This is a genomic window from Halalkalibaculum sp. DA384, from assembly GCF_043951955.1.
Classification (GTDB): Bacteria; Bacteroidota; Rhodothermia; order Balneolales; family Balneolaceae; genus JAMQKA01.
This window is the reverse complement of sequence record NZ_JBINJE010000004.1, coordinates 1-115,343: the sequence shown is the minus strand read 5'-3', so window position 1 is coordinate 115,343 and position 115,343 is coordinate 1. Positions and strand designations below refer to the sequence as shown.

89 protein-coding genes and 1 tRNA gene (1 of these 90 running past the window's edge) are annotated in these 115,343 nt (G+C 51.5%); 62 read left to right on the top strand and 28 right to left on the bottom strand.

The window, feature by feature from the left end; all coding sequences use genetic code 11:
- The 7 genes from ACG2E4_RS03990 to ACG2E4_RS03960 form a co-directional block, all read left to right on the top strand.
- Positions 1 to 589: the 3' portion of a helix-turn-helix domain-containing protein gene (locus ACG2E4_RS03990; protein WP_395260834.1), read on the top strand. Its footprint begins 512 nt before the window's first position; 589 of the gene's 1,101 nt are visible here — the last part of the coding sequence; its start codon lies off the left edge, out of view; it ends in the stop codon at positions 587 to 589.
- Positions 590 to 604: 15 nt separating this feature from the next.
- A complete protein-coding gene (gene ligA / locus ACG2E4_RS03985; protein WP_395260836.1) occupies positions 605 to 2,602 on the top strand; it encodes an NAD-dependent DNA ligase LigA in 1,998 nt (665 codons plus the stop codon).
- A 117-nt stretch (positions 2,603 to 2,719) separates the two neighbouring features.
- On the top strand, positions 2,720 to 5,164 hold the full coding sequence (locus tag ACG2E4_RS03980; RefSeq protein ID WP_395260838.1) for an HD family phosphohydrolase: 2,445 nt from the start codon (positions 2,720 to 2,722) through the stop codon (positions 5,162 to 5,164).
- A gap of 101 nt (positions 5,165 to 5,265) precedes the next feature.
- Complete coding sequence (gene xerD / locus ACG2E4_RS03975; protein WP_395275764.1) at positions 5,266 to 6,174, top strand: site-specific tyrosine recombinase XerD; 909 nt, start codon at positions 5,266 to 5,268, stop codon at positions 6,172 to 6,174.
- A 182-nt stretch (positions 6,175 to 6,356) separates the two neighbouring features.
- A complete protein-coding gene (ggt, locus tag ACG2E4_RS03970) occupies positions 6,357 to 8,054 on the top strand; it encodes a gamma-glutamyltransferase (protein ID WP_395275763.1) in 1,698 nt (565 codons plus the stop codon).
- Between the two features lie 334 nt (positions 8,055 to 8,388).
- Positions 8,389 to 9,447, top strand: a complete 1,059-nt coding sequence (gene mtnA, locus ACG2E4_RS03965; protein WP_395260844.1) for an S-methyl-5-thioribose-1-phosphate isomerase — start codon at positions 8,389 to 8,391, stop codon at positions 9,445 to 9,447.
- Between the two features lie 54 nt (positions 9,448 to 9,501).
- Entirely contained in the window at positions 9,502 to 11,979 is a 2,478-nt protein-coding gene (locus ACG2E4_RS03960) for a protein kinase (RefSeq protein ID WP_395275762.1), read from the top strand.
- 88 nt (positions 11,980 to 12,067) lie between these two features.
- Here ACG2E4_RS03960 and ACG2E4_RS03955 read toward each other — a convergent pair whose 3' ends face one another.
- A complete protein-coding gene (locus ACG2E4_RS03955) occupies positions 12,068 to 13,144 on the bottom strand; it encodes a 6-phosphofructokinase (protein ID WP_395260846.1) in 1,077 nt (358 codons plus the stop codon).
- A complete protein-coding gene (locus ACG2E4_RS03950; RefSeq protein WP_395260848.1) occupies positions 13,141 to 13,818 on the bottom strand; it encodes an L-threonylcarbamoyladenylate synthase in 678 nt (225 codons plus the stop codon). The genes ACG2E4_RS03955 and ACG2E4_RS03950 overlap by 4 nt, the downstream gene beginning before the upstream one ends.
- Before the next feature lie 243 nt (positions 13,819 to 14,061).
- Here ACG2E4_RS03950 and ACG2E4_RS03945 point away from each other — a divergent pair, with 243 nt between their 5' ends.
- Both ACG2E4_RS03945 and ppk1 read left to right on the top strand, forming a co-directional pair.
- Positions 14,062 to 14,763: a metal-dependent hydrolase gene (locus ACG2E4_RS03945; RefSeq protein ID WP_395275761.1), complete on the top strand. Its 702-nt coding sequence runs from the start codon at positions 14,062 to 14,064 to the stop codon at positions 14,761 to 14,763.
- Between the two features lie 358 nt (positions 14,764 to 15,121).
- Positions 15,122 to 17,527 carry a polyphosphate kinase 1 gene (gene ppk1 / locus ACG2E4_RS03940; protein WP_395275760.1) on the top strand — a complete coding sequence of 802 codons (2,406 nt, stop codon included), beginning with the start codon at positions 15,122 to 15,124 and terminating at the stop codon, positions 17,525 to 17,527.
- Positions 17,528 to 17,585: 58 nt separating this feature from the next.
- Here the strand turns inward: ppk1 and ACG2E4_RS03935 are convergent, their stop codons facing one another.
- Positions 17,586 to 18,155: a DUF420 domain-containing protein gene (locus ACG2E4_RS03935; RefSeq protein WP_395275759.1), complete on the bottom strand. Its 570-nt coding sequence runs from the start codon at positions 18,153 to 18,155 to the stop codon at positions 17,586 to 17,588.
- A 340-nt stretch (positions 18,156 to 18,495) separates the two neighbouring features.
- On the opposite strand from ACG2E4_RS03935, the gene ACG2E4_RS03930 reads away from it, so the two are divergent.
- From ACG2E4_RS03930 to ACG2E4_RS03875, 12 genes are all read left to right on the top strand, one after another.
- On the top strand, positions 18,496 to 19,143 hold the full coding sequence (locus ACG2E4_RS03930) for a cytochrome c3 family protein (RefSeq protein ID WP_395261136.1): 648 nt from the start codon (positions 18,496 to 18,498) through the stop codon (positions 19,141 to 19,143).
- Between the two features lie 52 nt (positions 19,144 to 19,195).
- Complete coding sequence (locus ACG2E4_RS03925) at positions 19,196 to 22,261, top strand: TAT-variant-translocated molybdopterin oxidoreductase (protein ID WP_395275758.1); 3,066 nt, start codon at positions 19,196 to 19,198, stop codon at positions 22,259 to 22,261.
- A gap of 22 nt (positions 22,262 to 22,283) precedes the next feature.
- Positions 22,284 to 23,717 carry an NrfD/PsrC family molybdoenzyme membrane anchor subunit gene (gene nrfD, locus ACG2E4_RS03920; RefSeq protein ID WP_395261139.1) on the top strand — a complete coding sequence of 478 codons (1,434 nt, stop codon included), beginning with the start codon at positions 22,284 to 22,286 and terminating at the stop codon, positions 23,715 to 23,717.
- A gap of 12 nt (positions 23,718 to 23,729) precedes the next feature.
- Positions 23,730 to 24,275, top strand: a complete 546-nt coding sequence (locus ACG2E4_RS03915) for a DUF3341 domain-containing protein (RefSeq protein ID WP_395261140.1) — start codon at positions 23,730 to 23,732, stop codon at positions 24,273 to 24,275.
- Positions 24,276 to 24,325: 50 nt separating this feature from the next.
- Positions 24,326 to 25,387, top strand: a complete 1,062-nt coding sequence (locus ACG2E4_RS03910) for a c-type cytochrome (protein WP_395275757.1) — start codon at positions 24,326 to 24,328, stop codon at positions 25,385 to 25,387.
- 17 nt (positions 25,388 to 25,404) lie between these two features.
- On the top strand, positions 25,405 to 26,589 hold the full coding sequence (locus ACG2E4_RS03905; protein WP_395261144.1) for a hypothetical protein: 1,185 nt from the start codon (positions 25,405 to 25,407) through the stop codon (positions 26,587 to 26,589).
- A gap of 40 nt (positions 26,590 to 26,629) precedes the next feature.
- Complete coding sequence (locus ACG2E4_RS03900) at positions 26,630 to 27,184, top strand: transposase (RefSeq protein WP_395261146.1); 555 nt, start codon at positions 26,630 to 26,632, stop codon at positions 27,182 to 27,184.
- Positions 27,185 to 27,296: 112 nt separating this feature from the next.
- The gene (locus ACG2E4_RS03895) at positions 27,297 to 28,031 is read left to right on the top strand and encodes an SCO family protein (RefSeq protein WP_395275756.1); all 735 of its coding nucleotides are present in this window, start codon (positions 27,297 to 27,299) and stop codon (positions 28,029 to 28,031) included.
- 1 nt (position 28,032) lies between these two features.
- Positions 28,033 to 28,980: a cytochrome c oxidase subunit II gene (gene coxB, locus ACG2E4_RS03890; protein WP_395261149.1), complete on the top strand. Its 948-nt coding sequence runs from the start codon at positions 28,033 to 28,035 to the stop codon at positions 28,978 to 28,980.
- 4 nt (positions 28,981 to 28,984) lie between these two features.
- Complete coding sequence (locus tag ACG2E4_RS03885; RefSeq protein ID WP_395261151.1) at positions 28,985 to 30,751, top strand: cbb3-type cytochrome c oxidase subunit I; 1,767 nt, start codon at positions 28,985 to 28,987, stop codon at positions 30,749 to 30,751.
- Between the two features lie 64 nt (positions 30,752 to 30,815).
- A complete protein-coding gene (locus tag ACG2E4_RS03880; RefSeq protein WP_395261152.1) occupies positions 30,816 to 31,460 on the top strand; it encodes a cytochrome c oxidase subunit 3 family protein in 645 nt (214 codons plus the stop codon).
- A 30-nt stretch (positions 31,461 to 31,490) separates the two neighbouring features.
- On the top strand, positions 31,491 to 31,793 hold the full coding sequence (locus ACG2E4_RS03875) for a cytochrome C oxidase subunit IV family protein (protein ID WP_395275755.1): 303 nt from the start codon (positions 31,491 to 31,493) through the stop codon (positions 31,791 to 31,793).
- A gap of 218 nt (positions 31,794 to 32,011) precedes the next feature.
- On the opposite strand, the gene ACG2E4_RS03870 is transcribed toward ACG2E4_RS03875, so the two are convergent.
- Positions 32,012 to 32,941 carry a heme A synthase gene (locus ACG2E4_RS03870; RefSeq protein ID WP_395275754.1) on the bottom strand — a complete coding sequence of 310 codons (930 nt, stop codon included), beginning with the start codon at positions 32,939 to 32,941 and terminating at the stop codon, positions 32,012 to 32,014.
- A 222-nt stretch (positions 32,942 to 33,163) separates the two neighbouring features.
- Here ACG2E4_RS03870 and cyoE point away from each other — a divergent pair, with 222 nt between their 5' ends.
- A complete protein-coding gene (cyoE, locus tag ACG2E4_RS03865) occupies positions 33,164 to 34,069 on the top strand; it encodes a heme o synthase (protein ID WP_395275753.1) in 906 nt (301 codons plus the stop codon).
- 447 nt (positions 34,070 to 34,516) lie between these two features.
- Here the strand turns inward: cyoE and ACG2E4_RS03860 are convergent, their stop codons facing one another.
- The 6 genes from ACG2E4_RS03860 to ACG2E4_RS03835 all read right to left on the bottom strand — a co-directional run bounded on the left by ACG2E4_RS03860 (position 34,517) and on the right by ACG2E4_RS03835 (position 43,524).
- Positions 34,517 to 36,994, bottom strand: coding sequence for a thiamine pyrophosphate-dependent enzyme (locus tag ACG2E4_RS03860; RefSeq protein ID WP_395275752.1), 2,478 nt, complete (start codon positions 36,992 to 36,994; stop codon positions 34,517 to 34,519).
- Positions 36,995 to 37,183: 189 nt separating this feature from the next.
- Positions 37,184 to 38,569 carry a class II fumarate hydratase gene (locus ACG2E4_RS03855; protein WP_395275751.1) on the bottom strand — a complete coding sequence of 462 codons (1,386 nt, stop codon included), beginning with the start codon at positions 38,567 to 38,569 and terminating at the stop codon, positions 37,184 to 37,186.
- A 154-nt stretch (positions 38,570 to 38,723) separates the two neighbouring features.
- The gene (locus tag ACG2E4_RS03850; RefSeq protein WP_395261164.1) at positions 38,724 to 39,890 is read right to left on the bottom strand and encodes a GNAT family N-acetyltransferase; all 1,167 of its coding nucleotides are present in this window, start codon (positions 39,888 to 39,890) and stop codon (positions 38,724 to 38,726) included.
- The gene (locus ACG2E4_RS03845) at positions 39,880 to 41,124 is read right to left on the bottom strand and encodes an aminotransferase class I/II-fold pyridoxal phosphate-dependent enzyme (protein ID WP_395261166.1); all 1,245 of its coding nucleotides are present in this window, start codon (positions 41,122 to 41,124) and stop codon (positions 39,880 to 39,882) included. Before ACG2E4_RS03845 ends, ACG2E4_RS03850 begins: the two co-directional genes overlap by 11 nt.
- Positions 41,125 to 41,212: 88 nt before the next feature.
- Positions 41,213 to 42,355, bottom strand: coding sequence for a glycosyltransferase family 4 protein (locus ACG2E4_RS03840; protein WP_395261168.1), 1,143 nt, complete (start codon positions 42,353 to 42,355; stop codon positions 41,213 to 41,215).
- A 14-nt stretch (positions 42,356 to 42,369) separates the two neighbouring features.
- A complete protein-coding gene (locus tag ACG2E4_RS03835; RefSeq protein WP_395261169.1) occupies positions 42,370 to 43,524 on the bottom strand; it encodes a glycosyltransferase family 4 protein in 1,155 nt (384 codons plus the stop codon).
- Positions 43,525 to 43,608: 84 nt separating this feature from the next.
- Here ACG2E4_RS03835 and ACG2E4_RS03830 point away from each other — a divergent pair, with 84 nt between their 5' ends.
- On the top strand, positions 43,609 to 44,589 hold the full coding sequence (locus ACG2E4_RS03830) for an NAD-dependent epimerase/dehydratase family protein (RefSeq protein WP_395261170.1): 981 nt from the start codon (positions 43,609 to 43,611) through the stop codon (positions 44,587 to 44,589).
- Positions 44,590 to 44,602: 13 nt separating this feature from the next.
- Positions 44,603 to 46,156: an Ig-like domain-containing protein gene (locus tag ACG2E4_RS03825; RefSeq protein WP_395275750.1), complete on the top strand. Its 1,554-nt coding sequence runs from the start codon at positions 44,603 to 44,605 to the stop codon at positions 46,154 to 46,156.
- A gap of 31 nt (positions 46,157 to 46,187) precedes the next feature.
- On the opposite strand, the gene ACG2E4_RS03820 is transcribed toward ACG2E4_RS03825, so the two are convergent.
- Positions 46,188 to 47,483, bottom strand: a complete 1,296-nt coding sequence (locus ACG2E4_RS03820; RefSeq protein ID WP_395261174.1) for a peptidoglycan DD-metalloendopeptidase family protein — start codon at positions 47,481 to 47,483, stop codon at positions 46,188 to 46,190.
- A gap of 125 nt (positions 47,484 to 47,608) precedes the next feature.
- On the opposite strand from ACG2E4_RS03820, the gene ACG2E4_RS03815 reads away from it, so the two are divergent.
- Positions 47,609 to 47,764, top strand: coding sequence for a hypothetical protein (locus ACG2E4_RS03815; RefSeq protein ID WP_395275749.1), 156 nt, complete (start codon positions 47,609 to 47,611; stop codon positions 47,762 to 47,764).
- 13 nt (positions 47,765 to 47,777) lie between these two features.
- The gene (mutY, locus tag ACG2E4_RS03810) at positions 47,778 to 48,872 is read left to right on the top strand and encodes an A/G-specific adenine glycosylase (protein ID WP_395261176.1); all 1,095 of its coding nucleotides are present in this window, start codon (positions 47,778 to 47,780) and stop codon (positions 48,870 to 48,872) included.
- A 579-nt stretch (positions 48,873 to 49,451) separates the two neighbouring features.
- Here the strand turns inward: mutY and ACG2E4_RS03805 are convergent.
- The 10 genes from ACG2E4_RS03805 to ACG2E4_RS03760 all read right to left on the bottom strand — a co-directional run bounded on the left by ACG2E4_RS03805 (position 49,452) and on the right by ACG2E4_RS03760 (position 61,367).
- Positions 49,452 to 49,523, bottom strand: a tRNA-Gly gene (locus ACG2E4_RS03805).
- 112 nt (positions 49,524 to 49,635) lie between these two features.
- Positions 49,636 to 50,103, bottom strand: a complete 468-nt coding sequence (locus ACG2E4_RS03800) for a cupin domain-containing protein (RefSeq protein ID WP_395275748.1) — start codon at positions 50,101 to 50,103, stop codon at positions 49,636 to 49,638.
- Positions 50,090 to 51,217, bottom strand: a complete 1,128-nt coding sequence (locus tag ACG2E4_RS03795) for a RuBisCO large subunit C-terminal-like domain-containing protein (RefSeq protein ID WP_395261180.1) — start codon at positions 51,215 to 51,217, stop codon at positions 50,090 to 50,092. Before ACG2E4_RS03795 ends, ACG2E4_RS03800 begins: the two co-directional genes overlap by 14 nt.
- A 303-nt stretch (positions 51,218 to 51,520) precedes the next feature.
- Positions 51,521 to 52,798, bottom strand: a complete 1,278-nt coding sequence (locus tag ACG2E4_RS03790; RefSeq protein WP_395261182.1) for an adenylosuccinate synthase — start codon at positions 52,796 to 52,798, stop codon at positions 51,521 to 51,523.
- Positions 52,799 to 52,865: 67 nt separating this feature from the next.
- Positions 52,866 to 53,225, bottom strand: coding sequence for an STAS domain-containing protein (locus ACG2E4_RS03785; RefSeq protein WP_395261184.1), 360 nt, complete (start codon positions 53,223 to 53,225; stop codon positions 52,866 to 52,868).
- Between the two features lie 42 nt (positions 53,226 to 53,267).
- Positions 53,268 to 54,179 (bottom strand): protein translocase subunit SecF, encoded by a 912-nt coding sequence (gene secF / locus ACG2E4_RS03780; protein WP_395261185.1) that lies wholly within the window; start codon positions 54,177 to 54,179, stop codon positions 53,268 to 53,270.
- 51 nt (positions 54,180 to 54,230) lie between these two features.
- Complete coding sequence (secD, locus tag ACG2E4_RS03775; RefSeq protein WP_395261187.1) at positions 54,231 to 56,063, bottom strand: protein translocase subunit SecD; 1,833 nt, start codon at positions 56,061 to 56,063, stop codon at positions 54,231 to 54,233.
- Positions 56,064 to 56,143: 80 nt separating this feature from the next.
- Positions 56,144 to 56,698: a hypothetical protein gene (locus ACG2E4_RS03770; RefSeq protein ID WP_395275747.1), complete on the bottom strand. Its 555-nt coding sequence runs from the start codon at positions 56,696 to 56,698 to the stop codon at positions 56,144 to 56,146.
- 185 nt (positions 56,699 to 56,883) lie between these two features.
- Positions 56,884 to 59,730, bottom strand: a complete 2,847-nt coding sequence (uvrA, locus tag ACG2E4_RS03765) for an excinuclease ABC subunit UvrA (protein WP_395261190.1) — start codon at positions 59,728 to 59,730, stop codon at positions 56,884 to 56,886.
- 359 nt (positions 59,731 to 60,089) lie between these two features.
- Complete coding sequence (locus tag ACG2E4_RS03760) at positions 60,090 to 61,367, bottom strand: adenylate/guanylate cyclase domain-containing protein (RefSeq protein ID WP_395261192.1); 1,278 nt, start codon at positions 61,365 to 61,367, stop codon at positions 60,090 to 60,092.
- 398 nt (positions 61,368 to 61,765) lie between these two features.
- On the opposite strand from ACG2E4_RS03760, the gene ACG2E4_RS03755 reads away from it, so the two are divergent.
- The 5 genes from ACG2E4_RS03755 to ACG2E4_RS03735 all read left to right on the top strand — a co-directional run bounded on the left by ACG2E4_RS03755 (position 61,766) and on the right by ACG2E4_RS03735 (position 68,340).
- The gene (locus ACG2E4_RS03755) at positions 61,766 to 62,875 is read left to right on the top strand and encodes a WG repeat-containing protein (RefSeq protein WP_395275746.1); all 1,110 of its coding nucleotides are present in this window, start codon (positions 61,766 to 61,768) and stop codon (positions 62,873 to 62,875) included.
- 130 nt (positions 62,876 to 63,005) lie between these two features.
- Positions 63,006 to 64,394: a class II 3-deoxy-7-phosphoheptulonate synthase gene (locus tag ACG2E4_RS03750; protein ID WP_395261260.1), complete on the top strand. Its 1,389-nt coding sequence runs from the start codon at positions 63,006 to 63,008 to the stop codon at positions 64,392 to 64,394.
- A gap of 608 nt (positions 64,395 to 65,002) precedes the next feature.
- On the top strand, positions 65,003 to 65,431 hold the full coding sequence (locus ACG2E4_RS03745) for an Hsp20/alpha crystallin family protein (protein WP_395261196.1): 429 nt from the start codon (positions 65,003 to 65,005) through the stop codon (positions 65,429 to 65,431).
- Positions 65,432 to 65,627: 196 nt separating this feature from the next.
- Positions 65,628 to 67,124 (top strand): Do family serine endopeptidase, encoded by a 1,497-nt coding sequence (locus ACG2E4_RS03740; protein WP_395261198.1) that lies wholly within the window; start codon positions 65,628 to 65,630, stop codon positions 67,122 to 67,124.
- A gap of 181 nt (positions 67,125 to 67,305) precedes the next feature.
- Positions 67,306 to 68,340 carry a DnaJ C-terminal domain-containing protein gene (locus tag ACG2E4_RS03735; protein ID WP_395261199.1) on the top strand — a complete coding sequence of 345 codons (1,035 nt, stop codon included), beginning with the start codon at positions 67,306 to 67,308 and terminating at the stop codon, positions 68,338 to 68,340.
- 60 nt (positions 68,341 to 68,400) lie between these two features.
- On the opposite strand, the gene ACG2E4_RS03730 is transcribed toward ACG2E4_RS03735, so the two are convergent.
- Positions 68,401 to 68,775, bottom strand: a complete 375-nt coding sequence (locus ACG2E4_RS03730; RefSeq protein ID WP_395261201.1) for a DUF2784 domain-containing protein — start codon at positions 68,773 to 68,775, stop codon at positions 68,401 to 68,403.
- A 112-nt stretch (positions 68,776 to 68,887) separates the two neighbouring features.
- Here ACG2E4_RS03730 and ACG2E4_RS03725 point away from each other — a divergent pair, with 112 nt between their 5' ends.
- Positions 68,888 to 69,694, top strand: coding sequence for a S1/P1 nuclease (locus ACG2E4_RS03725; RefSeq protein ID WP_395261203.1), 807 nt, complete (start codon positions 68,888 to 68,890; stop codon positions 69,692 to 69,694).
- A 39-nt stretch (positions 69,695 to 69,733) separates the two neighbouring features.
- Here ACG2E4_RS03725 and ACG2E4_RS03720 read toward each other — a convergent pair whose 3' ends face one another.
- Positions 69,734 to 70,276 (bottom strand): macro domain-containing protein, encoded by a 543-nt coding sequence (locus ACG2E4_RS03720; RefSeq protein ID WP_395261205.1) that lies wholly within the window; start codon positions 70,274 to 70,276, stop codon positions 69,734 to 69,736.
- Positions 70,277 to 70,390: 114 nt separating this feature from the next.
- Between ACG2E4_RS03720 and ACG2E4_RS03715 the strand changes: the two genes are divergently transcribed.
- From ACG2E4_RS03715 to clpB, 3 genes are all read left to right on the top strand, one after another.
- Positions 70,391 to 70,588 carry an AbrB/MazE/SpoVT family DNA-binding domain-containing protein gene (locus ACG2E4_RS03715; protein ID WP_395261207.1) on the top strand — a complete coding sequence of 66 codons (198 nt, stop codon included), beginning with the start codon at positions 70,391 to 70,393 and terminating at the stop codon, positions 70,586 to 70,588.
- 49 nt (positions 70,589 to 70,637) lie between these two features.
- Positions 70,638 to 71,036, top strand: a complete 399-nt coding sequence (locus tag ACG2E4_RS03710) for a PIN domain-containing protein (protein WP_395261208.1) — start codon at positions 70,638 to 70,640, stop codon at positions 71,034 to 71,036.
- 170 nt (positions 71,037 to 71,206) lie between these two features.
- The gene (clpB, locus tag ACG2E4_RS03705) at positions 71,207 to 73,840 is read left to right on the top strand and encodes an ATP-dependent chaperone ClpB (protein WP_395275745.1); all 2,634 of its coding nucleotides are present in this window, start codon (positions 71,207 to 71,209) and stop codon (positions 73,838 to 73,840) included.
- Between the two features lie 106 nt (positions 73,841 to 73,946).
- Here the strand turns inward: clpB and ACG2E4_RS03700 are convergent, their stop codons facing one another.
- From ACG2E4_RS03700 to ACG2E4_RS03685, 4 genes are all read right to left on the bottom strand, one after another.
- Positions 73,947 to 74,351, bottom strand: a complete 405-nt coding sequence (locus ACG2E4_RS03700) for a DUF1761 domain-containing protein (RefSeq protein WP_395261212.1) — start codon at positions 74,349 to 74,351, stop codon at positions 73,947 to 73,949.
- A gap of 218 nt (positions 74,352 to 74,569) precedes the next feature.
- Entirely contained in the window at positions 74,570 to 75,670 is a 1,101-nt protein-coding gene (locus tag ACG2E4_RS03695; RefSeq protein WP_395275744.1) for an aminopeptidase, read from the bottom strand.
- A 226-nt stretch (positions 75,671 to 75,896) separates the two neighbouring features.
- A complete protein-coding gene (locus tag ACG2E4_RS03690) occupies positions 75,897 to 80,375 on the bottom strand; it encodes a translocation/assembly module TamB domain-containing protein (protein ID WP_395275743.1) in 4,479 nt (1,492 codons plus the stop codon).
- Positions 80,375 to 82,270: an outer membrane protein assembly factor gene (locus ACG2E4_RS03685; protein ID WP_395261218.1), complete on the bottom strand. Its 1,896-nt coding sequence runs from the start codon at positions 82,268 to 82,270 to the stop codon at positions 80,375 to 80,377. The genes ACG2E4_RS03690 and ACG2E4_RS03685 overlap by 1 nt, the downstream gene beginning before the upstream one ends.
- Before the next feature lie 228 nt (positions 82,271 to 82,498).
- On the opposite strand from ACG2E4_RS03685, the gene ACG2E4_RS03680 reads away from it, so the two are divergent.
- The 19 genes from ACG2E4_RS03680 to ACG2E4_RS03590 all read left to right on the top strand — a co-directional run bounded on the left by ACG2E4_RS03680 (position 82,499) and on the right by ACG2E4_RS03590 (position 102,493).
- Positions 82,499 to 83,758, top strand: a complete 1,260-nt coding sequence (locus ACG2E4_RS03680; RefSeq protein ID WP_395261220.1) for a M14 family metallopeptidase — start codon at positions 82,499 to 82,501, stop codon at positions 83,756 to 83,758.
- An 80-nt stretch (positions 83,759 to 83,838) separates the two neighbouring features.
- The gene (locus ACG2E4_RS03675; RefSeq protein ID WP_395261222.1) at positions 83,839 to 84,309 is read left to right on the top strand and encodes a hypothetical protein; all 471 of its coding nucleotides are present in this window, start codon (positions 83,839 to 83,841) and stop codon (positions 84,307 to 84,309) included.
- 182 nt (positions 84,310 to 84,491) lie between these two features.
- Entirely contained in the window at positions 84,492 to 84,647 is a 156-nt protein-coding gene (locus ACG2E4_RS03670) for a hypothetical protein (RefSeq protein ID WP_395275742.1), read from the top strand.
- Positions 84,648 to 84,749: 102 nt separating this feature from the next.
- Positions 84,750 to 85,670, top strand: coding sequence for a cation diffusion facilitator family transporter (locus tag ACG2E4_RS03665; RefSeq protein ID WP_395261224.1), 921 nt, complete (start codon positions 84,750 to 84,752; stop codon positions 85,668 to 85,670).
- A gap of 58 nt (positions 85,671 to 85,728) precedes the next feature.
- On the top strand, positions 85,729 to 86,295 hold the full coding sequence (locus tag ACG2E4_RS03660) for an SCO family protein (protein ID WP_395275741.1): 567 nt from the start codon (positions 85,729 to 85,731) through the stop codon (positions 86,293 to 86,295).
- 159 nt (positions 86,296 to 86,454) lie between these two features.
- Positions 86,455 to 86,724 carry a hypothetical protein gene (locus ACG2E4_RS03655; RefSeq protein ID WP_395275740.1) on the top strand — a complete coding sequence of 90 codons (270 nt, stop codon included), beginning with the start codon at positions 86,455 to 86,457 and terminating at the stop codon, positions 86,722 to 86,724.
- A 98-nt stretch (positions 86,725 to 86,822) separates the two neighbouring features.
- Positions 86,823 to 89,162 carry a TonB-dependent receptor domain-containing protein gene (locus ACG2E4_RS03650; RefSeq protein ID WP_395275739.1) on the top strand — a complete coding sequence of 780 codons (2,340 nt, stop codon included), beginning with the start codon at positions 86,823 to 86,825 and terminating at the stop codon, positions 89,160 to 89,162.
- Positions 89,163 to 89,178: 16 nt separating this feature from the next.
- The gene (locus ACG2E4_RS03645) at positions 89,179 to 89,649 is read left to right on the top strand and encodes a copper chaperone PCu(A)C (RefSeq protein WP_395261232.1); all 471 of its coding nucleotides are present in this window, start codon (positions 89,179 to 89,181) and stop codon (positions 89,647 to 89,649) included.
- A 177-nt stretch (positions 89,650 to 89,826) separates the two neighbouring features.
- Complete coding sequence (locus ACG2E4_RS03640) at positions 89,827 to 90,426, top strand: DJ-1/PfpI family protein (RefSeq protein WP_395261234.1); 600 nt, start codon at positions 89,827 to 89,829, stop codon at positions 90,424 to 90,426.
- 217 nt (positions 90,427 to 90,643) lie between these two features.
- Entirely contained in the window at positions 90,644 to 91,228 is a 585-nt protein-coding gene (locus ACG2E4_RS03635; RefSeq protein WP_395261236.1) for a DUF3124 domain-containing protein, read from the top strand.
- A 58-nt stretch (positions 91,229 to 91,286) separates the two neighbouring features.
- Entirely contained in the window at positions 91,287 to 91,913 is a 627-nt protein-coding gene (locus ACG2E4_RS03630) for an ATP-binding cassette domain-containing protein (protein WP_395261238.1), read from the top strand.
- Between the two features lie 143 nt (positions 91,914 to 92,056).
- Complete coding sequence (locus tag ACG2E4_RS03625) at positions 92,057 to 92,848, top strand: ABC transporter permease (RefSeq protein ID WP_395261239.1); 792 nt, start codon at positions 92,057 to 92,059, stop codon at positions 92,846 to 92,848.
- 308 nt (positions 92,849 to 93,156) lie between these two features.
- Positions 93,157 to 94,143 carry a lyase gene (locus tag ACG2E4_RS03620; RefSeq protein ID WP_395261240.1) on the top strand — a complete coding sequence of 329 codons (987 nt, stop codon included), beginning with the start codon at positions 93,157 to 93,159 and terminating at the stop codon, positions 94,141 to 94,143.
- Between the two features lie 101 nt (positions 94,144 to 94,244).
- Entirely contained in the window at positions 94,245 to 94,838 is a 594-nt protein-coding gene (locus tag ACG2E4_RS03615) for a choice-of-anchor V domain-containing protein (protein WP_395261241.1), read from the top strand.
- Positions 94,839 to 95,298: 460 nt separating this feature from the next.
- Positions 95,299 to 95,739 (top strand): MerR family transcriptional regulator, encoded by a 441-nt coding sequence (locus tag ACG2E4_RS03610; protein ID WP_395261242.1) that lies wholly within the window; start codon positions 95,299 to 95,301, stop codon positions 95,737 to 95,739.
- Positions 95,736 to 95,951 (top strand): GDCCVxC domain-containing (seleno)protein, encoded by a 216-nt coding sequence (locus ACG2E4_RS03605; RefSeq protein ID WP_395275738.1) that lies wholly within the window; start codon positions 95,736 to 95,738, stop codon positions 95,949 to 95,951. The genes ACG2E4_RS03610 and ACG2E4_RS03605 overlap by 4 nt, the downstream gene beginning before the upstream one ends.
- Before the next feature lie 40 nt (positions 95,952 to 95,991).
- Complete coding sequence (locus ACG2E4_RS03600; RefSeq protein WP_395275737.1) at positions 95,992 to 98,073, top strand: heavy metal translocating P-type ATPase; 2,082 nt, start codon at positions 95,992 to 95,994, stop codon at positions 98,071 to 98,073.
- Between the two features lie 413 nt (positions 98,074 to 98,486).
- On the top strand, positions 98,487 to 101,471 hold the full coding sequence (locus ACG2E4_RS03595; RefSeq protein ID WP_395275736.1) for a hypothetical protein: 2,985 nt from the start codon (positions 98,487 to 98,489) through the stop codon (positions 101,469 to 101,471).
- A gap of 26 nt (positions 101,472 to 101,497) precedes the next feature.
- Positions 101,498 to 102,493, top strand: coding sequence for a mechanosensitive ion channel family protein (locus ACG2E4_RS03590; protein WP_395275735.1), 996 nt, complete (start codon positions 101,498 to 101,500; stop codon positions 102,491 to 102,493).
- Positions 102,494 to 102,548: 55 nt separating this feature from the next.
- Here the strand turns inward: ACG2E4_RS03590 and ACG2E4_RS03585 are convergent, their stop codons facing one another.
- Entirely contained in the window at positions 102,549 to 102,935 is a 387-nt protein-coding gene (locus ACG2E4_RS03585) for a DUF302 domain-containing protein (RefSeq protein ID WP_395261247.1), read from the bottom strand.
- A 258-nt stretch (positions 102,936 to 103,193) separates the two neighbouring features.
- Between ACG2E4_RS03585 and ACG2E4_RS03580 the strand changes: the two genes are divergently transcribed.
- The 8 genes from ACG2E4_RS03580 (at position 103,194) to ACG2E4_RS03545 (ending at position 115,245) form a co-directional block, all read left to right on the top strand.
- A complete protein-coding gene (locus ACG2E4_RS03580; RefSeq protein ID WP_395275734.1) occupies positions 103,194 to 103,628 on the top strand; it encodes a hypothetical protein in 435 nt (144 codons plus the stop codon).
- Positions 103,629 to 103,774: 146 nt separating this feature from the next.
- On the top strand, positions 103,775 to 107,548 hold the full coding sequence (locus tag ACG2E4_RS03575; protein WP_395275733.1) for an efflux RND transporter permease subunit: 3,774 nt from the start codon (positions 103,775 to 103,777) through the stop codon (positions 107,546 to 107,548).
- 204 nt (positions 107,549 to 107,752) lie between these two features.
- Positions 107,753 to 109,201, top strand: coding sequence for a TolC family protein (locus ACG2E4_RS03570; protein ID WP_395275732.1), 1,449 nt, complete (start codon positions 107,753 to 107,755; stop codon positions 109,199 to 109,201).
- Positions 109,202 to 109,262: 61 nt separating this feature from the next.
- Positions 109,263 to 111,110 carry an efflux RND transporter periplasmic adaptor subunit gene (locus ACG2E4_RS03565; protein WP_395275731.1) on the top strand — a complete coding sequence of 616 codons (1,848 nt, stop codon included), beginning with the start codon at positions 109,263 to 109,265 and terminating at the stop codon, positions 111,108 to 111,110.
- 120 nt (positions 111,111 to 111,230) lie between these two features.
- Positions 111,231 to 111,707, top strand: a complete 477-nt coding sequence (locus ACG2E4_RS03560; protein WP_395275730.1) for a DUF411 domain-containing protein — start codon at positions 111,231 to 111,233, stop codon at positions 111,705 to 111,707.
- 27 nt (positions 111,708 to 111,734) lie between these two features.
- On the top strand, positions 111,735 to 112,016 hold the full coding sequence (locus ACG2E4_RS03555) for a hypothetical protein (RefSeq protein WP_395261258.1): 282 nt from the start codon (positions 111,735 to 111,737) through the stop codon (positions 112,014 to 112,016).
- A 1-nt stretch (position 112,017) separates the two neighbouring features.
- Positions 112,018 to 112,677 (top strand): TlpA disulfide reductase family protein, encoded by a 660-nt coding sequence (locus tag ACG2E4_RS03550; RefSeq protein WP_395275729.1) that lies wholly within the window; start codon positions 112,018 to 112,020, stop codon positions 112,675 to 112,677.
- Between the two features lie 1,062 nt (positions 112,678 to 113,739).
- A complete protein-coding gene (locus ACG2E4_RS03545) occupies positions 113,740 to 115,245 on the top strand; it encodes a hypothetical protein (RefSeq protein ID WP_395258181.1) in 1,506 nt (501 codons plus the stop codon).
- Positions 115,246 to 115,343: the final 98 nt, after the last annotated feature.

The following is a 115,343-nucleotide window of genomic DNA, read 5'->3' as shown; positions in this document are numbered from 1 at the left end:
TGCCGTGGTTTTGCTTGTAATATCGGGAGTTATCGGATACTGGTTTTACCAGAACAGCAGTTTGGAAGGGCTGGAAAACAGCGATCAAAATACGCCGCAAAACGTCTCGCAACCGGCTATCGTGCCTGATTCCCTGCAACTGAATCTTTCCGATTCCGGCGATACGACTGCCGTTGAGATGCAACAAACCCAGCCAGAAACCACCCAGGCCCTGTCCGACACGCTAACCCTGCTGGTGTACGCGGCCTACGACCGGCTGGACCCTGTCCGGGTATACACGGATGTTATGGCCGAATTTAATCCCTACTGGATTGAAGAAGGCCAGGCGTTCCGATTTGAATTTACTGATGTTGTTCGGATACGCGGACCCTACAGCCGCATGGAGCTGCTGATGAACGGTCATCCGATCGAAAATTTCACAGAGCGGTTTTTAACGACTGTCAGCCCCGATTCGCAATATGTCGAGCTCTCCCGCTCTCTGTTTGAAGGCGATACCATGTGGCTTCAGCCCGCGCCCGATTCCACGGAACTAAACTTTCCTCCCCCCTCCACTGTTTTAGACCGACCAAGCTTTCCAACTGATAACTGACCCTACTGCAATACCATGAACCGAGAGCAAGCGGAACAACGGGTTCAGGAGTTGCGCGACCTTCTGGACCGCGCCAATAAGGCCTATTACCAGGAGGCACAGCCGTTTATTTCTGATCGCCAATTTGATGATTACCTGAAAGAACTGGAACAGCTGGAACAGCAGTTTGACCTACAGGCTCCCGATTCTCCAACCATGCGTGTCGGCGGCGAACCCTCCAGTGACTTTCCCACTGTAGAGCATCCGGTTCCCCTGCTAAGCCTGGACAACACCTACAATGAAGCTGAGCTCAACGACTTTGACCGGCGGGTGCGGGAAATCCTCGGACATTCCGATTTTACCTATATGGTGGAGCTAAAGTTTGACGGGGCGGCGATCCGACTGCGGTACGAAAATGGGACTCTTGTATTGGGAGCAACCCGGGGCGACGGGGAACGGGGTGATGATATCACCCGGAATATCAAAACCATTCGCGACCTGCCGCTGACATTGAGCAACGATTACCCGGAAGTGGTGGAAGTGCGGGGAGAAGCCTACATGGAACGAGAGGCGTTTATCCGGCTGAATGAACACCGCGACGAGCAGGGACTCAATGAGTTTGCCAATCCCCGCAACTCCACGGCGGGCTCCCTGAAAATGCAGGATCCGCGTGAGGTATCCCGGCGGCCCATCCGGCTCTTCTGCTTCGATCTGCTGCTCGACGGAGAGGATGAAACGATTACCCAGTTTCACAAAATGGAGCTCCTCAAAAAGTATGGACTTCGCGTCTGCGAGCACTACACCGTCTGCCAGGGTATTGAGGAGGTCCACCGCCAGATTGAGGAGTGGAAAGAGCTGCGCCACGAACTTCCGTTTGAAACTGACGGCGTGGTCATCAAGGTCAATGAGGCGCGATTCCGCGATCAGCTCGGCACCACCTCCAAGGCGCCCCGCTGGGCCATCGCCTACAAGTTCGAAGCAAAGCAGGCGACCACCACTATCCAGGGCATCACCCTGCAGGTGGGACGGTTGGGCAAAATCACGCCTGTTGCAGAATTGAAACCGGTACAGCTGGCAGGAACCACGGTTAAACGGGCCTCCCTGCACAACGAGGACGAGATCCACCGAAAGGATATCCGGGTGGGTGACCAGGTGGTGGTGGAAAAAGCCGGTGAGATCATTCCCCAGGTGGTAAGTGTAGTAAACCCCGGTCGCGACAATCGCGGCGCAAAATTCAGGATGCCGGATAACTGTCCCGCCTGCGGAGAAGAACTCGTGAAATTTGGGGATGAAGTAGCCTGGCGCTGTATCAATCCGCAATGTCCCCCGCAGGTGCGCAGCCGGATTGAACACTTTGCCTCCCGCGATGCCATGGACATTGAAGGCCTGGGAGAAGCGGTCGTGGATCAGCTGGTGAGCAACAACCTTATCCGGACGTACGCCGACCTGTATGACCTTACTGCAGATCAGCTGCTTCCGCTGGAACGGATGGCCGAAAAGAGTGCGCAAAACCTCCTGGGTGCGATCGAGCAGAGCAAGCAGCAACCGCTCGACCGGGTCATCTACGCCCTTGGCATTCGGTTCGTCGGGGCTACCGTCGCCCGGGACCTGGCCCGGGGCCTGCGCTCCATGGATGCATTGATGAATGCCCGTCAGGAAGACATGACGGCCATTGATGCCATCGGGCCGAAAATAGCGGCCTCTGTTTCCGCTTTCTTCCGTAACGAAAAAAACCGGGAAACCGTGGAAAAACTCCGTTCTCACGGACTCCGTTTCCAGATGGAGGAAGAGGAACAGGCCTCCGGTAAACTGGAAGGCAAAAAATTTGTACTCACCGGATCCCTTCCCACGTTAACACGTAAAGAAGCAACCGAGTTGATTGAAAGTCACGGTGGCAAGACGACCTCATCCGTAAGCTCAAACACCGATTACCTGCTGGCCGGCGAATCGCCCGGCAGCAAGTATGACAAGGCACAGGAGCTGGAAATTCCCGTAATCAGCGAAGAGGACCTGCGCAATATGATCGGGGAATAGGCGTTTGTCTCCTGCTCATTAAATTTTTTCTATATAACCTGAATGATTACTTTAACAGAGTTGCAGCTTTATGTATTGTTACAATTTGCAATGTAATTGCTCATAAAACCTTCTTTCATGGGGTTATTAGACAAATTGGGACTCGGCCAGAAGTCCAATACAGGTGCACCTGTCATTGGAGAAAAGAAAAAAAGGAAGGAAGAGGCCGCCTCTCTCAAAAGAAATAAATATGTACGTGCACTCATACTGGTCGGTTTTCTGGGAGTACTGATCAGCTCCGTACCCCACACATCGTTCAAGGAGCCGATCAACTACACGGTGGGCGAACCCTGGCGCGCAGAGGATTTAACAGCCCCCTTTACCTTCCCGCTTCAAAAAACCCAGCAGGAGATCGACCAGGAACGGCAAAACATAAGGCAGAGCACCCCCCCGATTTTCCATATAGATCACAAGGCGAAAATTAACATTCAGAGCCGGCTGGATTCTCTTTTTAAAGATATGCAGCCGGTTCTGCAGTCATACCTGCAGTGGCAGCAGTCCAAAACTCAAGACAACGGCACCACCTCCAATGACAGCCTCCGGTTTGTCCGGGAGATGAATCTGGCGGAGGTCAACCTCTCCGAATCGTCTTGGCGGGCCCTGCTTGAAAACTATGCCAAGGTCAACGGGGTGGGCACACAGCAGAACGGCAGCGCACAGTTTGTGGGAGATGACCTCAAGCAGCAGCTCGAAGACCTGATCAACGAAGTGCTGCGCGACGGAATCATAAACGCTGAAAAAGACACCCTCTCGCTCGATGAAATTACGGTTCGCGACCTGAGGGAACGCACCGAACGTACCTACAGCGTGGCAAACGTCCGCGACATGGACGAGGTAAAAGAGTTTGCCCGCTTCCGGCTCTCCCGCTCCTATTTCGAGGAGATCGCCTCTGCCGGGTCGCAGCTGTTCAACCAGGTGATTCAACCCAACTATATTTTTAATAGGAATGACACTGAATCCCGGGTTGACGAGGCCCTGGCCAATATCTCCACCACCAAGGGGGCCGTCTCCCAGGGGCAGGTGATCATCCGCAAGGGTGACCTGGTTAACAGGGAGAAAGCCAACTGGCTGGAAAGCCTGGCCGAGGCCCGGGCCCAAAATGCGAGTGATACTGAACGATGGCTGCGCTACTTCGGGGATGTGCTGGCGATTATGGCCATCATCACCGTATTTATCTTTTACCTGTACCTGTATCGGCGCTCCATTTTTAATGACAACTCCATGCTCCTGCTGGTGGTAATCGCCATGAGCATTATCTGTATTGCCAGTTCCATCTCCTACGGACTCAATGATATATCCCCCTACATCGTACCTGTGGCCGTGGCCCCGATCATTCTCACCATCATTTTCGACTCGCGGGTGGGTTTGCTGTCCACAATCAGCCTGGCCCTGTTGACCGGCCTCATCATCGGGAATAATTTCGAATATGTCGCAGCCACCACGGTGGCCTGCAGCCTGGGCCTGTTTTCGGTGCGCGACATCAAAAAACGGTCCCAGTTCTTCTTTATAACGCCGGGTATCGTCTTCGTTTCGTACGCGGTCATTCTTATCGGGTTTAATATGACCGCCTTTGAGGGGTGGAATGAACTTGCCACGGACCTCCTGTTTGTTATTATTAATTCTGTCTTTATCCTGTTTACCTACCCGTTGATTCTCTTTTTTGAAAAAGTGTTTAACGTCACAACCGACTTTACCCTGCTGGAGCTCAGCGATACCAACCTGCCGCTGCTCAAAGACCTGATGACGAAGGCCCCGGGCACGTTTCATCACAGCCTGCAGGTAGCCAACCTTTCGGAAGCCGCCGCCGGATCTATCGGGGCCAATGGTCTTTTATGCCGCGTCGGGGCTCTCTACCACGATATCGGGAAGATGGAAAATCCCGGTTATTTTGTGGAAAACCAGTCCGGACCCAACGAGCATGACAAGCTCAAACCGCGCATGAGTGCCCTGGTAATCAAGGCACACGTAAGCAACGGGGTAAAAGTGGCCCGCAATCACGGGCTCCCGGAGATCATTGTTGACTTTATAAAAACCCACCACGGCACCTCGCTGATTAAGTTTTTCTTTGAGAAAGCCAAAGAAAATACCGATGAAGAGAAGGATGAAATCCAGGAAAAAGATTTCCGCTATGACGGTCCCCTGCCCCGCACCAAGGAAACCGGGATCCTGCTGCTGGCCGACGGGGTCGAAGCCGCTTCCAGGGCCATGAAGGATCCAAGCTACCAGAAGTTGGAAAACCTGGTCAACAAGATGGTGGACGACCGGGTTAATGAAGGGCAGCTCAGCAATTGTCCGCTTACGTTCCAGGATCTCCGCTCTATTAAGGAAACCTTCCTGAATATCCTGATGGGTATCTATCACAGCCGCGTTGAGTATCCGGAAGACAAGAAAGATAAGGGAAAAAAACAGGTCGAAAAGATAGCTGCAGACACCACAATCACCGACGACAAATCGACCGACGTTACACTTCCCGAATCCGAAACCCCGCCACCACCCAAGGTGGATGACTATATTAACACGTAGGAGTCCCGCAGTCAGTATTTTCAGGGAGGAAATTGAAATACCGGGATTTGGATGAAATCCGGGTTAAAACCTCTTTATAAATCTTTTTTTGATTATCCCTCATGCAGTTTGACAACGAACTTCGTCGTTATCTCCAGTTTATCCGGGTTGAAAAAGGACTTTCCGAGCACTCGGTTGAGGCCTATAAAAATGACCTCAACCGGTATCTGAAATTTTTGGCGCAGGACCTTCGCATCAAGGATCTTGCCGGGGTGACGCTCCAACATATTGAGGATTATCTGGAGGAACTTTCGGCAATGGACCTCTCCACCAGCTCAATCGTTCGGAACGTCTCGAGTATCCGCAACTTCCACGAGTTTGCCGTAGTCGAAAATATGACCAAGACTAATCCCGCAGAGCTGGTAGATCTGCCGAAAAAAGCGCAAAAGCTTCCAGAGGTCCTTACCCCGGATGAGATTGTGCAAATCCTGGAAGTTCCGGATCGAACCACTGACCAGGGCATCCGCAATGCGGCCATCATGGAGTGCTTGTACGCTACCGGCATGCGGGTAAGCGAATTGACAGGCCTGGAGCTTGACAGTCTCTTTTTTGAAATCGGCTTTATTCGCGTAATCGGGAAGGGCAATAAGGAACGGTTGGTACCGGTGGGAGAAAAGGCACAAGAAGCCCTGGAGCACTATATCGAATATATCCGGCCGAACTACCTGAGCGAGGAGAATCCTCAGAAATCCAATAACCGGGTGTTCCTGAATAACCGCGGGGGACCGCTGTCACGCATGAGTATATGGAATATTGTGAATAACGCAGCCGAACGGGCGGGCATCAAAAAAAATGTGTATCCCCATATTTTCAGGCACTCATTTGCCACCCACCTGCTGGAGGGCGGAGCCGACCTGCGCGCCGTTCAGGAGATGCTGGGACACACCTCCATCAACACAACAGAAATTTATACCCACGTAGACCGAAGCCTGCTGCACCAGGTACACAAAGAATTCCACCCGCGGGCGTAGCTTCCCGTGGAGTTCCTTTCAATATACCTGAGGGTTACCCCTTCATTCATCTGCCTTCAAGTCCGGGATATGGCTGAAAATCTGCGGCATCATTTCTCCCGGTTTCCTCATTCCCGCGCAAACCAGAGCATATTTTTTTATATTCCCGTTTAAACCAACACTCGCAATCACACCTGTTTTTGATGAGGTACCCGCTCCAACTTCTGCTCTCATTTTTCCTGCTCTCCCTCCTCTTTGTTAAACCAACCCATGCCCAGATCGGATGGACCAAATCTTATGAACAGGGCACGGTCGTAGCGGCGGAACAAAAAGCCGCCGATATTGGACGCCAGATCCTGGAAGAGGGAGGTAATGCGGTTGACGCTGCCGTGGCCGTTCAATTTGCCCTTGCCGTAACGCTGCCACGCGCCGGCAATATCGGGGGCGGGGGATTTATGGTACTTCACCTGGCCGGTGGCACAACCCGTGCGCTGGACTTCAGGGAAGTCGCTCCCGACCGGGCGAGCCGTGACATGTTTATCCGTAACGGGGAATACCAGCCCGACTTGAGCCGGCGCTCGATCCTGGCCTCGGGCGTTCCCGGCGTGGTAGACGGCATGATCAAAGCGACCAAACGGTATGGCCGCCTCCCCCTTGAGGCAGTCATACGCCCGGCCATTACGCTGGCCAGGGAAGGATATGCCCTTTCCTGGACCCAGGCCCAGACGCTCAATAACCACGCATCCTCTTTTAAGCAGTACCAAGGCTCCCGCAGGTATTTCACCAAGCAAAGCGGGAGACCATTTGCCGAGGGCGACCGGTTTGTCCAAAAAGACCTCGCGCAAACACTGGATCGTATTGCCCGTTTTGGGCGGGAGGGTTTCTATTCGGGGCGCACCGCGGATATGATTGTCCGCGAAATGAACCGGCACGGCGGATTAATTACACACCGGGATCTCAAAAATTACCAGAGCACCTGGAGGGATCCGGTTGAAACACATTTCCGGGGCTACGATCTGCATATCATGCCGCCGCCCAGCAGCGGCAGCATCGCCATCGCACAGATCCTGAACATGGTTGACAATTATCCTTTGCGCGAGCTGGGCTTCAATTCAACTGACTATATTCACCTGCTTACCGAAGCGATGCGTCGTGCTTTTGCCGACCGCGCCCATTTCCTGGGTGATCCCGATTTTGTGGATATCCCCGTCAGCCAGCTGATAAGTCGATCCTACAGCGATCGACGAATGCAAAGTTTTGATCCCATGCAGGCCACCGAAAGCGACAACATCGATCACGGTTCGATCCCGGGGTTCCGATCATCCGAAACTACGCACTACTCCATTGTGGATGACGAAGGCAACGCCGTGGCGGTAACCACCACGCTCAACGGTTCGTTTGGGAGCAAAATCAGTGTTGACGGGGCCGGATTCCTCCTCAATAATGAAATGGATGACTTTACTGCCGAACCCGGCGAGCCAAATATGTTCGGCCTGGTACAGGGCAAAGCCAACGCAATAGAACCGGGCAAACGGATGCTCAGCAGCATGTCTCCCTCCATCGTCACCCAAAAAGGAGAGATCCGCATGGTGCTGGGGGCCGCGGGTGGGCCCAGAATTATCACGGCCATCCTCCAAAACTTTCTAAATATCGCCGTATTCGGAATGAATGCACAGCAGGCTTTGAGTGCACCCCGGTTTCACCACCAGTGGCTGCCAGACCAACTTTTTTATGAACCTTACGGGCTCACGCGGGATACGCGGGAGGAGCTGGTCAAAAAGGGGCATCGCCTGACTACACGAGATACGATCGGGCGCTCGCACATTATTTATGTTGATGAGACAGGAATACGGCATGGGGCCGCTGATCCCAGGGGAGACGGCTATGTGAGTGGGTATTGATGGTTGTGGGTCGTGGGTCGTGAGTTTTGGGTTGTGGGGAGTGTGTTGCTTGGGGTTCTGCCGGAGAAAACTCCAAAGGGCGTATTCCACTCAATATGTAATCACAGCTAAAAAATTGGAAAGCCGGTTAAACCGGGTCTTGCCACATCATCTTTGCACTATATCTGTCATTAACACTTGCGCACAAATTGGTATATTCAGCATACAATAACGCTTCGATCTATAAACGTTTAACAACATTGTGAGGAACAGCATACCGGATCATTGATAGAATACGGATTGCAATGAGAGGAGTCGAAAGGATTGAATCCAACACAAAAAGATAAAACAAGTTATGGCCAACGATACCGAGACCACTGTACAATCTATTGAATGGCGCGGCGATCACCTGCGAATTCTGGACCAAACCTACCTTCCCAATCGCGAGGTATACAGCGACATTGAAGACGTGGGCCGCATTTGGGAGTCTATTAAAAAGCTGCGGGTACGGGGAGCCCCGGCGATCGGCATTGCAGCGGCATATGGATTTTACCTGGGCATTAAAGACCTGCCCGAAAGCACTTTCGAGAGCTTTTGGGTAGAGGTGGAACGAATCGCGGATTACCTGGAATCGGCTCGTCCCACTGCTGTAAACCTGCACTGGGCGTTAAACCGGTTGAAAAGTACCATACAGGCCCACAAGGAAAAGGAAATTTCCGAGATCAAGGATATCGTCCTTAAAACGGCCAAAACGATCCATGACGAGGACAAGCGAATCAACAAGAAGATCGGTGAAAACGGGCTGGATCTGGTCGGCGATAAAGCGAATATCCTGACTCACTGCAATACCGGTAGCCTGGCCACCGCACAATATGGGACAGCACTTTCGGTCATTTTCCACGCTCACGAGGCGAAAAAAGATATCCACGTTTGGGTAGATGAAACCCGGCCCCTGCTGCAGGGAGCCCGGCTGACCTCCTGGGAGTTGATGAACGCCGAAATACCGATGAAGCTGATCACCGATTCCATGGCGGGGTCGCTTATGCAGCAAAACAAGGTCGATATGGTCATCGTGGGAGCCGACCGCGTGGCAGCGAATGGAGATACAGCCAATAAAATCGGTACGTACCCCCTGGCGGTTCTGGCCAGTGAGCACGACCTCCCGTTTTACGTGGCGGTGCCACTGTCCACCATCGACATGGAACTCAAAGACGGTACCGACATTCCGATTGAAGAACGGGAATCGGACGAAATCGCTAATTTCAACGGCTCGCAGGTGGCCCCTGACAAAGTCGAGACCTATAATCCCGCCTTTGATGTGACGCCCCATAAATATATTACCGGTTTTATCACCGAAAAGGGGATCATCAAACCGAATTTTGAGGATAACTTTAAAAAACTTTTTAAGGATTAGGGAAACTCTGCAAACCGGTTATGTTACCCGGTACCGGCATTTTCACTTTACGGTATGATCGAAAAAATACACCACTACGAGATTCATCAGAAGCTGGGATCCGGCGCGCAGGGTACCGTATACCTGGCAACAGACACCAAGCTGATGCGGCCGGTGGTGATTAAAATCGTTCACCCGGAACGCTCCTCTGAAAAACGAGTACGGGTTGAAATTCTGGAGGAGGCACGGCTGGCCTCCGCTATCCAGCATCCGAATGTCTGTACCATCTATGAAGTCAGCGAATATGAAAAGCGTCCCTATATGGTGATGCAGCATGTACCCGGCAAAACGCTTGAAAAGCTTGTTGAGGAAGAGCCGCTCAATATGCAGTTTGCCCTCTCCGTAGGCATACAAATATCGGAGGGGCTCGAAGAAGCCCACCGCCTGGGCATCTTGCATCGCGATCTGAAACCGGCGAATATCATGATCACCGAAGCCGGACTGGTAAAAATCCTGGATTTCGGGCTGGCCCGCAAGCGCACAGATGAGGAGAAAGAGCCCAGGCCAGTCCATGAGTCTGAATTCGGATTTGGCCCATCTCCCCAAGGAGCGCAGGGATCCCGGACCAAACAGATGGGCACCGTTGCCTACATGGCACCTGAACAATTCGTAACCCTGCGAAGTACCGAGCAGTCGGATATATTTTCGGTCGGCGTTATCCTCTACGAAATTACAACCGGTCGCCATCCTTTCTGGGTCCCTGAAAGTGCCGGACAGGGCGGACTTATTCACCAGATTAAAAATACTGATCCGATCCGGCCGCAGACATTGAGGGATGAGGTGCCCGAATCGCTGCAGAACGTAATTTTAAAGGCTCTGGACAAACAGCCTTCAAACCGTTTTAAATCGGTCACCGAGCTGAGCGAGGGGCTGAAGACCATTATGAAAAGCATGGACTTTGAGGTCGGAACCGTACCCGGCGAACATTCTGCAGTTCTGCCTTCTCCGGCCCCGAGCACCAGGTCGGAGTCGCGCCCGCGCAGCAGCCTTTTATCGATACTAACCGACTTTTTTGACCAGGCTGAAAACAAGGAGATACCGGAAAACTCTGTCGCTGTCCTTCCATTTAAACAGGCCGGGGAGGCTGCCAGACGGAAAAATCGGTATTTTGGCCTTGCCATGACAGATGCGATTGCCAACAGGCTCGCACAAAACTCATCGGTTCGCATTCGCCCGCCCGGTGCCTTTCTGTCTCTTTCCGACCGCAGCCTAGACGAAATACAGGCCGGTCACCGGCTGGAATCGGAATATATTCTTACTGGCTCCTATTTCAGGTCAGATGAAGGCTTCAACCTCAACTGGCAGCTGCTGGAGGTGGCCGGCAAATCGATCGCAGCCGGAGATACCATCGAGGTTCCCTCATTCGACCTGGTGAAAGTTCAAAGCGATATTACCGACCAGGTTGAACAAGCGCTGTTCAACCTGGAAAACCTGGAAATGAAAAAACCCGAAAAAAAATCGCCGGCACTGGCCGACCACCTCTCGGAAATATACCTCGAAGCCCGCGCGCTGCTCTCCAGGTTTCTCTGGGGATCCAGCAACCCGCGTGACCTTGAGGAGAGTAAAAACAAGTTCAAAACCGTGCTTGAAACCGCTCCCGATTTTGCTCCCGCCCAGGCCGGATTGGGGCGCGTTCATTTAAATTATGTAGTCAACGGTTTCGGCGGGCACACCCATTTTATGGCTGCCCAGCGGCATCTTGAAAAAGCCCTGGAGATCGATCCCTCCAATACAGAGGCCAAGCTGCAGCGCGCCTACACCTACCTTTGGCGTGGCGAAAAGGAGCAGGCGCGGCGCGACATCCAGGTTCTCCTCAAACAGACGCGGCACGACGCAGAAGTATTTCTGGGAGCCGGCATCATCTTTCAGCTTGATGGAATCTATGAAGATGCCCTTCGCCTTTTCGGGATGGCCCTGCAACACAATCCCACAGCGGCAACCCAGATATACAACCGGCGGGCCCGCATCTATCACTACAAAGGGGAACTGGAGCTGGCATGGGAAGAGGTGAAAAAAGGGCTGTCCCTGGAACCTCAACATTCGCTGCTTCAGACCACGGAGGGATACCTGTACTTTCGCACGGAACAATACGGGAAAGCGATTCCGATCCTCGAATCGGTGATCCGGGATGACCCCTCCCGCCGGATGACCTACCCCACACTGGCGATGTGTTATGTAAAAAACGGAGAGCCCGAAAAAGCAGCCAAACTCATAACCGATGAGCTGCTGGCCATTTCGGCGACCGACTGCGAGATGGCCTACCGGATGGCCACTTACTGCGTGGTGGAAGAGAACAGCTCGGAAGCCCTGCACTGGCTCCGGAAAACGATCTACCTGGGTTATGAAAACTATCCCTGGATTGTGTCAAATCCCGCCTGGAACGAGTTACATAATCACCCGGAATTTAAAAAGCTAACCTCCGACCTGAAGCGGGTGTATGACAACAATAAAAAGAAGTGGAAAAATTTTATGAGCGATTACTGGGACCAATAAGCTGGTGCGGCGACCACAGGAAAATGCTGCTGCAAGATACCTCAAATGATTTTCGGGAATTCCATCCCGCCTTCGGTTCAACAGGATTTTAATCCCCCAGACAGATACCCACGTCCCGGGCCGTTTGCACGATATCGCTGTCGAGCGGCACATATTTCATTTTCCCCGCCACTTCGCTGAGAGGGATGGTCGTCAGCTTGTTATCCTGCAATACCACCAGCTCGTTAAAATCACCGTTTTCCACGCACCGGATTGCCGAGGCCCCGTAGCGCATCGAGATCAGCCGGTCGTAGGTCGTCGGTGATCCCCCGCGCTGGAGGTGCCCGAGGACGACCGAGCGCGACTCCTGCCCGGTCCGTTCGGTTAACTCGGTGGCCACCTGGCTGGCGATGCCGCCCAGCTGCTCCTGTTGCCCCAGCGTCTTTCCCTTGGTCACAATATCCCCGCCCTTGACCTTGGCCCCCTCGGCTACCACAATCATCGTGTAGTTTTTGCCTTTGGACTTCCGCTCTTCAATCTTTTCGATAATCGCTTCGTAGGTAAACGGAATTTCAGGTATCAGGATCACATCGGCAGTAGAGGCCAGCCCGGAATACAGGGCAATCCACCCGGCGTAGCGCCCCATTACCTCCACAACCATCAGCCGCTCGTGCGACTCGGCCGTGGTGGTAATCCGGTCGATCGCCTCGGTGGCGATACTGCGGGCGGTATCAAACCCGAGGGTTACATCGCAGCCCCACAGGTCATTGTCAATGGTTTTGGGCACTCCAACTATCTTGATCCCTTTCTTGGTCAGCTTGTGGGCTATATGCATGGATCCGTCGCCGCCAATAGCCACCAGGGCATCGATGTTGTACTCATCGAATTTTTTTACCAGGTGGTCAGAGACATCTTTCAGGCCCATGCTTCCATCCTCTTGCCGGCAGGGCATCTCAAACGGATTCCCCTTGTTGGCGGTCCCCAGAATGGTACCGCCCAGCAGGGTAATGCCCCGCACCGACTCCTCCGTCATCTTGATAAAGGGGGTATCGGTATAGATTGAGCCGTACCCGTTCTTGATCCCAAACACTTCCCATCCTCGTTTCAGTGCAGCTAGTGTAGCAGACCGAATGGCGGCATTCAGCCCGGGTGCATCTCCCCCTCCGGTGTTAATCGCTATTCTCATTCTGCAGCAACCTCCCGGAGTGGTTCACCCTGGCTTCGGAATACCTGTTCAACCTGCTCGGCACCCAGCCCGCTGCGCAGCACTTTTGCCTGGTCATCCGTCATATCCAATATGGTCGTCTCCCGGCTGGGCAGCTCCTGCTGGTTGTCAATAATGATATCCACGAGCTTTTCAAATTCTCTCAAAAAAGGCTCGCGCTCGTAGTTGGCCAGTTCTTCATCCCCGATGTTCGGTTTTTTTGCGGTAATGGAGACCAGTGGGTTGCCCACCTCCCTGCCCAGCAGTTCACAGATCGGATAATCGGGCACCCGAATGCCCACCGTCTTTTTCTTGGGATGCACCAGCAGCTTGGGAACCTCTTTGGTGGCCGGCAGAATGAAGGTATAGGGACCGGGTATCAGTCGTTTGATCAGCTTAAAATTATGATCGGAAATGTGGGCAAATTTTGCGATCCCGGAGAGTGAATCACACAGAATTGTCAGGTGGTCGTCATCATTCATCTGTCGAATATTCCGGATCCGTTTAATTCCTTTTTTATTCGTGTATTCGCATCCCAGCGCATACTGGCTGTCGGTCGGAAACAGCGCTATACTCCCCTGTTTCAGCATATCAGCAATTTCAAAAATTCGTTTTACGTGGGGGGTTTCGGGATGGAGTTTTATACGTTCGGCCATAAAACCTACCTCTGTAATTTAAAAGGTTAACTTTGGCTGTTAACATGGATCTAAGCGGTTATATAACATGCCAACATCAGATTGCAACGCTTGTTCTGAAACTGTTAAAAAAGAAAAGCTGTTAAAACCATAAGCTTGTTGTTGAATACAATAGATGATATATAACCGGCTGATTTATTAATAACATATTGAGTCAGGATAGTCAACTAAAATTTGAAAAGTTAATTAAAAATCATTCACACCATGAACAATTCTGTCAACGCGTATTGGTTGGGACATTCCGCTTTCAAAATGGAAAGTCCGGAGGGCAACATCATTTACATCGATCCCTTTTTGAAAAACAATCCCACGACCCCCGATGAGTTTAAATCCCCCTCCGAGGCCGATTATATACTGCTCACCCACGGCCATGAAGATCACGTGGGCGATACCATTGAGATTGCCAAGCGGACCGGATGCGATGTGGTTTCGATTGTGGAGCTCTCGGGGCTACTGAAAAAACACGGGTTGTCGGAAGACCAGGCTGTGGAATTCAACAAGGGAGGGACCATAGAGTTTGACGATTTCAGCGTAACCCTGGTTTCGGCCAATCACAGCTCCTCGTTCGGGGGCGAATATGCGGGCGACCCCGGCGGGCTGGTAGTGGAATTCGATGATTTCACCTTCTATCACCTGGGAGATACCAATATTTTTGCGGACCTGGAACTGTACGGCGAGCTCTACGAGCCCGACCTGATCGCCGTTCCGATGGGAGATCACTACACCATGGGGCCTGCAGAAGCCGCCTGGGCTTGCGAAATGATCGATGCGGCATATGCAGTACCGATCCATTACGGCACTTTTCCCGTCCTTACGGGCAGCCCGAAAGATTTCAAAGAGCTCACCGAGGAATCTTCCGACACCGAAGTTCTGATTCCAGAAGCGGGTGAAAACTTCCTGAAATAAAAAACTACGGCAAACCGTGCTTTCGCCCGATTGGAAGCACGGTTTTTTTGTACAATGCACAACCGCCGCCACTGTTAAAAAAATGCTAAACCTGTGGTGAGCCCCCTATCAACCGGCTTATTTTATTATATTGGGATAGGGAACTTAGAAAACCGATCCTGCGAAAAACTAGATACCGCTGCGTGATCTTGCCGGCAATCCAGAGCTACACGCTAAAACAGCAAATGGGTACCTGCTTCAGGCTGTTGAACCGACCGGAAAACACGGTGAAAATGGTCCGGCAACTGAAAGAAGCACACAGGTTTTGGTAAAGTCCTGCAGCAGTATCATTTAATGCTAATAAATTAATCTCCAACAAGTGTCCAAATCCAGCTCAGAAGAAATTGCCGTCTGGCTTATCAACCTGATCAAAGACAAGGGAGAATTAAAACGGGAAGAAGCGGCAGAATTTGTCGAATCTGCATTCAGCAGCGACTTTATATCGCATACAGCAAATGGAAACCGGTCGTTATCGAAGCAACTGCTCCATGATTTTCGCAATCTCAGGGACGAAACGATCCGGTGGAATGCGGGAAAACAAGCCTGGTATTTTACTGCCAACGGCAGCGAGGAGGCGGAGCGGGAACAGCGCGAGATTCCACAAATCCCCACGGCGGTGGAACCGAAGGAACTGCCAAAGGGAGCATCAAACGTGCACCCGGCTCTCTACCTGAACCGCGAGCTCGGGTGGGTGGACTTTAACTGGAGGGTTCTCTACCAGGCGATGGATTCGCGTAATCCGCTCCTGGAACGCGTTCGCTTTTTGGGGATCACCGCCAGCAACCTGGACGAATTCATCCAGAAACGGGTAGGCGGACTTAAGCGGCAGGAAGCTGCGGGGGTAGATGACCTGAGCCCCGACGGGCGTACCCCGCAGACACAGATCCAGTTGCTGCAGGCCAAGACCAAGCAGATGCAGCAGCGCATGACGGAGGTCTGGAACCAGCATTTGCTGCCCAAGCTGGAAGAGGAGGCCTCGAACAAAATATCGGGATATGATGCCCTCAACAGCCGGCAGAAGAACCGGCTGAACGAATACTTCCTGGATCATATCTATCCCACCCTTACCCCGCTGGCCGTGGACCCGGGCCATCCCTTTCCTTTTATTTCCAACCTCAGCCTGTCGCTGGCCGTCAAGCTCAAAAAACCGAACCGGGATGCATTCAATTTTGCCCGGGTGAAGATCCCTTCCAATCAGCCCCGGCTGCTGCAGGTGGAGAGCGAATCCTATGCCTACCACTATGTGCCGATCGAAGAAGTGATCCGGAAGAACATCGACAAACTGTTTCCCGGCATGAAGGTTGAAAGCATCTGCCTGTTCCGCGTCACCCGCAATGCCGACCTCCGGAGAAACGAAGAAGAGGCCGAAGACCTGTTGTCGATGATTTCGGAGGAGCTTCGGGAACGCCGATTCGCCGAAGTGGTGCGCCTTGAGATTGAAGAAGAGGTCGACCCCGAGGTTGAAAACCTGCTAAAAGATGAGCTCAAGCTGGATGACAGTGACATACACCATGTGGAGGGAGAGCTCGACCTGACGGTCTGTTTCAGCCTGGCCAATCTCAATATCCCGGGTCTCCGGTATGAAAAATGGAATCCGCCGATCCCCAAGCCCCTGTATCACGAGGGGGAAACCGAACAGGAACAGACAATTTTTGATATTATCCGCAAGGGAGACATCCTGGTTCACCATCCCTACGAGTCATTCTCGGCTAGCGTGCAGCGCCTGATCGAGGAAGCCGCCAACGATCCCGATGTGCTGGCGATCAAGCAAACCCTGTACCGCACCTCCGACGATTCACCAATCGTAAAATCACTGATCAAAGCGGCCGAACAGGGCAAACAGGTAGCGGTACTGGTTGAGGTAAAGGCGCGGTTTGATGAAGCCAGCAACATAGAATGGGGAAAAATGCTGGAAAATGCGGGGGTACACGTGGCCTACGGCCTTGTGGGATTAAAAACGCACGCCAAGGTAGCCCTTATTGTCCGCCGCGAAGGCGATAAACACGTCACCTACTGCCATATCGGTACGGGAAACTACCATACCCAAACGGCGGAAATTTATACCGACCTGGGGCTGCTTACCAACGATCCCGAACTGGGATATGATGTAACGAATCTCTTTCACTACCTGACGGGCTACGCCCCGGATCAAACATTTGAAAAACTGATGGTCGCCCCGCACAGCCTGCGATCCGATTTTTACGGCCTGATAGACCGGGAGATCGAACTGGCCAAAGCGGGTGAAAAAGGCCGCATTATTGCCAAAATGAATGCACTCGATGACGTGGGCATCATACAGCGACTTTATGAGGCCTCTCAGGCAGGAGTCAATATTGATCTCATTGTCAGAGGCCACTCCCGCCTGCGCCCGCAGCTTGAGGGATACAGTGAGAATATCCGTATTATCAGTATTATCGGGCGGTTCCTGGAGCACGACCGGATTTTCTACTTCGGCAACGACGGGGAGCCGAAAATCTTTATCGGCAGTGCCGACTGGCGGTCGCGCAACCTGAACGAACGGGTAGAGGCGGTCGTGCCCATCACGCTACCCTCGCTGCAAAAACGGATCATCTCTATTCTGAAAAAAGCCCTCAATGACAACCGTCTGGCCTGGGATATGCACGCCGACGGAAGCTACACCCAGCGCCGGCCCGCAGAGGGACAAAAGGAGAAAAACTTCCACGAAATGATGATGAAAAATGCGTGGAAACGGGCGAAGCGGTAGTTCTGGGTCCTGGGTCCTGGGTTGCCCTGGCGCGGGGTCCTTCGCCCTGATCTATTCGTCATGGATTAAAAGTATTCAGAATCAGGAAGATAAGAACGCCGGTCACCGATACATAAAGCCAAACCGGGAGCGTGATTCTGGAAAATTTCCGATGATAGGTCAGCTTTCCTGAAAATGCAAAATAGAAGCTGGTCAGAATAAATGGAACCACCAGTGCCGAAAGCACGATATGGGTAATCAGGATAAAAAAGTATATCGGCCGGATAAGCCCTTCTCCCTCGAAGGGGGTACTCCCGTGAAAATTGTGATATATCACGTAGCTGATCAGGAAGAGCGAAGAGGTAAAAAACGCTGTAAGCATCAGTTTCATATGCTTCCTGAACTTTCTTTCACGTATCGCCTTGTAGCCCAGAACAATCAATACAGCACTGGTCGTATTTAACAATGCATTCAGCGCAGGCAGACTCGTGATCAGGGCTGAGCTGTAATCACTACCTCCCTTGAAATAAATCAGCCATATCAAAAAGATAAAAGCTGCACCGCTTATCAGCAGAATAACGCCCAGTGCTTTGGGCAAGCTGAGCTCTTTCAGAAACTCTATGGTAAATTGGTCGCCGGGATCTGACATAATCAATATTTTTTTAGTGGCTAAGATATAAAAAACCGGGGTGTTAATTCCAGTAAACCCTGACTAACAAACCGTTTATCGTATTCATTCAACGAGCGATATTCAGGTTAATTTTTTTAGGCATTTTATCCAATAGATTTTATTTTAGCTTCTCGTTTAAATAGCGTTTCGTTATGGTTGCCGGGAACTTTATTTAGATTCGATATAAATACTTTTATCGTCTCTGCCGCGGTTCTTTAAAACCGATTTTTTCCATACATTCATGCCGACTCGACGACCCGTCGGGATTATTATATTACAGTGAAAATCAGCAACTGATAATTCGATCTTCTATTGATTTATGGCTCAGATTTTTCCAAAGTGGGCAAATGAGATTCCAAGACGGCTTTTAATAGGGGCAGTGGTCTTTTTAACTGCAATCGTTGCCGGGGTTTGGTATTTCTTTTCACCCGAATACACCGATGTGGGGTACGCACCAACACAACCTATTGACTACAGTCACCAGGTCCACGCAGGCCAGCTGGGGCTCGATTGCCAATATTGTCACTCAGAAGTCTTTAATTCCAAGCAGGCCAATGTACCCCCTACCGAAACCTGCATGAACTGCCACAACCAAATTGACTCCCAGCGTCCCGAAGAGATTCAAAAAATTCGCGACAGCTGGAACTCGGGAGAGCCCATTGAATGGGTTCGGGTGCACAATCTGCCGGATTACGCTTATTTCAGCCATGAAGCCCATGTAAACGTGGGCGTCGGGTGCGAGTCGTGCCATGGCCGTGTAGACAAAATGGCGGTGGTATCGCAGGAGGAGCCTCTCAGTATGAGCTGGTGCCTCGATTGTCACCGGGCTCCCGAGCAGCATCTGCGCCCGGTAGAGGAGGTTACCACCATGGGGTACGAGGTGGAAAACCAGGCTGAACTGGGTAAAAAGCTCATTGCCAAGCACAATATCCACGCTCCCACCAATTGTCAGGGCTGCCACTATTAATAATTGTATTATCAGTAAACGGAATTTCTAAACCAAGCAGATAAAGCAATCGATGAGCGACGAAGTAACTCAATTGAACGGTGAGGGCAAAAAAGCCAATTATTGGAAAAGCCTGAATGAACTTGCCAAAAACGACGAGTACCAAAAGTTCGTCGACCGTGAGTTTCCCGAAGATGCAACAGAACTGAATGACAAGGTATCGCGTCGCAGCTTTCTGCGTGTTATGGGAGCTTCCATCGCCCTGGCTGGATTTGCCTCGTGCCGGCGTCCCGTACAAAAGATACTTCCCTACTCAAACCAGCCTGAAGAGATCGTGCCCGGAGAACCACTCTACTATGCTTCGGCCATGCCCTTTCAGGATGCACTGACCGGGATCGTCATCGAAAATCACGAAGGACGTCCCACGAAGATCGAGGGCAATGAGATGCATCCCGCAAGCGGCGGTTCTTCAAGTATTTTTAACCAGGGGGCGGTCCTGAACATGTACGACCCCGACCGCTCACGCTTCGTACGCCGCAATGGAGAACGGTCTTCCTACAATGAATTTGTCAGTTTTTGCAACGAACATTTTAGCGACACCGGCCGGAACATCGCCTTTATTTCGGAAGCGAACTCTTCTCCCACCTTTAACAGGTTGAGAGACCAGGCCCTGAACACCTTTTCAAACGCGCGCTGGGTGACCTATGAACCTTTTGGAGAAGACAATGCCCTTGAAGGCACAAGCATCGCCTTTGGCCAGCGGCTCCGAGCGATCAACCATTTTGATCAAGCCGATATTATCGTAGCTCTTGACAACGACTTTCTAAACCCTGCAGCCAACAAAAATTCGGTGCAGGACACCCTCAACTATACGCAGGGACGGAAGGTTGAATCTGCGGAAGAGGAGATGAGCCGGCTTTATGCCGTTGAAAGCACTTTTACGATGACCGGCTCCAATGCCGACAACCGGCTGCGGCTGAAATCGAGTGAAATTGAACTTTTTGTATACGCTCTTGCGGCAGAGCTGGCCTCCTCTTTGGGTGGTCTTACCGAATTCAGCGGATACAGCAACAAGTTTTCTGACCATGAATGGATTCCGGTCCTGGCGGAAGATCTTCTTGCCAACCGGGGAACCTCTGTGGTCACTGTTGGAAATGAGCACGCGCCATCTGTTCACGCCACCGTTGCCGCCATTAATCGCGAACTGGGCAACGCCGGTCGTACGGTTACATACCATGAAGTACCATACCTGCAAGACCAGTATAACCGTGAAGCTTTAGAACAGGTGATAGCGGATCTACACGATGGAGGTATTGATACGGTCGTGCTGGTGGGTACCAATCCCGCGTTTACAGCACCCGCGGACCTCAACTTTACCGAAGCGATCCAAAATGCTGGGACGGTTGTCCACCTGTCTGACTACTATGATGAAACATCCAAACTGGCCCAGTGGCATGTAAATCGGGCTCACTTTTTGGAAGCCTGGGGCGATGGATATTCCTTTGCGGGCACGCGGTCGGTAGTGCAGCCACAGATTGAACCCCTGTTCTCGGGTGTCAGTGACATTGAGTTTTTAAACAGTGTTGTAACCGGAGAAAAAACAAAAGGTTACGACCTCGTACAAACCACGTGGAACGGCTTTATTGACGGGAGCTTCAGCTCCGGTTGGAACCGTATTCTTCATGACGGCCTGGATGATGAGGCGACCTTCCCCCAGGTGTCGGTTGATATCAGCTCAGGCTTCCAAAGCAGCGTTAGCAGTTTTCTGAATAACGTCGCGGAAAGCGGTGGGATTGAGGTGGTCATCCGCCCGGACTCCAAAATATTTGACGGCCGCTATGCCAATAACGGCTGGCTGCAGGAGTTGCCGGACCCGATGACCAAGATCACCTGGGACAACGTGGCATTGATGAGTAAAAATACTGCTGAAGAGCTCGGCATCCAGCAGGCGGGACTGGGAGTGGCCAAAGTTCAAAAAATTGCTATTACAATCGACGGAACCACCGTTGAAGTACCCGCGTGGGTTCAGCCCGGCCACGCCGATGACAGTATTACGGTAACCGTCGGTTACGGTCGCGAAGGGATCGGGAAAGTGGCCAATAAAACGGGAGTGGACACCTATCCCCTCCGCACCACCAATTCCATGCACTTTGCCACCGATGTGACTATAGAAAATGCAGGCGGATCGTATGAAATTGCCTGTACGCAGGACCACAACAGTATGGAAGGCCGTTCACTGCTTCGCCACGCCACTCTTCAGGAGTATCGCGAAAATCCCGAATTCGCCTCCTATGAATCGGCTTATAATGCGGAACTTCCGGGCCAATCCTATGCCGAGGAACAAGGCAGCAATCGCCCGATGACCCTTTTTAATGCCCAGGATGATGAAGAATATCCTGACTACGAGCCCCAATGGGGAATGACGATCGACCTCAACAGCTGTATCGGCTGTGGGGCATGTACAGTAGCCTGCCAGGCTGAAAACAATATTCCGGTAGTAGGAAAACGGGAGGTTAGCAACGGACGCGAGATGCACTGGATCCGAAACGATCGCTATTTTGAAGGCGATGTGGATGACCCCCAGGCCCTGCATCAGCCGGTGCCCTGCATGCACTGCGAGCTGGCGCCCTGCGAGCAGGTATGTCCGGTGGCGGCCACAACCCACAGCGATGACGGGATGAACCAGATGACTTACAACCGCTGTATCGGTACCCGGTATTGCGCCAATAACTGCCCGTACAAAGTTCGTCGATTTAATTTCTTCAATTATACCAAGGAGTATTTAACCACCGGCGATGATCCCGAAGTAGTACAGATGGCAATGAACCCGGATGTGACGGTACGCTTCCGCGGTGTCATGGAAAAATGCACTTACTGTGTACAGCGGGTCAACAAGGCAAAAATTGAAGCCAAAAAAGAAACGGGATCTCCCAAACCGGAAGATGGTGCGGTTAAAACCGCCTGCCAGCAGGCCTGCCCCGCAAAGGCTATCGAATTCGGCGACCTGACCGATGAAAACAGCAACGTCGTACAGGCTAAAAACAATGAACGCAACTACCTTCTGCTGGAGGAGGTCAACACGCGGCCCCGAACCTCATACCTGGCTAAATTGAGAAATCCGAATCCCAAATTGGCATAACACGAAATCTCTTTTCTTTAAAATGAGTAAATCTTACGAATACGTACCAGAACCTGCGCTTGTAAAAGGTGATCATTCGTTTTCAAGTATCACCTCCATGATTGCCAAAACGCCGCTTTCCCCGGCACCGAAGCTGTGGTATCTGGCCTTTGGACTTGCAAATTTGCTGCTGATCGCCATGCTGGTGGCTGTCGGGTACCTGATTTGGGAAGGAACCGGCATCTGGGGTCTGAACAATCCCGCCGGGTGGGGATGGGCTATCATCAACTTTGTATGGTGGGTCGGTATCGGCCACGCCGGGACACTTATTTCCGCTATTTTATTTCTGTTTCGGCAGGGCTGGCGGACTGCTATTAACCGCTTTGCGGAAGCAATGACCATTTTTGCGGTAATGTGCGCGGGCCTGTTTCCCGCTATACACGTGGGACGTATCTGGGTGATCTACTGGGTCTTCCCGATTCCCAACCAGATGGCCGCCTGGCCCAATTTCAGCAGTCCCCTGCTATGGGATGTTTTTGCGGTCAGTACCTATTTCACCGTTTCACTTCTTTTCTGGTATGTCGGCCTCATCCCTGATTTTGCAACCCTGCGGGATAAAGCCAAAAGCAAAATTGCCAAAATGTCGTATGGTATAGCCTCTCTGGGCTGGACCGGCAGCTTCCGCCACTGGTGGAACTACGAGAAAGCTTACATGATCCTGGCCGGCCTCGCCACTCCCCTGGTACTTTCGGTACACACCATTGTATCGTTCGACTTTGCCGTCTCCGTCATTCCGGGCTGGCACAGTACTATTTTCCCGCCCTATTTTGTTGCAGGGGCGATCTATTCCGGCTTCGCCATGGTATTGACCCTGATGCTTATTGCCCGAAAGATCTACGGCATCGAGGATATCATGAATATCGATATCATGGAAAAAATGAATATCGTAATGATGGTGACCGGTAACCTCGTGGCCTTTGCCTACCTGATGGAGGGCTTTGTTGCCTGGTACAGCGGCTATATTTATGAACAGGCCATCTTCTGGTTGTATGCTACAGGACCATACGCGTGGGGTTTCTGGATACTGATGTTTTGTAACGTGGTGACACCCCAGTTCCTGTGGAGCAAATATATTCGCCGCAACGTGGCATTGACATTTATTATCTCCATCATCGTAAATATCGGCATGTGGTTCGAACGCTTCATGATTGCAGTGGGATCGCTGGCAACCGACTTTATGCCCTCAAACTGGGACTACTACTCTCCCACGTTCTGGGATATTCTGACGTACGTCGGCACATTCGGGCTCTTTTTCACGATGTTCCTGCTATTCCTGCGGTTCCTCCCGATGGTGGCAATTGCCGAAGTCAAAGGCGTTATGCCGCAGGCTGATCCCCACAACTACGATGATGAGACCAAGGAATTTATTAAACCAAAAGCTGAACCTGTGGTTGCAGAACAACCGGAAACTGCTTAGAATTGAACCACTATGGATACAAATAATACCAACATGTACGGCGTTCTTGCCGAATTTCGGAACCCAAAAGAGCTTATTGACGCAGCTTCCGCTGTAAAAAAGTCCGGCTACAATGATTTTGACACGTACGCCCCATTCCCGATTCACGGGATGGAAAAAGCGATGGGGCTGAGTAAATCACCGCTGGGCTGGATCGTTTTTGGAGGAGCATTGATCGGTTTTGTTGGCGCTATCGCCCTGATGGTCTGGGTCATGGCCTACGAATACCCGATGAATATCAGTGGCAAGCCGTTGATCAATCCGCCTGTCTACGTTCCCATTACTTTTGAACTGACGGTTCTGCTTTCCGCATTTGCCGCAACGTTTGGGATGATTGCCCTCAACAAGTTACCACGCTTCCATAATCCGCTGTTTAACTCAGAGCGTTTTGAAAAAGCTTCGGACGACGGTTTTTTCGTCTGCATAGAAGCGGGGGACGACCTTTTTGATGAGGAGAAAGTAAACAAGTTGTTTAAAGATGCGGGGGCTACCCACATCGAAACGATCTACGACAAGTAAAAAGTCGTATCTTAAACATTTTTTAAGAAAATTTTGACTTGATATTCAATATGAAAGAAGGAGCCAACATATCAGAATCAGCTGTTGTTACCTCTCCCCCCCGGTGCGGGAGACAGCGGAAAAGGGGTTTAATCAGTCCGGCAAAGATTCTGAGCATCTTTATTGTCATTTTGGTACTGGGAGCCTGCCGCGGGCAACGATTTGAGCAGGAACCTGTCCATCCGGTTATGAATATGGATCAGCAGGAACGATTCGAAGCCCAGGAAGAGAATCCATTTTTTGCCGACAACCGTTCCATGCGGCAGCCCGTGGAAGGAACGGTATCCCGCGGAAACCTGCGCGAAGATGCCGTCTACTACCAGGGAATCAACGATGACAGCTCATTTGTAACCGATATACCGGTAGAGGTTGACAAATCGTTTTTGTACCGGGGTAAAGACCAGTATGAAGTGTACTGCACGCCTTGTCATGGTACGCTGGGCGACGGGCAGGGAATCATTATGACCGGTCAATATGGATACGTTCCCGCTCCAACCTTTCACCAGGACCGACTTCGCGAGATCGAGAACGGGTATCTGTATTCTGTAATTGCCAACGGCATTCGCAATATGCCTGCTTATGCCCATCAAATAAAGGTGAAAGACCGGTGGGCTATCGTAGCATACATGCGCGCCCTGCAACGAAGCCAGTATGTGCCTGAAGATGAAGTGCAGGCGTATGATGTCGATCTTGCCAGTCTTCAAGCAGAATTTACCGAGCAACAACAAAAAGAGCAGGCTATGCAGGAGGCCGAAGCCGCTGCAGGTGGAGGTGATGTGTCTGCAGCCCGGGGTGAAGAACTTTTCGTAGCCAACGGTTGTCAGGCGTGTCACTCCCGCGATGGATCTGATGGAATAGGACCTACCCTGCAAAATGTGATGGGCAAGTCTGAAACGCTGGCCGACGGCAGCACCATTACGGTCGACGAAGATTACCTTCGGGAATCGATCACCAACCCATCGGCCCAGATTGTCGAAGGCTATGACCCGGTAATGGCGCCTTATGGTCATTTAAGCGATTCCGACATTCAATCGCTCATCGAATACATCAAATCATTAAGTGATAACCAGTAAGAACTTTTGATAACAACATGAGCAAGCCCAAAATAACTGACACACTGGAGTTTCCTTCCGATCAAAATTTGACCAAAGGCCTGTTTGGGGTCGGTATAGTAGGTCTTTTGGCCAGCGGCGTGGGATATTTTATAAACCACGACCAGTTTTTCTTCTCTTACCTGGTCAGCTTTACCTTTTTCTCCAGCATAGCGCTGGCAAGCCTCTTTTTTGTGATGCTGCAGCATCTTACCCGCTCGGAATGGAGTGTTGTATTGCGCCGTATTCCGGAAGCGATCTCTTCCAACCTGTATATTTGGGCACTCTTTCTTATTCCTGTTTTCTTTGGGATGCACTCGCTGTTTCACTGGACCCACGAGGATGCTGTTGCTCACGATCCGGTACTCCAGGGCAAAGTGCCTTACCTTAACGTGCCGTTCTATATCGTCCGCCAAGTGATCTATTTCGGCATCTGGAGTTTCCTGGGATACCGGCTCTACAAAAATTCCGTTAAAATGGATGAAACCGGCGACTGGGGACTTCAAACCCTGCTGAGACGTACCAGTGGGCCAGGACTCTTCCTGTTTGTTATTACATTTGCATTTGCCTCGTTCGACTGGCTTATGGCTCTTGATCCGCACTGGTATTCCACCATTTTCGGTGTTTATTACTTCGCAATGAGTTTCCAGGGACTGTTTGCTTTCTTTATACTCCTTGTATTTTTCCTCTGGAACAGGGGCATATTGAAGAACACCATCCAGGAGAGTCATATTTATGACCTGGGGGTGCAGATGTTTGGTTTCACCGTATTCTATGCTTACATCGCATTCAGCCAGTACCTGTTGATCTACTATGCGGCTATTCCGGAAGAAACCCTGTGGTATATGCACCGTTTTGATGGAGGATATGAATATATGGCCTGGATGCTGCTCTTCGGACGATTTGTGATTCCATTCGTCCTCCTGCTTAATAAAAATATGAAAACGAATTACAAGGTCGTTTACGGCGTATCCATACTGATATTGGTTACACATTTCGTGGAACTGTACTGGATCGCCATGCCGGTGCTGCATGAACACGGTATCCACTTTAACTGGCTGGATGTAACAACTTTCCTTGGTCTGGGTGGCATCTTCTTTGGCCTGTTTTTCCGCCGGTTCAAGCAGCAAAAAATGATTCCGGTCAACGATCCAAAACTGGGAAAATCTCTACGCAAGCATTAACTGGCAGAATCGTTTATAGTTAGTAAAACAACAGATCTTTATGTCGAACGAAGACAGAACATACAGCTCCGAATTTAAAGCCAAGGTTGCACAAGCTGCAATCGACCAGGGAAAGCAAAACCTGGACCAGCTTTCTAAAAAATATGATGTGCCGGTGTCGACGATCCTGACGTGGGCCGTTCAGCTCGAAAAAGACGCAGAATCGTTTTATCAGGGCAGCGAAGAAACCGAAAAAGCGGAAGAACATATATCCGACCAGGAAGAGGTGGACGTGGAAGTCACCGACAAAGAGATTATGGACTCCATCGATTACGGGGTCATGTTCGACCGACTGAACATTCGCCGACTCGTCTTCTGGAGCGTGCTCGGAACCATCCTCGTGGTAATATTTGTTTTTGCGCTGCGTGAGATGTACGAGTACAACCGGCTCCTTTCACAGGATGCGGCCTCCGGCAGTACGGAATTTTACCAGGTAAATCAACAAAAGCTGGAGGCCACTGAAACGTTGAACTCCTTTGGAGTTGTTGACTTGGAAAATGGCATATACAGAATTCCAATCGACAGTGCTATTAATGAGATGGCTGAACAGCAATAACAGCGAAACACGTTTTTTTTATTCATTTACCGGGTCGCTACTCCTTTTGGTGTATTTGTTCGCCCTTCCGGCAGCAGCGGAAGCGCAGTTAAATAACAAAAAGCCAGATGATGTGCAGAACGTAGATGTTCAAGAGCATCTCGGGGAGAACATCCCGCTTGATTTGACGTTCGCAACGTCAAAAGGTGATTCCGTCACAATCCGGGAGCTGATGGAAGGTGACAAACCGGTCATACTCAACCCGGTATACTATAACTGCCCCATGTTGTGCAGTATGGTTACCGATGCCATATACACCGGGATTAAAGATTTGAAATGGGATCCCGGCAACCAGTTTGAAATTATTACGTTCAGTTTTGATCCGGATGAAGACACGCCATTGGCTGACTCCACCAAACAGGTGTACAGCGAGAAGCTCGGAGAAGACAGGGTCAGCAGTGGCTGGCATTTTTTAACCGGCAGGCAGGACGTTATTAAAGAATTAACCCAAGCGGTCGGATTTAAATACGAAAAAGTTGAGCGTAATGGCGAATACGCGCACAGTGCCGCAATAATTTTTTTAAGCCCTGACGGAACCATTACGCGATATCTTTACGGTATCAAATTTGACGAGTTCCAGTTCAGGAATGCGCTTTACGATGCTGCAGACGGAGAGATCGGCAGTGCCGTTGACAAAGTTGTTATGTACTGTTACCAGTACGACCCGAGTTCCCAAAGCTATGTTCCGGTTGCCTGGCGTATTATGCAGCTCGGTGGCTTGGCAACAGTTTTAATTCTGGGTATATTCCTCGGTTTATTATGGCTGAAAGAAAAAGGTTCTAAACACGACAGGAAGCTAAACAATTAGAATGGACTTATTTAAAGACCTCTTATTACCTCCCGCTAAATCGACAATAGCGAATAGCCATGATCAGCTATTCGAATTTGTACACATGAGCAGCCTGATCCTCACCATCGGTATCCTGGTTGCCATCATCTATTTTATTATAAAATACCGGCGTAAATCTGAAAATGAGGTTACCCCGGTTATTACCCACAACAACGCCCTTGAAATCACATGGTCCGTGATTCCACTGGTGTTGGTACTGTTCATATTCGGATGGGGCTTCCAGATATTCCTGAATATGACCTCCCCGCCCGACGATGCCTATGAAGTGCAGGTCACAGCACAAAAATGGCTCTGGAGATTTCAGTATGAAAACGGGGCGAGCTCCACGGGAGAGCTGCACGTTCCCGCCGACCGCCCGGTAAAACTGATCATGAGCTCGAATGACGTTATCCACTCCTTCTCGGTGCCCGACTTTCGAATCAAGCAAGATGTAGTTCCGGGTCGATATACTTCGGTATGGTTTAACGCCCCGGAGACCGGAGAATCGATCATCTTTTGTACGGAATACTGCGGGACAGACCACTCAAATATGACCGGCAGTGTGGTTGTTCAAAGTGAGGAAGATTTTGAAACCTGGTTGAGAGAAAACGCGGGGGGCGGCTCCCAGCCTGATGATATGACGCCCGCCGAATGGGGCGAGCAGCTGGTACAGGAAAACGCCTGCACTACCTGTCACTCTGTGGACGGAACCGAAATGACGGGTCCTTCATGGCAAAATAAATTTGGTTCTGAAGAACCGCTTGCAGATGGAACGACTGTAACTGTTGATGAAAATTATCTCAGAGAGTCAATTTTGGACCCGGGTGCTCATATCGTGGAGGGCTACAGCAACGTAATGCCCCCATACCAGGGTGTTCTCTCGGATGAACAGATTAATGCAATTATCGAATACATAAAAACACTGTAGTAACATGGCAACGGCAGAATCTAATTCCGGTTCTTTAACAAAAAAAATGAAAGTTCGCCGGTATAAACCGGATGAACGGGCTGAAAAAAATTATCTTAATGTTGAATCTGGCCTGTGGTCGTGGTTGACAACATTAGATCACAAACGCATCGGGGTACTGTATCTCATCGGTATATCTGTATTTTTTGCTGCAGGTGGAATCCTGGCCCTGCTGATCCGGATGGAACTCTGGACGCCCGGCCCCACACTGGGCTTCCTCACCGCCGACGGGTATAACCAATTGTTTACGCTCCACGGCGTAATCATGATCTTCCTGTTCCTGGTCCCCTCGGTGCCGGCCGTACTGGGCAACTTTATCATGCCGATCCAGCTTGGGGCCAAAGATGTGGCGTTTCCAAGGCTAAACCTGATGAGCTGGTACCTCTACATGGCCGGTGCAATCGGAACGCTATATGTCATTGTCTCCGGCGGGCTCGATACGGGCTGGACCTTTTACACCCCCTACTCTGCAACGACTGGAGGTGCGGTTACTGCCATGACGTTTGGCGTGTTTATTATCGGCTTTTCCTCTATTTTAACGGGGGTTAACTTTATTACCACCATCCATAAAATGCGGGCGCCCGGCATGACCTGGGGCAAGCTGCCGCTGTTCTGCTGGGGATTATATGCCACCAGCATCATTCAGATTCTGGCCACCCCCGTGCTGGCCATTACGCTGCTGCTGGTTGGCATGGAGCGGCTCCTGGGTGTTGGAATTTTTGATCCCGCACTTGGCGGAGATCCCGTGCTCTACCAGCACATGTTCTGGTTTTATTCGCACCCTGCTGTTTACATCATGATTGTACCCGGCTTTGGCATCGTTTCCGAGGTTGTCTCCACCTTTTCCAAGAAAACGGTTTTTGGTTACTGGGCTATCGCCCTCTCTTCGCTTGCGATCGCCTTTATCGGCTTCCTGGTTTGGGGACACCACATGTTTACTTCCGGTCAGGCTTCGCTGGCCTCAACGATTTTTTCATTCCTGACTTTCCTCGTCGGTATTCCCACTGGTATTAAGATGTTCAACTGGCTGGCTACCATGCACAAGGGTTCGATCTCACTCCAAACGCCGCTCCTGTATATTTTGGGATTCTTCTTCCTGTTTCTCATCGGTGGCTTAACCGGAATTGTACTGGCTACAATTGCCCTTGACATCCACCTGCATGATACATATTACGTGGTCGCCCACTTCCACTTTGTCATGGTGGGAGGTATGGTGATGGCGTTCCTTGCCGGGCTCCACTACTGGTGGCCCAAAATATTTGGAGTCATGTATAACGAAACGCTTGCCAAAATTGCAGGTGGTCTTATCACACTCGGCTTTAGTGTTACGTTCCTCCCGCAATTCATTATGGGAGCACAGGGGATGCCGCGCCGCTACTACAACTACGTTGAACAGTTTACCGTCTACCACCAGGTTTCAACGGTAGGAGCATTTATCCTGGGTGGAGGCTTCATGCTGGTCCTCGTCTATCTTTTATACTCCCTGTTCAAAGGCAAGAAAGCGGGAGCAAATCCGTGGGGAAGCCGTGCTATGGAATGGCAGATAGCCTCTCCGGCCCCGCCCCACAACTTCGAGCACACTCCAGTGGTTATTCACGGTCCGTACGACTATCACCAGCCGATGGAGGATTTCCAGCTGGGTCTCATTCAGAGTGAAAATGGCCATGCGGCCGAACATGAGGCGGGCGTTCCCTCAGGCACCGACCCCGATCAAGTGGAAGCCGAGGAATAACGACTCCGACACCCGAAAATCACCAGACAACAAGCGAATTTAACACAGAAAATAAACAGTAATCATGGCGAATCATTCAACAGCAACCCACGTTCAACATCACTTTGTTGACAGTGAGCAACAATTTGATTCAGCAAAGATGGGAATGTGGATCTTCCTGGTAACCGAGATTCTCTTTTTTGGCGGACTGTTTGCTGCCTATATCATCTACCGGGCATGGTATCCTGAACTGTTCACCCTGGCATCGGAGGAACTTGATACCCTGTGGGGCGGCGTTAACACCATCGTGCTGATCGGCAGTAGCCTGACGGTGGCTATGGCAATTAAATCGGCCCAGCTCAACCAGAAAAAAGGGATTATCATCAATCTCGGCATCACCATTGCGCTTGCTTTTGTTTTTATGGTGATTAAATATTTTGAATACACCCATAAATTCCATATTGGTATTTTTCCAGGTGAATTTTATGCCTATGAGGCTATCGACCACCCGAAAGCCCACATCTTTTTCAGCCTCTACTACATGATGACCGGCCTGCATGGTATCCACGTAGTAATAGGAATTGGTTTAATGGTTTGGCTGCTGGTCAAGGCCTCAAAAGGAGCTTTCCACAGCGAATATTACACACCGGTGGAGATTACCGGGCTTTACTGGCACCTGGTCGATATCATCTGGATTTTCCTGTTCCCACTTTTCTACTTAATTGACTGATACTGATAACTCAAAACGTTTCTTTGATCCATGAGTGGACATCATATTTCATCCGACAAAATACTTCTTTCTGTAGCGGGCGCCCTGTTCATTTTAACAATCGTTACGGTGGGAGTTCACTACCTGGCACTTCCTCATCCCTGGTCTATCATCGTGGCCATGATTGTAGCCGTAATGAAAGCGAGCCTGGTCGCCCTCTTTTTCATGAACCTTTACTGGGATGCAAAATTTAATTCCATGCTCTTTATCGCTTCCATCCTGTTTTTGGGATTATTGGTGGGGCTCTCCATGCTGGATACGCTCTTCCGGGCAAATCCGATCCCGGGCTTTTAGATTCCCGTTCCGTAATCTATATCTCTTAAGCCGGTTTGAATTTAAAAAAACCGGCTTTTATTATTTTGGAAGGGTTTAGCAGAACCTACAATGTTGTTGGAGGTGGTTGTTCCACCGACATTGGTGACTTTAAAACGGGAGTAGAACTCTCAAAACGAGAGGATATCAGGCTATTGTAAAGCCTCTTTGAAAAATTTTTCAAATGGAACAGGCAGTTCCTATGCCGCGCTGACATCATTTTTTAATATCAGCAGCAGTAAAAACTCCGCGCATATTAAAATGGCTACTCCCACCAAATGCATGACCTGGTAAACAGGAGGCATGCCAAGGTAATACAGGCCCACACCAATTAATATCTGGAAGAGAATAAGGCCAAATATCACCGATGCCAACCGACCAAGCAGTATTGAATCGCTCTTCCACTTTGCAAAATAAAAGATTCCTCCCCCCAAGAGGAAAAGTGTCCATGAAAAACTTCGGTGTATTTCGTCCCAAAATCCCACTTCCTGCAACCAAAGTTGCCGGGGCGGGGGAGCTGCACTGTTTTTAACGACATCAATCGCCTCTCGTACCTGGGTTCCCATCACCAGCTGTACCATCGTAAAGGCAAGCAATGCTACGCCGGACCAAAACAGCCACCTCCTGTGTTTGGGTTGAATTTCAACACTCCACTCCTTCCTGGTTGCGCGGAACGCGGCAAACAGCAGTATCGTCATAATAACCATTGCCAGTACCATGTGGAGCGTAATCAGCCACTCACTGAGTCCCGTAATTACAACCTGTCCTCCCAGCCACCCCTGTACGAGCACCAGCACGAAAGCGGCACCCGAACTGTAGAAAACTTCAGGCTGGCTTTTCCTGTACCGAAACGAAAGAAGGAACGTTGCCGTGATCAGCAACCCGATGATCACGCCCACCAGCCGATTCAGGTATTCTGTCCATGTTTTAAGCACATTAAACTGGGAGGCATTGAACTCGGGGGGGAGCTCGTCGAGACTGGTAGGCGGAATCCACATGCCGAAACATTTTGGCCAATCGGGGCAGCCGAGTCCGGCTCCCGAGGCACGAACAAGTCCACCCACGAAAATAAGAAAAATAGTAGCTCCAACCGTTGTTATAGCCGTCTTTTGGTAGGTATTCAGCGTCATATTTATATAGAATTTCAGATACTTAAATAAACGTGGCCTCCACGTCTCTAAAGATAACAATTATCCTCTTTCCCAGTTCCTTTAAAGTGTAAATCAATTTTAAACGGCAGATAATTTTGAAACAAATAACCGGGTTTGACCAGTCTCCTGCAGTCCCAATTCAGGTAACAATTCTACAAATTATTCCCTAAATTTAGCCTGTTACAAAATCAGAAAATCCGCATGAAGTTAAGTACCGACACCACCCTTTCGAAATGGTTTAATGTTGAGACGCTGTCAGCATACTACGAGCTGACCAAGCCCGGAATCACTTTTACCGTGCTGGCCAGCATGCTGATAGGATTTGTGTTGGGTTCGGCCGGCAGCCTGAATTTTGTGCTTATGGCCCATGCCGCACTCGGTACCTGGTTGATCGCTTCGGGCACCGCCGCCCATAACCAGTTCCTCGAATGGCGACTGGATGGACAGATGAAACGAACCCAAACACGGCCTCTGCCTTCCAGCAAGATAACCCCCAAACAAAGTGTAACATTTTCACTGGTATTGATCCTTGCCGGTTCAGCGTATATGATTTTTATGGTTAATCTCCTGGCCGGCATGATTTCCATTGCCACAACCATCATATACCTGGGAGCTTACACTCCCATGAAACGTGTTTCAGCGGCCAACGTCTTTATCGGGGCAGTACCCGGAGCCCTGCCACCTGTTGGCGGATGGGCAGCGGCCACCGGGCACCTGGGAGATGCCGGCATGTGGTCGCTCTTTGCGATTGTATTTCTTTGGCAAGTGCCTCATGTGATGGCCATTGCATGGGTATGCAAAGATGATTACCGTAACGCAGGGTTCCGTATGCTTCCTAAAAATGACGAGAACGGCACCAAAGCCGTTATGCTTATAGTTGGGTGCCTTGTCGCCCTTTTACCGGCTACCTGGGCTTTGTATGCTGTTGACTTAAGTGGTCTGACCTACCTGGCTGGAGGAATGGCCTGCGCCATCGCCTTCCTGTGGTACGGTATCCGTTTCGCCTTCGACCGCACCAAGGAGAAAGCAAAAAAACTGATGTTTGCATCCTTCTTTTACCTTCCCGCCGTCTGGATTATCATATTTATCGACCAACTGCTCTCCTGAATCGGTATCCCTTGACAAGGTTTTTCTTCAATAATCAGTCGAATTTTCACTTTCCGGTTACTTGAATTTAAACTGTCACCCATGACAGGATGAAACCTCCTAAAAGCAGGACACCTTCATTTAACCCGGATTATTCACGAAGTAGAACAAATTTCTTGGTGAATAATCCGGATTAACACCTGACTTCTATTCGGGAGTAAGTTATCGGGACCTTTGCAGAACCTGCTATTTTGTTGGGAGATGGTTGTACCACCGACTTTGGTGACCTTTAAACGGGAGCCCCCCTCAAAACGAGGATTTGAGGATTTGGGATTTTACAACGCCCTCTTATAAACAGGTATAGAAACCAAAAAATTGCCGTAGCTTCTTGTGGAAGCCTGTAATCTGTTGGAAATGCGAAGTGAACGTTTTTACCGGCAAGGGAAAGCACACGTTCGTGCTATGCGGTTAATGCCCAACCTCGTTGTTATAGATAGCAGGATACGCTTCAGGATTGGCCTCATTCATAATCTGGTACACTGCCTCAAAAATGTCATCGGTGTTCGGCTTGGAGAAGTAGTCGCCATCGGATCCATATGCAGGCCGGTGCTCTTTGGCGGTCAGGCACAAGGGCTCAGAGTCCAGATAAAAATACCCTTTTTGCTCCTGCAGCACTTTCTGCATCATGTATGCGGAAGCACCGCCGGGGACATCCTCATCCACAAAAAGGATACGATTGGTCTTCCTGAGCGAACGAATGATCTTGTGATGGCGGTCAAAGGGCAAGAGTGTTCGGACATCAATAAGTTCAGCAGAGATACCTGCCTCATCCAGCTCCGGAAGCACATCTTCACACACATTACAGGTAGATCCATAGGAAACGATGGTAATATCGGTTCCCTCTCGTATCACTTTGGGCACTCCCAGCGGGATGGTAAACTCCCCGATATTCTGGGGCATTTTCTCTTTTAGTCGGTATGCATTGAGGGGTTCAATAACCAGGGCGGGATCATCGCCCTGTAGCAGGGTGTTATACATACCCGCAGCCTCCGTGAGATTGCGCGGCACGCAGACGTGAATTCCACGAATCCCATTAATAATCATGCCCATCGGTGACCCGGAATGCCATATACCCTCCAGGCGATGACCTCGGGTCCGAACAATTACGGGAGCTTTCTGGCCACCGGCACTGCGGTAATGCAGTGTGGCAAGATCATCACTCATTCCCTGGAAACAGTATAGAATATAGTCGAGATACTGAATTTCAGCGATCGGGCGGAGTCCACGCAGCGCCAGCCCAATACCCTGGCCCAATATTGTAGCCTCCCGAATCCCGGTATCTGCCACACGAATTTTCCCGTATTTTTTTTGAAGTCCCTCCAACCCCTTGTTCACATCCCCCAGCTTTCCACTGTCTTCGCCAAAAACCAGGACCTCCGGGTATTTTTCAAACAACTTGTCAAAATTATCCCTCAAGACAATGCGCCCGTCAACCTCTTCAGCATGATCGGCATAGGTTGGACGCACTGCCTTGACATTCAGCGGTGACTTATCAGATTCGCTGTACAGGTGGGAATGATAGCGTTCAAAATTATCCTGCTTGGTCTCCCTGATCCAGTCGACAAGCTCCTGTTTCGAATCAAGCTGCTGATCGCGCACCACGCGCAGCGCCTTTCGCACCCCTGCCATAACATGCCTGCGCAGGGTGACCATCGGGGTATTCATCTCTTTTTTAACGGCCTTGAGTGACTCCGGGGCTTCACTTTCCGCGATCATCTTGTCAATGATCTGAACAGCCGTACGCTGCTCCTTCTTAATTTCGCTGGTAAACGCCTGCCAGGCCGCGTCCTGTTCACGTTTTACATAGCTCTCCGCTTCCTCCTCGATGGCATTCAGCTCGGTTTCAGCGGCCAGCTCCTCTTTGAGAATCCATTTTCTCATTTGAGCTACACAGCAATATTTCTCTTCCCACTCCAGCCGTTGTTCCGATTTATAGCGCTCGTGCGAACCGGAGGTGGAATGCCCCTGTGGCTGGGTTACCTCCTGGACATGTATCAGCACCGGCACATGCTCTTTTCGCGCAATCCCGGCAGCCGTTTGGTATGTGTCAACAAGGGCCGGGTAATCCCAGCCCTTGACCGTCAGAATTTCGAGACCGTTTTTAATTTCCGTCCGCTGCATGCCGGAAAGCGCCTCGGAGATACTGGCTTTTGTAGTCTGGTATTTTCGGGGGACGGAGATGCCATAACCATCATCCCAGACCGAAAGTACCATCGGAACCTGCATGACGCCGGCCGCATTTACCGTCTCCCAAAAAACACCCTCCGAGGTACTGGCATCCCCGATTGTTCCCCATGCAATCTCGTTTCCGTTAACTGAAAACTTTTTAAACCTCTCATCTTGGAGGACTTCTTCATTTCTGTAGACTTTAGAGGCCTGTGCCAGCCCAAGCAACCGCGACATCTGCCCGGCCGTGGGAGAAATATCTGGAGAACTGTTTTTTTGGGAGGTCAGGTCTTTCCAGCTTCCATCCTTGTCCAGGCTATGTGTACTGAAATGCGCATTCATCTGGCGCCCGCCCGAATGTGGGTCCGCTTTCGTATTGGGATGAGCGTAGAGCTGGGCAAAAAACTGGCGAACAGTCACTTTTCCTATTGCCAGCATAAAGGTTTGATCTCGGTAGTATCCCGCCCTGAAATCCCCGTCCCTGAAATATTTGGCCATCGCAAGCTGGGGGAGCTCCTTTCCATCGCCAAAAATTCCAAATTTTGCCTTGCCGGTCAGGGTTTCCTTTCGCCCGAGGTAAGAGATTTCACGGCTGACAACGGCTAAACGATAATCTTCAAGGATCTCTTTGATTTTTTCTGATTGATCAGAGCGTTCTGCTCCACGCCTGGAGTTTGTTCCATTCTGTGAGATACCTTTAGTTGTGTGAGTATCAGCCATTGTCACTCATTTTCTTCACGTTTACCGGCAGTAAAAGTCACATTTTGGATAAGATCACTGGAGCAGAACTGCTATTACAATAATAAAAGAATCGGCTTTTATTTACAAAACTGAAGCCGCCCTTCGGCAATGCTGTAACATTAGTGTCAATTCATGTAAACATTTTTTCCTTTCTCCGGTACTCCGTAGTTACGAACTGAATCCCCCCCTGGTCAGTTTGATCGGGTCCAGCGCTTCATCCAGCTCCTCGTCAGAAAGATCCGTCATTTCACGGGCCACCTCTTTGACCGGCCGTTTCTCAGCAAAAGCTTTTTTGGCAATTTTTGCCGCTTTATCGTACCCGATAATCGGATTTAGTGCTGTAACCAACACCGGATTTCTGCCTACTATCTCGTCAATCCGCTCCTTGTTGACATTCAGGCGGGAAACACTTTTTTCGGCTTCAACCCGTGCAGCATTTGACAACAGCGCGATCGATTCCAGCAGGTTTCGCGCAACAACGGGCAACATCACATTAAGCTCAAAATTTCCTGCCTGTCCAGCTACCGTAACAGTGGAGTCGTTGCCAATAACCTGCGCACAGACCATCGCTACCGCCTCCTCTATCACCGGATTCACCTTCCCCGGCATAATCGACGAGCCCGGCTGCAGGGCCTCAAGCTGCAGTTCCCCGATACCGCTGTTGGGACCTGAATTCATCCAGCGCAGGTCATTCGCAATTTTCATCATGCCTACGGCAATCGTTTTTAACTGGCTGCTTAATTCCACCGGTGCATCGACCGTAGATTGCGCCTCAAAATGGTTTTCGGCCTCGCTGAATTCATACCCGGTTTCCTCAGAAACCGCCCTCGCAAATCGCTCTCCAAATTCCGGGTTTGTATTTAGTCCTGTACCCACAGCCGTACCGCCTTGCGGGAGCTCCTGCAGGCGCTGAACCGTCTGTTCCAACCTCTTGACCCCCAGCTCAAGCTGCCGCGCATACCCGCTGAATTCCTGTTCCACTGTTACCGGCATCGCATCCATCAGGTGCGTTCGGCCCGTTTTTACGACTTCGGAAAGCTCCCGACCCTTGTCCAAAAAAGCACTCCGCAGTTTCTGCAAGGCCGGAATCAGCGCACTGCGAACCCCGGAAACCGCGGCAAGCCGGATCGTCGTGGGAATAACATCGTTTGAACTTTGCCCGAAATTGACGTGATCGTTGGGATGGACCTTCTCCGCTCCCAAAATCTCATTGGCCCGGTTGGCAATCACCTCATTGGCGTTCATATTGGTTGAGGTACCGGATCCCGTTTGGAAAATGTCGATGGGAAAATGCTCGTCTAGTTCACCCTCCATGACCTCCCGGGCCGCCTGCTGTATCGCCTCAGCCAGGTCGGCATCAATCATCTGAAGTTCGGCGTTAACCTTTGCAGCGGTCTTTTTTACCAGACCCAGGGCTTGGATAAACTCACGTGAAAACGTATATCCACTTACCGGGAAATTTTCAACAGCCCGCTGTGTTTGCGCCCCGTAGTATGCATTTTCGGGAACTCGCACTTCGCCCATTGAATCCTTCTCAATACGAAATTCACTCATGACAGAAACATCCTCATCTTTATTTACTGGTATTATGCATGCCTGCAGTCCAGATTATCACGCAGAGTACAGGCATTCAAAGGTAGGTAAATTCTATGAATAAAAAATGAATCATCGTAGTACCTTACATACTACATGTGGAACGGTTACATTTCTACGTAAACCGGGAGTTGAGTCCGTCCATCTTGTACATGCGATAGGTTTTCTCCCTCTCCGCTCCCAGCCGCTCCGCCACCCGCACCATGTTGGTATTGGTCTCGAGTACCCAGCTCAACTCAGAAGAGTAGATTCCCTTCTCCCTTCCATTAAGGATTGCCAGCCGGTGAAACAGGGCATCAAATCCCTTTCCCTGGTATTCAGGAAGAACGCCCATTAGCGCCGTTCGGATCTGGTTAATATTACGCTTATGCCAGAGCAGCTTAAATATACCAAATGGAAACAGGGTCCCGTCCAGGTGTTTCAGGGCCTGGTTTAGATCCGGCAGACCGATCGAAAAAGCCACGGGTTGCCCCTCAACTTCCGCAATATGGGCAAAATCGGGATCCAGAATCAGCTTCAAGTCATCTGCCAGTGCGATCAGCTCTTCCCTGGTAAGCGGAATAAACCCCCAATTCTCTGACCAGGCTTTGTTAAATATCTCGCGAACGATTTCGACTTCCTCTTTAATATTCTTCAAATCGACACTGCGTACCGAAAGCGACGGATATCTCTTTTTCATGATCTCCGCAGCCCGATTCATCCGGTCCAGGGCCACCCCGTCCTGGTCTACCCGAAAGGCATACAGGTCCATCTCTTTTTCAAAGCCGACCGATTGGAGCAGCTCATCGTAGTAGGGTTTATGATAGGGCATCATGATACTTGGGTCGTACTCAAATCCGTCCACGAGGATCCCGATTTCATCCATCATGCTGGGGCACGTTGGCCCCATCAGCGTAGTCAAATTTTTTTCCTTGAGCCAATCCACGGCCACCTTAAAAAGGAGCTCGACCAGCGACTGGTCGTTAATGCATTCAAAAAAGCCGAAAAAACCGGTTTTGGTATTGTGATAATCGTTGTATCGGCGATCTTCGATAGCTGCGATGCGCCCACAGACCTCCCCGTTTTGTTCTGCTAAAAACAGGGCGATATCCGCATTGTTGTAGAAAGGATTTTTATCGGTATCTATCAGTTTTTTCTGCTCCATTTTGAGCGGTGGGATCCAGTGCTCGTCATCGGCATAGTGCTGATAGGGAAATTCGAGGAACTGCTGCCGCTCCTCGTTGGTCGTTACAATGCTGACCCCATTGGTTTTTGTCTGTTCCGCCACAGAATCACTCGACATCTATAAGTGAATGGCCGTTCCGGTCAATCAATCCCCGTTTTATCCCGACCGTTCTGAATGCTTCAAGAATTTTGTTGAGGTGATCGTCAGTATGAGTAGCCATATAACTGGTTCTCATAAGCGACTGTCCACGCGGCACGGCGGGAGGAACCACGGCATTGACGTAGACACCCGCTTCAAAAAGATCTTTCCAGAATTTAAAACATTCGAGCATCTCTCCAATCACTACCGGAATGATGGGCGTTTGGCTGCTCCAGACATTAAATCCCATTTCACGGAGTTCCTTGCGCATGTAATCGGAGATCTCCTGCAGGCGCTCCAGCCGCCAGTGTTCTTCCTGAAGGATTTCAAGCGCTTTCAATACCGTAGCCACGTTGGCCGGGGGCATGGAGGCACTAAAGATATGAGCCGGGGAGTGGTGGCGAATATATTCAATCACCTCTTTGTCCCCAACGATAAATCCACCGAGCGAGGCAAAAGATTTGGAAAAGGTACCGCTGATCAAGTCAACTTCATCCATCAGGTTAAACGTAGAAGCAGACCCCCGGCCGCCCTCCCCCACAACACCTATGGCATGGGCATCATCAAGATACAGGCGGGCGCCAAACTCATTTTTCAGTTCAACCAGTTCGGGAACTTTTGCAATGGTACCCGACATAGAAAAAACGCCGTCACTGACGATGAGCTTGCCCGCATCCTCATCGGCACGTTCCATCAGCATGCGCAGCTGATCGATGTCATTGTGTTGGTAGCGCATCGTCTTGGCATTCGAAACAAGCGTTCCGGTTACGATGCAGGCGTGGTTGTCCTTGTCAGAAAAGATAATATCCTTGCGGCCGGCGATGGTTTGAATCGACCCTTCGTTGGTCTGGTAGCCGGTACTAAACAGTACGCAGGCGTCTTTCCGCATAAAATCAGCGAGCTTTTCCTCAAGCTCCAGGTGCAAGTCAAGAGTTCCGTTCAGGTACCGGGACCCCGTACATCCGGTCCCGTAGTCAGTGATTACATCCTGGGCGGCTTTGATGACCCGCGGGTCGTTTGTTAACCCGAGATAATTGTTGGATCCGGCCATAATCAATTCACGGCCTTCAATTTTCACTGTAGTTCCATCAGTAGCCTGAAGGGGTTTAAAATAGGGGTACAGCCCCTCAGCTTTTACTTCATCGGCTTTTGTAAAATCAAAAGCTTTCGAAAAAATATCGTTTTTCTTAAGATCGGTGTTAGATTCAGCCATTCCTTCCAGATTTCGGCTTCTGATTGGTGCTTATCTAGGCAAATATACCTCCAATATAAGCACCAATCAAATTATGATTATGATAATGTTAATTTTGCGTTTTCACAGTCGAAAACTGCCTGATTACATGTTCAATAAATCCAATATATTTTTGTGCCACATTGTTCCAGCTGAACTGCTCCTGCACAAATGAACGCGCCTGATCAGAAAAGGCGGATAACCCGTTGTCCAAAATTGTATTAATCTTTTCTGCAAATGCTTCCTCATCCAGGGGAGGGAGACGGTACCCGTTCTTGCCATCGGTAATAACATCCTTGATACCTTCCAGGTCGGCGGCCACAGCGGGAGTTCGCGCCATGTTGGCCTCCAGCAACACAATACCAAATCCCTCCATATCCCCTTCAACCGGTATATTGGGCATCATAAACAGGTCGGCCGCCGAATATATTTTCTCCAGGATCGCATCTGGCTGCCGGCCCATCAGATAGATGCGGTCGCTCCCCGTACTTTCTTCGGCTGCCGCACGGATGTTTTCCTCCTCGGGACCGTCACCCACTGTCACAAAGACGAGGTCTTTTCTCAGCTTTGGGAACACCTTCCGTATAAACCACTCATGTCCCTTCCGCTTAACCTGGCGGCCGACAGACAGCAGCAGAAACCTTCCCTCCAGATCTATACCAAACTGCTCCTGCAGTTCATTTTTTGATATCTGCTTGTTGGGGAAGTCTCCCAGCCGCTCCATGTTGAAGCCGTTCCCCAGGGCAACGCCCTTGGCGGGATCCATGCCCCGTTTTATGCACTCTTTCCGGGTGGCCGAAGAAACCGATATCACTCCGTCAAGACTTGAGAAAACACGGGGGACAAACCTCTGGTACAGGGGGTTCGACAAGGTTACATCCCGCCCGTGGTTGATCGTCACCATGGGAATCTCGATCCTGTTCCTGATAAACCAGGCCAGGCTCGCCGTAACCATGGAGGAGAACAGGATGACATCCGCATTTACCTGCCGAGCCCTGGCGGGCAGCCCGACCAGGTTTTTCATCAGAAAGGCAAACGTGCTGAGGCCGATCCACCCCTTGCCGGATGCGTTGATTGTCTCCCGGAATACCGACAGGTCTTCCCGCTTTTCCAATTCCTTGATTAATTGCAGGCTGACGCGCTGCATCCCGCCCACATTTTCCAGTATCGCACCCTCGGGCGGATGCGTATGTGATACGTACAGAATATTCAATGGTACTGATTTCTTTAAAATTTCAGAGAGGGTTTCGGCTCCCGCAGGGCATCTCGATAATTATCCAGGAGCTCGCCATTTACATTATCCCAGGAATAGGCCAGTGCTTTTTGACGTGCTGCCGCGCCCATCCTCTTTCGAAGTTCATTATCTTCGGCAATGGCAAGTACGGCACTCGCAAACTCACCGGTATTTCGCGGAGATGCAAGGAGCCCGTTGACTCCCGATTCCACCAGCGACCTGCTGCCCGTGGCATCGGCCACTACGCAGGGAAGTCCGCTCGACATCGCCTCCAGGGTGACATTTCCAAACGTTTCGGTATCGGAGGGAAACAGGAAAATGTCGCTGCTGGCATATGCCTTTCCGAGAGTTTCACCGGTGATAAACCCGGTAAAATGCGCCTCCGGAAGCATCTGCCGTAGCTCTTTTTTAGCGGGTCCGTCGCCTACTACCATCGGTTTGATCCTGACATCACTCTCCTTCAGTTTTTTAATGGTATCCACATACGTTTGCAGATCTTTTTCCCATACCAGCCGGGAAACAAACGTCACAACCTGCTCATCATCTTCAATACCGATCGATCTCCTCCATTCCATGTCGCGGTTCTCCGGGCTGAACTGATCGGTATTTACTCCCCGTGTCCAAATCCTTATTCCCTCCTCAATTCCCTGGTTGTTCAACTCTTCGGCCATCGAGGGGGACGGCACGTACACATGCCTGCACTGCTTGTAAAACCACACCAGGTATTTCCATGCGAGCACTTCCAGCATTTCCAGGTTGTAATATTTGAGGTAGCTCGTAAAATGGGTGTGATAGGATGACACAAATTGGATGTTGTGAGACTGGGCGTATCGCATCGCACGAAATCCCAGCAGGTCGGGAGTGGCCAGGTGAATCAAATTTGGATTGAACTCCGAAAGGCGCTGCCGGGCCGATTCCGGGAACCCGACCGTCACACGGTATTCCGAACGCCCCGGCATCGGTACGGAGGGAACCGCAACCAGCTCCCCGTTGTGGTCAATCGGGGGATTTTCAATAGTGGGACCAAACACCAGTACCTTTACCCCCTGCCGTTCCAGAAAGTCGACAAGACGGTTTAGGGTCAGTGATACCCCGTCTCGGATATGATTGTAATTGCCGGTAAAAATTGCGACGCGTAACTCACTCATAAATTTTCAAAAGGACCGGTGTGATTCGTATCTTGGTGACGCTTTGAATGTTCAAATTCTGAAATCTGGAATATACGAAATTTGATGAAAGCCTTTATTACTGGCGGTACCGGATTTATCGGCAGCCATTTGGTTGATACGCTTATCGAAGACCAGCGATTCTCCGAAATTCGATGTCTTGTGCGTAACAGTGAAAAGTGGTTGAAGGGAAATGACTACATAAAAGTTCCCGGCGATCTCCACGACATTCCCACACTCAAAAGTGCTGTTGCGGGCACAGATGTCATTTTCCACGCGGCCGGCGTAGTAAAAGCCCCGACCTGGCAGCAGTTTGAACAGGCCAATGTGGAGGCGACCGAGCATCTTCTCCGGGTAGCTCAGAAACAGGGCGTCCGGAATATTGTCGTCCTCTCCTCCCTGGCTGCCGCGGGACCAACCCCCGAAAACGGTACACCCGTCACCGAAGAAGATCCCATGAAGCCGGTCAGCATGTACGGGCGATCAAAAAAACAGATGGAAGAGATGATACACCGGGTGGCTTCCGGAGATCAGTCGATAACGATCCTGCGCCCCTCGGCGGTATACGGCCCCCGCGAAGACCAGATCTACTCCTTCTTCAAGATGGTTGACAAGCACATTTGCCCGATCATCGGGGACGGGGAGCATCCAAAAATTTCGATGGTGTACGTAATGGATGTGATACAGGCCATCCTGAAGGCAGCTGAACGGCAGCAGCCCGGTGTTCACACCTACTTCATATCCGGAAAACAGCTGCACACCTGGAATGAAATCCGCGAAACATCCACAAAGGTTTTAGGTAAAAAAGCCATTCCCATTTATATTAAGCCCAAGATCGTAAAAAAAATTGCCGGTGCAGTTGAAAAAGCGGCATCATTTTTCGGAACCTATCCCGTTATAAACCGCGACAAGGCAAACGAGCTGGTTTTGGAATGGACATGTAATATTGACAAGGCCCGGGAGGAATTGGACTACAGCCCGACATACACCCTGGCGGAAGGGATCTCCAGGACCATCCACTGGTATAAAATGCATCATTGGTTATAAATCAGCACTCAGTATGAAGAAATTACCGTTCACATTTTTGCTTGTTTCATTTTTTGGAGTCCTCATTGCCTCCAATGCGAGGGCCCAGCCTGAACTCTCCAAGGATTATTCCTACGTCATGGAGATCCCGTCGGTCATCGCCGTGGAGAGCTCTCCCGCCCACCTGTATGTACTCTCTGAAACGGAGGGGATGGTCCTGTTCCGCACCCGCCCAGATTCTCTTCAATGGCTCTATTCCTCGTCGGGAATGGCCCGGCGCGGGTACAAAATGACGAGTGATATCCGTTTTGCATATCTTTTTGGTGATTCCAGGCGGCTTACGGTGCTCGAGCCGACCTCTGTGCTCGGCGTTTACTCCTCCACCCAGTTACCGGCTCCCCCCCTTGACGCCCGGCGCATGGACCAGTTTCTCTACATAGCGATGGGGACGGATGGACTGGGCCGCCTCGATCTTTCCACCCCCGCATCGGTGGATTCGGCCGTCACCCGCATAGAAACACGGCAGAAACCGGTTGTAGATCTCGAAACCAGCAGCAGCCAGCTGTTTGCCTTGGCCGACGATGGCACCCTCCTCATTTTTACCGAAAATGACGGGAATGGCGAGATATCCCTCTCGAACCAACTGCAGCTGGAACATCCCCTGGAACATATCTTTGTCATTGATGAACAACTTCTGGGTTCTGATCCATCCGGACGCATTTACGAGATCGACGGGAGTGGGGATCTCTCTGAACTTGGTTCCATTGGAGAATCGGTCAAGAAGATTGAGTCCTGGAACAACTGGTTGATCATCAGGGGGGAATCCAACCGGCTGTGGACCTCCTACCGCAGTCGTGCTCCCCAGCTTTGGAAAAAAGACCGGGATGCCGGCAACTATTTTACCGTTACCCAGGATCAGCTGTGGCTCTCTGAGTATAACCAGCTGAATCCCATTACCGTGGCTGAAGTTGCCACTGCCGAAGAAACGGACTCTGCCCAACCCGAAGCTTCCTCCACCCTCGCGCTGAAACCGATTCAGAATATAACTGTTCCCTATCCCAAGCCCGTTCTTCAGGCGATTGAGCTGGAGGGCAGCTACCCCCTTGAAAACCTGCAATTTGCCTACCAGTCCAACATCCAGAATGCCAACATCCGGGGGAACGGCTTTTACTGGCAGCCGCAATCCAACAACACTGGACGGCACCACTTTAAGATTATTGCCAGCTCACTGGATGGGCAGGTAGACAGCACCAGTTTTACAGTTGACGTCCGATCTTTTAACGCGCCCCCGCGCTTCAGTCCCGTCAGGCAGATTACCATTCCGGTGGGCGAATCATTCACACTGCCCGTGAATGCGACCGATCCCGACGGCAATGATCCGGACCTCATTCGGTATATCGGAGTAGATCTTCCGGAGGGAGCGACCGTGGACGAAAAAAGCGGGCGGTTCCAATGGACCCCCACCGCACGGCAGGTTGGCGAAAACAGCTTCCAGGTGGTGGCAACCGACCAGTTTGGAGCCGCCTCCCAGATTGATATTAACATCAGGGTAATTGAGATACAGCGGAGCGAGGAGTCCGGGGAATAAAAATTTCTTGGTGAGAAATCCGGGTTAACGGTTATCGGCTCAACACCGCCGGTTCCGGTTCGCTACTTGGGGGAACCGGTTCATCAACTGCTTCCAGCTCCTGTTGCAGGTAGTTCCTGACCTGGAAAAACTGATCCATCTCCTCTTCGGGAACAGAACGTGAGGCGGGGAGATCGATCGTAAGCGGATTGACCGGCTGATCGTTCTTGTATATCCGGTAGTCCAGGTGGGGACCCGTTGAGCGCCCGGTGCTTCCCACATACCCGATCACTTCTCCCTGCTCCACGGAGGCACCCCGCCGGATGCCACTCGCAAAACCATTCAGATGCAGGTATGCCGTCTCGTAAGTGCTGTTGTGGCGAATCTTTACAATATTTCCGTTGGCGCCCCGGTACCGCGCTTCTGTAACTGTCCCGTCACCCACCGAAAGTACCGGCGTTCCGGTTGGAGCGGCGTAGTCGACCCCGTAATGCGGCATCCGCCGTTTCAGAATCGGGTGAAGGCGGTTGTGGCTGAATCTCGAACTGATGCGCTGGCTATAGGTAAACGGGGCTTTTAGCAGCGCTTTTTGCACGCTCCTCCCCTCCTCGTCAAAGTAGCCGTCTATGTCGTCGCCTTCATATTTATACGCTTTATGCGTTTCACCCCGGTGCGTAAATTCCGCGGCCAGTATATCCCCCGTGCTGTAAAATGTCCCGTCAACAAATTTCTGCTCATAATAAATTTTAAATCGATCACCTTTGCGAAGAGCAAAAAAATCGATCTCCCAGGCATAAATTTCGGAGAGTTTATTCGCCATCAGCGGACTCAGATCCTCCGCCATCATGGCGTTGTACAGCGAGCTGGTGATTTCAGCGGAAGCGGTCGCCCGTTTGGTGGTAATCTCTTTCTGTTTCTTGTAGACATTTAGCGAATCCTGCCAGTCGAATACGACATATTCAACCGGTCCGGGCTGCCAGACAAGACGTGAAATTTTGCTGGATGAATCGGCAGAAGCATAGACCCGGTACTCCTGTCCCGGCCTGAACGAGCGTAAATTCACCACTTTCTCGGCCTCACGCGTGATGGAATAGATCTGGCGGGGCGAAACGTCGTATCGATCCAGGATTTCGTACAGGCTTTCATTCGGCTTAATCTCAAAATCGCTCACCAGGGATGAGTCATACGGAAATCCATATACATCGTAATTGACGTTTGCGGGTTTGACCGAACTGCTGTCCGGTTCCTCCACGTCAGTTTTGGCAGCCGGACTGCGCTTCGATTCGGGTGTGTTGCAGGCGAACAGTAAAACGGTGGAAATCGTAAACAAAAACAGCAGGCTGCGCATGTAAGTCCTGAATTTGAGAGCACTTGTTTAGTGTGACCCTGTGTTAATCCCGAGACAGGGAATAAATCGACCAGTAAATAATAAGTGGTATCCTCCTTTTTTACAACGACTAGATTTTTCTATTTTTGCTCCACATTTCATCTTTCGGTCCGCTCCGGCAAAAGACCCTGATGGTGTTTGAAATGGTGCTCTCTACCGTATTGATTTCTTTTTCTGAAAATTGTACGCTCCGAACGAGCAAGTCATCCGGCATGACGATTATCCTGAATTCCAATTTTTAAATACAATTTCTTCGTGTCTGAACTGAATTTTCGCTCCAATTTGCTTTCCTGGTACGACCAGCACAAACGTGACCTCCCCTGGCGCAGCTGTGGAGATCCGTATAAAGTGTGGATTTCTGAAATAATGCTGCAGCAGACGCGCGTAGACCAGGCGATGCCCTATTATTACCGGTTTGTGGAGCGGTTCCCAACCGTTCAGGACCTGGCTGCGGCCGATCAGCAGGAGGTGCTGAAGGTGTGGGAAGGACTGGGATATTACAGCCGGGCCCGGCATCTCCATCATGCGGCCCAAACAGTTGTGAATGATTTCGACGGGCAGCTTCCGGACACCTGGAATGAGATCACATCGTTGAAGGGGATCGGTCCCTATACCGCGTCCGCCATACTCAGCATCGCTTTTGAGAAAGAATATGCCGTGGTAGACGGCAATGTAATCCGGGTGTTGAGCCGGTATTTCGGCATCGAAGATGATATCCGCCGCACAGCCACAAAAAATGAGATCCAGCAGCGGGCGGATGAGCTCCTTGATCCCGATCGCCCGGGTGATTTCAACCAGGCCATGATGGAGCTCGGGGCCACCGTCTGCGCACCCTCCAACCCGGATTGCAACCACTGCCCGGTCAGCGCGGAATGTATTGCCTATAAATCGGTCAAAACGGACGATATACCCTATAAATCGCCGGCCAAAAAGAAGCCGCATCACCAGGTCGGAGTCGGAATTATCCACAATGAGAAAGATGAAGTGCTGATTGCACTACGCCCCGAAGACGCAATGCTTGGCGGACTCTGGGAGTTTCCCGGCGGCAAACAGACGGAGAATGAAGACATTGAAGAGACCGTGGTACGCGAGCTCGAGGAAGAACTGGGGGTAAGAGTGAATATAACCAAGCCTTTTATGAAGCTGGATCACGCCTATTCGCACTTCAAGATTACGATGCACGCTTTCCTGTGCGAGCTGGTGGATGGCACGCCGGAGCCCAACAGCAGCCAGGAGGTAAAATGGATTGCCATAAGCGATCTGGAAGAATACCCTTTTCCAAAAGCCAATAGAAAACTGACCAAAAAACTGATGCAGCTCGGTACCGGCCAGCAACAGCTGGATATTTAACAACTCTGCCGATATTATTCACGGGACATGTATAGTGTGTAGGTCTTCCTTTTTAGCAGACGGACTATCTGTGTACCAGGTTTTTATAAGGGATCTTTGCAGAACCTGCTATTTTGTTGGAGGGGGTTGTATCACCGACCGTATTGTCCTTTAATCGTGAGTACAATTCCCTCAGAACGAGGAAGTTAGGGTCTTGCAAAGCTCTCTATAAATGCGTGCTCAGGATGCAAGGTTCTCAGCTATTTCTCCAAGTAAGTGCCATTTGATACGGTGTAGTACCCGCCGGGACTCCATTCAAATAACCACCTTCTCATAGGTGGTTTTGATCATCCCCCTGCCCTCCCTTCGTTCATCACTTCCAGCTTTTCAATCAGTACTGCCCCAGCGGGAAGATAGGCCAGCACTCCCGGTCCTATCTGATCGGAATTCATAATTCTTCATCCGTCTCCGGCCTGAAGAGTTGTGAGCCCTGCAAACAAGCCGGGACAACGGCGACTAAAAGCGAGTGGCAGATAATACGTCGAACAGGCAGGTAAAATAAAAAAGCCCTTACAGCAACCTGTAAGAGCTTTTGTCGAGAGCGGGAAACCGGATTTGAACCGGCGACCCTCACCTTGGCAAGGTGATGCTCTACCACTGAGCTATTCCCGCTTCAGAAGACCCAAATATAAGACCCTTGCACAGTATATTTCAAATAAAATATAAGGTTTTTAAAATTCTCCTTTCGTTGCCGTTTCGATACACTACCGGAAGAAATACCTGCTTACCGCTTGATCTTTTCCCGCACCTGGCCGTCCGTAATCTCATTCTTGATAAATTCATCACCCGGCAGCGTCGGGCGGTCGCGATAGCGATCCACAATACAGATAAACCCGAGAGGATCCTCACCGGTGGCGTGAAACTGGTGCGGGGTTTCCGGCGCTACAAATATTACATCGTGGAGGCCGACCTGATGCAATTCATTGCCAAGTACAACCTCTCCCGCTCCCCGTATGATAATTACCGAGTGCGGGTGCCGGTGTATTTCAAAACTGGTATATCCCCCCGGCTCCACTTCAAAATAGCGGGTTTGAAAATTGAGCTGCTGTTCATCATCGGCCTCCCCCAGCAGCGAATACCGATGGACCCCGCGGTAGCACTGGCTGTCATCCTTATACTCTTTCCGCGGTACAGCGTCCCATTGATAGTCAGAACATTTGATCACTTTTGAGCGGTTTTTATTCTTCATCATCCTTTATTTTAGTCAGTATTTCGCTGAATTCACTGGCTGCAGTCTCTATCCCCCCGGGGTGCTTGTACAGGCTGCCTCCCATTAAAAACACGGTGTCGGGTCCATAGGTTTCAAGCCAGTGGTCGATATTGCTGATCTTGAGTCCGCCCGCCGGAACGGGGAATGAAGACTTGAATAGTCCCCTGTTTTGTACTCGGGCGGCCCTGTTGATCGACCGGCACTCATCCAGCGTAAAGGAAAAACGGCCGCCTGCATTGGGATAAATCACAAAATCCGCTCCCAATGCGCGCCAGAGCTGGCCATACAGGAAGCCGGGTGACAGCCCTTTTCCCGTAACGGTGGTTAGCGATCCGGAAAAAGCGGGATGGGCCATGATCGGCAGCTTAATCTCCATACGCGCCAGTTGATGCATCGTTTCAAGGCCGGTGATGTGGGGACAGATAAGGACGCCATCGGCCCCGAGATCGGCGGCCATCTCGTACCGGTCCACGGCGTCCGACGCCAGGGCGGTAATATTGGGAAAGTACCATGATCGCCGGCCGGATTCTTCCGCCGCACGTTCAACAGCCTGCACACAAGCCGGTACCCGTTCACGGAATGGAGCATACACCTGGTTTGCAAGCCCGTGATCGTCTTTAATGATATCGATTCCCCCTTTTGCAAAACGGTAGCACAGGTCGGCCAGCTCCCCGGCACTTTTCCCCACCGGCTTAACGGCTGTTGAGGATATTGCTCGTCCGGTAATATTCAGCCGGGCTCTCAGCTCCTCAATGCCCAGCGCCGGCCCGCCAAAAAGGGTCTCCGCCAGTGGTCTCCAGCTGGCATCCGTGACCCGTATTCCGGGTTGGAGTGAAATGTTTCCATAAAGGATATTGATAAAATTTGATATCTCTCCACCAATATTTTGGAGAGGCCAGTCAATCTTTACGATGTAGGTCTCTTCATCGACCTGCTGCCGGAAGTTCGGTTTACCCACAATTTTATCCGCCAGCGATTCTGAGAGGACCTGCAGGGGTAGCTCTGCACTCTGTTCCAGGCAGATATTTTCCACTTTTTGATCGATATCCTCGTCATCAGCCACCTGCACCCGGTATGTCAAGGTAAAGAAATGCATCTATTCATTTATAGGTGCTTTGAAAAGCCATAGCCCATTAGCAATGTAATAAGGTTAGAAAAAATCAGGCCATTGGGTTTGGATAGCATATCGGGGTGAATCGAGTGTAAAACCGAATAGCCGCCTGTATTCCAAAGATAGCTATTACCAGGGACCTTTGCAGAACCTGTTATTTTGTTGTGAGGTAGTTGTACTACCGACCTGGTGACCTTTTAACGGGAGTATAACTCCCTCTGAACGAGGAATTGAGGGTTTTGCAAAGCCCTCTACTTCTGAATCAAAACTACATTCCGAGCCACCATCTCAATCGAGTACAAGCGTTTCGGATCGCTTGGGTCCGCTGGAGAGTATTTTGAGCTCCACGCCAAGATAATCCTGGATAAAACGCAGATACTCACGGGCTTCCGGGGGCAGTTCACTCAACGAATTGCACTTGTTGATGTCCGACTTCCATCCCGGAAATGTTTTATAAACCGGTTCCGCGTTTTTGATTTCATAGAGGTCAGGGGAAAATTCTCGTATCTTTTCTCCGCCGACCTTGTATTCCGTACAGACTCTGATCTCCTCGAAGTTATTCAGGATATCGATCTTGGTAACTGCCAGCTCGTCAATTCCGTTGATACGAACAGCATACTTCAGGGCAACCAGGTCAAGCCAGCCGCAGCGCCGGGGACGCCCGGTTGTTGCCCCGAACTCCTGTCCCTCTTTACGGAGAAATTCTCCCGTTTCTCCGGTAAGCTCCGTGGGAAACGGGCCGTTGCCCACCCGCGTGCAATAGGCTTTGGTTATGCCCATCACATGATCGATTGCACGGGGAGAAATACCGGTACCGGTGCAGGCGCCTCCGGCAGTAGGCGAAGAAGAGGTTACATAGGGATAGGTTCCGTGATCAATATCAAGCAGGCTTCCCTGGGCTCCCTCCAGCAAAATGTCTTCCCCGTTTTCAATTCCCCGGTGCAAAAGAGTCGCTGTATTGGTAATATAGGGACACAATTTTTCAGCTGCCTCCAGGGTTTCATCCAAAATTTGCTCCACTTCCAGGGGATCTTCCTTGTAGATATGCACCAATGCTTCATTGATGTCGTCAAGGTTGCTTTTGAGCTTTTCCGCCAAAATATCTTCATGAAAAAGATCGGCCATGCGGATTCCCACCCGCGAAACCTTACTCACGTATGCGGGACCGATGCCGCGGCCGGTGGTACCGATGGCATCCTCTCCGCGGTGCTTTTCCTTGACCTGGTCCAGCAGTTTGTGATAGGGAAGGATGGCATGGGCGGAACTGCTGATGAATAACCGGTTTTCCAGGTCGATATCCATACCCTGAATGTTTTCGATCTCATCCAGCAGCGCCCGGGGTTCGATGACCACCCCGTTGCCGATCACACATTTTGCAGAACCATTGAATATTCCGGAGGGAACCAGGTGAAGAACGATCTCCTGGTCATCGAATTTAAGCGTATGGCCGGCATTGGCCCCACCCTGATATCGAACGACGTAATCAGCCTCCTTGCTTAACAGATCAACAATTTTACCTTTGCCTTCGTCACCCCACTGGGCACCTACAACTACTCGAATTGACATAGACTATATTTTACACAAAAAAAGGGGTGTATGTGAACACCCCTCTTTTCAAGATTGGATTATAACATTAACTTTCTTCGGACTCCGACTCATCATACGACTCGATCGCCTCGTCAAGCGACTTATAGTGCTTAAACACGGTGATAAGTTTCGTGATGACCAGCAGGCTTTCGATCTTGTCGGTCGCATTTGCGATACGAAGGTCGCCGCCCGCTTTCCGCATGGTGGTCAGCCCGCCGATGAGCATGCCAAGGCCGGATGAGTTCATAAATTTGACTTTTCCCAGGTCTGCCACAACATTGGTTTTTTCCTCCTCAATCAGCTCATGCAGCTTCTCATTGAGCTTGACAGCATCAGGTCCCCCCATCACGTTGCCTTTAAATTCAAGCACTACACAATTGTATCGCTCCGAAACATTAAAATTCATCGTATGAATCTCCCTATTTAGATTATCTGTTAGGAGTTGTATTTAAGCTTTTTTTGCCCGGGTTTCAAGCTCAACAACCATTGAACTTGCGACAAACAGCGAACTGTATGTACCCACGATAACGCCAAGCATCAGGGCAAAGGAAAAGCCTTTTAACACCTCGCCGCCAAAGATAAACAGGATTGTAACTACAAACAAGGTGGTAACCGAAGTAATGACCGTGCGACTCAGCGTGTCATTGAGACTTTTATTCACCATCTTGGTATACTCCATCGTTTTGTAGAGAAGCGCATTTTCGCGAATACGGTCAAACACGACAACGGTATCGTTGAGGGAATAACCGACAATGGTAAGAAAGGCGGCAATAATAGCCTGGTCAATCTGCATGCTGAAGGGCGCCAGGTCCGAAAATATGGTGAATATGCCGAGCACCAGCAGCACATCGTGGAACAAGGCGGCCACCGCCCCTGCTGAAAATGTCCAGTTTTTAAACCGGATCAGGATATAGACGAAGATGACGATCAGCGCAAATATAATCGCCTGCAGCGCCCCCGCTTTCAGATCCTCCGCAAAGCGCGGGCCGACGACGTCGGTCTTGATCACCGTGGTTTCATTACCAGGGTAGACCTCTGCCATCGTGCCGGTGATAATATTTTGGACATCGGTAATATCACCGGGATTGTCGGTACGGATCAGAATTTCCTCGGGAGAACCAAACCGCTTGACTTCCGGGGTGCTGCCCAGCGGTTCAGACAGCTCGCTGCGCACCTGCACAACATCCACTGCCTCCTGGAATTGCAGGACATACTCTTTTCCTCCGCGAAAATCGATCCCGTACTGCAGTCCCTTTGCAAGGATTGCGATGATCGATATTACGAGTAACGTTCCTGAAACGATGTAGCCGATCTTGTGGGCTTTTATAAAATCAAAACTTGGTGTTTCAAACCATCTCATAATTCAGATTCCTCAAATTAGATCTTTCGTTAAAATTTTCTGGGATATCGATCAGCCGAAGCTGATTTCAGCCGAACGATCGCGTGTCAGCCAGTCGATCACAACCCGGGTAATAACAATGGCGCTAAACAGCGACGCCACAATTCCGGCCATCAGCGTAACAGCGAATCCCTTGATCGGGCCAACGCCAAAACTGAACAGGATGATACCCACGAAAAAGGTCGTCACGTTGGCATCGACAATGGCGCTCATCGCGTTCGCGTACCCGGCATCGATGGCGGCGCGGAGCGTTTTGCCGGTTCGCTGCTCCTCCCTGATTCTGTCAAAGATCAGCACGTTTGCATCTACCGCCATACCGATGGTTAAGACAATACCGGCAATACCCGGAAGGGTTAGTGTGGCGTTGAAAGCGGCCAGGATACCCAGTATAAATATGATATTCAACAAGAGGGCCAGGTCAGCGATGGCTCCGCCGCGATGGTAGTAGACGATCATAAATACCGCTACGATGACCAACCCGATAAAGACCGAGTAAAAACCGGACTGGATGGAGGCCTCTCCCAGCGTAGCACCCACTGTCCGCTCCTCAACAATATTGAGTGGAGCCGGCAGCGCACCGGAGAGCAGGATATTCACAAGGTCTTCTGCCTCGGTGACCTCCCCTATGCCCTCGATAACCGAACGGCCATTAGAAATTTTGGTGTTCACATTGGGATAGGAGTAGACATAACCATCCAGCACAATGGCAATCGGTTTACCGATATTAGCTCCTGTGATACGGGCCCAGCGGCGGGCGCCCTCGCTGTTCATGGCCATGGAAACCTGCGGGGCATTGGTTGTCGGGTCGAAGGTAACCTGCGCTTCTTCGATCACTTCGCCCGTCATTTCCACCGATTCGCGAACCCCGATCAGCTCAAAAAGCTCGGTTGCACCCTCTTGGGAGGTCTGAAACGGGGTTGCTCCCCACATCAGCTCCACATTACGCGGGATCATCTCCTGCACGTCGGGCCTGCCCAGCAGCTCATTAACGCGGGCAGTGTCGGTTGCGGCCGCATAGCCAAATACATATTGATTTCTCGGCCGTGGATTCAGCACCTGCGACAACGGGTTGGGCCCACCCGACTCCGAGGCGGTCGTGTCCGTCGTGTCTCCTCCGGCCGTCCCCTGCTGATCAAAATAACTCATGATCTGTTCCCGGGCAGAACCCAGGTCGTTGGGATCCGCCGCCAGGCGAAACTCCAGCCGTGCCGTTCCCTTGAGCAGGCTTCGCACGCGCTCTTTGTTGGCCACTCCCGGCAGCTCTACGACAACCCGGTTATTCCCCTGCTTCAAAATGGAGGGCTCGGTAACACCGTATCGGTCAACCCGGGTCCTAATAATGTCGATCGCACGATCCACGGCCTCATCACGCTGGTTCTGCAGGTACTCCTGTATCTCCTCGTTGGTGGATCGGCGGGTGATATTGTCGGCGTCAGAGCGGAAATAGCGACTGAGCCGCGCATTTGAGTCGCGCTGCTCAAACTCCTGGACCAGCTCGTCAATAAAGTCGGTACCGTTTTCGAGGGCCCGTTGATCTGCAATATTGATAATGTTTTGCAGCGTCGTATCGGCGTATTGACCGGCCAGCTCATACACCAGCTGAGGGGTACCCACTTCCAGTGTAACGTGCATCCCCCCCTGCAGGTCGAGTCCCAGGGAGAGCATTTCGGTGCGGAGGTTTTGCAATCGCGCCTGATTCTCTTCTACATATTCAGTACGCTCGGCCTGTGGCAAATCCTGTATGTAGTTCTGTTCAAGCCAGTATGCCACGGTTGGCCACAGGTAGTAAAAGGAGATAGCTAAAAAGGCTACAATAGAACCTATTTTAAAACCATTGTCTTTCATGGTAGTTCGTCAGGTTAAACGTTAAAATTTAATTTCGCAGGGTGGAAAAGATAAAGAATTCGGATACCAGGCGGGGTAGACTAAGGGGCTCCAATCGCGACGCCGCCGGCAAGAGGTATGATGTGGTATATCTGTTGCGGTATGAGATTGGCGGACTGAAGGAGATCAGTTGATAAGTCAAATCGTTCAGCTTGTTTTCGGTACGTCGCACTCAGTGAGTGAACGAACTTGTCGAGCGTGGAGAGGATGCTAGACTTGATGGTTGTTGAGGGGAGCGACGCCTTGCCCATGCCGTTACCGGTCTGGTAGGAGTTCCACTCCCAAATCAGTAAATCGTACACCTTGCCGGAATCGTTGCTGTTCGCACCAAGGGGCAGATTGAAATCTTCGTTATTCCGCAATACGATCTCCGAGGCCTTCTGAATAAGGATATCCAGGGATTCATCTGAATTCTGCAGGTTAAAAAGCTTCTGCCTGACATTGTCAGAATCCACCTCTCCTTTCTTTACCACCGTATTCAGCCAGCTGGCAAATGAGTTTGATGCCGTTTCAGCCTGAACGGGGCGCACCAGGTACAGCGCCATGCCCATACAAACGGTGGCTACCATCAAAAGTCGGACGATATGTGATCGCATAATTTTCACAAGTGGCTGAAAATAGGCAGAAACCGAGAGCGGTACAAACTCAAATACAGATTATCACCGCGCCCGATATTCTGCCGGTTCACTATCTCCTTATAACGGACAGATATTGTTATATCTTTTATATCATATTTCGATATTGCAACAACCTTTGGAATGATCCACGGTTTTAAATTCCATCAGACCTCGATCTTTTCCTTTTTTTCGCGCTCGAACTCCTGGCTGAGGTATCGGCCGGTATAGCTGCTCTCCACCTGGGCGACCTGTTCCGGGGTTCCTTCGGCAATAATTTCGCCCCCGCCTACGCCGCCTTCCGGTCCGAGATCAATAATCCAGTCTGCCGCTTTGACCAGATCGAGATTGTGCTCAATTACTATTACTGAATTCCCCTTGTCAACCAACTGCTGAATGACATCCACCAGCATGCGCACATCCTGGAAATGAAGGCCTGTTGTGGGTTCATCCATGATATACAGCGTGTCTCCGGTTCCCACTTTGGAGAGCTCCCGCGCCAGCTTAATCCGCTGGGCCTCTCCCCCCGAAAGCGTGGTGCTGGATTGTCCAAGTGTCAGGTACCCGAGTCCCACATCGTTCAGCGTTCCCAGGATACGGTTGATAGCGGGAACGGAATCAAAAAACTCACTGGCCTCCTTGATCGACATATTCAACACATCAGCGATATTTTTTCCCTTGTAATAGATCTCCAGGGTCTCGCGATTGTAGCGCTTGCCGTTACAGGTTTCGCAGGTTACGTAGACATCGGGCAGGAAGTTCATCTCAATTTTGCGGACGCCATCCCCGTTACAGGCCTCGCAGCGTCCTCCCTTGACGTTAAATGAAAATCGCCCCTGGTCATACCCCCTGATTTTGGATTCCGGGAGTTCGGCAAAAAGGGAGCGGATATGATCAAAAACCTTCGTGTAGGTCCCTGGGTTGGACCGCGGGGTTCTGCCGATCGGGCTTTGATCCACCGAGATAATCTTGTCCAGATTGTCCAGCCCGTGAACCCGGTCATAGGGCAGCGGCACCGTCTTTGAGTTATAAAAATGGTTTGAAAAGATCGGGGCCAGCGTCTGGTTGATGAGCGAACTCTTCCCGCTCCCACTTACACCGGTGACACAGATAAACTTGTTGAGCGGTATTTCCACATCCAGGTTCTTAAGGTTGTGGCCTCTCACGCCGGTCAGCTTTACGCTTTTCCCGTTCCCTCTGCGTCGCTCTTCGGGATACGGGATCATCTCCTTGTCATCCAAAAACCGGGCCGTCATCGAGTCGGGATCCAGCTCTTCTGGCGGACCCTCGGTCACTATTTCGCCGCCGTACTCTCCCGCGCCGGGACCCAGGTCCAGCACGTAGTCGGCATGTTCAATCGTTTCGCGGTCATGCTCCACGACGATGAGACTGTTCCCCAGATCACGCAACGTCTCCAGCGAACGTATCAGCTTTATGTTGTCGCGCTGGTGCAGGCCGATGCTCGGTTCATCCAGTATATAAAGTACGCCGACAAGCTGGGTCCCGATCTGTGTAGCCAGCCGAATCCGCTGCGCTTCTCCGCCCGAGAGCGTTTGCGCTTCGCGGTCCAGCGTCAGGTAATCGAGTCCTACATTCAGTAGAAAGTCGACCCGGTCGCGCACCTCCTTGAGGACCTGGTGGCCAATTTTCTGCTGGCGCTCTGTCAGGTCCAGGTTATTAACCGCCTCCCGCAGGGAATTGAGATCCATTTTAACGAGATCGTCGATCGTGTATCCGTCAATCTTGTAGGAAAGCGCCTCTTTGTTAAGCCGGCCACCCCCGCAGGCATCGCAGGTCATTTTGGCCATAAACGCCTTGGCTTTATCCCGCTGCTTGTTCGACTTGCTCTCCTCGTACTGCTCCCGGATGATATTCCGCAGCCCCTTGAACGAATGTTTGTATGTTACGCTGTCATCGCGGAAGTCATAGCTTACGTCATACTTTTTGTCGCCTCCACCCTCAAAAAGCAGTTCCAGGGCTTCTTCAGGATACTCTTCAATCGGGGTTTCAAAATCGAGATCCACCGTATCCAGCACCGCCTGCAGCTGTTTGAAGACAAAGATATCGCGCGGTTCTCCCAGGAACCGGATCGCCCCTTCGGCAATAGACTGCGCCGGGTTCGGGATGACGAGCTTTCGGTCCACATCGTGGGTATAGCCGAGACCGTCGCACTTCTGGCACGCCCCGTACGGTGAGTTAAACGAAAAGATGTTGGGAGCAGGATCTTCATACGCCAAACCGCTTTCCGGGTCGAACAGGTTTTGCGAGAACAGGTGATCTTTGAGTTCTCCATCCTCTTCGGGAACCGCCAGGATGACATTCCCATCGGCCATCTCCAGGGCCAGGCGAACGCTTTCGGCAATCCGTTTTTCACTCTTGGGGTTGATCACAAAGCGATCTACCACAACCTCGATGTTATGGGTTTTGTAGCGGTCCACTTTCATATCCTCCTCCAAGTCCATGAATTCCCCATCTACACGCACCTGCACAAAACCCTGCTTCATTGTTTGCTCAAAAAGCTCCCGATAATGTCCCTTGCGGCCGCGGACAACCGGTGCCAGGCAGTACGCCTTTGTGCCTTCCGGCATCTCCATGATGCTCTCGACCACCTGGTCGGCACTCTGTTTTTCCATCCTGTTGCCGGTTTTCCATGAGTACGGCACCCCGATGCGGGCATAGAGAAGGCGGAGAAAATCATAAATTTCGGTAACGGTTCCCACTGTTGAACGGGGATTCCGGTTTGTCGTCTTCTGGTCAATGGAAATAACCGGGGAAAGTCCGTCAATAAAGTCGATATCCGGTCGCTCCATCATCCCCAGGAACTGCCGGGCGTAAGCCGAAAGAGATTCCAGGAACCGCCGCTGGCCTTCGGCGTAGATGGTGTCAAATGCAAGAGATGACTTGCCGGAACCCGAAATGCCGGTCACCACGACCAGCTGTTCCCGGGGTATATTGACGTCTATATTTTTGAGATTGTGTTCGCGTGCTCCGCGTATGACGATGTGTTCTCGCAAAGAAATCGTAGCTTTTTAGGTTAGCAATAAACTCCTAAAGATAATCAGTTAGAATGCTAATTGTAAGGACAATTAACAGCTTTTTTCTTCCATTCTGCATATCCGAAATTAGCCAACAGCGTTGGCCAAGGTTTAGTTTCTTCAACGATCATTTGGAGCAATAGGAATGAAATCGGCGATTCAATGCATCTTCGGCATTTTTACAATCGGGACCGATGAACCTGCATTTTTCACCAATTTCGCAGCTGGCTACACACTGTAATAGTGTTCTGGTTTTAAATAAATGTAACTCACTACATATCAGAGCTTAAAAAAAATGAAATTTTCCTCGTGAGAAATGCAGGTGAACACCTTCGCTGCTATTCCCCGCCGAAGGCGGCGTTATACTTCTTCCCAAATTCCCGGTTTGGAACATATCCCTCCTGGTCTTCAGATAGCTCCGGCTTGATTCGCCGTAAAAAATACATCGGGACCGAGCCCATATTTTTAACCTCAATCTCGCCCCGGGCTTCACATTCAAAGAAATCGCGGATACGCCGGTAGGTCTGTTCCGAAATGTTGACAGCGTTCCTGCTCGAGGTTTCCTCCATCCTGCTGGCCAGGTTTACGGCAGAACCCCAGACATCGTAGGCAAACCGCTTTTTCCCGATCACCCCAACCAGCACCTCCCCGGTGTTAATGCCGATCCTGATGTTCCAGTTCTCCTGCTCTTTCTCGTGCTCTTCCCGGGTGAACTTCAGGATCCGCAACGCGGTAAGGGCGGTATCAACGGCATGTGACTTGTTGCGTTCGGGCAGGCCGCCAACGGCCATATAGCTATCCCCGATCGTCTTAATTTTTTCTACCCCGTACTCGGCCGAAAAGCTGTCGAAGTTGTCAAAATAATGGCTGAGCTTTTCAATAAATTCTTCTGGATCCAGTTCTGTTACAGACCGGCTGAACCCGGTAAAATCGGTAAACAGAATACTTACATCACTATACAGCTCGGGAGTTACTTTGTTAAAAGCGATCAGTTGCTCCGCAATTTTCTCCGGGAAGATATTGTGCAGCAGCTCCTGGTGCTCTTCCCGCACGTATTCCAGCTCTTCCAACGCATCATTGAGCTCGTCCCTGGTTTCCTCAAGCTGCTCTTTCTGGGCCACGGAGTTATTATAGGTTGAAACCAGCAGGTTAAGTACCTTGGGCCAGTTCGCCTCGATATGGTACTCCCTCCCGTCAATTGTCACCGCCTTTCTATCTGCCTCTTCAGGCGGAGCGACGGGATTTTCCAGCAGCTCCCGGATCTTGGAAAACAGGGTTTTGTCATCATACGGCTTGGTCAGGTAGTTGTCGGCACCGGCTTCTATGCCTTTCATCAGGTTCTCGGTCGTATGCATAAAGGTAAGGAGTATAACCGGCGTGGTATTGAGCTCCGGGTCCTCCTTGATTGAACGACACAGCTCGTACCCGTCCATCACCGGCATTTCGAGATCGCTGATTACCAGGTCCGGCTTTTCTTCACGGCAGATCTCGAGGGCATCTTCCCCGTTCTGGGCGGTGATCACCTCAAAATCTTTCTTGGTCAGTTTATAACGGAGAGTGGTAACGAGGGAAGGGACATCGTCGACAATTAAAATTTTATACGTCTGTTCAAACATCTACATAAATGGGTTTGGAAGCGGAAGAAACCTTTCGGCCATGGATATTAAGTGATCTTGTTGCCACAGAAACAAAATGAGAAAAACCGGGTAAAAATATACTCTCGTTTGCACTGATCTTCAACGGGCGATCAGGAACGCTTCATGCACAGGCAGACCGGCAATCTGTGATGCACCTGAATAGTTGCCCGCTGCACCTATGTGTATTAAATGTGGAGAGGGCTTTGAAAAACTGTTGTTCTGGCCAACATCGGCATTTTCGCAGAATCGAAATCCTCATTTATGAGATATAAACTGCGGTTTCGAATCCGATCAAGGGTTGAACTTGACCAAAACTGCTGGTTTTTCAAAGCCCTCTGTGGAATAAAAATATTAACAGAAAGATATCCTTTTATACGATGGTACCACTGACACAATCCTTAGCATCCGAATCCACCTCTGTCACAGACGGGCGGGAGGCGGTATCGAATACCCGCAGGTGGGTATATCCCGCAGTACTGGCTGTCAGCTTACTGCTGGCAAGTTGTACCTCCATGAAAACAGCCGAAGACCGGGCACTGCTCCCCTACGTTGAAAATAACAAAATCGGGTTTATCGATTCCACGCTTACGACCCAGATTCATCCCCATTTCAAGTTCATCTCAGACAGCAACTGGCCGTACGAGTTTTCCGAAGGACGGGCAGCGATAAACATACTGGGTCGGGTCGGCTACCTCGATCAACGTGGTAAGCTTGTTATTGAACCCGCCTTTGATGCCGGTTACAGCTTCTCGGAAGGACTGGCGCGCGTGACCGTCAACGGGAAATCCGGATATGTTGACAAGTCCGGGGAGTACCGGATCCCGCCCAGATTTGTCCATGCCGGTAATTTCAGTGCGGGTCGGGCTCCTGTGCAACTCAATAAAGATGGTCGATGGGGCTATATAAATAAAGAGGGAGAAATTGTAATTGAACCTCAGTTCCTGTACGCCGGCACATTCAACAACGGCCTTGCACGAGTGCAAACCCCGGGACACCAGGAATGGGGATATATAAATCCCGATGGGGCGTTCGTCGTTGAACCGCAGTATCCCCGGGCCCATCCATTTTCTGAAGGGCTGGCCGCAGTGGAGATGGAGTTCAAGCAGTTCGGCTATATAGATACGCTGGGCCGGGTTGCCATCGAATCGAAATTCCTGAAAGCGGGCCCCTTTTCCGAGGGTAAGGCAGCGGTTGCCCTGCCGTTGTCTGCCGACAATCTCGATGCCTACAAGTTCGGCTACATAAACCGGCGGGGCACATTCATTGTCGAGCCCTCATATGACCAGGCGTTTCGGTTCAAAAACGGGATCGCACGCATCAAAATAGGGGATCAATTTGGATATATAGATGAACACGGGGAAAAAATCATAGAACCGATTTTTGATCATGCGTGGGATTTCAGGTTGGGCCTCGGCTTGGTTAAAACGGGGAACAAATATGCCTACATTAACAAAAAAGGGCTTTTTGCGCTTGAGCCTAAAAATTAAAGCGAAATCTCCGGCCAGCTACAATAATAAAAACCGGGTGGTATAAGACTATATTTAAATTGCCCATTTCTTTATATTTGGCTAATCTAAACGTTCATAAAACTTGCAGTCTCGAAGTAGAATACACATGATGTTGAAAGAAGAAAAAACCGTAGCCCCCGAAGTAGCCAACCCCAAAGACTGGTCTCCCACTTCCTGGCAGAATTTTCCCATTAAACAGCTGCCGGAATACCCGGATCAACAAGAGCTGGAAGCTGCTTACGAGGAGCTGCGCTCCCTGCCCCCGCTGATTACTTCATGGGAAATTGAAGCCCTGAAAAACAAATTGGCCGATGTGGCTGCCGGCAACGGATTTCTGCTGCAGGGGGGCGACTGTGCCGAAACGTTTGCCGACTGCAAATCCCCAAAAATCGTGAATCTGCTGAAGGTGCTCCTGCAGATGAGCTTTATCCTGATCCATGAAACCGGGGTACCGGTGGTTCGCATCGGTCGGGTTGCCGGTCAATATGCCAAGCCGCGATCCAGTGATTACGAAATTGTGGATGGCAAGAAAATCATGAACTACCGCGGCGACCTTATCAACAGCTTCAAGCCGGATGCGGAAGCACGGAAGCCCGATCCCCAGCGGCTGCTGGAGGGCTATCAAAAAGCATCGCTGACGCTCAACTTCCTCCGGGCGCTCGCCGACGAGGGTTTTGCCGACCTGCACCACCCCGAGTACTGGGAGCTGGATTTCATGAAGCAGAACAAATACTACAAGGAGTACGAAACGATGGTCAACTCCATCCAAAAGGCCGTAAGCTTCATGGAGTCGATCACGCCCAACGATTTCAATACCCTTCAAAAAATCAATATTTATACCTCACACGAGGCTCTGAACCTGTATTATGATTCCGCCCAAACGCGCAGGGTACCGCGCCGTGAAGGATTCTACAACCTGAGCAGCCACATGGTATGGCTCGGCAACCGAACCCGCGATATTGACGGAGCCCATGTGGAATATTTCCGCGGCATCCGCAACCCGATCGGGATTAAGGTGGGACCGCCGTTTGAAGTTGACGAGACCCTGCGACTGATTGAGAAGCTGAATCCCGTGCATGAAGCAGGTAAAATTGTATTGATCAGCCGTTTTGGTGTAAACAACGTACAAGAGCAGCTGCCGGAGTTCATTCAGGCGGTCAAGCGGGAGGGATTCCCCGCAGTTTGGATCTGTGATCCAATGCACGGCAACACCTTTTCAACCGACAACAACGTTAAAACCCGCAACTTTGATGACATCATCAAAGAACTGCGGCAGACTTTTGCGATCCATCGCGATCAGGGCACCTACCTCGGCGGGGCGCACCTCGAGCTGACGGGCGACAACGTGACCGAATGTGTCGGCGGTGCCAAGGGACTGCACGAAGGAGAGCTTCACCGAAATTACGAGACCTACTGCGATCCGCGCCTCAACTATGAACAGAGCCTTGAGATGGCCTTTCTGCTTGCCAAAGAGTGGAAAGAAAGCTACAAGCGGTAGTTTCGTTGTTCGGTTCGTTACTGGATTATTTCTTATTAGGGTTTTCGAGGGCTTTGCAAAACCGTTGTTTTGGCCAATATCGGCATTTTCGCGGATTCTATATCCTCATTAATGAGATATAAACTGCGGTTCCGAATCCGCTCAGGGATTAATCCTGACCAAAACTCCTGGTTTTCATAGTCCTCGTTTTCCTGAACGTGGGTTATCCCGAGTTCCGAATCCCGCTATTTCAAATTTCTAAGCCCATCGTTAGCTCGATGGGCTTTTTTCAACTCTTACGTCCCCACCATAACAAAATGACTCATAACCGGCCGATTGGGTATTCATTGTTGAGGCCAGGAAAATTCTGAGAGCAGCCGGCAGTAGTACTTCCCAAATCACTACTAACCAGGCCACTCTGAACTTTTTACAGCTCTTCTGCCGCTTTGGCCAGCTAATTGATGACAACTTTTTCCTTTTTCACGTACACCTGAAAAAAACACAGGAGCTTATTGGCTGTTTGTCATGATTTTTGGCGCTCAACCCCTCTGGCATATCGCTTGCATTTATAAAAGTGAGTTTTTGAAAGATGAAAAATTTAATCAAAATAACATTGTGGAGGTACTATTATGACACTCATAAGATATAACCGGCCAAACAAAGATCTCTTTTCAAAAAACTTTTCCGATATCATGGATGAATTTTTCAATGATGTCGTCAACCAGCGCAACAATAGCTTTGTTCCGGGTATCGATATCTCCGAGACCGACGACAGTTTTGAAGTCAGCGTAGAACTGCCCGGCATGGAGAAAAAGGATATCGATATCAGCCTGGACAACAACCGGCTGACCATCAGTGGCGAACGGAAGTTCGAGGAAGAGAAAGAGGGAAAAACCTATCACCGTGTAGAAACCCGGTATGGTTCTTTCAACCGTTCCTTCCAGCTTCCCGACAATGTGGATGAAGACAGCATCAACGCCACCTACAAAAACGGTTTGCTAAATATCAGTATCAAGAAAACGGAAGATAAAGTGAAGAAACAGATTGAAATTCACTAACGACCCGTATCCCTTATAGATCCCGACAGCTGATAACACATCCATACAATCTGCCGGGGTTGCAATGAAATGCAACTCCGGCTTTTCATTTTTCAACATCAGCAAGTACAATAATCCGCTTTCCATGACTGTTAAAGGATCTGGAACATAAAACCGTTTTTCAAAAGTATTAATTATTCCAAAAATGGAGTTTCTCATGAAACACTCAAATAAATCATTCCTTGCGATTATAATACTGGCGCTGGTTTTGGTGGGGTTTTACACGGTAGATTTCCGGGGATCCGACCAGGCGTCGATCATTAGCCTGCCCGACTTTGACACCCAGGTGCAGCCTTCGCAGGATCAACCGATCAATAACCTCAAAGATCTGAATGACGCAATTGTCAATATTGCGGAAAAAACGAAACCGGCGGTTGTGACGATCTTTACGACCCAGACCGTTGAAGCTCCTCAAAATCCCCTGTTTCGTTTCTTTGGAGATCCCCGGGGAGGCGGGAGCCAGGAACGTGAAGTCAGCGGACTCGGCTCCGGCGTAGTCGTATCAGAAGATGGATACATCCTCACCAACAACCACGTGGTGGAGGGGGCCGAGGATATACGGGTTGGAACCCTTGACGGCCATGAGCTCGAAGCTGAAATTGTGGGCACCGATCCCATGACCGACATAGCCGTACTTAAAATAAATGCCGAGAATCTGCCCGAAATCGAATTTGGAAACAGCGACAACCTGCGTGTCGGTGAATTTGTCATGGCGATCGGAAGTCCATTTGGGGACAATCTCGCTCACTCGGTCTCCTTCGGCATTGTCTCCGGCAAGGGGCGCACCATAGGACTGGCCCAGCGTACGGGAGGATATGAAAACTTTATCCAGACAGACGCCGCCATCAACCCCGGCAACTCCGGCGGGGCCCTGATCAACCTCGATGGTCAGCTCGTGGGTGTTAACACCGCCATCGCATCCCGGTCCGGCGGCAACCAGGGCGTGGGATTTGCCATTCCCGCTAACCTGGCACAGAATATTATGGACCAGCTTATTGAAACCGGTGAAGTGCAACGCGGATACCTGGGTATAACCGGTGACGGAGTGGATCGCACCATGGCCCGTGCACTGGGACTTGAAAAACCGCAGGGCGTAATTGTCGGCGGCGTTGTGGATGGCGGTCCTGCCTCGGAGGCCGGCCTCCAAGAGGGCGATGTCATCACAACCCTGGATGGGGAAGCCGTTGACGGCTGGTTCTCATTCCGCACGGAGATAGCCAGCAAACGGCCGGGAACTGAAGTTGAATTTGGTGTAATCCGCGATGGCGAAGAGCTCGATATAACTGTAACACTCGGTCAACTGCCGGACGATCTGAGGGCCTCCGCCGGTCCAAGCCAGCAAGGCGCGCCGGACCGTAACCTGCAGGAGCGCGTGGGCTTTAGTGTGCAAACCCTGACTCCCCAAATTGCGGAAGAGCTGCAGATCGATCCAAATCAAAACGGAGTTGTGGTAACTAACATCCGGCGAAACAGCGATGCATACCGGCAGGGGCTTCGTGAGGGAGATGTTATTACCAGTATCGCCAAAGAACCGGTACAAAATGTGAGCGACTTCAATGACATTATGAGTCAACTCGTTGAGGAGGAAAACCAGGTCGTCCTTATGCGCATCTTGCGGGGAGGAAACGGATTATTCATCGCTTTTGAATTGTAACGAAGAACCTACCTCATCATGATCCCTGGCCCCCGGTCTATCCCGCCGGGGGTTTTTTATGGATATGTCAACCTGACTATTTTTCCGCTTGGTATTGCCAATTAGTTATTTTCTGAAGACTGGCATCCATTTTGCTCATATTATAAATAGCAATGAATTTGGACAACTGAGCCCGATCCACATGGAATACAAAGATTATTATGACATATTGGGAGTAAGTCGGAACGCTTCCCAGGATGAAATCAAGAAGGCGTATCGTAAAAAGGCGGCAAAATTTCACCCTGACAAAAATCCTGATGATCCCTCTGCAGAAGATAAATTCAAAGAGGTGGGGGAAGCCTATGAAGTTCTAAAAGACCCTGAAAAACGTAAACTCTATGACAAAGCCGGTAAAGACTGGAAAAGATATCAGCGTTCCGGCGGTTCTGCTGACGATTTTGACTGGTCTCGTTACGCGCGGCAAGGGGGCGGCGGTCAGGGCCAATCCTACCGTGTCAATTTTGACATGGATGACCTTTTTGGCGGCCGGGCCCGGCAAGGCCAAGGCCGGGGAAGCAGCGGGGGGAGCCCGTTTTCCAGCTTCTTCGAGAGTCTCTTTGGGGGAGGAAATCCATTTGCAGAAGCCCAGCAGCAGGGACAAGCCGGCTCCCAAACCTATCGCGGACAATCGCGAGCCGGCACGCGGCAAAACCGACAGAAATCAACCAAAAAAAATGTCACCGCTACTGTAACCATCACGCTTAAAGAGGCGTTTGAGGGCTCGAGCCGCACCGTGCGTATCGGGAATGAAAAAATGAAAATAAAAATCCCCCCGGGAATAAAAGACGGTCAAAAGCTAAAAGTCAGTGGCAGGGGCAGCTCCAGTGTACGCGGCGGCCAACGTGGAGACTTTTACCTCAAGATACATATCAAGGAGCCTAAAGACTTCAAACGCAAAGGCGATGACATCTACCACGATCACCCGGTTGATCTCAGTACAGCGGTGTTGGGAGGCGAAACAAGGGTGTCTACGCTCAATGGAAAAGTAAAGCTTAAAATCCCCGCCGGAACACAGAGCGGGGACCTGTTCCGCATCCCCAATATGGGCATGCCCAAATTCAAAAATGAATCCGAAAAAGGAGACTTTTTCGTGCGTGCCATGGTCCAGGTTCCTGAAAATCTAAGCAAGGAGGAAAAAGAGCTGTTTAAAAAGTTTGCAGAGAAAACATCGGGATAAGGTGCAGGTGCCAGAATCGACATTTCCAAAGGTATGCGGATTCAGCGATAGTATCGCCTGCTAACGATTCTTGAGAGTGTGATCGCGGTAATTAAGGTAGAGGGAAATGCAAAATGCCGCCAAGAAAGAGATACCGGTGGCCCAGTCAACCAGCAGGGGACTTACATCCCAGCCGGTAAACAGGTCCACCAAAAACTTGATATACGAGTTTGGCATATCATAATGGCCGAGCTCCCGCCGAACCAGCCAGTGCCAGTGGGTACATGGGCAGTAGCCGAAGCCGTACCAAATCCCCAGGACAATCCAGGAAAAAGCTGTCAGCGAGAGCGTCAGGAAATTCAGCCAGCGCGTTTTTTTCCATATCCAGCCAAACAAATTGAATAACACCAGCAGGGTATGAAAAATAATAAAAAACAGGTCCAGAAATTGATACATCCCGGCTTCTGAAATTATTGTTAGAATTATTCATAAAGACTTACCATCGGGTAAAAAAATAGAGATATTATCTCCCAAATCGGAACACTCTTTATCGAATAAATTACACCATATGAACGCACTAGTAATAATATGTTCATTGCTCTTTACCGTGAACGGCTCTTTGTCAGAAAAGTGGGGGAAAACCGGCCATCGCGTAGTTGGTGATATCGCTGAACAGTACCTTACCCCCGGGGCACAAAAAGAGATTGCCGACATTCTGGGACACGAGTCGCTCGCCATGGCCAGCACCTGGATGGACGAGATTCGGTCAGACCCGCAATATGATCACACCCACGACTGGCACTGGGTGACCATTCCCGACGGGCAGAACTATGCGGAAACCGAAAAAAATCCCGATGGCGACCTGATCAAGGCGCTCCGTGATATTATTGCTGATTTAAAAGAAGGAGCGTTATCCCCAGACGTGGAGGCTGAAAAACTAAAAATGCTTGTTCATCTGGTAGGTGACATCCACCAGCCGCTGCATGTGGGTACGGGTAAAGACCGCGGCGGAAATGATGTGGACCTCGAATGGTTTTGGGAATACTCTAACCTGCACCGGGTGTGGGACAGCGAAATGATCGACGACTCCAAACTGAGTTTTACCGAGCTCTCCAACAGCGTGAATCATCCCACCAAAGAGGAGCTTCGACAATGGCAGTCTTCTGGTATCCTCGACTGGGCACGGGAGTCGATGGAGCTGCGGGATGAGGTCTACGATCTGCCCGGCGACAGGGAACTGGGCTATGAATACACCTACAAGAATTTCAGTATCGTGGAAAAGCGACTGCTCCAGGCCGGGGTCCGGTTGGCGGCGGTCCTCAATGATATTTACGGAAACCAGGGAAATATCGACTCGAGGAACAAGGAATACTGAATGTCGAAGGGTCGCACTTCATCATTCGATATTCGATATTCATGATTCAAACACTTTTTCCATCGCCTGCTGGTGGATGGTCATCGCCTCTTCACCCCAGAGCACAAACCGGATCAGGTTCACGGAAGAAAGTCCTTCGCCCACCCGGTCGGAAATTGTGCTGAAAGCGACAAACGCGGCGTCCCGCATCGGGTAACCGAACGCACCCGTTGAGATCGAGGGAAAAGCCACGCTGCTGATCTCATTCTCCTCGGCCCGGTCCAGGGCGTGCCTGTAGCAATTTGCCAGCAGCTTCTCTTCCGGCTTGTCCCGGCCGTAGACCGGTCCCAGGCAGTGAATCACGTATTCGTTGGGCAGATGATGACCGCCGGTGATGACCGCTTCCCCCGGGTCGATCGGGGCCAGCGGCCGGGTCTCCTCGGCCAGGCCGGGTCCCGCCGCGCGATGGATCGCCCCGGCTACCCCGCCCCCGATTCGCAGTTGTGCATTGGCCGCGTTTACGACCGCCTCAATATCATCCTGCTTTGCTATGTCTCCGCGCTTCAGCTCAATCGTAACTCCGGAAATCACTGTTTTATCCATAACGATTGGAAAATTTTGTTCCGGTTATCACTGTTTAGTACAAACAAGGATGGCAGTTGATTGGAAAATTCCCTGCAAATTTCTTACTTGTTATAAGAATTAAATCAAAAAATCATGGAACAAGCAACAGTAACCAGCAAAGGTCAGATCACCATCCCCAAAAGGATCAGGGAAAAGCTAAACCTAAAAGCGGGGGATAACGTTAATTTTATAGTTGACAGTGATGATGTCATCAAGATACAAACTCAGAAAAAAATATCGAAAGCTTGCGAGGCATTTTGCACCGACCTGACCAAGAATCGCTTTCAATAGAAGAAATGGAAAAGGGAGTTACAGAATATCTAAAAAAGAAGTATAGCAAATGAAGATCGGACTCGACACCAACATTCTTGTTCGATACCTCACTGAAGATGATCCTGAACAGGCTGACCGAGTCCAGGAACTGTTCGATTCCTACAAAAGTGAAGCCACATTCATAATAAATGAAGTGATATTAGCCGAATTAGATTGGGTGCTGACCAGTGTTTATGGATATTCTCGAAAGGAATTTCTAATGGTTATTGAACAAATATTTGAGACCAAGCACATCTCTTTTAGTCAGCCGACTGTAGTAAAAAAAGCCATCAGAGAATACGCCTCCAGTAGTGCTGACTTTTTGGATTGCTATATTGGTATTCTAAATAAGAAAATGGATACAAAAATCACTTTCACCTTCGACAAAGCCGCCTCCAATCTGGCACATTTTTCCCTCCTCCAGTAACAGTTAGACAGGATTCCCCTGACAAGGCGCTACCTGATTTTCCCGCTTTCCCCAAAACGGCATACCTGGTTAATTAATTCTGCAATAACGTCATATTTGCAAAATCGGTATGGTATTGGCAACAGTTAAGAGTAGAAAATAAAAAGACGTTAACCTCAATATTCCCTGCTATGAATTTCAACAAATTTACGTTAAAGGCGCAGGAGGCCGTTCAGAACGCGCTTGACCTGGCCTCCGGCAAGAACCACCAGGCCGTGGAACCGAGCCATATTCTCCTGGCCCTGCTGAATGATTCGGAGAACGTGGTAAATACGATACTCAACAAGCTGGGCGTTCGCGCACCCCAGTTAAAAACCGACCTCGAACAGCGGATCGATAAGCTGCCGGTCGTCAAGGGAGCGTCGGTCTCGGGGCAGTATCTCTCGAACAACGCCAAAGAACTTTTTGACAAAGCCCAGGAATCGGCGGATGATCTCGGGGACGAATATATCAGCTCCGAACACGTGCTGATCGGCATGCTCGAGTCCAGCGGAGAGGCCGGCAACCTGCTGAGACAGCAGGGCGTCAAAAAGGATGATGTACTTAAAATATTACAAGATGTCCGCGGCTCTCAGAAAGTGGACGACCCCAATGCCGAAAGCCGCTACAACGCGCTGGAGAAATACGGTCGCGACCTGAACGAGATGGCCGAAAAGAACAAGCTGGATCCCGTCATTGGGCGCGACCAGGAAATCAGGCGCATCATGCAGATCCTCTCGCGCCGCACCAAGAACAACCCGGTGCTTATCGGGGAACCCGGTGTCGGTAAAACGGCCATCGCCGAGGGACTCGCGCTTCGTATCAACCGGGGCGACGTGCCCGAAAGTCTTAAAAGCAAGCGCATTGTGGCGCTTGACATGGGTGCGCTGGTGGCCGGCACCAAATTCCGCGGTGAATTTGAAGAACGCCTGAAAGCGGTGGTCAAGGAAGTGATCGACTCCGACGGCGAACTTATCCTCTTTATCGATGAAATCCACACGCTCGTCGGCGGAGGGTCGGCCGAGGGATCGCTGGATGCCGCCAACATCCTGAAACCGTCGCTGGCCCGCGGTGAGCTGCACGCCATCGGGGCCACCACCCTGGATGAATACCGAAAACATATAGAGAAAGACCGCGCGCTGGAGCGCCGCATGCAGAAAGTGCTGATCAACGAGCCCACGGTGGAAGATACCGTTTCCATCCTCCGGGGACTGCAGGAGCGCTATGAGCTGCATCACGGGGTCAAAATCCGGGATGAGGCGCTGGTAGCAGCCGCAGAACTTTCTCACCGGTACATCAGCGACCGGTTTCTGCCGGACAAGGCGATCGACCTTATCGACGAGGCCGCCTCCCGGCTGCGCCTGGAGATAGACTCGATGCCGGAAGAGCTCGACCAGGTTGAACGGCAGATACGCCAGCTCGAAATAGAGCGCGAGGGACTGAAACGCGACAAGAACGAGGAAAAAATACAGAATATTGAAAAAGAGCTGGCCGACCTGGAAGAAAAGCGCAACACCATGCGGAACCAGTGGGATACCGAGCGCGAACTGATCCAGAAGACGCGCGACCTGAAAGAGGCGATCGATACCTCCCGCAACCAGGCCGAAAAGGCCGAGCGGGAAGGCAACTACGAAAAAGTCGCTGAACTTCGCTATGGCACAATTAAACAACTGGAAAAAGACCTCGAGGATACCAAGAAACAGCTCGATGAGGTCCAGGAAGGTCGTGCCATGCTCAAGGAGGAGGTTGAGTATGAGGATATCGCCGATATCGTTTCGCGGTGGACCGGCATCCCGGTCAGCAAGATGCTGCAGAGCGAGCGGCAAAAACTTATTCACCTCGAAGAAGAGCTCCACAAACGGGTGGTCGGGCAGGACCCCGCCATCGAAACGGTTTCCAATGCCGTTCGGCGTTCGCGCGCCGGACTCCAGGACGCCCAGCGACCGATCGGATCGTTCTTCTTCCTTGGCTCTACGGGCGTCGGGAAGACGGAACTGGCCCGTTCACTGGCCAACTTCCTCTTCAACGATGAGGACGCCATGGTGCGCATCGACATGAGCGAGTATATGGAGCGTCACAGCGTCAGTCGCCTGGTCGGAGCTCCTCCCGGCTACGTGGGATACGACGAAGGCGGGCAGCTCACCGAAGCGGTGCGGCGCAAACCGTACTCCGTCATCCTGCTGGATGAAATCGAGAAGGCGCATGCCGATGTGTTCAACATGCTGCTTCAGGTGCTGGATGAGGGCCGCCTGACCGACAACAAGGGTGTCACGGTCGACTTCACCAACACTATCATTATAATGACCAGCAACATCGGTTCGCACCTGATCCAGGACAAAATTGAGGAAACCGGCGGCGCATTTACGGAAGAGGTGTACAACGAGTTGCAGGACCAACTGATGGATCAGTTGAAAAAGTCGATCCGCCCCGAATTCCTGAACCGCGTAGATGATATCATCGTATTCCACCCGCTCAACAAAGAGCATATACGGGAAATCGTGGATATCCAGCTCAAGCGGGTCTTCGAAATGCTTGCAAAGAAAAATGTCAGGCTCTCGATTTCAGATCCCGTCAAAGACTGGCTGGCCGAACGCGGTTATGACCCGGTGTACGGCGCCCGTCCGCTCAAGCGGTTGATACAGCGCAAAATTGTGGACAAGCTTGCCACAGAGCTGATCAAGCGGGAAGAAGAGGAGGTAACGCAGTTCGAGGCTACGCTCAGCAAAAATGGCGAAGAGATCGAATTTGCTGAAGTCTACGATGATGTTGAAGCTTGGGCTGATTAACAGCGTCCAAACGGCCTGTCAGTGTGAAAACCTGGCAGACCTTTACGCTGATACCGAATATTTGGCGTACGAGGGGTTGCCCCTTCACTTTTTGGGCAGACAATTTTTACCACAACCCGATCACAAGACCGGCCACTGCAAATCCCGCCAGATGATAGCCCCCGTCGATGGCAAACAGCCTCAGCGACATATCGTTATAGATGCCGTTCACGCCCACTGTAGTCAACACAAATCCGGCACCGGCGGCCAATCCTACGGACAATCCCTGCATCGCAGTGGTTGCATCCAGGGCTGCCATAAACAAGCCAAGTGATATTCCCACAATACCCTGCAGTATAAGAGAGTACAGAAAATTAATCGGTTCCGGAGGTTCAGGGTGTTCCCCCATTCCTTTTTCCCGCATCCACGCTTTGCCAAACAGCGGACCGTACCAGAGCCACCCGGTCATGAAGTACGCTATACCCCCAACCAGTGCCGCCCAGATATTGAGCTGCGAAAATAATGCTCCCATCCTTTTCTCCTTTGTAATTCCCGTTTATTGAAATAGTATAGAGAAAAAATGGGAGATCAAAAATCAGGGTCACAAGTGATGTCAGGCCTGGAGTTCGCAGTAACAGCCTGGATAACGGATCGAAAGAGAGGTAAACACAAAATATTGAACAGGGAATATAAAATTACGAAGGGGAAATCCTCCATCATTCAACATTCCCCGCTCTGAAGTTCGATATTCTACACCAGGTTTTCGGGGTTCAACCCCTGCAGGTCTTTGGTAATAAACTTTCGGCCTTCTCGCACTTTTTCCCCATCCAGGTACACATCAGCACCGATGCAGACCAGGTCCCAGTGGATACTACTGTCGTTGCCGTTGGGAGCTTCCTCGTAATCGTTGCCCAGCGTCAGGTGATTTGAGCCGTAGATTTTTTCATCAAAGAGAATATCGTACATCGGGCGCTCTATAATCGGATTGAGTCCAAAGCTGAACTCCCCGAACTGTCGCGCTCCGGCATCGGTATCCAGGATCTCTTCCAGCTTTTCATTATCCGATGAGTCAAAATCGACCACAACTCCGTCACGCACCTCCAGCTTCACAAACTCAAACGGCTTACCCTGATATACCGATGGTGCATAGGTTATATGTCCCTCAACGGATGAGAGAACCGGAGAAGAGAAAAGCTCCCCATCCGGGATATTGCGCTTCCCGTAGCAGGGGATCCAGTTTTGTCCCTTTACGGAAAACTCGATATCAGTGCCCTCCCCTTTCAATCGAATCATGTCGGTTTTGCGGAGTCGCTCTTCCAGCGGCTTCATTGCCTCATGGAGCTGGCTGTAATCCAGCAGGCAGGCATCATAATAAAATTCGCGAAATTTATGGGTGGGCATTCGGGCATTCATCGCAAACGCCTCCGAGGGATAGCGCAGCACCACCCAGTTGGTGTTTTTAACACGTTCCTCAAAATGGACCGGTTTCTGGAAATAATCGGAGTAGGCCTTGTTGGCTTTTTTGCTCACATCGGCCTGTTCGTAGATGTTTAGGGAGGCACGAACGCCAACAAACGCATCCATCTCTTTCATCAGGGGCAGCTGATCGACCTTTGCCTGGCTTTCCCAGAACTCTTTATCTCCCCGCTCCACCAGCATTCGTTGAATTTCGGTATCTTCGATCCGAACAAACGGGTTTACATTCATATCCCGCGCCTCGGCGACCAGTGCCCGCAGCAGGCCGATGCCGTTCAAACCGACAAGCTGGAGCATCACATTTTGGCCCTCTTCCAGCTCGCAGCTAAAATGGAGTATCTTTCGGGCTAGTTGTTGATCTTCGTTAGTGTACATAGTCATTATTACATATTTCGTGTTGTGTATTTCTGTTTAACAAATGCCAAAGCTTTCGGGGGGGGTCGACTGAACTTCGACCTGTATAATTCGACATCTCCTTTCGCACTACTTGGTTGTCACAATATCCAAATCCCGGGTTGGTAAACACTACTTTGCACCTGCAGGTTCACCGGTCCCTTTCCAATGACTAAATTTAATACGAAATACGTACTACGCCATACTTCTAATAGTCATAATTCCACCGAAGGTCGAGGCCGGTCTGGCTGTCGCTACCCTGGGTTATGATCAGCTTTAAATCCTTCTTTAACAAATACTCAAGGATAAAAACCGTATCCGGTGTAGAGCCGGTTATTTCATTTTGGATCGCAAAAAACACCCGGGGGTTCAGATACCAACCGGTTTTAATGGACGTACCCGAATTTGTACCGCTCCGGGTATTGTCGATCTGCACCACATCGATCCCCAGCCGCTGCGTGGCCAGGGTTTCCACCTTGTCAAGCAGTACATCCATCGCCACGTCGGCCGCACTGATGTTGCTGCCTGAGTTGGCGACCACCTGTTTCCAGGGGTCCAGCGACATAAACGGCTTGCCGAACAGGGTGTAACTGATGATATCCTCGAGCCCCATTTCAGGCTCGCTTTCATACTTGAACAGGGGATCTTCCACCCTTCCCTCAATGATATACCATATCTGTACATCCCCCAGTTCCTGCTGGGGCGGCTCAAACAGGTGCCGGATGTTCAGTTGCGGATTGGCGGGGGTTCCATCAAATGTGATCACACCCTCCTCCAGCTGAAACCGCTTGCCCAGGGGACGTGCATAGCCGCTTGAGGCTTCCAGCGTCCCAAAAAGCTCCAGGTCATCCCCCCGGTCTTTGACAAGATCGACCTGCCCGTCGAGCTCATATTCGAGATCAAGATAGCGCTGGTTCCGTACATAAAACCGCCGGTTAAAGGAGACATCCATATTCAGGCTCAGGGAATCGTATTGTGCGTAGGCACTGTAATTTTCGGAGGCAGAGTCAGCGTCGAGCTCAACCGTCTCAACCGATTTTTCACCGAAATTCTGAAGATAGATGTACCCGCTTACGAAACTTAATTCACCTTTTACATCGGGCTTCGCCAGGGTACCGCCAAGCTGTGTATCCATGTCAATAATGGCACTGTACTCAGCAGTATTGGCAATGCGAAAGTTTTCAGCTGCCATTTCTAGGTCCAGTGTCCCCGGCTGAAGTTCGTCGAAATTCATCGTTCCGCCGGCGGTAAAGGTGCCGTTCCCGCTCCGTGCCTGCATCTTTTCAACCTGTACCCGGTTACCGTTAAAATTAATGACCGACTCGATCTCCGATATTTTTACACCCGCTTCCACAATCCGGACCGCCCCCTCACGGAAATCCAGCTGTCCCCGGGCCGAGAGCCCGCTCAGCGGACCTGTAATCGATACATTACCATCCAGCAGCCCCTGCACCTCACGGATTTCGGTTCGGTCAACAAAATCGTTCAGTGACGCCAAATTGAACTGATTGGTAGTAATATCCACCTGGACTGAATCATCCTGATCCGGCAATACGAGATTGAAATCCTTCAGGTCCAGGTAGGCCGGAACGGAAGCGGAAATTTCAGCCGCTTTCTGGCTGAGTGAAGTGACAGAGCCATTTACCATAAAAGTCCGGTCTGCATGATTATAATCCAGTGTGGCCTGTATTGAATCGACTGCAACGCCAGATATGGACGCCTCTTTCATGCGGAACGTGGCATCAATCTCCGGTTTGCCGGCCGTGCCGCGGAGTTGGCCGCTTAGAAGCATCGTGCCTGAACTGTTGGTTATCCCGGCATCTGTCAACATCTGCTGAAAACGATTGGCTGACAGCTCCTTCGTTTCCAGGAACCCGAACACTTCTTCTTCAAAAAACGAGGATCCAAACGCATTGGGATCTCCCAGCTTAAACGGCACCCGGAGCTGTCCCCGGGCCAGCCGTTCGTCGCCATCGTATAGCAGGAGCCCTCCCTCCAGCCGTTCGTTTTGAATTTGATATCGCAGCGCGAGCGAATCGAGGGCGGTGCCCTCGTAAACCAAATCCTCGATTTGCAGGTCTCCCGATGAAGACAACATGGTATCCTGCCGTTCAATAAAAATTCGTCCGGACAGCATTCCTTCAAAATAGGCATCGTTCAGCAACGTATTCTGGATAACGGTCAAATTCAGGTTGCGCCCCATCAGGTACCCGCGCTGAACGGTGGAATCGGCATGGGGAATCGCAGCCTCCAGCAATGCCCCGTCATCTGACTCGATCCGCATTGTATCCATGTGAAAGCTATGCTCCCGGACCAGCAAGTCAAACGGGGAAGAGAGCTGCAGCCTCCGTACATCACTGATAATCTCCAGTTCCATCGTATGTATCCGGGCTTGTTCCGGGGAAAATGCATACGTGGCGGCATGCTGTATGCGGTTTTCACTGGGGCTGCTGAACATGAGCTGCAAGCTACCATAGGTGGAATCCGGGGTTACTTTACCCCGCACGGTTGTACCAACATCACGAAGAACCACCGAGTTTATAACCGGGTTGCTGAGATCCAGGTTTAAGACAAATTCCGGCTCTTCAACAAGGAGGACCTCCACACTCCCCCGGATCCCGTCAGAGGTAAGGGTTTCACCATAAACAACGTCCTCAAAATCTATCGCCCCGCTGAACTGCAGTTCATCTTCATATACCGGCTGCAGTTTTCCCGAAATTGAACCGCGGGACTGCAGCGTTCCCACATCGGCCAGGGCCGCAAAAGTTTGCAGGTCCTTGACCTGGAAATCCAGGTCCACCCTGTTTTCGATATCGTACCACTCCTTCAGGTGGAAGCGGCCGCCAAAGCTGCCGTCTGCAATGGCACTCAGCAGCGTGCCATTGCTAACCTCTGCCACGGTGTCACGTACCTGAATTTCAGCGTCCAGCCTTTCAATATATTCCTGGTTTACAACGGAAGAATCGATCCTAATGGATGAGGTGAGCTGTACCTGTTCCGGCGTTATATATTTACCTTTCCCCGTAATTTGCGCATTTATCGCTGTAGGCAGCTCTTCCAGCCCTTTGCACTCCGCCAGGTTCAGACGGTTGATATTGAGTTCATATTCATACTCGGGCGCCTCCAGGTAGTTATTGACCTCAGCCCGGAGGTTTAATTCACTCTCCTTCAACCTGATCCTTGAGCGGCTGGTAAAACGGCTGCCGTTTACCTGCCCGTTTAGAGAAGCAACCGCCAGCTGCTGGCCACCAATGACACTTTCCTTGAAATCCAGCCGGTAATCCCAGTATCGCTGGTCAGGCAGATAGCCAACTCCATCAATATTCGCCGACAGGTTGATGGTTCCCGCATAGGCAGAATCCCGCATCCAGTACTCCGGCTGCACATTGTGCATATTGATCGCCGTACTAAATTCCGGCTTTTCATTCCATATCCGTGTTGCCTCCATGCCGACCTGCATGCGTTCTTTTTCCCGGCTTGCGTTCACACTGGCCTTGAGGCGGTCGTGCCGGAGCGAATAATCCCCGGAAAACCGGTCAATTTGGAAGTCTCCCTGCCGTATATCCCGTGCGGAAAAAGTCCCTTCAAGCGTACCCTGCCTTATCTCGCCGAAATCCACCAGGCCGTCCAGGCTAACGTGCAGATCCTTCATACGGGGGTAGGTCGTATCCGCAAAAAGGGTGGCCAGATCCAGCTCTTCGGCATTAAGCCGCGCATGATGCAGTTCAAGCGACTCGTTCCATTGGAAACCGGTTGTAAGTTCCAGCTGTTGCAGCCCCCCAGTTTCAGCAGTCACTCCCACCTCAAACGCGCGGAACGTTCCGCTCAGGTTAAGGTCGAGCTGCAGATTTTGTTGAAGGGGAAACGATTCCAGGTAGACCGACAGGTCTCTCCAAGAGAGGGGAACGGCCGAAAAGTTCAGGGAAGTAGTCGAATCGGCGGTATTGACTTCTGCACTCGATTCCAGCACAGACCGACCCGTACCTACAACCAGGCTTTCCAAGGTTATCTGCGGACCCTCAATCCGGCCGGCAGAGCGTATTTGAACCGGCGATAACCGGGTTTCATCAACTCGGAACGACAGCTCCCGCAGCTGCAGCTCATACCCCTCCGGCAGAAATCCGAATCCCCCTTCTGTCAAAAAATCTCGTACGGCAACAACTGAATCTGCGCCCAATGAACGAAGCCGTCCCTCCAGGGCGCCACCAGTAATGGAAAAGTGCTCAACACTAAAGAAGAACGGGGATGAAGTGGTATCATCTTCTGCTGCGGTCGTGTCTTTGAGCAAGTGCTCCAGGTTAAAACTGCCATCTTGCTGCTCAATCACAGAAACCAACGGCTGGTGCACCCCGATCTGATCGATCCGGAACACGGAATTGAAGTAACTCAGCACCTGGTAGCGAACGGAGAGCGTGTCAACGCTCAGCACGGTATCTGTCGGCGTAACCAGCTGGATATCCTCGAATGTCACCTGTTTCCAAAGGTCGCCCTTCAAACTTCCGATGCGCAACTCGCCGTCAAGCATCTCACCTGAAACCTGCAGAATCTGGTTGCGCACAAGCTCATGCACCACACTGCTTTTCAGGGACAGACGGGCTGCAATAACCATTAACAGAAACGCGGCCACCACGAGCCAGGGCCACCGCCGGTTTTGCGTATCGGTATGTTGTTTCTGCCGTTCTTCCATCAAAACGCCTGCCCCACACTAAAATGTATCCCGATGCGATCAAAATTGTTGCCGTAGTCGGTCCCCCCGTATAGGTTCAGATCCTCGTCAGTGGGATTCAGCTTGTATCCCACGTCAATCCGGATCGGCCCTATCGGCGAGCTGTAGCGCAGTCCCCCGCCGAGAGCAAATTGTATCGGTCGGTCCCCTACGGTGCTCATCCTCCGCCACACCTGTCCCCCATCCACGAATACCGCTATTCCAAACCCGTTGATAAATGTGTTGAGCTGTTGTCGAATTTCCAGGTTGAACCCAAGCTGCGCCTGTCCGCCGGTGGGTGCATATCCCTGAAACGCACCAGTGCTGTCAAAACGGGCCCGCTTGGGTCCCAGTTCATTTCGCCCCCATCCCCTGATTGAGCTGGTTCCACCGAGATAATAGCGGATATTCTGGGGAAGAGAATCCTGAGCCACATTCGAGATCCCCCCCAGCTGAAGTCGGGTGGCCAGGGTGGTGGAGCTGCTTATCCTGGTGAACCGGCGCAGGTCGACCGAAAATTTTTGAAAGGAGAAAGCAGCGCCCCCGAACAGTCCCGAAAATTCGGCATAGGGCTGCACGACCCACCCTTGCTGCCCGCGGCTGGTAAAACCGGGGCTGTAATACCCGCTCAGTTGGAAAGAAGAGAGGTCGTATTCAAAAGAGGTGTCCGGCAGGGCTTCATCAAACTGTTCAGAGAGCTCCAGATTGCGCGTAAACTGGTAGGAGGCCGTTCCCGTGAGGTCTTCCCGGTAGCGATAGATAAAACTGTTGGTGATACCGCCGTGAAAAAGTTCGTAGATTCTCCTTTCCAAGATATGCTGGGCAAAGGGTGAAAATACCATGCTGCTTTTGGTATTGAAGATATAGGGCAGCAGATAGTCCAGGTTAAGAGACTGTTCAATAAATGAAGCGCGGCCGGTTGCGGTAAACCGGTGGCCGCGATGAAACAGGTTGCGGTGGGTCCAGCTGGCTTGCCCGCGCAGCAGATCCTCGGTTCCCACGCCCCCCAGGAATTGTACGGAACGGAGCGGGTATTCCCGGAGATTAATATCTACCCTCAGGGTAGAATCGTGCTGCTGTTCCGGGACGTTGATCGTGGCAAAACGGAACAGGTGATGATTGAAGATCTCGCGTTGCGCCTGCTGCAGCTGATCCTGCGAAAATCGCTCTGTCTTCTTCAGAGCGGCTTCCCTCACCACGTAATTTTCTGATACCGTCTTGTTTCCTGTCACATTTATTTCGTCAAAGTAGGTTTCGGGGCCCGGCACAAGCTCAATTGTCACCGAAGCTGCGGTTTGCAGGCTGTCGACATTGGCAATGATATTGACATCAGCAAAAGCAAAGCCGAGATTTTTGAGCAGATCTGTAAACATACCGATAATCTCGGGTTCCCTGATGGTTTGATAGCGCCTTCCCGGCTGAAACTCGTGGCGCTGACGGGCCTGTCGATAGCTCCGGCTGGATGTGATATATTCCCGCTCCCGATCCTCCGCCACAACCCGGTAATCCACCTCCCGGATCGTAATCGGTGTATTCTCCTCTATCACATAACGGACCACCCGCTTCCAGTCTTTCTTTCCTGTTTCTATTTGGTGACGCACGCGCACCCCGGGAAATCCGCGCCGTTCATAATAGCGCCGTATCCTGATTACATCACGCAGAATCTCCTCTTCGTTGACCTCATGGCCGCCCCGTTTCCAAAACGATATTTTTTCCCACGTCGTCGGTCCTTCCGTGGCAATAATCTGTTTGATAACGATATCCGAGAATGTCTTATTACCATCAATTTCGACGGCCCAAACCTGGGGGTCCATCACATCCGCGCCGGGGTCCGCCTCATCCTGGAAAGCAAATACGGCTGATGCCGAAAAAAACATGACTCCCAAAAGAACCCAAACGCCCCTGCAGACGATTATATGTAGCTGGTGTATTTTCAACTATTCGGTGAATTGCACAATTCTGTTGCAGAAACCTGCATAAATAAAATCAAAAAATTAAGTATACGACAAACGTTCTAACACACAAAAAGGAATTGGTTGCGCAAAAGCAAAAATGTGTATTAGTTTCCTGCCTCTTTTATACTGAATTAATCTTCTTAACATTCGATGAATATAACGACGCATTTTTTACTGCCCTGCACACTTCTTTTTCTGTTTACCGCCTGTTCGTCGACGGACGAATTCACCGGATTTTCTTATGATCCGGCGGGATCGACAGTTACTTCGGACAAAGAGATAAATCCACAGCATAAACGCACCATCGGCATCAGCAGGGATGGAATCTGGTTTTCGAATGAGGCCCCGGGAACCCGGCTGAACGACTTCTACCAGGTTAACGATACGCTCTACCGGGCTGTCATCAAGCCCGAAAATCATCCTGTTAACAATAGTCCCTGGTACAGTTTCAAGGCCTGGTCTGAGGTGCCGAAAACCATTTGGGTGGAGTTGACCTACGAGCACGGAACGCACCGCTACTATCCCGATCTGAGCTACGACGGCAAGAACTGGTTCCCCATCGATTCCTCTGCATATCGACCCGACACCACCGCGGGCACGGCCCTGCTCCGGCTGGACCTTGCCCCCCAACCGCTCTGGGTGAGCGCCCAGGAGATATTCAGCAGTGAAGAGTACAACTGGTGGGCTTCAAACCTGAGCCAATACCCGTTTGTGACACGAGATACAGTCGGCTACTCTCACCAGAACAGGCCGATTGAGAAACTGACGATAACCCAATCCAATGGAAATCAACCCCGCGGGGTAGTCATTATCACCTCGCGCCTGCATCCTCCCGAAATTACCGGGCAGATGGCCGCACTTGCTTTTCTTGAGGAGATCACCAGTGAGTCGCCCCTGGCCGGGCAGTTTCGCAACCGGTTTGAAGTGATCGCCTTCCCGTTTGCCAACCCCGACGGAGCTGATAATGGTCACTGGCGGCATAATGCGGCGGGTGTGGACCTGAACCGCGACTGGACCAATTTCAACCAGCCGGAAACCAGGGCGATCAGGAATCACCTGCAGCAGAGAATGAAGAACAATCCGAATCTCACCGTCTACTACGGAATCGACTTCCACTCGACCAATGAAAATATTTTCTACCCGATCAACCGGAGTATCGACACATTCCCGGAAGATTTCACCTACACCCTGGTCGACTCTATCCAGGCCGCCTTTCCGAAGATCGAATTTGCGGTTGAACCGTTTGACACCCGTTCGCCCATCACCAAAAACTGGATCCACAGAACATTCGGAGCTGATGCGGTGACGTATGAAGTGGATGACCGTGCCGACCGCGACTCACTTCAGGCGGTTGCCCGCAAGGCCGCCAACCTGATGATGAAGCTGCTCATTGAGGATGAATCCCTGTAATGGCCGGCATTACATACAACCACAGGACTTGCCTTTTATTCCACAAATGGTAAATTATTGCCTGTCTAGAATACTGCTCTATGGACTCCACTGAATACCTACATAAAATGCACGAGCTGGTATTGAACTGGAAGCTGCGCCTGGTGGTTAGCGCCCTGTTCAGCATGCTGGGACTGGCCATCCTGGTCGGTACACTCAGCGGCTACTTTATGCAAAACTTTGAAGTCCTGGACCAGACGATCGTAGGAGTTGCCGTCTTTGTCATTGTTATCCCGATCTACCTGATCGTTGCCGATCTTCCAAAAATTGATGAGCACACCATTGCCGATCTGCTCAATAAACAGATCCCCGACCTGGAATACGATACCAAACTCCTGCTCATGGATGAAGAACAGATGAGCGAAGAGGAAGTAGCTCGTAAGAAGAAAGTCGTTAAAAAGTTCGCGGATGAAAAGCTCTATCGCTTTCTGCCGACCCAACCAATCCTACAGGCCCTTCTGGTCATGCTTGCCTGTCTTCTGCTTACGGCCGGTATCCACTTTTACTTGTAGGGACCTTTGCAGAAGCTGCTATTTTGTCGGGAGCTGGTTTACCACCGGGCTTATAGACTTTTTAAACAGGAGTGCAACTCCCTCAGAACGAGCAATTGAGGATTTTACCCGGATCCTTCACCAAGAAATTTGTTTGTGAACGGGGTGGAGTAAAAATAACGGCGGAAACGTACATGGGTACGTTGAGCACACAATTTTTTTCTTCCACAAAGCGCACGGACGAATTTCGCACCCTCAGTTCCCAGTTCATCGGGCAGTGCGACCAGACGGTAAAGCCGCGCTCGCCTCAAAAAGAAATTCCCCGCGAAACAGCCAATTCATCAAGTATTCATTTTTGAATTATTTCTTATCTTCTGTTTGAGCAAAATAAAAATTGCTGGTTACTTATTACTTATATTTGTATCTGAATTTCCGACCGGTCATACACGTTCTTCGCTCTCATGGCACATTCGCACGATCACAGTCACGGGCATCACCACCACGGGGAGGACACCACCGAAGGACGGCTGTGGATCTCCATCTTCCTGAACTTGGTGATCACCATCGCGGAGTTTGTGGGAGGCATTCTTTCCAACAGCCTGGCCCTGCTCTCCGACGCCCTGCACAACCTCAATGACACCGCCTCGCTGGGAATCAGCCTTGTGGCGCGTAAAGTTTCCCAGAAAGATGCCAACCGGGATAAGACATTCGGCTACAAACGGGCCGAGATTATCGGAGCTTTCATCAATCTGATAACGCTTGTTATCATAGCTCTGTACCTTGTCAAGGAGGGGGTCGAGCGTTTTTACAACCCGCAGCCGATCGACGGGCTGACGATGTTCATCGTCGCTATTATCGGGCTGATAGGAAACCTGGTGACGGCGGCCCTGCTTTTCAGCAAATCCAAAGAAAACATCAATATCCGCAGCGCCTATATTCACATCCTTTCGGATGCCTTTTCATCGGTGGGCGTAATTATTGCCGGCTGGCTGATCCTGGAGTACCAGCTCTACATCATTGACACCCTGTTGACGCTGCTGATCGCGGGCTACATCTTGTGGCAAAGCTATTACATGCTCAAAAAAACGATCAACATATTAATGGAAAGCACCCCGCGCGAAATTGATATCGAGAAGGTGACCGAGGCGATGAAGTCGACAGCCGACGTGCTGGATATTCACCACCTGCATGTATGGCGGCTGGACGAGAGCAACATCCTGCTGGAAAGCCACGTCGTCATTGACGAAGACAAACTGGACCAGATGGAACGAATTAAATCGAACCTCAAGGAATTGTTGAAATCCAAATACAACATCCGCCACTCCACACTGGAATTTGAATTTGAACCCTGCGAAGATCATGCGGAAATTCCCTGCCACTAAGAGGCCTGCTGTTAGCACGAAAACCGGGAACCTCCGTTTTATCTCCATTCTGCGGCCGATGCTCCTTTTTTTCGCGTCATTACTGTTTGCCGTCTCCTGTAATCAGCCGGAGGTGATCAGCGATCTGGGAGAGAAGTCGTATCCGCTGCTCGACCAGGACAGTACCCGCGTCAACTTTCCGGACGATTTCAGCGGCCAGGTAACGGTGCTGGGCTTTATCTACACCAACTGCCCGGATGTATGTCCGGCAATTACCGCAAACATGAAAAATGTCAAAGACCAGCTTGAAGATCCGGAAGATGTTCACTTCATCGGCATTACCTTCGATCCCGAGCGGGACACGCCCTCGGTTCTCGATCACTATATGGAACAGTTTAAGCTGAATAAGGATCAATTTACCTTTGTAACCGGCGATACCACGACGATCGACTCGCTGCTGAGCGACCTGAACATCGTAGCGGAAATTCCTTACCGGAAGACCAGCGATGAAGGTAAAAAGCTCTATTTTATGAACCATACCAACCGTATTTCGCTGCTGGACAAACAGGGGCGGCTTCGCCTGGAATACAGCGGCAGCTTCTCAAAACCGGAACATATTCTTGAAGGAATAAACCAACTCCGATAACCCGACGTGAGGGCCTTTCGCGCATACCGACTCTTCGACCTCCTCAAGGGAGTCCTCCTGCCCTTGATGACGGTAGTGCTGCTGGGCTCGCAATCCCCCCTGTCACCTCATTGTTATGAAGCGCTGTTCTCCGCTCCCCATTCCGTCCACCAGGCCTGCATGATGGACGGAGTTTGCATGACCAGTGGTTCGGGCGGCATGGCCATGCATTGCGATTGCCATGAGAACAACGGCAACCGCCCGTTCTACTGTTCGTGCGACGCCTCCGGCAAGCAGCTTATTTCCGGCGTTCAGATCTCCAAAGTGCTGCTGCCCTCAATTGCCGGCGCCGACCATACACTTGATTTCACAATCCATACAGATCCAGCCACCACATTTGCCACTCAATTCTGTTTAAAGGATATTTTCCATCCTCCGCAGTTTTCTTGATTCGACCCCTGCACTACAACTAAATCGAATCATTCTCTCCCGCCGGCGTTCTTTGCCCCGGCCGGGTGAAACCATTGCTAAACTCCAAGGAGGATTTTATGCATTATCTAAACCGAATCCCCGTTGTGGCATGCCTGTATATGATTTTATTTTTACCTGCCGCAATGTTTTCCCAGTCAACCGGTTCTGTCAGCGGAACCGTGACAAGTCAAAATGACCAGAGTCCCGTAAGCGATGTCAACGTTTTCATCCCGAACACCACCTTCGGAACTACCACTGATAACAACGGGGCGTTCACCATCAGCAACCTGCCGGCTGGAACCTATACCCTAAAAGCAACTTTTATAGGATTTGAGCCCGCCCGCAAAAGGGTAACCATAACGGCCGGCACGACCACCGAAGTGGCATTCTCACTAGCAGAGGTCTCCTATGAACTTTCCGGCATAGCGGTGCACTCCCTGCGGCCCGACCTGGAACCCAAAAATGAGCTGGAGGACCAGCAGGTCCGGGAAGCCAATCCCAGGGATTCCGGGGAGCTGCTGCGCGTGGTGCCCGGTGTGGATGCGGTACGGCGCGGGCCGATCGGGCTCGATCCCGTCGTCCGCGGGTTACGGGAAACCGAAGTGGGTACCTACCTGGACGGCACCCGCATCTTTCCCGCGGGACCGGCACGGATGGACTCCCCGCTCAGCCATCTCGACCCCAGCGCCATACAGTCGATGCAGGTCGTCAAAGGTCCTTACGCCCTCACGTGGGGAGCCGGCAACCTGAGTGCCATCCGGGTGGAAACCAACGACCTTGCCAACATCGCACCGTATACCACCCACGGGAGGATATCCTCGGGTTTCGACAGTAACTACAACGCCCTGGAAGGTACCGCCACCGTATCCGGGAAACGCGACAAGCTTGGATACTGGTTAAATACCGCCTGGCGGCAGGGAGACGATTTTGAAGACGGAAACGCCACGTCTATTCCGGCCGATTTCCTCTCACGCGAAGTACGGGGAAAAGTAAGCTATGCAACCTCCCAAAATGGACGAATCACTGCCGGAGGGGGCTACCAAAACCAGCGAAATATCGACTACCCGGGACGACTCCTGGATGCCGACTATTTTAATTCCTACAACACCTCCCTGGCCTGGAACTGGCAACAGAGCAGCGGCATTCTGCAGTCTGCCGAAATTAAAATATACTACAACTACGTAGATCACGGCATGGACAACGACAGCAAGCCGACTGCCATGCCGATGGAAGGGCGCATGCCCCCCTTTGCCCTCGACGTGGATGTGGACGCCTCGATAGGAGTGGCCGGCGGACGTGCAGCAGTTCACCTGGTTCCGGCTGATTTCTGGAACCTGGAAGTGGGAGCAGATCTCTATTCGGCCAACCGCAACGCCGTTCGAACCATCAGGCGGCGAGACAACGGCATGCTTATGTTCGAAGACCAGATGTGGCCCGACGCCACAATTACGGATGCGGGTGTGTTTGCAAGGGCAGAACACCATTTCACCCGTATATTTTCGGCCGCGGGAACGGTACGGGTCGATTTTGTGAGTGCCACCGCCGCAAGCTCCCGTATATCTGATTTTTTCAGGGAACAGGTTTCTGCCGAACTCGATCACACCGAAATGAATCTGAACGGCGCATTTACACTGAGCGCCAACCCCAATGAACACTGGGTGATATCGGCGGGCATCGGATCGGCAGTGCGAACAGCGGACGCCACCGAACGCTATTCTGACCGGATCCCCGCCTCAAAAGCGCAAACCAGCGCCGAATTTACGGGCGACCCCGGCCTCCGGCCAGAGCGCAGTACCCAGGTCGACCTGTGGATCGAAAGTCATTACCCAAAATGGGCCTTTTCCTTTAACGCGTTCACCCGCTTCATGGATGACTATATCACGATTCGGGCGACGGACCTCCCCAAGCGGCTGCCCTTGAGTCCCAATACCGTATACCAGTATCAAAATGGGAAAGCCACATTTTGGGGACTGGAATCCTCTGTGGCCTACCGCTTTGTCCCGAGCCTGAAAACCGAAGTCTCGGCCCGGTACCTGTGGGGGGAAAACCGAACGGCTAAAGAACCGGCACTGGGCGTCTCCCCGTTTGGCATCGATACCCGCCTGCGATACGAAAACGAGGGGAGTCAATTTTTTGCGGAAGGCGTCCTGCATATCGTTTCTGAACAGGACCGTGTAGCGACTTCCCTCGGAGAACAGCCCACCCGGGGATATACTACCGCAGACCTGAAGGGCGGAATCGATATACTCCGGAAACTCAGCCTGCAGGTCGGTATCAATAATATTTTTGACACCCGGTACGTGAACCACCTGAATGCCAACAATCCATTTGCCGGTATGATGATGGCAGAATATGCAGGCAAGCGCATCCCTGAGCCGGGACGTGTCATTTTTATCGACCTGAATTACACCTTTTGAACCTACAACAACAATCATGATACCATTTCGCACAATCCTGGTCTTCAGCTTGACGATGATAATAACCTGCTCATGTACTTCCGAAGAAAAGGAACGGGCCAACGCCCCGGCGCTTCCCGGCGACCGGATCGAAATTCGCGGCGCGTGGGCACGACCGGCCAACCCGGGTATGATGGGCGGAGCGTACCTGACTGTTGCCAACGGCACCAAACAGGCCGACACGCTCATCGGGATTACCACGGATATTGCAGATACGGCCGAAATTCATGAATCCTATTCCCGGTATGACGGGATCTCAGGGATGCGCCCCGCCGGTCCGCTCCCCATTAAAGCAGGTTCCGTACTGGAGATGAAACCCGGCGCATTTCACATTATGCTTATGGAGGTGAACAAAACCTTGGCGGCCGGTGATTCTATTTCCGCAACCCTCCATTTTAGCCGGAGTGGCAGCCTGAACGTTCAAATTCCGATCCGGCAAAAACAGTAGTCCACAGCAACGGAGGAATTATTTTTTAGGAATCCCTGGTGAGGCGGAAACAACCGTTGCTACGTTTCCGCCTCAATCCCGGATATGGTCTCCATCAACATTTGCAGGAACGTTGGTTTCAGCAAAGGATGTTTCCCTTGTACCAACAAACCATAAAACAGAAAAGAGAGGTATTTTATGAGTGGAAAAAAGATTTTGCAAATTGTCGGCGATTTTGGTGAAGATTATGAAATCATGGTCCCCTTTCAGGCACTGCAGATGGTCGGTCACACCGTGCACGCCATCTGTCCTAAAAAAAAGTCCGGTGAAACGGTAAAGACCGCCATTCACGATTTTGAAGGAGATCAGACCTACACCGAAAAACCGGGACATAATTTCGCCCTCAACGCCACTTTTGATGAAATTGATCCGGCCGATTACGACGCCCTGCTCCTTTCCGGGGGACGCGCCCCTGAATACCTGAGGCGTGAAGAAGGGGTGCTCGATATCGTCCGCCACTTCGCTGAACAGGACAAACCGATTGCGGCCCTGTGTCACGGCCTCCAAATTTTATCGGCCGCAGGCGTAGTGAAGGGAAAAACGCTAACCGCCTATCCCGCCGTCGGACCCGAGATGGAGTTGGCCGGTGCCAACTACAAAGATGTAGAAGCCACGGAAGTGGTCGTTGACGGCAACCTCGTGACCTCACCCGCATGGCCGGGCCATCCCAAATGGCTGGCGGCATTCCTGGAAGTGCTGGGCACAAAAATAACGCATGAAAGCGCGGTAACAGCTTAACATATCGGTTCAGCTCCTCTTGTCGGCATCGTTTAATTCCGGCGGGAGGAGTTTTTTTTACCAACGTTTTAACCAGTGCATCCTCAGACGGACGCAAAGTCACAATATACCAGCAACGTGCAAGGCTAACCCGGATATCTGACCTGTTCACTTGATTGCGATCACCTCTATTTCGTTATTACAATTTCACACGATCCCAAACTTTGCTGGCCATCTCATGAAGAACAACAACCTGCGATCACTCACTACCAGTATTATCGGCACTGCGATGTTTTTGATATTTCTGGGCTGTAGCGCATCGGAGGACTCCCCTTCAACGAGCGAGACGAGCCTGAATCCCGACTCCTCTTCTGATCAGCATTTCGCAGCGGAATCATTTGTAAATTTTAGCAGCGATGCAGTCGATGGCGCGAATGTTTATGTACCGGTGTATTCCCACATCTACCAGATGAACCAACAAAAAACATTTAACCTGACGACCACGCTCAGCATCCGCAATACCGATCTCCAGGAGCCTGTCATCCTCAAAAAAGTATATTATTATGACTCCCAGGGAGGGCTGGTCCACCGGTACCTGGATGAACCCCGCAAAGTTCCCGCCCTTTCCTCGATCTCTTTTGTTGTTGAGGAAGAGGACCTTCGGGGCGGCGTTGGGGCAAACTTCCTGGTGCTTTGGGAAGCGATGCGGCCCGTCAACGAACCTGTCATCGAGGCGGTCATGATCAGCACCTCGCAACAGCAGGGTATTTCATTTGTGAGCGAAGGCCGCGTTATCAATTCCGTAGATCGTTCCGGCCCATAGGAAACCGCACCTCCGGATGTCAGATATGTGATACCGGTCAAGTAGAATTACCTGAAAAATGTCGATCGTCACCTTTAACCGGATTGCGTTTGGATACAATGGAGAGGACGACCTGCTCTTTCACGATTTCTCACTATCCGTAGGAAAGGGTGAGAAGATCGCCATAAAATCTGATTCGGGAACCGGCAAAACCACCCTGCTCCGCCTGCTTTTGGGCTTTGAGCAACCTGTTTCCGGTGAAATTCGATTTAATGGGACCGCGATCTCAGAGAATAACTATACTGAAATTCGCAGAGCCACCGCCTGGCTTCCACAAGATCTGAATATAGGCGACGGAACGGTAAAACAGATATTACAACGACCGTTCGAATTTGTTCACAACAGGAACAGGATGCCGGAAACGGACCAGGTACGGTTAATACTTGAAGAGCTCTCGCTCTCACCGGGCCTGTTGGAAAAACCACTGCGCGATCTCTCCACAGGTCAGCGGCAGCGCGTGGGACTGGCTCTTTGCCACCTGCTGGACCGCCCCCTGCTGCTGCTCGACGAACCGACCTCGGCACTCGACCGGTCCTCCAAACAAAAAGCCGCGAATCTGCTTCTTTCTGATCCCAATAAAACGGTTATTTCCACGACACATGACCCGTTTTGGCTGGAGCTGTGTGATGAAATTATAGAATTATAGAATTGTGGAATTGTGGAATTGTTGCCACATGAAGACAGATCGAATGGGTCTGTCATATTAGGCGGCAAAGTCCAATGGGGATGGATTCGACACGACTCTGAAAGATGAGATTAAAAAATAATCAGAAACATTGATCCTGCTTAATGGAGATAATTGAACTCGGCTGGTGGCAACTGGCCATTGGCTTTCTGATCCTGGTAATTCCGGCGTTTATCTTATGGCGATATAACACCGGGCTCAACAGAAAACTGGCTGTCGCCACCGTGCGGATGACCCTGCAGCTGCTTTTCGTGGGATACTACCTGGAGTTTCTTTTTGAACTGGACAACGCCTGGATCAACATGGCCTGGATACTGGTGATGGTGGGCGTAGCCGATTTTGCCACGATCGATCGCAGCGAGCTCAACCGAACCTGGAAACTGGTTCTGCCGATCTTCGGAGCCACGTTTTTTGGTATTATCCTGATCGACCTGTTTTTCCTTGAACTGGTGATTCAACTCCCAACATTCCTGGCGGCCCAGTATACGATCCCGGTCACCGGCATGGTACTCGGCAACTGTCTTCGCAGTAACGTCATCGGCATCAACGATTTCTACTACAGCCTGAAGGAGCAGAAAGAGCGCTACCAGTTTTACCTGGCCTGCGGAGCCACCCGGCATGAAGCGCTGTTTCCATTCTTCCAGCGGGCCCTCAAGCGCTCCGCCAATCCCACACTGGCCACCATGGCGACCATCGGCCTCGTATCGCTGCCCGGCATGATGACGGGACAAATTCTAAGTGGCAGCTCACCGATGACGGCGATCAAATACCAGATTATGATCATGCTGGCCATCTTTTCCGGGACTGTACTTTCGGTGTATTTTGGGATCTGGTTCTCCAACTATTTTGTATTCCGAGAGAATGACATGCTGGATGAATCGATCCTGAAAAATTAACCGCAGATCTCCACAGATTTATGTTACATACAGTTGAGCTGTCGACTCAATCCACTCTCGCTGGGAGACAGGTGTACTGTCGACCGAATCCATCTTCTATTTTTTGTGCTTGTTTAAGTCGGCAGTGCAACTGCCCCCCAACACTTGCGACAAGAACGAACCATTACTCCCTGTACCAATCTGCGGCCCTAAACTCAAAATTCCTTCAGTTTTATCCCCTACTATTTATAATTGCTGGATTTATGTAGCTTTTAACTTAACCAACCTCCTCATCCAATGTTACAGCTATGAAAAAAATAATCGCATCCATGGCACCCTTAGCAGTATTGTTTGTCTTCGCATTTGCTGATTCTGAAGTAGCCCCGCCCGTCGATGTGCAGATCGACGAGTGGCTGGTACCGTGGGAAGAGAGTCGTCCCCGCGATCCCTCTGTTGCTCCCGATGGCGACATCTGGTTTGTGGGCCAGCGCTCGCACTACGTAGCCGAATTTAATCCCGAAACCGAAGAGTTCCGCAAAATAGACCTGGAGGATGGGGCGGGTCCCCATACCGTGGTCGTGGACAACAACGGGACCCCCTGGTACGCCGGGAACCGGGCCAACCATATCGGCAAAGTGAATCCCGAAACGGGAGAGATCACCAAATTCATGATGCCGGAGGATAACAGTGCCCGGGATCCGCACACCATGACATTCAATAAAAACGGCGATATCTGGTTTACCTCGCAGGGCGCCAATTCGGTCGGATTTTTCGATATCGAAACGGGTGAGCCGACCATCATTCCCGTACCCACCCCGCGGGCGCGTCCCTACGGCATCATCATGGACCAGGATATGGAACGGCCCTGGATCGCCCTGTTCGGTACCAACAAGCTGGCGACAGTCGATCCCGACACCCGCGAACTCACAGAAATTGAGCTGCCCAACGAAAATACGCGTCCCCGCCGGCTGGCCCAGACCTCCGACGGGATGATCTGGTACGGCGACTACTCCCGGGGATATATCGGCCGCTATAATCCTGAAGATGAATCGTTCCAGGAATGGCCGCTGCCGTCTGGCGAAAGCTCCCGTCCCTATGCCGTGACCGTAGATGACCAGGATCGACTCTGGGTCGTGGAAACCGGCGTAAGTCCCAACATGTTTGTTGGATTTGATACGAAAACCCGGGAATTTGTCAACTCAACGCCCATCGAAAGCGGTGGCGGAACGGTACGGCACATGGTATTTCACGAGCCGACCAATGCCATCTGGTTTGGCACCGATACAAACTATCTTGGCAGGGCCCAAATCCAGTAAAACCGCAGAACACCGGACACAGAACACCGAATATCCTAATTCCCGGACCCGGACCTGATATTTGGCAGTTCTGTGTTCCATATCCCGTTGTCTCCACTATTATGCATATCACCAGAATTACTCTCTTGCCGGTCATAACATTGGTGGCCGGTTTATTACTGCAGCCCAACCAATCCAATACTGGAACATCTCACACAACCTATCATTACCCGGAACATCTTACAGGCACATTTACCGGTGGATTTGGAGAGGATACCTGCCACAGCTGCCATTTTGATTATCCCCTGAATCACGACGAGGGCCTGCTCCGGGTCGAGGGGTTCCCGCGCGAGTACCAGCGTGGACGATCCTACATGATACGCATACACGTGGAGCGCCCAGACCTGGCAAAAGCCGGATTTCAGCTTTCTGCTCGATTTCCGGACGGCCGGCAGGCAGGCATGTTGAGTCCGCAGTCGGACCGCACGCAGTTTACCGAATCGGCGCCGGACAGCCTCCAGTACCTGCAGCACTCCCCGGAAGGCACCGCCATTACCGGCGACATATCAACCACTTGGCAGCTGAAGTGGATTGCTCCCCGGCAGCAGGATGACGTTTATATCCACCTGGCCGTCAATGCGGCCAATGGCGATGGATCCGAGTTTGGGGATTTTATTTTGACAAGAGAGCTCACCCTCCGCCCCCGACCGGAATAAGCCCCGTCCCTGTATCCCGACATACGGACAGGAACAGAGGCCGTACCGTAACCTGTTCAAGGGATCTTTCAGAACCTGATATTTTGTTGGGAAGTGGTTGTACCACCGACCGTATTGACCTTAAACGGGAGTACAACTCCCTCAGAACAAGAAATTGAGAGTTTGCAAAACTCTCTTCAAGATTTTACTTGACTCTGTACCATGGTACAACCCTTATATTAAGGATGAGTTGTATTCATAAATTAAACGGAGGACCAGGTTATGCCATTTAAAAAAGGCGAAGTCTATGTATGTCCCGATGATAATTGTGGTTGTGAACTGACCGTAACCAAGGGAGCGCCCCAAACATGCCGGGGCCGGCAGAATCCAACCTGCTGTTGCGGAAAAACCATGACAAAGAAAAATACGTAACATCAACCGTTACGGGGTCTCCCCGTAGCGGTCTTATAAGGCTGAATATATGGAGAAGTCTACATCACAAACATACAAAATTGGTGAAGTCGCGCGACGCGCCGACGTAAACAGGGAGACCGTGCGCTACTATGAACGTCGTGAGCTGATTGACGAACCTGACCGGCGGCGCTCAGGCTACCGGATCTTTACCCAGAAGCATATCGATCAGATTAAATTTATAAAGCGTGCCCAGGAGCTGGGATTTACGCTCTCAGAGATCAAGGAGCTGCTGGCACTGCGGATCGACCATCCCGACTCCTGTGAAGAAGTGCAGCGAAAGACCGAAGCCAAACTGAAGGATGTCCGGCAAAAGATAGAGGATCTCAAGCGCATCCGTACCGTACTCCGGGAGTTGATCGATTCCTGCAAGGGAGAGGGAAAGACCGAAGATTGCGTTATCTTGAGAGCCCTGGAAGGCGAAAATGAAACCGGGCAACAACTGCGATGAGTGACAAAACAATAGTATTAGAATCGGACATCACCTGTCCCAAATGCGGACACCGATCCACAGAAACGATGCCGGAGGAAGCCTGTGTTTATTTTTGGAGCTGCCCGGGTTGCGGAGAACGGGTCAAACCCAGGGAGGGAGACTGCTGCGTGTTCTGCTCCTACGGTTCCGTCTCCTGTCCCCCGGTTCAGAATGGTGACTGCTGCAAGTAAATCATAGTAACATAAACCAATTTTGTTGAATACAACATAGATGAGCAAAAGACTGGAAATCACCGTCAAAGGCATGGACTGCTCCGGGTGTGCCCGCAGCGTTCAGAACGTACTGAAGAGTCAGCCCGGGGTAACATCGGCCGAGGTGCTGTTATCGGCAGAACGAGCGATCATCGAATATGAAAACGGTCCCCCGGACCGGGACAAGCTCAAACAGGCTGTCGAGGATATCGGTTACCGCGTTCCCGACGATACTGATATGGACCGACAGGAAACCGAGGCAATAGCCCAAAAGACGATGCGGCTGTTTGGCATCGTCTTCGGGGGGGTACTTTTTGTCGTGGTGGCCGGGGAGTGGCTCGGGCTTTTCCAGTCGATTACATCGTTTATCCCGTTCTGGCTTGGCACCCTGCTTGTGCTGCTTATGGGGTATCCCGTCTTCAAAAAAGTGGTGCAGACGGCACTCAAAGGCCAGGTGATCGCCCACGCTCTGATGGCCCTCGGCGCCGTAGCGGCGCTACTGGCCGGTGAATGGGTGACGGCCGGCATCGTCGTATTTTTTATGCGGACCGGGGACTTTATCGAGGGCTATACCACCGAAAAAGCGCGCGATTCGGTCCGCTCTCTCACGGAGCTGGCCCCGCAGGTGGCCACGGTCATCCGTGACGGGGAAGAACAGGATATCCCGGTTGATGAGGTTTCAACGGGCGAAACGGTGCTTGTACGTCCCGGAGGACAGATTCCCGTCGACGGTGAAGTTATCGAGGGGACGGCCGCCATCGATCAATCGTCCATTACGGGAGAATCGATGCCGGAGGATGTGAACGCCGGCTCCAGCGTCTACGCCTCTACTATTGCTCGCGGGGGCCGGCTGCTGGTCAAGGCTACGGCCGTGGGGAAAGACTCTACCTTTGGGCGGATCATCCGGATGGTGGAGGAGGCAGAATCCCGCAAGGGCGATATCCAGCAGTTTGCCGACCGTTTCTCCACGTACTACCTGCCGGTGGTCGCTACCATTGCCCTGTTGACCTGGCTGCTCAGCGGCGATGTTATGTCGACGGTGGCCGTGATGGTGGTCGCCTGCTCCTGCGCTTTTGCCCTGGCTACGCCTGTTGCCCTGCTCGCCTCCATCGGCTCCAGCGCCCGCAACGGGCTGCTGATTAAAGGGGGAAAATATATCGAGCTGCTCTCCAGGGCCGACGTGCTGCTGCTCGACAAAACCGGGACCCTTACCTTCGGTCGGCCGGAAATTACCGATGTCATTCCCCTCAACGGCACCTCGAAAGGAGACCTGCTTATTAATGCAGCTGCAGCCGAACTCTTTTCGGAACACCCGCTGGCTGAGGCCGTCGTAAAGGCTGCACGCGGGCGGCACCTTTCCATCCCGGAACCGGAATCGTTTGAATCGATCACGGGAAGCGGCGTCAAGGCCCGGATCAACGAGCAGACCGTTTCAGTTGCCAAACCGACCGAAGAACAGCTTCAATCCCACGAAGCAGTAGTTACGCCCTTGAAGGAAGCCGGCAAAACAGTGATGGCCGTCTGTCGGGATGAAGAGCTTGTCGGATTGCTCGCAGCCAAAGACGCCGAGCGGAAAGAGGTCGCCCAGGCCCTGCAACAGATTCGGGCACTGGGGATTGCAAAAATCGAGCTCCTCACCGGGGATCATCACCAGTCGGCCGAACTTCTGGCGGACAAGCTGGGCATTGAGTTCCAGGCGGAACTGCTCCCGGAAGACAAGATCCGGATCGTACAAAAATACCAGGAAGCGGGCCATACAGTCGTCATGGTCGGCGACGGTATCAACGACGCGCCGGCCCTCGCACAGTCGGATGTGGCGATCGCGATGGGTGTCAGCGGCACGGACATCGCGAGGGAGACCTCCCACATCACCCTGATGCGTGACGACTGGCTGCTGATCTCCCACCTGTTCCGCACGGCCCGCAAAACCATGCGGATTATCAAGGGTAACTTCGGGTTTACCACGCTGTATAATATCGCCGGCCTGTCGCTGGCGGCCTTCGGTTTACTCCCGCCCATCCTCGCTGCCGCCGCCCAGTCGCTGCCCGATATAGGAATTCTATTGAACTCCTCCCGGCTCTTGAATAAAGATCCAGGCTAGCCCGTATTTCTCACGATAATTTATGTAAAAATCATGTACCCTGATGGCAGGCAGTATCTTACATCATTTTTTACCGACCTTTATATTTGACGGGGTGTAAAGCGCTTGGTGATAAATCCAGGCTAGGAGTCTGCTAAAAAGATCTCCTGATTTTTGCGACCTCTTTACCGTATCTCCCTATTTTTGGATATACTGTGCAGGGGCCTTTGCAGAACCTGCCATTTTGTTGGGAGGTAGTTGTACCACCGACCCTGGTGACCTTTTAAAGGGAGTACAACTCCTTCAGAACGAGGAATAGAGGGTTCCAAAAACCCTCTATTCCTATAAAACCGGGTAGCGTTTTTGCGAAAAGAGGTTACATTTCATGCAGTTTTCATCACATTTAGATAGAACTTTAGGTAGAGCATGCCACGATGGATACAACTACAAGTATTTATGTACTGCGGGAGTCGCTTGAAGAAAAGGTTGAAAAAGAGTTTATCGAGCTCATCAGGGAGAGCCGGGAGCAGCGGCTTGAATCGTTCCATTCAGCGCTGCAACCGCTTGACACCCTCCGGGAAAGCGACGAAAACGACCCTTCTGTCCTCCTCGACGCCGTTCACGATGTGCTGGAATCGCTGCGCGCACAGCTCAATACCGATGGCGAGCACCATATTGCGGATATCTATCCCGTGGCGGTGTACCAGCTGGCCGGCAGCCTGCAGGACTCCGCCGTCATAAATCAGCATATCGACCGATTCCGGACGCTTGAAAACGACTCCCTTTTCCTGAAGGCGGCGAAGGCCCTGAAAAACATGATCCGCTCGATCGACATCATGATCAAAAGCGGGATCAATTTCCTCCGCCGCAACTCCGACAAAGCCCCCAAAGAAGCCCATCAGTGGACCCAGAAAATCCCGGTTAGAAAAGTGATTGAGTACCACCTGTTTTCCCGGAATGAGCTGCCCAAATGGTGGATTAACGAAGATGAGCGGCTGCTGGTCAATATTGTAATAAAGCTGCAGGATTTTCTTGCGGATGATTTTGATCCCCTGCAGCCGGCTCACAGCGCAAAAGCGATGGCGGAACTGGTTGAGCAGTTGCACAAGCAGATCGATGAGCAGAAATCATCTTTGGCAGAAGACCTGGAGGAAGACAGCCGCGCAATGCAGGAGATGCTGGTTCACCATTTCGAGCGGGCCGACACGCTCGAAAAGCGGGCCTCCTTCTACAGCCGGGCGCGGATCGACCGTACAAAGAACCGCGCCTCCGACCATCTTGCTGACTTCAGTAAGCAGTGGAAAGAGGCCCACGAATCCCTGCTCGACCGAACCGGCGTTGTTGCCGGTTTCTGGCAATTCCGCAGCGCCCTGTACAATCATGTCCAGGAGCTCAAAACCCGGCTCAACAGGTATTTTGAGGATTCCCTGTTTACCCCGATCCAGGAGCTCGGGCAGCAGCTGGAACATGAACAAAATGAACTGGAGAAGGTGGAGGCAAAAGATAAAACCTCTGCCCAAAAAGCAATCCTGGAAACAGCCCTGAAGAACCTGACCCGGCAGGCAGACACTCTTCAGGAAGGTATCAACGAGTCGCTTGAAAAAGGATCCCTGGATAAGATTGTCCAGGACTTTTCAGACAAGGTATTGTCGGAGTCGGGAGAGATCCCGGAAAATGTGCGCTTCGTTCACGACCTTGATCTGGATAAAAATCCTCCCGCCCTGGACAGCGAGCAGATCGACTGGCGGCAGATGGTGATACGCGTCTTGAAAAAACAACTTTTGACGCCCCTGATGCCCCCTCAACAGCAATATGAAGAGTTCCTGCGCCTGCAGCTGAATGAGGTGATCGAAATCCGTGAAGTGATCGATGTAAACCTGAATTCGGCACTGGAGTTACTGGACGACAGCGGGGAAGAAAATCCAATATCGATTGCACGGGAAGGACTCGAACGGAGCGAACACAAGCTGGAGCAATCGGCATCAGCGGCCCGGGAGACCCATCAAAAGCTGCTCAGCCTGATCCAGGAAAATGGGTACTCTTCGACCGATCAATTGCTGAATCTACTGCACACCGGGGAGCCCGGCGACCTACAGATCCTGGATGCGACCTACCGGGTAAAGGAGACGGCGGACAACTGGAGAACCATCCTGAGCGCGCGCTGGGCCCGCCTGCAGGATTCAGTTTCAATCCTCGGCCGCCTGGGGCGCAGCAAAACCAAAAAAAAGGCCCGCACGCTGAACCGTTTTCTCGGCTTTGGGGAAGAGAGCCCTCCGGAAGAAAAAAAAGCCGATATCGCCAACTATCTCTCCAAAACCGATGCCCGCGTAGAAGAGCTGCCCTATATCTACCGTCGTCTTTTCAATTTTGACGCCAGCACCGACCAGCGGTTTTATGTGCTGCCGAACGGCAACTTCCTGAACCTGGGAAAAGCCTACGAAAGCTGGACAAAAGATCTGCCGGCCTCCATTGCGATAGTCGGGGAAAGAGGAAGTGGTAAAACGGCCTATCTCAATATGGCCCTGAACGACGTGCTAGCTGAAACGCACCGGTCACATATTACCATCAGCAAAACGATCTGGACCAGGGAGCATTGCATCACCCTGCTGTGCGAGCAGCTAGACCTGAAAAAAACGGACTCGGTGGAAGGAATTATTGGTGCCCTCAACCGGAGAACAAAGCGCAACATCGTGGTAGTCGAGGCCCTTCAAAACCTGTACCTGCGCAGCCTCAATGGATATGAGGCCCTGAAAACCCTGCTCTATATCATAACTGAAACCAAGGATTCGATTTTCTGGATTGTTACCTGTTCTTCATATGCCTGGCATTTTCTGCAAAAAACCAGCTCGGTCGCCGACTATTTTTCTCATGTTATCCGCAGTGACGATCTATCCAGGGAGCAGATCAAATCGGTTATTCTAAAACGACACGAAGCCAGCGGGTACGACCTGGTTTTTGAAGCGGATGAAACTCAACAGAAAAACAGGGCCTACCGCAAGCTGCTGGATCGTGAGCAGGAGGCCCAGCAGTACCTGGAAGATCAATATTTTGAAAAACTTTCCAAACTGGCCGAGGGCAACGCCTCGATCGCAATGATTTTTTGGCTCCGGTCTATTCGGGATTTTGACGACACCCATTTTTATATCAGGCCGCTGGAGGTAACCTCGGTCGAGCTGGTCGAGGATTTGACCCCGGACATCCTGTTTACCCTTGCGGCAATGGTTCTCCATGACACGCTCACCCCGCAACAACTTTCCAGGGTGCTGCTTTTTAACGAACAGGAAAGTAAACTGATGCTATCGCGTCTCAAATCGCGCGGCCTGCTGAACCAGTCCGGCCCGAACTACTCGCTTAACCAGCTGATGTACCGGCAGGTAGTCAACGTACTGAAACAGCGAAATATCATTCACCTTTACTGACACTTTATTTTCCCGGAGGATTTCCCATGAACACCATACGCCCGTTTTTAATCCTGTTTTTCAGCAGTATATGCATATTGTCAGTTCTGCCCGTGGCCCTTTCGGCCCAGAATGGACCTGCGGATACCACCGCGGCAGTTGTCGACACCGCGGCAATCGATACCGTAGTCGTAGATACCGTATCGGCAGGTTCCGGTTCAACAACATCGGATACGCCCGGACAGGAGGCGGAGGAACTTGTTAACCAGCTGCAGAACCTGATCTCTTTAAGTGTCATTTTCCTGATCATCCTGATTCTCGCCATCACCTATTTCCTGAACAAGTTTTTAATACAGGTGGTCGACAATCTCTCTGAGAATGCTACCAGGTACCGGATGGCGATCAAGCGGTCGGTGCCCATCATCCGCCTCTTTATCTGGTCGTTTTCACTTTACATCATCATCGGCGGTATTATCGATCCCCCGGTCGAAACGGTGATTACGTTGACCGCCTCCATTGGAATTGCCGTCGGCCTGGCTTCCCAGGATATCCTGAAAAATATTTTTGGAGGCTTTATCATCATCCTGGATCGTCCGTTCCAGGTCGGCGACAAAATTTCGGTTGGCGACTTTTATGGCGAAGTTCTACAGATCGGGCTTCGCTCCACGCGCATCGTCACACCCGACGATTCGGTGATCAGCCTGCCCAACGGGGATATTTCCAGCAAAGCGATATCCAACGCCAACACCGGCGCCCTGGACTGCCAGGTAGTGGCCGAAATCTACCTGCCCGCCCGCATCGACATAGACCAAGCCAAAAGGATAGCCTACAAGGCGGCGATATCCTCACGCTATGCCTACCTTAAAAAACCGGTGGTGGTAATCGCCCAAAACGAAATCCACGAAAGGAATTTTGTCCTGAAGCTGCGGGTCAAAGCCTATGTACTGGATATCCGGTACGAATTTCCCTTCCAAAGTGAAATGACAGAACGCATTCTTGACGAAATAAATCAAAAAAAGATGCTGCCGGAAACATCGGCCTGAATGGGTGGTACATTTGATTCTCCTGCAGCTCCCCAAAAGCGTTGCCTTGATCCGGCTACAGCGCCTGGATCACGCGATTAAGCATCTCCCTGACCTGGGTGGCTACATCGGCAAGTTTTACATTATCGATCGCCTGCATTGATGCGGTCGGATCCACGGCAGAGACCTCGACCGACCCGTCTTCGTGCTCCTCGACAATCACATTACACGGCAGCATCGTACCGATCTTGTCTTCAAACTGCAGCGCCTTGTGGGCCATCTGGGGATTGCAGGCGCCCAATATTTTATACTTTTTAAAATCTACATCCAGCTTTTTCTTCAGGGTTTCCTTGACATCAATTTCTGTCAGTACCCCAAATCCCTCCTCTTTTAACTGCGCGGTTACTTTTTCGATCGCATCTTCAAAACTGGTATCCAGGGTTTTTGACATGTGATAGCTCATTATGGCTCCTGTATTGATTTTAGGTTTTCCGGTTAGTGTTTACCCATTTTACTTGTAGTAACATGTAGTAATAAATTATTTCCCGTAATCGTTCCGCCGGTTGCAAACTACCTCCCAAAAAATAGCAGGTTCTTCGGAGGTCATGATTAATGAAATTAACAGTAAGATGTGTGGAATTTCGGGAAGTTGCAGAAGTGATTGCATCCGCACAATATTTTTCAATATCTTCAGTTTGTCAATTTTGAATACTGAGAACATATGCGAAGACACCCACGCACATATCGCGCGATTGCCATCCTTGCAGGATTTCTGCTACTTGCGGCTGTCAGCGTTCCCACGGGGGTTTCTGCAGCCCATTGTGATCTGTCTCAGCCGGTCTCATCTACGACTCATAATCATGACTCGGAGCCAAAATCCCATGCCGGCGACCACGGGCATCAAGCTGGTGATACCGACAGCGATACAGACTGCGATGTCGGGCTGAATTGCTCTTGCTGCACCGACCAGCACACGGTAAACACCCGTTCGCCCAACCCTTTTTCCAGGATTAAAGCCGATCTCAGCACAGTCGCCACCGGTATCTTCGACCAGGCAACACCCGTCACCGCAACCGTTCAGCATGCGAACCTGGAGCGCCAGGCCGGTGACGCCTCCCCTCCCATCTTCCTGAAGAACAGCACCTTTCTGAATTAGTCTTCCGTCTCTTACAGCAAGTCGTTGATCTGATCAACGTCCCCCCTTGCGCAATACCAGTATGCAACAAGGGACGTATTTCGTATTGCGTACTACGTACTGCGTATTACTTAGCCACCCAAGACTCAAGACCCAAGACCAATTAAATGCTAGACAAGACTATACGTTTCTTCCTGGAAAACAAGCTCGTGGCCGTACTCCTGCTGCTCGGCTTCGTAGCCTGGGGCCTGGCCTCCGCCCCGTTTTCATGGGATCTCCAGTCCCTGCCGCGCGACCCCGTGGCGGTGGATGCGATCCCCAACCTCGGTGAAAACCAGCAGATCGTCTACACCCGCTGGCCTGGTCGCTCCCCGCAGGATGTGGAAGACCAGATCACCTACCCGCTGACCACCCAGCTGCTGAATGTGCCGGGCGTGCGGTCGGTGCGCAGTAACTCCATCATGGGGATGTCCAGCATCTACGTGATTTTTGAAGAGGATATCGATTTCTACTGGAGCCGCTCCCGCATCCTCGAAAAGCTGAACTCCCTGCCCTCCGGCACGCTGCCCTCCGGCGTGCAGCCCTCGCTGGGTCCCGATGCCACGGCCCTGGGACAAATTTTCTGGTACACGCTGGAGGGCCGCGATGCGGAAGGCAACCCCACCGGCGGCTGGGACCTGCAGGAGCTGCGTTCCATCCAGGATTTTTATGTGGGATACGGCCTCTCCTCGGCCGGGGGCGTTTCGGAAGTGGCCCCGATCGGCGGACACGTAAAGGAGTACCAGGTGGATGTGGATCCGGAGGCGATGCAGGTGCACGGCATCACGATGAACGACATTTTCCAGGCGGTCAAAAGCAGCAACGCCGAGGTGGGCGCCCGCACGATGGAGCTCAACAACGTGGAGTACTTTGTGCGCGGACTGGGCTATATCGAGAACCTTGAGGATATCGAACAGGCTGTGGTAGCCAGCCGCGATAATGTGCCGCTCCGCATCGGGGATGTAGCGCACGTGAGCACCGGTCCCGCCCTGCGCCGCGGGGTACTGGACAAAGGAGGCGCCGAGGCGGTCGGCGGGGTGGTCGTAGCCCGCTACGGCGAAAACCCGATGCAGGTAATTGAGAACGTCAAGGCCAAGATCGAGGAGATCTCCCCCGGCCTGCCCACCAAAACGCTGGATGACGGCACCGAGTCAAAAGTGACCATCGTGCCGTTCTACGACCGCGCCGAGCTGATCAACGAGACGCTGGGCACGCTGGAGGAGGCGCTGAACCTGGAAATCCTGATCACGATTATCGTGGTGGTGGTGATGGTGCTCAACCTGCGCAGCTCCGTGCTGATCTCCGGCATGCTGCCGCTGGCCGTGCTGATGACCTTTATCGCCATGAAGCTGGGCAAAGTGGATGCGAACATTGTGGCGCTCTCCGGCATCGCCATCGCCATCGGTACGATTGTAGACGTTGGTGTTATTCTTTCGGAAAACATGCTCCGGCATATCGAGGAAGCAGATGAGACCGACAAGGCAGGGCTGCTCGAGATTATCTTCCGGGCCACCAGCGAGGTCGCCTCGGCCGTTCTTACCGCCATCGCCACCACCATCGTCAGCTTCCTGCCGGTCTTCACGATGATCGCCGCCGAAGGCAAGCTCTTCCGCCCGCTGGCCTACACCAAGACCTTTGCGCTGGTCGCCTCCATCATCATCGCCATCACGCTGATACCGCCGTTCGCGCACTGGTTCTTCTCGATCAGGATCCGCCGCAAACTGGTAAAACTGCTCTGGAACGGGGCGCTGGTTCTTGGAGGGGGCGTCCTCCTGTTCACCGGTCCCGGCTGGGCGGCAACGGCCCTTGTCGGGTTCGGTCTTATAAATGGATTGCCGCTGCTTGTGGATCACCCCGCCACCCGCTACCGGGAGATGGCCAACAACGGCCTGGTCGTGGTGATCGTCTCGTTCCTGCTGGCCCGGTACTGGCTGCCCCTGGGACCGTCGTTTGCGTTTCTCTGGAACTACGTTTTCGTGGGATTGCTCCTGTTTCTGATCCTCGGCAGCTTCTACCTGGTCGTCAAATATTATGCGGATATGCTGGGCTGGTTTCTCCGCCACAAAACGCTGTTCCTTTCGGTACCCACCACGCTTGTCGTGCTGAGCCTGGTGATCTGGCTCGGATTTTCCTCGGTCTTCGGCTTCGTGGCAAAAAGTTTCGATACCGTTGGCCTGGATATCCGCACCACGCAGGTATGGAGCGCTGCTGATGAGACGTTCCCCGGCCTCGGCGAAGAATTCATGCCCCCGCTCGACGAGGGCTCCTTCCTGCTGATGCCCACCACCATGCCGCACGCCGGCATCGAGCAGGCCAGGGAGTATATGCAGCTTATTGACATGCGGGTCTCCTCCATCCCCGAGGTGGAGGATGTGGTCGGCAAGCTGGGACGCACCGAATCGGCCCTCGATCCCGCTCCCACCTCGATGTTCGAGAACGTCATTACCTACAAATCGGAGTACAAGACCGATGCAAACGGGCGCCGAACCCGCTATAAAGTTGATGATGAGGGAGCGTTTGTCCGCAACGAGAACGGCAACCTGGTTCCCGATACAGACGGCCAATACTACCGGCAGTGGCGCGATCATATTGAGAGCCCCGACGATATCTGGGATGAGATTGTCAGCGCCACCCGCATTCCCGGCCTCACCTCCGCGCCCAAGCTGCAGCCGATAGAGACGCGGCAGATTATGCTGCAGTCCGGCATGCGCGCCCCGATGGGGATCAAAGTGAAAGGGTCTGACCTGCAAGCCATCGAAGGTTTTGGGATGGAGCTCGAAGAGCACCTGAAAAACGTCCAGGGCGTAAAGCCAGCGTCGGTGTTTGCGGATCGGATTGTCGGCAAGCCCTACCTGGAGATCGACGTGGACCGGGAGGAGATCGCCCGATACGGACTCTCCATGCAGCAGGTGCAGCAGTATATCGAAGTGGCACTCGGCGGCGTGGGACTCACCAACACGGTGGAGGGACGCGAGCGCTATTCGGTGCGCGTACGCTATGCCCGCGAGCGCCGGGACGAGCCGTCGGATCTCGAAAACATGCTGGTTCCCTCCTCCGGTGGCGGACAAATTCCGCTGGGACAACTCGCGGAGATCACCTACCGGCAGGGACCGCAGGCGATCAAGAGCGAGGACACCTTCCTGATCGGCTACGTGATTTTTGACCGCATGGACGGCTTTGCGGAGGTCGAGGTCGTGGAAAATGCACAGGCCCACCTGCAGGATCAGATCGAACAGGGAAACCTGGCGGTGCCCTCCGGCATCAGCTACGAGTTTGCCGGCAGCTACGAAAACCAGGTACGCGCCGAGAAACGGCTCTCCGTCATCCTGCCGATCGCCCTGCTGGTGATCTTCCTGATCATGTATTTCCAGTTCAGGTCGGTGCCGACGACGAGCATGATCTTCAGCAGCATCTTCGTCGCCTGGGCCGGGGGATTCATCCTGATCTGGCTCTACGGGCAACCGTGGTTTATGGATTTCCACCTGTTCGGCGAATCGATGCGCGACCTGTTTCAGCTGGGGACGGTGAACCTGAGCATCGCCGTCTGGGTCGGCTTCATCGCCCTGTTTGGGATCGCCGCTGACGGCGGTGTGGTGATGGCCACCTACCTCGACCAGCTCTTCGACCGCAACAAGCCGACGACCCTGCAGCAGATCCGCGCCACCGTCATTCGTGCCGGGCAGCGCCGTATTCGTCCCACGCTGATGACCACCGCCACCACCATCCTGGCGCTGATACCGGTGCTGACCTCCACGGGCCGCGGCTCCGACATCATGGTGCCGATGGCGATCCCCAGCGTGGGCGGCATGCTGCTGCAGGTGGTGACGCTGTTCGTGGTACCGGTGCTCTACGCCATCTATAAAGAGTGGCAGTGGAAGCGCTCGCAACCGGAACAAGTTTAATTACAGAGGATGAAAACAATGAATAGTGAAAGAATTGATAATAAATTAACATGCTCTTTCAGGACGGGAGTGCAACTCCCTATCAACCTTAAGCCATTTAATGACGGGAGGTTTGTCATCCCCCTTAATCCCCCTTCGAAGGGGGACTTTGGTGCCAGGCTTGGAGTCATTTATTCAACCCATAGAGAAGAAGTTGACTCTCAGTTGGCAGATCAAAAATGTTGGAAGCAGAACTTCCTGGGCTGGGCGTTCCGCAGCGGAGAGACGGAACGAGATGGAACTCGTAATCAGCGAAACGGGGCTAAAATTAAGAAACGGGCTCTGGGGTCCCACTTTGAAGAGGGATTGACGAGGATGACCCTGCTGCTCATATTCGTATTGGCAACAATTGTACAAGTACAGGCACAAGACACCACAAGCGCACTGAATCCGCAGCTCGAGGAACACCTGCAAACAGCCGCCCAAAACAACCCGGGCCTCGAAGCCTCCTTCAACCGCTACCTGGCCTCGCTGGAAGAAGTACCACAAGTAAATGCCCTGCCCGATCCCGAGCTGGCGTTTGGCTACTTCATCAGCCCGATTGAGACGCGGGTGGGTCCCCAAACTGCGCGATTTTCGCTCAGCCAGATGTTTCCCTGGTTCGGAACGCTGGGAGCCCGTGAAGATATCAAGATCAACGAAGCCAGGGCGCGGTTCGAGGAGTTCCAGGCACACCGGAACAACCTTTTTTACGAGGTGAAATCGACATGGTACGAGCTGTATGTGATGAATGAGCGAATCGCCATCCTCGATGGGAATATTGAAATCCTGGAATCGCTGGAGGAGCTGGCGCTGCAGAAGGTGGAGACTGCCCAGAGCAGCCAGCCGGATGTGCTGCGTGTGCAGATAGAACTGGAGGACCTGCGCATCGCCCGCAGCAACCTGCTGGACGATCGGCGTGTACTCCGGCAGGAATTCGGTGAACTGCTTAACAGTGAGCAGGTTGCTTTCCCGGAAACGATGGCGCTGTCGCCATTAGCCCTTCCTTCCGGGGAGCAAGACCTTCGACGGCAGATGTTGGAGCAGAATCCCGGATTGAACCAGCTTTCGTTCCGGGAGCAGGCCGCCGGGCACCAGGTGCGGGCTGCGCGACTGGAGGGACTGCCCCAATTCGGGGTGGGTTTCGATTACATCCTCACCGGCCAGCGTGAGGTTGCGATGACTGATAACGGCAAGGATGCCTTTATGGCGCGCGCCTCCATCCAGATCCCCCTGTTCCGCGGAAAATATCGCGCCCGGAAGCGGCAGGCAGAACTGAATCAGCGCTCGGTAGCCGAGCAGCAGGCAGCCAGGCAGAACGAGCTGGGCACAGCCCTTGAAAAAGCGTTGCGGGACTACCGGAATGCCAACCGTAGGCTTAATCTCTATGAAGAAAAACAGATTAAACGCACGCGCCAAGCGATCGATATCCTTACTGAGGAGTACGCCAGTGCGGATACCGAGTTTGAGGAGATCCTGCGCCTGCAGCGGCGCCTGCTCGACTACCAGCGTTCGCGCGAAGAAGCCCTCGGCAGCCAGAATAGAGCAGTAGCCCGGATCGAGCTGCTGACCGGACATTACAACATTGAACCTGAAGAAACAGGATTCAAAAATGATAGCAAAAAAGGGAATTAATTAAGTACAGACGTAGCATGCTACGTCCCAACACCAATTATTATTAATCAAAATGGATACCATGAAATCACTCAACCTTAAAAAGCTCGCATCAGCCGGAGGCATTCTCATCCTCGGTATAATCCTGGGATGGCTGCTGTTCGGCGGTTCCGCCACGCAACCCGATCAACCGGCAACTATGGACGAGCATGTGGAAGAAGCCCATACTGATGAAGAGGGCAACATCGTCTATACCTGCAGCATGCACCCGCAGGTTCGCCAGAATGAGCCGGGCAACTGCCCGATCTGCGGCATGGAACTGATCCCCGCCGACAACGGAGGCAGTGATGCGGACTCCGGTGACGATCCCTATACCACCACGATGACCCGGGCGGCCATGCAGCTGGCCCAGGTGCAGACCGCGGAAGTCACCCACGCCACCGCCGTCAAAACATCGCGAATGCCCGGCAAGGTGATGGTTGACGAGCGCAAGCTCTCGGTGATACCCGCCCACTTCCCCGGTCGCGTAGAGAAACTCTACCTGGATTACACCGGTGCCTACGTCGAGATGGGCGACCCCATCGCTTCAATCTATTCGCCGGACCTGGTAACAGCCCAGAAAGAGCTGCTGGAAGCGTATGAGAACCGCGAATCAAATCCCCGGCTGTACCAGGCCACGCGCAAAAAGTTTACCAACTGGGAAATTGCCCCGGAAGTCATCGACCGTATTCTTGAAAAGGGCGAGCCCCAGCAAAACTTTGATATCCACTCCCACCAGACCGGGTATGTAACGACCCGCCATGTGGCCGTCGGCGATCATATCCATTTCGGGAAGCCGATTTTTGAGGTGGCGGATCTGTCCAGCGTATGGATCGAGTTTGAGGCGTATGAAAATGACCTGGACGGGATCTCCCGCGGCAATGAGGTCGAATTCACGGTGGGAGCCTATCCGGGGGACCGCTTCCGGGCAACGGTCACCTACATCGATCCGATGCTCGACGACCGGCGCCGCACCGCCACGGTCCGCGCAGAAGCTTCCAATCCCGACGGGAAGCTGAAACCGAACATGCTGGCCAGGGGGATCATCTCTTCTCCACTCAATGGCGGGGAGCCCCAGCTCCAGGTTCCGGCCTCGGCGGTACTGTGGACCGGGGAGCGGTCGCTGGTGTATGTACAAACGGGTGGCGACGAGCCCGCTTTCCAGGCGCGGGAAATCGTGCTGGGTCCGCGTGTGAACGATGCCTACGTCATTAAGGAGGGACTGAGCGAGGGGGAACAGGTCGTAATAAACGGCAACTTCATGATCGACAGTGCGGCGCAGCTGGCTGACAAGCGCAGCATGATGAACCGGGAGCCCGGTCAAAACCGGGGCCGCACGCCCGGGGGACACGATCACGGTGGGGAAAGCCGCGATACCGGCGAAACGCATGACCTGCAGTCCTCTCAATCATTCGTTGATCAAGATGAGGTTCCGGCGGCTTTCCGCAAGCAGCTCACTGCACTCACGGAACCCTACTCCGATATCAGTACGGCCCTGGCCGGTGACAATATTGACAATGCCATGTCCGCCCTCGATCATTTTGAAGAGACATTTTCAGCCGTGGATATGGAGTTAATCCGGGACCAGGATCAAATGAAGACATGGATGGATCACCAGCAAACCATCGATCGACTGGTGCATGCGATGCAGAAGACAGAAGATATCGAAGCGTTCAGGAATCAATTTGCTTCACTGTCAGACGCCCTGACCAAAACGTTCACCGTGTTTGGAGTTGACCGGACCCTGCACCTTCAGTACTGCCCGATGGCCCGTGACGAAAAAGGGGCATACTGGCTCAGCGAAAACAGCGAAATTATTAATCCATATATGGGGCAGGAAATGCTAACTTGTGGGTCAACAGAGAAGGTCCTGGAAACGGAATCAAAATAAAATCTCGTTAATAACGATAACAGATTGAACTATACGTTTAACTGGAGTAGATTTATCCCTTGATAGATTTTCCATATTTCCCAATAATCTGCGATAATATTAATTTCATTCCCAACTCTGATGAATAACCATTTTTCCGTCATAAAACTGCTCTCAGCAACACTGCTTTTCACCGTTATTTCGGCCTGTTCAGGCCAGGAGTCCGGTTCTTCCGCCACGGAGTCCAACAGTATCACCATGTACAAAAACGCTACCTGCCAGTGCTGCGCCAAATGGGCGGATTACCTGGAAGAAAACGGGTTTGAGGTGACACAGGAACCGACTGCCAACCTGCAGATAATAAAGACGGAACACGATGTCCCCTACGACATGAGTTCCTGCCACACGGCCATTATCGGTGACTACGTTGTTGAGGGACATGTGCCCGCCGAAGATATCAGGAACCTGATGGAAGAACAGCCCGACGCCAGGGGTATTGCCGTGCCCGAAATGCCGATCGGATCGCCCGGCATGGAGATGCCCGGTCGTCCCGCAGAACCGTATAAAGTCTTCCTTTTCCAGGAGGACGGCTCCCGGGAAGTATACGCACAACACTAACACTAATCGCCTTGATAATCTTGCCCGATGACATCCAAAAACAAGCTTAAATACATTTTCATCGCCGCTGTTATCATAGCCGCAGGATTTGCACTTGCGGATTCACTGGGCGTGTTTAATCCCAAATCCTATACCGAGGTTTCACACGGCTCGCACGTCCATTATGTACCGGAAAATCGCGATCCCAACGTGGGTATCGATAAATTTCCAACCGAACCGCCCGCCCCAAACGAAATAATTACTCCCCAGGGCCAGATTATGGACCAGGCGGAATGGGAACGGCAACAACAAGAAGAGGCAGGAAATTAGGATGAAATTTCTATTCAGTCATAAAGAGAAAAATCAATATGCAGCACGCAATCCGCAGTACGCTTCAGCGATTACGTATTCCGTACTGCGTAGTTTCCCCAAACTACTACTTGCCCTCTTAGCGTTGCCACTGCTTCTATCCTGTAGTTCCGGGGATTCCAGCAAGTCGAAACCCACCGAGCCCCTGGAGCGGCTGGACCCTACATCGGCTGCACTCTACCCTGCGCGGCAAAAAGCAACGGCCAACGACTTTACGGTTACCTTGATGAATGGGGATCCATTTCAGCTTTCCGGGCAGAAGGGCAAGGTGGTGCTGATGAACATCTGGGCCACATGGTGCGCTCCCTGTGCAGACGAAATGCCTGATTTTGTGGACCTGTATGAAGAGTACAGGGATGAAGGCCTGGTTATCCTCGGCGTTTCGATCGACGAGCAGGGACGTTCCGTGGTTAAACCGTTTATGGAGAAATTTAATGTCACCTACCCGATGTTTATTGATGACGGTACCATCATGGAGAAGTACGGGCCTACTATGGGAATTCCCACTACCTATATCATCGATAAACAGGGAGATCTGCGGTATTTTTCGGTTGGAGCGCTGACAAAAAAGGAGCTGGAGCCCCGGTTGAAGGAGTTGCTTGCGAAAAATGCAGAGGCTTGATTTGTTGCCCCATGCCCTGCCGGAAGAATTTCTGTTTGATGAAGGGTAGAAAACATTCTCCTGTTTCTCATTAAGGCTTCTTAGTCATCTTTCCCTGTTCATTTTTTGTACAGCCAAAAAAACAAACCAAAAAAGCCGCTGGGGATGGGAGTTATGAATGAAGAATTAGAAATGATGAATTTCGAAGGGGTGATCGTATTAACGTGTTAAGCAATTGTTCCGATACCGGAAGCATTTTCTCTATTAAGGAGACGGAGCAAAAATATAGATTAGCCTTCCCGGCCTTGAATGGGGCGCAGAAGCCGAAGCAGGCGGGGGTGGATGGCCTGCCGGTGAGAACTTTGATAGCGGGCAACTTGCGTGACGGACCATCAACATCCACGCCTGCACAGGTTGCAGCGGGTGCCCCATTCACCGCCTTGATTTTTTTCGTCCCTTTTGTATCAAGACAAAAGGGACACCTCGGTTGGAGAAAATCGTCTCCTGTTTCACATTAAGGCCTCCTTATCCTCCTTCCCTGTTCATTTTTTTAGTGATTAAAAAACGAGCCCGCAAAAGTTTCAACGGCTGGAAGGGGTACAGCAACAAACTGATTTTGGGGGGCTTTGCAGAACCTGCCATTTTTTTGGAGGTAGTTGTACTACCGACCCTGGTGACCTTTTAACGGGAGTACAACTCCCCCAGAACGAAGAATTGAGGGTTTTGCAAAGCCCTCTTTGGATCATTCCTGTCCCAAGTTGACGTCAGATTAAGAATATGACATTTTTTTCCCGATATTCCTGACCTGTTCGATCGGTCACAAGATCGCCTGAGGCATGGACAACGCAATGATGTGGTTGACATACTTTCTGGTATTATCCGTTTGTGATACTGTTTAAAGAAGCTTTGCAGAACCTGCTATTTTGTTGGGAGGTGGTTGTGCCACCGGGCTTGGTGACCTTGTTTAGCGGGGGGTACAACTCCCTCAGAACGAGGAACCGGTGGTTTTGCAAAGTTCTGTTTAACTGTTTCTTCTGAGCCTCAGCGTAATTCAACTGGAGATAGAAACTGATTTACTGACCCTTGTTTTCAAGAAAAAAACCTGAACATAAACTCGTCGTTATCGGAGATAGCATCAGCCAGGGATTTAACAACGGTGGAATCTACCGGACAGACCTGAACTTTCCCTCTTTCCTGGCTCAATGCTTTAAACCGCAGCCAACCTTTGACCAGCCCAATTTTACCGCGCAGGCCGGTATTCCGCTCAACCTGGAGGTGCTGGTTCGGGGACTGGAGGATGAATACGGGGACTCCATTGAGTGGAATGAATACCTGCCGGCAGCCGGGCACCTCTACTCTACCCTGCGCAGGATCAAACGCTACTGGGAGGGCCATTTCAAGCCGCTGGCCAACGAGCGATCCATGCCCTATCACAACCAGTCGATATGGGGATTTGCAATGAATGACGCCTGGATGGTCAACGAAAAAATGAGCCGAGAATATATCAAGGTCCACCGGGAAACCTACTCCGTATTCAACGTGCTGCCCGATCACGCCATGTATATCACCGCCTGCATGGTATTAAATCCCTCGTTCAGTGAAAAATTCTCGGATTTTACGCAGATCGACAATGCCCGCTATCTTCAGGAGCACGGGGGTATCGAAAACCTGATCGTTACGATGGGGCACAACAACATCATCGGGGCGATTACCGATCTGCGATTTGAATATTCCGAGCCCGAAGACCTTGAACAACCACCCTCTGAACGAAATTACACGGTGTATCGGCCCGAGCATTTTGAAACCGAGTACCGTAAGCTGGCCGAACGAATCAGCTCCATCGGGGCCAAACGGGTCATTACGCCAACCATTCCCTACGTGACGATTCCACCGGCGGTGCGCGGCATCAATGAAGATCTCTCGCGGGAACGCGGCGGTTATTTTGACTACTACACCCGGTTCTGGATCTGGGACACCGATTTCAATCCCGATGTTCATCCCCATTTTACCAAAGACGAGGCGATTAAACTGGATATGATCGTGGATGAATACAATCAAATTATCCGGACGATTGCCGAAGAATACGGCTGGATCGTGGTGCCGCTTAATCGGTATGTCAGTGCCATCGCCAACCGCCGGTTGCGGGGTCAGATCAAGGTTCCGTTTCCCAAAGACTTTTGCCAGGCCATGAAACGAAATCCCGCGACGGCGCATTTAGTGGAGGATCCCAAAAACCTGAAGATAAGTACGGACTACCTGCGGCTTGACCGGGAAACCGGCAAGGTGTACAAAGGCGGTATTTTCAGCCTGGACGGCATTCACCCCACCACCATCGGGTACGGGCTGATGGCCCACCTCTACTATGAAACTATGAAGGATAACGGCGTTAAATTTGACCGTGCGCTGGACTGGGATTTTATCATCCGAAACGATACGCTGGTGACCGATCCGCCCCACCTGCTGGTCGAACTGCGCAACCTGCTGCGTTTCCTTTCGCTGGGCCGGCAGGAAAAGATCACCAAAATCGGGAAAAGCGTACTGGGTCAGCTAATGCAGGCCTTTTCCCCGAGACGGCGCACCGGCCTGTAAATCAACGTGAGTTCGAGATAAGAAAAGTACTTATTTCGAATAAAAAAGCGGAAGATTCAGTATATTTAAGTCGTTGCGCAACATAAACTTAACCAAAT

Excerpts from the sequence above, each read along its gene's own strand:
- ACG2E4_RS03580 (WP_395275734.1), top strand. The coding sequence starts at position 103,194 with ATGCGAAGACACCCACGCACATATCGCGCGATTGCCATCCTTGCAGGA.
- ACG2E4_RS03800 (WP_395275748.1), bottom strand. The coding sequence starts at position 50,103 with ATGATGAAGAATAAAAACCGCTCAAAAGTGATCAAATGTTCTGACTAT.
- ACG2E4_RS03740 (WP_395261198.1), top strand. The coding sequence starts at position 65,628 with ATGAAACACTCAAATAAATCATTCCTTGCGATTATAATACTGGCGCTG.
- ACG2E4_RS03735 (WP_395261199.1), top strand. The coding sequence starts at position 67,306 with ATGGAATACAAAGATTATTATGACATATTGGGAGTAAGTCGGAACGCT.
- ACG2E4_RS03555 (WP_395261258.1), top strand. The coding sequence starts at position 111,735 with ATGACATCCAAAAACAAGCTTAAATACATTTTCATCGCCGCTGTTATC.
- ACG2E4_RS03790 (WP_395261182.1), bottom strand. The coding sequence starts at position 52,798 with ATGTCAATTCGAGTAGTTGTAGGTGCCCAGTGGGGTGACGAAGGCAAA.
- ACG2E4_RS03745 (WP_395261196.1), top strand. The coding sequence starts at position 65,003 with ATGACACTCATAAGATATAACCGGCCAAACAAAGATCTCTTTTCAAAA.
- ACG2E4_RS03795 (WP_395261180.1), bottom strand. The coding sequence starts at position 51,217 with ATGCATTTCTTTACCTTGACATACCGGGTGCAGGTGGCTGATGACGAG.
- secD (WP_395261187.1), bottom strand. The coding sequence starts at position 56,063 with ATGAAAGACAATGGTTTTAAAATAGGTTCTATTGTAGCCTTTTTAGCT.
- ggt (WP_395275763.1), top strand. The coding sequence starts at position 6,357 with ATGAGGTACCCGCTCCAACTTCTGCTCTCATTTTTCCTGCTCTCCCTC.
- ACG2E4_RS03925 (WP_395275758.1), top strand. The coding sequence starts at position 19,196 with ATGAGCGACGAAGTAACTCAATTGAACGGTGAGGGCAAAAAAGCCAAT.
- ACG2E4_RS03950 (WP_395260848.1), bottom strand. The coding sequence starts at position 13,818 with ATGGCCGAACGTATAAAACTCCATCCCGAAACCCCCCACGTAAAACGA.
- ACG2E4_RS03680 (WP_395261220.1), top strand. The coding sequence starts at position 82,499 with ATGAATATAACGACGCATTTTTTACTGCCCTGCACACTTCTTTTTCTG.
- ACG2E4_RS03595 (WP_395275736.1), top strand. The coding sequence starts at position 98,487 with ATGGATACAACTACAAGTATTTATGTACTGCGGGAGTCGCTTGAAGAA.
- ACG2E4_RS03960 (WP_395275762.1), top strand. The coding sequence starts at position 9,502 with ATGATCGAAAAAATACACCACTACGAGATTCATCAGAAGCTGGGATCC.
- ACG2E4_RS03720 (WP_395261205.1), bottom strand. The coding sequence starts at position 70,276 with ATGGATAAAACAGTGATTTCCGGAGTTACGATTGAGCTGAAGCGCGGA.
- ACG2E4_RS03665 (WP_395261224.1), top strand. The coding sequence starts at position 84,750 with ATGGCACATTCGCACGATCACAGTCACGGGCATCACCACCACGGGGAG.
- ACG2E4_RS03860 (WP_395275752.1), bottom strand. The coding sequence starts at position 36,994 with ATGGCTGATACTCACACAACTAAAGGTATCTCACAGAATGGAACAAAC.
- ACG2E4_RS03605 (WP_395275738.1), top strand. The coding sequence starts at position 95,736 with ATGAGTGACAAAACAATAGTATTAGAATCGGACATCACCTGTCCCAAA.
- ACG2E4_RS03915 (WP_395261140.1), top strand. The coding sequence starts at position 23,730 with ATGGATACAAATAATACCAACATGTACGGCGTTCTTGCCGAATTTCGG.
- ACG2E4_RS03875 (WP_395275755.1), top strand. The coding sequence starts at position 31,491 with ATGAGTGGACATCATATTTCATCCGACAAAATACTTCTTTCTGTAGCG.
- ACG2E4_RS03700 (WP_395261212.1), bottom strand. The coding sequence starts at position 74,351 with ATGGGAGCATTATTTTCGCAGCTCAATATCTGGGCGGCACTGGTTGGG.
- secF (WP_395261185.1), bottom strand. The coding sequence starts at position 54,179 with ATGAGATGGTTTGAAACACCAAGTTTTGATTTTATAAAAGCCCACAAG.
- ligA (WP_395260836.1), top strand. The coding sequence starts at position 605 with ATGAACCGAGAGCAAGCGGAACAACGGGTTCAGGAGTTGCGCGACCTT.
- ACG2E4_RS03825 (WP_395275750.1), top strand. The coding sequence starts at position 44,603 with ATGAAGAAATTACCGTTCACATTTTTGCTTGTTTCATTTTTTGGAGTC.
- xerD (WP_395275764.1), top strand. The coding sequence starts at position 5,266 with ATGCAGTTTGACAACGAACTTCGTCGTTATCTCCAGTTTATCCGGGTT.
- ACG2E4_RS03600 (WP_395275737.1), top strand. The coding sequence starts at position 95,992 with ATGAGCAAAAGACTGGAAATCACCGTCAAAGGCATGGACTGCTCCGGG.
- ACG2E4_RS03640 (WP_395261234.1), top strand. The coding sequence starts at position 89,827 with ATGAGTGGAAAAAAGATTTTGCAAATTGTCGGCGATTTTGGTGAAGAT.
- ACG2E4_RS03830 (WP_395261170.1), top strand. The coding sequence starts at position 43,609 with ATGAAAGCCTTTATTACTGGCGGTACCGGATTTATCGGCAGCCATTTG.
- ACG2E4_RS03910 (WP_395275757.1), top strand. The coding sequence starts at position 24,326 with ATGAAAGAAGGAGCCAACATATCAGAATCAGCTGTTGTTACCTCTCCC.
- ACG2E4_RS03755 (WP_395275746.1), top strand. The coding sequence starts at position 61,766 with ATGGTACCACTGACACAATCCTTAGCATCCGAATCCACCTCTGTCACA.
- ACG2E4_RS03885 (WP_395261151.1), top strand. The coding sequence starts at position 28,985 with ATGGCAACGGCAGAATCTAATTCCGGTTCTTTAACAAAAAAAATGAAA.
- ACG2E4_RS03715 (WP_395261207.1), top strand. The coding sequence starts at position 70,391 with ATGGAACAAGCAACAGTAACCAGCAAAGGTCAGATCACCATCCCCAAA.
- ACG2E4_RS03660 (WP_395275741.1), top strand. The coding sequence starts at position 85,729 with ATGCTCCTTTTTTTCGCGTCATTACTGTTTGCCGTCTCCTGTAATCAG.
- ACG2E4_RS03905 (WP_395261144.1), top strand. The coding sequence starts at position 25,405 with ATGAGCAAGCCCAAAATAACTGACACACTGGAGTTTCCTTCCGATCAA.
- ACG2E4_RS03625 (WP_395261239.1), top strand. The coding sequence starts at position 92,057 with ATGGAGATAATTGAACTCGGCTGGTGGCAACTGGCCATTGGCTTTCTG.
- ACG2E4_RS03850 (WP_395261164.1), bottom strand. The coding sequence starts at position 39,890 with ATGTCGAGTGATTCTGTGGCGGAACAGACAAAAACCAATGGGGTCAGC.
- ACG2E4_RS03685 (WP_395261218.1), bottom strand. The coding sequence starts at position 82,270 with ATGTTTTTTTCGGCATCAGCCGTATTTGCTTTCCAGGATGAGGCGGAC.
- ACG2E4_RS03770 (WP_395275747.1), bottom strand. The coding sequence starts at position 56,698 with ATGCGATCACATATCGTCCGACTTTTGATGGTAGCCACCGTTTGTATG.
- ACG2E4_RS03560 (WP_395275730.1), top strand. The coding sequence starts at position 111,231 with ATGAATAACCATTTTTCCGTCATAAAACTGCTCTCAGCAACACTGCTT.
- ACG2E4_RS03730 (WP_395261201.1), bottom strand. The coding sequence starts at position 68,775 with ATGTATCAATTTCTGGACCTGTTTTTTATTATTTTTCATACCCTGCTG.
- ACG2E4_RS03575 (WP_395275733.1), top strand. The coding sequence starts at position 103,775 with ATGCTAGACAAGACTATACGTTTCTTCCTGGAAAACAAGCTCGTGGCC.
- ACG2E4_RS03835 (WP_395261169.1), bottom strand. The coding sequence starts at position 43,524 with ATGAGTGAGTTACGCGTCGCAATTTTTACCGGCAATTACAATCATATC.
- ACG2E4_RS03725 (WP_395261203.1), top strand. The coding sequence starts at position 68,888 with ATGAACGCACTAGTAATAATATGTTCATTGCTCTTTACCGTGAACGGC.
- ACG2E4_RS03900 (WP_395261146.1), top strand. The coding sequence starts at position 26,630 with ATGTCGAACGAAGACAGAACATACAGCTCCGAATTTAAAGCCAAGGTT.
- coxB (WP_395261149.1), top strand. The coding sequence starts at position 28,033 with ATGGACTTATTTAAAGACCTCTTATTACCTCCCGCTAAATCGACAATA.
- ACG2E4_RS03980 (WP_395260838.1), top strand. The coding sequence starts at position 2,720 with ATGGGGTTATTAGACAAATTGGGACTCGGCCAGAAGTCCAATACAGGT.
- ACG2E4_RS03635 (WP_395261236.1), top strand. The coding sequence starts at position 90,644 with ATGAAGAACAACAACCTGCGATCACTCACTACCAGTATTATCGGCACT.
- ACG2E4_RS03550 (WP_395275729.1), top strand. The coding sequence starts at position 112,018 with ATGAAATTTCTATTCAGTCATAAAGAGAAAAATCAATATGCAGCACGC.
- ACG2E4_RS03785 (WP_395261184.1), bottom strand. The coding sequence starts at position 53,225 with ATGAATTTTAATGTTTCGGAGCGATACAATTGTGTAGTGCTTGAATTT.
- ACG2E4_RS03620 (WP_395261240.1), top strand. The coding sequence starts at position 93,157 with ATGGCACCCTTAGCAGTATTGTTTGTCTTCGCATTTGCTGATTCTGAA.
- clpB (WP_395275745.1), top strand. The coding sequence starts at position 71,207 with ATGAATTTCAACAAATTTACGTTAAAGGCGCAGGAGGCCGTTCAGAAC.
- ACG2E4_RS03690 (WP_395275743.1), bottom strand. The coding sequence starts at position 80,375 with ATGGAAGAACGGCAGAAACAACATACCGATACGCAAAACCGGCGGTGG.
- ACG2E4_RS03590 (WP_395275735.1), top strand. The coding sequence starts at position 101,498 with ATGAACACCATACGCCCGTTTTTAATCCTGTTTTTCAGCAGTATATGC.
- ACG2E4_RS03615 (WP_395261241.1), top strand. The coding sequence starts at position 94,245 with ATGCATATCACCAGAATTACTCTCTTGCCGGTCATAACATTGGTGGCC.
- ACG2E4_RS03930 (WP_395261136.1), top strand. The coding sequence starts at position 18,496 with ATGGCTCAGATTTTTCCAAAGTGGGCAAATGAGATTCCAAGACGGCTT.
- ACG2E4_RS03630 (WP_395261238.1), top strand. The coding sequence starts at position 91,287 with ATGTCGATCGTCACCTTTAACCGGATTGCGTTTGGATACAATGGAGAG.
- ACG2E4_RS03750 (WP_395261260.1), top strand. The coding sequence starts at position 63,006 with ATGTTGAAAGAAGAAAAAACCGTAGCCCCCGAAGTAGCCAACCCCAAA.
- ACG2E4_RS03710 (WP_395261208.1), top strand. The coding sequence starts at position 70,638 with ATGAAGATCGGACTCGACACCAACATTCTTGTTCGATACCTCACTGAA.
- ACG2E4_RS03565 (WP_395275731.1), top strand. The coding sequence starts at position 109,263 with ATGAAATCACTCAACCTTAAAAAGCTCGCATCAGCCGGAGGCATTCTC.
- ACG2E4_RS03855 (WP_395275751.1), bottom strand. The coding sequence starts at position 38,569 with ATGAGTGAATTTCGTATTGAGAAGGATTCAATGGGCGAAGTGCGAGTT.
- nrfD (WP_395261139.1), top strand. The coding sequence starts at position 22,284 with ATGAGTAAATCTTACGAATACGTACCAGAACCTGCGCTTGTAAAAGGT.
- ACG2E4_RS03870 (WP_395275754.1), bottom strand. The coding sequence starts at position 32,941 with ATGACGCTGAATACCTACCAAAAGACGGCTATAACAACGGTTGGAGCT.
- ACG2E4_RS03610 (WP_395261242.1), top strand. The coding sequence starts at position 95,299 with ATGGAGAAGTCTACATCACAAACATACAAAATTGGTGAAGTCGCGCGA.
- ACG2E4_RS03675 (WP_395261222.1), top strand. The coding sequence starts at position 83,839 with ATGGACTCCACTGAATACCTACATAAAATGCACGAGCTGGTATTGAAC.
- ACG2E4_RS03695 (WP_395275744.1), bottom strand. The coding sequence starts at position 75,670 with ATGTACACTAACGAAGATCAACAACTAGCCCGAAAGATACTCCATTTT.
- ACG2E4_RS03945 (WP_395275761.1), top strand. The coding sequence starts at position 14,062 with ATGAACAATTCTGTCAACGCGTATTGGTTGGGACATTCCGCTTTCAAA.
- ACG2E4_RS03820 (WP_395261174.1), bottom strand. The coding sequence starts at position 47,483 with ATGCGCAGCCTGCTGTTTTTGTTTACGATTTCCACCGTTTTACTGTTC.
- ACG2E4_RS03955 (WP_395260846.1), bottom strand. The coding sequence starts at position 13,144 with ATGAGAATAGCGATTAACACCGGAGGGGGAGATGCACCCGGGCTGAAT.
- ACG2E4_RS03760 (WP_395261192.1), bottom strand. The coding sequence starts at position 61,367 with ATGTTTGAACAGACGTATAAAATTTTAATTGTCGACGATGTCCCTTCC.
- ACG2E4_RS03880 (WP_395261152.1), top strand. The coding sequence starts at position 30,816 with ATGGCGAATCATTCAACAGCAACCCACGTTCAACATCACTTTGTTGAC.
- ACG2E4_RS03655 (WP_395275740.1), top strand. The coding sequence starts at position 86,455 with ATGATGGACGGAGTTTGCATGACCAGTGGTTCGGGCGGCATGGCCATG.
- mtnA (WP_395260844.1), top strand. The coding sequence starts at position 8,389 with ATGGCCAACGATACCGAGACCACTGTACAATCTATTGAATGGCGCGGC.
- ACG2E4_RS03645 (WP_395261232.1), top strand. The coding sequence starts at position 89,179 with ATGATACCATTTCGCACAATCCTGGTCTTCAGCTTGACGATGATAATA.
- ACG2E4_RS03585 (WP_395261247.1), bottom strand. The coding sequence starts at position 102,935 with ATGAGCTATCACATGTCAAAAACCCTGGATACCAGTTTTGAAGATGCG.
- ACG2E4_RS03935 (WP_395275759.1), bottom strand. The coding sequence starts at position 18,155 with ATGTCAGATCCCGGCGACCAATTTACCATAGAGTTTCTGAAAGAGCTC.
- cyoE (WP_395275753.1), top strand. The coding sequence starts at position 33,164 with ATGAAGTTAAGTACCGACACCACCCTTTCGAAATGGTTTAATGTTGAG.
- ACG2E4_RS03650 (WP_395275739.1), top strand. The coding sequence starts at position 86,823 with ATGCATTATCTAAACCGAATCCCCGTTGTGGCATGCCTGTATATGATT.
- ACG2E4_RS03845 (WP_395261166.1), bottom strand. The coding sequence starts at position 41,124 with ATGGCTGAATCTAACACCGATCTTAAGAAAAACGATATTTTTTCGAAA.